Here is a 115,343-nt window from a genome sequence, read left to right as displayed (position 1 = left end):
CCAACCGAAATCGTGGCGGTTTCTGTCGCGGTTGCGTCCGTATTGGTGTAGCCCGTGAAGGCGGCGGCGGCTACAGGCGTAGCTGATGCTGCTAAGGACGTCGCCATGGTGTTAATGACGTCACCGGAGCCACCTGCCGTTATGGTCTGGTTACCACCAACCGTGTTGATGTAGAGATATCCATTGGCATCAGAAGAGGCCGAGATTGTCGATATGCCAGCTTCGGCAGCTGCGGTGTTGATCGCGGAGGCAATATCCTCGGCAGTGACCTCATCGAATTGAGCATAGGTGCCCATATTGACAGTCAGCGTGTTGGTGCCGTCTTCAATGGTGAAGGCCAGAGTGGTTGCCTGCGTAATCTCGAAGGTCCCTGCGGTGCCAACAAGGCTCTGCTGGGAGGCCACGGTATCGTTGGTTGCTTCTGCGGCGGTCTTGATGTCATCCAGCGAGAAGTCGCTGGAGCCATCGAGCAAGCTGACGCCGTTATAACGGGTGGATTCGGTGATCCCGTCGATCTCTTCCTGAAGCTCTTCAAATTCAGCCTGGATGTAAGCGCGTTCCGTGTCGGTCACGGTACCGGATGACGCCTGGGAAGCCAGGGTTTTCATACGCTCGACGATATCGGCGATGTTGGAAGCACCACCATCAGCGGTCGAGAGAACGGATACAGCGTGAGAGGCGTTGGTAGACGCCTGCTCCAGAGCAGCAACGTCGGTCGAGATTTTTGTCGAAATCGCGAGGCCGGCAGCATCATCGGATGCTTTGTTGATGTTGGATCCACTGGCCAGTTTTGCCAGAGAGTTGGATTGATCTGAAGAGTTGATGTTCAAAAAACGCACTGCAGTATTTGCAGCAGTGTTGGTAGAGATGACGGGCATGGTCGATATCCTGACTTTTGAATTATGGCTCCACGTACAGTGCCTTTACGTGCGTTACTTCACGCTTTATCCATGTAACGTGGGGGGAAGACCAAACCGGGCGAGATTTATTTTAATTTATTTTTAAGTGCATTAGGTCTTTGTTAACCATAAACAATTAACGCAGGACCAGACCAGAAAACGGGGCTTTTCAGCCCCAAACGCGCCAATTTCAGCTATTTTTGCTACAATCAAAGCTTGCTTTTTGTTACTGATTTTTGCGTGTTTTCTTTAGGCCAAAGCAATTTGCAACATAATTCTTCAAACCACAAATATTAACGAATGCTTAATATTTACTGACCTTGAATGCCTTGCGGCAATCCCGCTTACTCAGCGGCCTGGCGTTACCATCTTGATCGCTGACTGTTTCAGGATTGCAGCAATTTCAGGAGATATTGCGGCACTTCATTTGCCTGAGCGACCGCAGCAGCAGCAGCCTTGACACGAACCGAGTTGCTGGACATCTCGGCCATTTCCTTGGCTATATCGACATCCATGATCGCAGATTCCGCAGCTTCAAGACTCTCGATACTGGTGTCGATCTGGCTTGATCGAAACTCGAACCGGGACATGGTTGCACCAAGGCTCGCGCGGGTATCAGCCACCTCATCAACGGCAAGGCTCAACAGGGAGAGCGCCTCGCTCGCACCTTCTGCGCTGGACAGGTCAAGCCCTTCGATACCGAGTGCTTCGCAGGTGATCGACTGAATGGAAAGATTGATGGTATCGTTTGACGAGGAGCCAACCATCACATCGGCCCCGGTCTCGTCCGACGCAATGGACGCACCGCTTTCGCTGACGTCATTGCCTTGCGACAGCCCCACTGCCGCCAGCAGAGATGCATTGCCCGAGATGCCGGTGATCTCGAGAGAAGCCGACGCACCGGTCTCGACGGTCTCATAAACAATTGCCCCGGTTGCCGCGTCAACGGACGCGGAGACGGTATAGTCACCCTGCTCATGCAGGGCGCTGTTGATGGCCTCAGCCAGGTCCTCGGCACTCATGTCAGCAGTGCTGGTGCCGTCACTTTCGCTCGAGATCGTGATTTCCGTGCCATTGATCGAGAATGTTGCCGAGGCGTCCTCGCCCGTTGCTTCGGCAGCATAGCCCGCAGAAGCCCCGGTGTCATAAGTCGCCGCAGTTTCGACCGTTTCGTCGGCAAAATTGCTCGATCCGTCCAGCAGGCTGACGCCGTTATAGGTGGTTGACGAGCAGGTGCTGTCGATTTCTTCAAGCAGGGCACTAAATTCCGTCTGAATGAGCGCCCTCTCATCGTCCGTCATGGTTCCGGAGGCTGCCTCGGATGCCAATGACACCATACGCTCCAGAATGTCGGCAATGGTTGAGGCACCGCCATCTGCGGTTTGGAGAATTGCCAGACTGTTCGATGCGTTTTCCGATGCCTGCTCGAGAGTTGTGAGATCAGAGGAGATCTGCGTTGCAATGGCCAGGCCGGCCGGATCATCCGACGCCTTGCTGATGCGTGACCCGCTGGAAAGGTTGGCAATATTGGTGCTTAAACTGTTCGAACTCTTGTTGAGATAGCGCACGGCAGTATTAGCAGCAAGATTGGTCGAAATAACGGGCATGGTCGAACTCCTGAAATGCGCACTTTGGCAAAGCTTCCAAGAAGCCAGCCAGTCTTGGCGCGCTTACTTCCTCTAACGGAGCAACCAGTCAAATTCGGGCGAATTTATTGGAAAAGATGTGGAATTCGATTAATTTTGAGTAAAGAGCGACAGGATATCGGAGCTGTGACTTTTGAGACTTTGTCTCAATTTCTGGCGACCTCGCTTCAACAGAGATTCAACGGCAGAGACACTCGTCTCCATGATCTCGGCGATCTCGCTATTGCTCATATTTTCGTTGTAGGAGAAGACGATGGCGATACGCTGTTGATCGGGAAGCTTGGCAACCGCCTTTTCCAGCAGATCAATAGCCTCCTGCATTTCCATCACGGTCGACTGGTTCGAACTGTCATCCTTCAAATCGGGCAATTCATCCATCGGCGCGATCTTGCTCTTGCGCAACAGATCAATGCAACGATTGGTCACGACCTTGAACAACCAGGTGGAGAATTTGGCCTTGCCGGGCTTCCAGCTGCCGCGTCTTGTCCAAACCTGAAGAAAGGCATCCTGCAACACGTCCTCAGCTTCCGGTCCATCCTGCAAAATGCGATAGGCAACCGCATAGCCACGATCAATATGGCGCTCAACAAGCGCCTGAAAGGCCTCTTCCTGTCCCAAAGCAATTAGCCCCAGCAGCTCGTCATCACTCAGTGCAACCAGATCACGGGCCTGCAATAGCTGCGTTCTGGATCTCGCCGCTTGCGGTGTGTCAGATTGAGGAACCTGCTGGATGGTTGCATTTTTCATTTTGAATACTCATAGACCGCTTTGATCGTGCCGCTACGTCACAAATTTCTGCCTACTTATAAAACGTTCTAGCAGGGCCGATCAGGCGTGTAACTATAAGTTTTTTTTCAGGTCATTTCTGCGTTTTTCTAGGAAATTGTTGCAGTGCGCTCGGCAGATTTTTCCGACCTGCAAGTGAAAATTTTAATTCTTAAATTGAGTCACGAAATATTGTTACAAAGTCTGTATTTATATTATCGAATTATCTTATATATAAATCAAAAATAATTTTTCAAAAAACAATTCATTCTATATTGAAATTATAAATATGTTTTTTATTATAATTTTTTATTTTAATACAATTCTCATTGTTATATTTATCGAAATATAAATAAATCAAAGAATATCATTGACTCAACAAACCACGTCAATATTTTATATTTTATTTATTCATAAAACTATTACGATATTCCTTTATTATTAAACATTTGTATAAGAGATAAATGAAATTTTAACGATAACCAACTTGCAATATTACGTGACAGCGTCATAGAGTGCAATCGGACCACTTCCTGCAATGCAAGGTAAACGTTTCCAAAGTCTTAATATCGGACATTTCGCACCTTTATGTCCCGCGAGCCACACAGAAACCTTGTGAAATGTTTTTAATTGAATAGATACAAAACTCGCTGGCAGAATGGGCTGTTGAAAAGCCCGTTTCCACAATCGGAGCGTAAAATCGGGGAGCATTTTCTCCATTTCGAATCACTCGGATCGTGATCTGATTCGAGCAAATTTCTTGCCCGAAATGGAGTCTCGCCGTCGATTTTTTTGGCGCGGGCAAACGCCCTGTTGGTAACCGATACCGCAGCAATCGAGCCCAAAACCGATCTTGCAGAATGGCAAAAGGCCAGCCCGGCATCGAGATTCCGGGCTGGCCAACTATTTAAAAATGCTATGTTTTTATTGTTGTCTTTAATGTTTTCTATAGCGCTACGCCATCCATGATCAGACACTTTCGTTTTTCATCTGAACGCGTTCCGTGTCTCTCGCGCCCGTCAGTCGACGGATGATCACATAGAAAACCGGAACCAGCAGAATGCCGATGGATGTGGAGGCTATCATGCCACCGATGACCCCAATCCCGATCGCATTCTGGGCGTTGGCACCCGCTCCTGTCGCGATAGCCAGGGGCATCACGCCAAGGATGAATGTGAGGGCCGTCATCATGATCGGACGCAATCGTTGCAGAGACGCTTCGACAGCCGCTTCGATCAGGTCGTGTCCTTGCTTGTAGAGGGTTTCGGCAAATTCAACGATCAGAATGGCGTTCCTTGCTGCAAGGCCAATGGTCGTCAGAATACCAACCTTGAAATAGACGTCATTCGATTGCCCGAATATCCAGGCAAACAGCAAGGCTCCGAAGACACCAACCGGCACCACAAGCATCACCGAAACCGGGATTGACCAGCTCTCGTAAAGGGCTGCCAGCGCCAGAAACACAATCAGGAAGGACAGTGCATAGAGCAAAGGTGCCTGTTGGCCAGACTGGCGTTCCTGATAGCTCAGGCCCGTCCATTCGACACCGAAGCCGCTTGGAAGCTGCGAGACAAGCTCTTCCATCGCATCCATCGCCTGACCCGAACTGGTATCGGGCCCGGCCGATCCATCGATCTGGATGGCGGAGCTGCCACCGAAGCGCGCAAGGCTTGGGGCAACAGGTTCCCATTTGGTGGTGATGAAGGAGCTGAATGGCACCATCTCACCGGAGCTGTTGCTTATGAACCACTTGTCGATATCGGATGGCTGCATGCGGTAGGGCGCTTCGGCCTGCACGATAACCGGGCGCAGGTTGCCGTTGAGATCAAAGTCATTGACCTCGGTCCCCGTGAAGATGACAGACAGCATGGAGTTGACGCTACTGAGAGACACGCCGAAGCTTTCCGCCTTCTGTTGATCGATAAGAATTCTTAACGCGCTCTCGTCCTCATTGTTCGATGAGCGGATGTTCTGCACGCGATCATCCTTTTGAGCGAGCGCGACCAGCTGGTCTGCGGCATCTGACAATTCGTCATGCGTCTTTGTCGTGCGGGCGACAAGATACATCGAGAACCCGCCCGAGTTACCCAGCCCCATGATGGCCGGAGGCTGCATGACGAACACCTGCCCCTTTCGGCTGGCACCAAAATGCTGATTGATGCGCAGAGCAACCGAGGATGCACTGAGATTGGCATCTTCACGCTCGTCGAAGTCCTTGAGCTTGATGAACATCATTGCCTGGTTGGAACCGGAGCCGCCAAAGCTGAAGCCAAGCGCTGCAAAGGTTGCCTCGATGGCCTCGCCCTCGTCTTCGAGCAAGAAGGCTTCCACTTCTTCCACGACCTGCCTGGTCTGTTTGTAGGTGGAACCTTCGGGCAACTTGATCATGCTCATCAGCATGCCCTGATCCTCGGTCGGCAGGAAGGAGGAGGTCATTCTTTCATAAATGAGCCCGGCACCAGCGGTAATCAGAACCAGCACCACAAGCATCAGGTAAGGCGCCTTGAGCAGGAACCGGACAACGGAGCCATAGGAGCGCGAAAACAAGCTGAAACCCCTGTTGAACCAGCGGGCGGGCGCGATCTCTCTGCCCGGCTGCTTCTGCTTGAGAAATCTCGCACACAAGGCTGGAGAGAGGGTGAGCGCAACGAACAGCGAGAGCACCATGGCGGCGATCATCGTAACGGAGAATTGGCGATAGATGACACCGGTAGACCCTCCGAAGAAGGCCATCGGCAAGAACACCGCCGTCAGCACGACCACGATACCGATCAATGCGCTGGTAATCTGGCCCATGCTGTTTCGCGTCGCCTGCATGGGCGTCTGGCCTTCATCTTCCATCAGGCGCTCGACATTCTCCACCACGACAATGGCGTCATCCACCAACAGCCCGATGGCCAGCACCATCGCAAACATCGTCAGGGTATTGATGGTATATCCGGTCACGGCCAGCACGGCCAGCGTCCCGAACAGAACGACAGGCACCGCGATCAACGGCACAAATGTCGCCCGCATCGACTGGAGGAAAACGAGAAGCACCAGAACGACCAGAACCACTGCTTCCCCAAGGGTGTGGTAGACCTTGTTGATCGAAAGCTCCACAAAAGGCGACGTGTCGTAAGCGTAGCGGATTTCCACGCCTTCAGGCAGCGAGTCCTGAAGTTTTGACATAGTCTCGCGCACGGCAAGGGATGTATCTACAGCATTGGCTCCGGTGGCCAGGTTGATACCGAACCCGGAGGCTGGAAGGCCGGAGAAAAGCGAGTTCGAGCCATAATCTTCCTGCCCGATTTCAACTCTTGCCACATCGCCCAGATAGACGGTGCCGCCGGTGTCATCGGTCTTGAGCTGAATTTGCTTGAATTCATCGACACCGGTCAGTTGGCTCTGAGCGGTCAGAGTGGCCGTGAATTGCTGCCCTTCCACGGTGGGCTGGGAGCCAAGCGAACCGACTGAGACGGTGGTATTCTGGGCCTCGACTGCGGAGACAACGTCGCTGGGTGTCAATTGATAGCGATAAAGCGACAAGGGGTTGATCCATATGCGCATCGCATAGCCGGATCCGAACGAGTTGATGCCGCCAACGCCATCGGTGCGCCGCACCGGATTTTCGACCACCTCTTCGAGCAGGTTGCCCAGCTCAATGGTGGAATGCTCACCGGTTGTCGAAACCAGTGCCCCGACAAGGAGAATGGAATCGTTGGAACGGCGGATCGTGACCCCGGCGCTCTGTACCGCATCGGGCAGGCTGCTTTCGATCTGGCGGACCTTGGTCTGCACATCATTCTGCGCATCGATCGGTTCAATGGAACCATCGAAAACAAGCTCGAGCGAACCGCGCCCCTTGCTGGAGTTCGAAATCATGTAAAGCAGGCCGTCGATGCCGGTCAGGCTGTCTTCAATCACTCGCGTAACCGAGTTTTCAACCGCTTCTGCCGTCGCCCCCTTGTAGGTGGCCGAGATCCTGATGGTTGTTGGCGCGATGTCCGGATATTGCGCAACGGGAAGAGACGTCAACGACCAGGCCCCAGCCAACATCGTGACGATCGCCAGCACCCAAGCAAAGACCGGGCGATCAATGAAAAACGATCCCATAAGGCCTACTCCTTCGTTGCCGTCTGTGTTGCGTCAGATCCGCCAGACCCGGCGGCATTATCCGAGGTGGTTTCCTTGATCAGACCATCGACATAGGTGACCGGGATTGTCTTGACTTCAATGCCTTCCTTGAGGTTGCGGATGTTGTCGACAATGACCTGATCGCCAACACTGACGCCTCCGGTCACAATCCAGCTGTTGTCCAGCGATCCGATTTCCTCAAGACTTGCCGTTGCGACTTTGCCATCCTTGACCACATAGGCCATCAGACTGCCATCGTTGGAACGCTGCGTTGCCCCTTGCGGCACCAGAATGGCCTTTGAGGTACCCAGAGTGACATCCACGCGCAAAAACTGTCCGGGAATGATCTTGCGCTGAGGATTTTCAAACTCCAGGCGCAAGGCAACCGTGCCGGTTGTCTTTGAAACCGACGTGCCCGGCGCCGAAAGCTTTCCTTTGCCGTCAAACATCTCACCGTTTTCCAGAAGCAGTGACAAGGTCATCTTGTCATCCATTTTCAACAGCCCCCTCTCGATCAGGGAACGGTTCTTGAGCATGCGTACACTGGCTTCCTCGACATCCACATAGATCGGATTCAAGCGGGTCACCGTGGTCAGGGCCGTGGTCTGGTTTGAGGTGACGACAGATCCGACCGAGACGTCTGCGACATCCGGGATGCCGGCAATCGGGCTTTTCAACTCGGTCCAACCCAGAGACAACTGAGCGGTCTTGAGCGAGGCCTGAGCGGTTTTAAGCGCGGCTTCGGCTTTCTGATAAGCGACTTCAGCGTCCTGAACATCGCCCTTGGAGATTCCGGTGCCTTCGATCTTTCTGTAACGTTCAAGGGTCAGCTTGGCCCCTTCAAGGGTTGCCTCGGCGCTTGCCAAATCGGCTTCGGCCGACTGCACAGCTGCTTCATAGGTTTCATTCTCGATCCGGAACAGAAGATCTCCGACATTGACCGGCCTGCCGGGGGTGTAGGCGATTTCCGAGATCACGCCATTGACGCGTGGCCGGATATCGACCTCTTCAAAGGCAACGGCCCGACCCGGCAGCGTCGACTGATAGGGGACGTCCGACTCTTCAAGCGTGATGACCCCGACCGGCAATGGTCCCTGACTCATGCCCGCCATGCCAGCAGGTGCTGCGGGCTGGGCCATCAGGGAGGCGGGGGAGCATAGGCCAAGAAGCAAGGCCACAACAGGGGCGAAGAGGGTCTTTCTGGAAATGCGCATGCATTGTTTTGTCATTGGTCTGGTTTCACTTTTCATGCGGTCGCGGGGCTCAGAGCAAAGGTGCTTATCCTTTATCAGGTCTCTGACCGATTAAGCGCCCGCAGTATTTAAATGATCGTTACGCAGTTTGCACCATGTGCGAGGCAAACGTGCCGTGCGTCAAAAATCTGGTTGCCAGATCTGTTTCAGGCATGGCAATTTATCTTTCTGGAAAGATAAATAGGGACTTTGGCATGAATGTGGAAGAGCGCAGCGCGCTGATTTCAAGGAACTGGCCGGAAGCTGTAACCCCTCACGTAAAGTTTTCCGCGATCATACAGCGCCTCAACTCGCTTCTTGTCGAGCATTCAAAAATGGCCATCAAAGGACAGCACCTGACCGTCTCCGAGTTCGATGTTCTGGCGGCACTCAGGTCGTGCCCGGAAGGTGCGGCGCTCGCACCAACAGCCCTTTATGATGCACTTCTGATTTCGTCCGGAGGACTGACAAAAATCCTGAAATCTCTTGAAAATCAGAAGCTTATCGCAAGATCGACATCCGCTTCAGACGCTCGACAACGCCCTGTCATGCTCACGGAATCGGGAAAATTGCGCATCGAAGCCGCCATGGCAGACATGGTAGCGTTCACCCGTACCCTGTTGCAGGATGGCTTTTCGGACGATGAGGCCTGTGATGCCGTGGTCGAGAAACTGAAAGACGTCGTACATGTTCTGGAAGAGAAAAAGCGGCCAGACTAGGCCCTCGACATGGCTTTTGCGCCGAGATTTCACCCACATCTTTTCTGCATCAAGTTGTATCGCAATGTAACAAAGCGTCGCCAGACGGGCTTTTGCCAACAGACAGAAATAAAGTGTCTGTCTGCCCTCCCCGCTCTGGTCGCTCATTCACTTTCTTGCGTTCGGCGCTTCAGACCCAACAACCGGCAAAAAGAAGCCCCCGAAGCGAACCGCTCCGGGGGCCTTGTTCCTGTCTGTCAACTGATCTTGTCGGATGCGGATCAATTGAGCTTGTGTTTTTCCATACTGCGGACTTCCTGTGCCTTGAACTGGCCAAAGCGCGGCAGGAATTTGTCCCATTCAACGGTATGAGCGTCAAACTCCGGTCCGTCGATACAGGCATGCTGACGCATGGTCTTGCCATCCTTGAGGACAGGAACCATACAAGCACCGCACATGCCGGTCGCATCCACCATGATGGAGTTGAGGCTGACAACGGTCGGCACTTCATAAGGTTTGGTCAGGTCGCTGACGGCACGCATCATCATCGGAGGACCGACAGAGACGACTTCCGCGATCTTGCGGCCCTTGGAGGTTTTGTCATCCTTGAGCATGTCCTCAAGCGGATTGGTGACAAAGCCCTTGATGCCGAAGGTGCCATCGTTCGAGCAATAGATGACGTCCAGCATGTCGCCATATTTGGCTTTGAGCAGCCCCATGCGTTCGTCTTCGCCCGTCCAGAACAGATGCTCTGCGGAACGGAAGCCGATGATCATGGTGACATGGTTGCCGGTCTCCAGGTGCGTCTTGGCAATCGGGTAGATTGCTGGCAGACCAACACCACCGGCAGTGAAGACGACCGTTTCTTTTGCAGGATCGAATTTTTTGACATCACTTGGTTCCCCAAGCGGGCCAGCAATACCGGCAAAGAAGTCCCCTTCGCTCATCTTGTTCATCATCTTGGTCGAGGTGCCCATGCCCTGAATGACCAGGTCGATGGTGCCATTTTCCCTGTTCCAGTCAGCCAGAGTCAGCGGGATCAACTCGCCATCTTCGGTTGCCAGCACACGAACAAACTGGCCAGCCCTTGCAGACTGGGCAATCACCGGTGCACGGATTGTCATCTCGACAATGCCATTCGCCAGATCGGTGTGCTTGAGAACGGTATGTTCAGCCAGACCAAGGCTGGTGAAATGATCCGCTCTCTTGACCCGGTCAGCAATATCGGCAGAGACCAGATCAATGGAGCCAAGAATCTGGCGGGCAGCAGCCTGACCGTCACCGGCGGCAAGGATAGCCGTGGAGCCGCCGCGTGCAGCGTCACCACCGGTATAGATGCCCTCGATGGAGGTTTCCTGACTGTCCTTGCCAACATTAATCGTTCCCCATTTGCTGACCTCAAGCTTGGGCTCGGAGGACGGAATGATGGGGTTGGACTTGTTGCCAAGAGCCATGATGACCAGATCGGCAGGCATTTCGATGACTTCACCGGTCGGACGCGGACGACGACGACCGGATGCATCCGGCTCACCCAACTCGTTCACATCCACGACAGCGTGGGTGACGAAATGGGTGTGATGATCGCCGACGAACTCTTTTGGTCCGCGCAGTTCTGCCAGTTCGATCCCCTCTTCGAGTGCATGTTCGAGTTCTTCAACACGAGCAGGCATTTCGGACTGGGTACGACGGTAGACGATGGTCACATTGCCGCCCAAACGTTTTGCCGTGCGGGCTGCGTCCATCGCGGTGTTACCACCACCAATCACCAGGATATTCTTGTCCTTGACGTCTGGAAGCGGGGTTTCATAGTCCGGGTCGCGACCACGCATCAGGTTGACGCGGGTCAGGAACTCGTTGGCCGACATGACGCCGAGCAATTCTTCACCCGGAACATTCATGAAGGTCGGAAGGCCTGCGCCAGACCCGACGAAGATTTTCCAGAAGCCAGCGGCTTTCAGATCTTCAAGGGTTGCGGACTTGCCGACAACAAAGTTCTTGACGAAACGACCGCCCAGAGCATCGATCTTGGCAACCACGTCATCGATCAGCGAGTTTGGCAGACGGAATTCAGGGATCCCGTAGCGCAACACGCCGCCCAGTTCGTGGAAGGCTTCAAAGACCGTTACCGGGAAGCCCTCAACGGCCAGAAGATAGGCGTTGATAAGGCCTGACGGACCAGAACCGACCACTGCGATGGGTGGTTTCTGGGCCTTTTCCCAAGGGCTGACGACGCCTGCAAAGCGGGCCAGCAGATCAGGATTGGCAGCCTTTTCATGCTCGGGCAGGAACCATTCCAGCTGACCGATCTCGATCGGACGGTTGGTATGCTTGCAGACACCCTGACACTGGTGTTCCTGCGGGCAAACGCGACCGGTGACGTTCGGCAGCGGGTTGCAGCTCTCGATCAGTTCCAGAGCCTGACGGATCTTGCCCTTGGCGAGCAGATCGATCATTTCCGGAATGTGGATCTTGACCGGGCAACCGCCGATTTTCTTGGCTTCCTCGTCCTTGGTGCGCTGGATGATCTGCCCCAGCTCGCAAGGCTTGTCTTCGCACTGCTTGTCACGCAGCACTTCAAGCCAGACAATCAGCTCGACTTCCCTGAGGGAATAGCCAAGAGCCTGATAACCAAGATATCCCTGGTTCACCAGTTCGAAATCGCTGGAGCGTTCTTCCGGTGTGCGGATATAGGGCGGAATATAACTGTCTTCGGGCCAGCCTTTGGACAGGTCCTCAAACATCGGATAACGGTCTTTCATGTGCACATCAAGCGCACGGATGAATTTCCGCTTGAAGCGCAGTGGCAGGCTCCAGATGAAGCGCTGGATCACCGTGCTCATGTCATCGTTGCGCAGCAGTTGTTTCCAGAGCGTCTTGATGAATTTTTCGCTCAGTTCTTCCTGCTGGAACTCCCAGGCCAAAGCCTGGGATCCATCTGCGATGAAAACATGTCGCAGGGCCCGAGGGTCCACTGCAAGATGCTTTTTCAGGACGTCGATCTGTTGATCCAACAGATCGGCCTGAGGGGTTTCTACTTCAACGCTCATCGAACGATCTCCGCGTTGCATTTGGCTGCCACCTTCATGATGCGTGACTTGAGATCCGATGTCACTTCAACGCTCTCAAGGGCGCCGGGAATAGTGTGGGCCACTTCCATGGCCTGACCATTTTCGACGATCTTGGTCAGCTCGAAGAGTTCAGGAACCTCCTGATAGCAAGCCTTGCAGTTGGTGCAAAGGGCAACATCTTCGTCGTGAATGTGCGGCAGGCTGGCACCGCCAGCCGCAGGAGCCGCTGCGGCCCCACCGGAAGCACCGGCGGCTGGAGCCATGCCAAATCCGCCAAGGCCGACGGCAGCAGGAGCGGCAGACATGGAGGCCATTTCTGCCATCGCGGCTGCGATGCTGTCCATGGAAAGCTCACGAGCCTCATTGGCTTCGTTATAGCGCTGTTCCATGGCCGCCAGTTCCTTGCGATGCGCTGCATCAATGCGGGCAGCGGACTGACCGGACAGATGCTGGAGCGTGCGCCAGTTATGACGGCGTTCCTCGACCAGATGCACAACCATCTGCCCCACTTCAAGCTTGATGAGTGCACGCTTGGAGTTGGTTTTCAGGATATATGGCATCACACGTCCCCGCTCGACCGCTGGCAAATCGATAAATTCATGCAGCGGCACAGCATCCACGCCATCACGCAATGGGCGGAACTGCTTTTTGAAGCGGGTTTCATCGTAAGCATAGTCAGCCGGGGTCAGCGGCACATCCAACAGCTTGAGCTGGCCATCCTCGATATATTCGATGGTCTGGGAAGCCCAATCCTGATCAATGGCCGGGTTGCCCTCGATCGAGAAGCGTTCGGCGAGGGTTTCGCCAGCATCGGGATCGTGAACAAACAGCGGGCTGACACGTGCTTCCACCGCAAGTTTGGCGCGGCGGTTGGCAGCATCGTCGGCAATCCCGTGTTCACCCTGACATGGTGTATAGACATCCATCAAGGCAGGAGACGTGGAATGCTTCAGATAGACCATGACATTTTTCAGGAAGTGGTTCGGGAAGGCCGTTGCACTCTGCACCACCAGAACATTCGGGTGGAAGGAAGCGATGAGACCAAGTTCCTTACGATCTTCCATCTTGCCAGGGTTGGCTTTGCCAAAGCGGGCCAGGTCACTGTCCTGACCGGAAAGGCTGGCCGTTGATGCCTGGCCACCGGTGTTGGAGTAAACGCCGGTATTGAGCACCATCACCTTGATCGGCGAGTTGGATGCCAGCAGGCGAGACAGGGCACCAAAGCCGATGTCATAGGCTGCACCGTCACCGGAGATGTTCATCACTGTTGGCAACAGGGCGCGTTCCTCGGTCGAGAAATCATGCCATTCGAAGTTGCTCAGATAAGCATCGTCGGTTTTCGGGTCATAGGCGTTGGCCAGTTCCAGCTTGGCAACACGCATCGCTCTGAAGTCGACGGCTGCGGTTGCGGTGATCCCTTCAAAGAGCCCCTTGGCAACGGCTGGTCCGTCATGGAACAGGCTGTTGACCCATGGGTCATTGTAGGGGTTGAACGGGAAGGTCGATGCATAGACCGAGCTACAGCCGGTGGCGTTGGCAACCACCAGAGGTGATGGGCCATTGCCGGTTGGGCCGCCTTCCTGAAGGAACAGGCGTTTTTCGAGCACTTTCAGAGCATTGGAAACGCGGGCTTCGCGTGCCGCATCACCGGCAACTTCGGCCAGTTTCAGCTTCAGGCCTTCAACCAGTTCTTCCAGTTCCCGAATATGGGTTTTCTGACGACGGTCATGGATCGCATGGGTCGCGGAAACGACCTGACGGATCGCAGTCACCTCGCCACAGCCGCGGCAGGCACCGTGGCCGCCCGTGGTTGAGTAGTAGGTGCTCCGATCAAGCATCATGCGCTTGATTTCATTATCGTCTTCAAAAGCTGGCTCGACAAAGCGAGCTGGCGTATTCGGGGTTTTGGATAGGAAGTTGAATTTGGCCTGCAAATCCTCGAGCAATGGGGCGTCCTGTTCGGTGCTGATCAGGGCATTGGCGCCACAGATATCAACACATTCAAGACAGCCGGTGCATTTCCAAGGGTCGATCGCTACGGCGAACAAGCCACCTGCGCCGGTATGTTCGGCTTCTGCGGCATCGAAGAAGGCTCTGGTTTTTGCCACTGGCAAAATCGCAACCGCTTCCACGATACGGGCAAGATTGCCCTTGACCACTGCGCTCTCGACATAAAGCTCTGCAAGAACGTCATTGACCAGCTCTTTGAAGCTGCGGTCCTGAACACCACCAAGATATTTCCGGCGAACACCCTCCCCGATGGAGCGGACATATTCGCGGATCACTTCGCGCTGTGCCTGAGGCATGTCGACCTCTTTGGCAGCGGACATCAGCAGATCGTCAATGTCGAAGACGGTCGGTGGAATGGCCGCATCCGGACAAACCATCGAGCAATCCAGACAGCCGGTACATTTGTCGGCATCAAAGACCGGAACCTGACGGCGGAAGAGCCCTTTGTCCTTGGCAGCAGCAGAACCGGACGGCATGAACATGCCCGAGCCTGGCAGGACCGGTGCTTCACCGATGGAGCCTTCACGGAATGGAGCCGCGACCGTTTCTTCATAGTAGGCGCTGTCGAACAAGCCCTCTGGCGAGGCTTCCTGAGCGATCCGGCACATATTGGTGGAGATGGCCGGGGTGAACATCGGCTTGACGTCGCCAGCGGCATCGATTTCGGCAAATTCAGGGGTGTTGTAGTCAACAACCGTAGTGGCTTCCAGACCATCGCGGATCACCGCCATGTTGCCTTCTACGATTGCTTCACCCTTGGTGCCGAATTTGTAGGCGATCTGGCTGCGGACCTTTTCAAGAACAGCGGCCTGATCGGCTCCTTCCGTTACCCGTTCGACATGACCACAGACAGCACCGATGAAGGCGATGCCCATCATGCGGGTCTGAAGAGCGACGACAGGAGCGTGTTTCTTGGCGATTGCGAAGCCATCAAGAACAAGGAACTTGATTTTCTTGTCGCGGATGGTTTTACGCATGACCGAGGGCAGCTCTTTCCAGATTTCGGCAGGAGAGAGGCTGGACTGAAGAATGAAGGTGCCACCTTCAACAAGGCCACGCAGCGGATTGCTGTGCACGAAAACCTTGTGGTCCGGAGAGACAACCACTTCGACATCTTCAAGGTCGGCGTTGGTGATCAGCACCGGTTCCGGGCTGAGTGTAATATAGTAGTTGGTTGGTGCACCGGACTTTTCAGAGCCATATTTCGGAGCTGCCTTCGAGTAGAGGTGAAGCGCGTTGGCAAGAATGTCCGTGAGCAGTTTGCCGGTTGCGATGGTGCCGTAACCACCAACCGAGTGGAAGCGGATACGCAAAGCGCCTTCCGGCAACAGGCTCGGGTTCGGTTTGGTTTCCAGAGCCATGAACTCGGTTTCAGGATAAGCGGCTTTCAACTTGGCCTGAAGGTCGGCCATGACCGGGCTTGCGTCCTTGGAGAAGAACTGGCTGCCAAGATAGATGAATGGCTGGCAAGCGCCTTCCATATTTTCAAAGGCAGCAACCAGATGCCGTGGCTGAAGGTCATGAGCACCAAGACCAAAGATCGCGGTGGTCAGTTTTGGCAGCTCGGCCATTGCCTCGATGCCCGGATACCGATCACCAGCATTGTTCTCAACGGCCTTGAGCAGGGCTTCCTTGACGAAAGCTGTCAAAGCGGTGTTGTCGGAACGCTCCAGAATGGTGACGGCTTTCTTGCCTTTCACGGCAGCCACGAATTCGGCTTCGGGGAATGGCTGCAACAGCTTGATGGATACAACGCCGACTTTCTTGCCCTGGCGGCGAAGATAGGCGGCAACAGCCTGCGCATCATCGGTGACAGACCCTAGACCGACCACAACGCTTTCAGCGTCTTCACATTCAAAGCAGTGGACAGGGGAATAGCTGCGTCCGGTGAGTGCGGAGAACTCATCCATGGCTTCACGTACGAAGCGAGACACATCGCGCACGAAGTGGGTGCGGTGGTCAACGGTACCAGCCTGGTAGTCCGGCTGGTTCTGCACGCCACCGGTCAGGCCCGGATTGTTGACGTCAACCTGGCCCGGTACGCGCTGACGGGTGCCTTTCTGATAGGCGTTTTTCCACTGGCGGGTCCACTGGCTGTGCAGCTCGACCGGAAGCATGTCAAGGGTGTTGGCAATCAGCTCGCCAGCATTGTCCTCTTCCACGGCATCGGCATTGGAATCAAGATAGGCAACCAGTTTGGCATAGGCATCCTGTTCCATGTCCGAGCTGTGACGGCCAAGATAGCGTTTCAGCTGGAACACACGCCCCTTTGCACCATAAAGCATTTCCTGTGCAACGGTCGGGCACATGATGCGGTCTGTCGGATCACCGACGAACACTCTCAGAAGCTCATCTTCAGGCATTCTGACTTCGCTCATCATGTGAGAGGTGACGAACCCGTCCATGCCGTTGGCAACCGGGATCATCGACATCGCGCTGACCTTGTAGGAGATCGCGGCAAGGTCTGCTGCTTCCTGCGGGTTGGAACCGAACAGGATCGTGTAGCCCGATGGAATGAGAGCATAAATGTCATCGTGGCCAGCCATCACGTTCAGGGAATGCCGCGAAACAGAACGCGCAGCCACCTGCATGACGAAGCCACCGACTTTCTTGCCGACCGTGACATAGTGAGACTCAAGGCCATAAAGAACGCCCTGAGAGGAAGATGCGTTCGAAATATATTGACCGCCGGTCAGCGCTGCGCCAAGAGCGCCGGACTGGGCGGAGTGCTCACCTTCCGGTTCAAAGAAGAAGGGATGACGGCCCCAGACATTGAGCCCCCCGCCCGCGCGAAATGCTTCATAGATTTCGGCGATCTCGGTCGAGGGAGTGATTGGATAGCCGATGACGCCACCGCAAATTTGCCCCATCACCTGAGCAACGGCACCGTTGCCGTTGATCACTGTCTCATGTCCCGGATAAGCCGGCGTTTTTGGAAGTTTTTCGTTCATATTCTCCACCCAATTGCAGCCGACCGGAATCTAGAATGAAACGGTCCGCCGAAAATCAAGAATAGTGCTTTTTGAACTGCCTGCGAGGAAAGCCCAGAGACCTATATGAGATCCTGGGTTTTGATCTTTATTCAACTGGCAGATGCGTCTGCGTGGAAATCGATGGTCATGTCAGCCACGCACAAAAGTGTCGAAAGTTCTTTCCGATCTGGTCATTCCTCCCGATACTTTAGTGTTATAACCATTAGTCTATCGGGGGCCTTGGGGCGTTGATTTGCATCAACGGCACCCAGCTGCGACATTTTGGACATAGCTGGGACGATTGGTCTTTTAAAAACAACAATTTGGCGAAAACAGATATTAAGCCATTCTTTCTAATGTATATTTCGACTTTTTTCGAACAGACATCCAATCGATAAATGCTACTCCATTAGGTTAGGTATTGAGCTGCTTTCATAGGCCGAAATGTTAATACGGCAATTTTGCATAGCAGCTACCCCCAAACATGTCCGAGTGTGTCAAACCCATAAATCGGTTTTGATGACCTCTTGCGACGCATCTGCGCCGGCAAGACAATCGGACTCATTTTTGTCAGGAACGGACGCTGGCGCGATACACGCATAGAGAGAATTTGGCATGACAAAAGCAACAAGAGCCCGCCCCCTAATCTGGAAACCGGCAGGTCACATTTTCTGCCCCATCGTTTTTGCATAACATCCCCTCAAGCCCCGCAATAATACACAGTTAGACTTTAGTATAGTGATCTATTCGTATTACTTTGTAAAAGTTTTCTACTTCTCCTAGCCTTTTGTCCAAACAATTTGAGCATCCCAACCCTTTATCTTATCATTCCATATGAGTAATACTTCCGTCATTGAGGATTTTGGTGTCGGGCAACCGATGCATAGATTCCGACGGGACTGAGATCCCGTTTCACCTCAACATGAAACGCTGCACTCAAAACGAGTGCGGCCTAGCATAGCGGTAATAATATGGCGATTTCCAAAGCTCTTGCTGATGAGTTGGAGAAACGGCGCAAAATCGCACTGGATGGCGGCGGCGCAAAAAAAGCTGAAGACAGACATGCCAAGGGCCGGATGACGGCTCGTGATCGGCTGGATGCTCTTTATTCCAAAGGAACATTTCAGGAATTCGGCTTGCATGCGCAACACAAGACCCGGTATTTCGGCATGGAAAACAAGTCCATCCCGACAGACGGCGTCATTTGTGGCACAGGCTTTGTCGACGGCCGTCCGGTAGCAGCTTTTTCTCAGGACTTCGGCGTGGTTGGTGGTTCCCTTGGTGAAACTCACGCAAAGAAAATTTGCGCGTCCCTCGATCACGCTGTCAAAGCAGGTATTCCAGTAGTCGGATTCAACGATTCCGGCGGGGCACGTATTCAGGAAGGCGTCGGAGCCCTGTCGGGTTACGGCCAGGTCTTCTACAGAAACGTGCAATTGTCCGGTGTGGTACCGCAGATTTCGGTGATCGCAGGACCTTGCGCAGGTGGCGCAGCCTATAGTCCGGCTCTCACCGACTTCCTGATCATGACCCGTGAGCATGCCAACATGTTCATTTGCGGTCCGGAAGTTATTCGTGCGGTTACCGGCCAGCAATGTACCATGGAAGAGATCGGCTCGGCGCAAGCCCACGCATCGGTCTCGGGTAACATTCACTTCATTGCAGAAAATGACGCTCATGCAGTGCAGATCGTGCATCGGCTGTTGTCATTCCTGCCATCGAACAACATGCAGGATCCTCCGCATCATATCGAGCCGGATCTCAAAGTTGTCGATGATCCACGCCTTGATGAACTTGTTCCATCTGATCCCAAAACGCCGTTTGATTGCCGTGAGGTCATCAAGCTCCTGGCTGACGATGGCGACTTCATGGAAGTGATGGAGCAGTTTGCTGCAAACATCGTGATCGGTTTCGGTCGCATCGGCGGCATGGTGGTTGGCTTTGTTTCCAACCAGCCGAAAGTCAAAGCCGGTACGCTGGATATCGACGCCAGTGACAAGGCTGCCCGTTTCGTTCGTTTCTGTAACGTCTACAACATCCCGCTGGTAACCCTGGTGGATGTTCCCGGCTTCCTGCCCGGACTGAACGAAGAACGTCGCGGTATCATCCGTCATGGTGCAAAAATGCTGTTTGCCTATGCCTCTGCCACGGTTCCAAAAGTCACCGTGATCATGCGCAAGGCTTATGGTGGTGCATATCTCGCCATGTGTTCAGAAGATATGGGAGCGGACCGCGTCATGGCGTGGCCGACTGCTGAAATTGCAGTGATGGGTGCCGAAGGTGCCGTCAACATCCTTTATCGTAAAGAACTGGCCGAGGCAGAAGACAAGGCAGCCAAAGCAAAAGAGCTGGCCGACGAATATCGGCACGAATTTGCAACGCCTTATCTTTCAGCCGGACGTCTGGCTATTCACGACATCATTCAGCCCCGTGAAACCAAGAGCGCAATCGCTCTTACGCTCCGCGGCCTGATGTCCAAACGCGAAACACGGCCACCTAAAAAGCACGGCAACATTCCGCTGTGATCAAAGGAACATTTCGATGCTCGAAAATCTGGAATTGATCGGAACGGGCTTTGCGGTGGTCATGATTGCCCTGGCAGTTTTGTGGGCGGCTTGCGGTATTGTGGGATTCTTCTTTGTCCGCGCAGCCAGAGTCTCCACGCCAACCAGCCAGGCACCGAAGGTACCGCCGAGCGCGGCGGTTGCCTCACGGGCCGGTGTGCCTCCGCATCATTTGGCAGTCATTTCGGCTGCCGTGGCCTACACCCTTGGACCGGGGTACAAGGTGACACGCGTCGCTGCGCCCCCACATAAAGTCAGCGAATGGCCACTGGAAGGCCGGATCGAGGCATTCACTGCCCACCGTCTGCGTGCTTCCTGGGGTCCTTCCACCCCAACACTGGGACGTGAGCCCAATAAAATTCTGAGAGGACAAAAGCAATGAAACGCTTGCGTATCACCGTTCAAGGCATCAGCTATGATGTTACGGTGGAAGATGAAGATGTGGATACCGCCGCTCCGGCTCCAGCGGCAGCAGCCCCTGCTCCAGCCGCACCAGCTCCTGTAGCTCCAGCCCCGGTAGCAGCTGCTCCGGTCGCTGCTCCTGCACCAGCCGCTCCGGCAGGTGACGGCGCTGTTCCCAGCCCTCTGGCAGGTACTGTCGTGAGTGTTGATGTCTCGGTTGGACAAAAAGTCTCCACCGGCGACACGCTCGTTGTTCTGGAAGCAATGAAAATGAACACGAATATCAGCGCTCCTAGCGACGGCACTGTCACCGCTGTCAATGTCAACCCCGGCGCAACCGTGACCGAGGGACAAGTCCTTGTAACCCTTTCCTAGGAGGGAGACCCTTCTCATGGAAGGCACAGCAACACAGGCCTCCAAGATAGAACAGATCTGGCATCTGACTGCCTTTGGCGATGTCACTTGGCAGATGATGGTCATGTGGGTGATCATCGCAGTGCTGTTCTATTTGGCGGTCTATAAGAAATTTGAACCGCTTCTGCTCATCCCGATCGCATTCGGGGCGCTATTGGCCAACCTTCCGACCGAAGGTCTGATCAATGCTCCGGTTGGCGAACATGGGGGCGGTTTGTATTACTATATCTCAAAAGGGGTAGAGCTTGAGATCTTCCCGCCATTGATCTTTCTTGGCGTGGGTGCTCTTACCGACTTCGGCCCCCTGATCGCAAACCCACGCACCCTGCTTCTCGGGGCTGCGGCCCAGTTCGGTGTCTTTGCCACCTTCCTGGGGGCAACCGCAATTGGCTTCTCGCCAATGGAAGCTGGCGCGATCGGTATCATCGGCGGAGCTGACGGGCCAACCTCGATCTTCCTGGCCAACAAGCTTGCACCTCATCTGCTGGCGCCCATCGCGGTAGCTGCCTACAGCTACATGGCCCTGGTTCCGATGATTCAGCCACCCATCATGCGGGCTTTGACCACGGAAAAAGAACGCAAGATCCGGATGAGCACGCTACGCAAGGTCAGCCGTCTTGAAAAACTCATCTTTGCCTGCATGGTGACCATCATGGTTATCCTGCTCGTACCAGCAGCTTCGGCTCTGGTTGGCATGCTGATGCTCGGCAACTTCCTGCGAGAAAGCCTGGAAACCGAACGCCTGACAAAGGCTGCCCAGAACGAGTTGATCAACGTCGTGACAATCTTCCTGGGAACGTCCGTCGGTATTACCATGACCGCCGAACGGTTCCTCAATTTTGACACGATGAAAATTCTGGCTCTCGGTGTCATCGCATTCGGGATCGCAACGGGCACCGGTGTGCTGATGGCGAAATTGATGAATGTCTTCTCTGGCGAGAAGAACAAGATCAATCCGCTGATCGGTTCGGCTGGTGTGTCTGCGGTGCCAATGGCCGCACGCGTCAGTCAGGTTGAAGGACAGAAGGCCGACCCATCCAACTTCCTGCTCATGCACGCCATGGGGCCCAATGTGGCCGGCGTGATCGGCACGGCAGTTTGCGCGGGCTTCTTCATCGCCTGGTTCTCGTAAATTCGGGACACCGATTTTAAAAACAGGAAGCGCGGTCTTGCAAAAAGGCCGCGCTTTTCTTTTTTCTCCCGCAAAATGGACCTTTTGGTTAATTTGGAACACAGCGACTAATCCATTAGACCAAGAGAGTTTGGGAAAGAAAAAATGATTGATCCGTGTCAATGTTTGTGACTCCCATGGGCGTAGCGTCGGCCCTGTTGTTCAGGCGCCAAATTTTGTTGTGAATGCAATATATTTGGCGAAATTCGCAACTATCGCGTTCGCCTTGCCCGCCCGATCCCGGGTCAGGTGGGCGAATGTCCTGTTTCAGCGATTATTTTAGCAATACCAGCGAGCTTAGACACGTCGGCATTGCTCTATGGGAGGAAAATATGCCTGATCGCGAAGCACCCAGCGGTCACGAAGGAGGTGTGTCTGAACAAACCGAACAGACACAAGCCGCTGGTCAAGCCTCACCTTCATACCCTATCGTCGCCCGAACCGATTTTTCCGAAACCACTTTCCTGATTGAAATCGAACATCCGCAAATGGCCAACGCAGCCCGTCCGGGTCAGTTTGTCATTGTGATGCTGCATGAGCATGGCGAGCGCATTCCGCTCACCATTGCCGATTTTGACCGGACACGTGGCACCATAACGCTTGTTGTGCAGGCGGTGGGAAAATCGACGCGGGAAATGCAGATCCTTTGCCAGGCGGGGCGCAGGATTCACGCAATGCTCGGCCCCTTGGGCATTCCCAGCGAAATCGGCCACGCCAAAAAAGTTGTCTGTGTGGGCGGTGGGCTCGGGATCGCGCCGATCTATCCGCAGGCACGCGCTTTCAAGGAAGCCGGTGCCTATGTCATCGGCGTGCTCGGCTTCAGGTCCAGCAACCTGATGTTCTGGGAAGACAAGTTTCAGGCCATTTGCGATGAATTCATCATTTGCACCGATGACGGCTCAGCCGGCATGAAAGGCCTGGTAACGCAAGGCATCGAAACGGCACTCGAAAGACACCCTGATGTCAGCGAAGTGGTCGCCATCGGTCCCCCGATCATGATGCGCGCCTGTGCTGAAACCACCAGACCACACGGGGTCAAGACCATGGTCAGCCTCAACCCGATCATGGTTGATGGCACGGGTATGTGTGGTGGCTGCCGGGTCAAGGTCGGCGAGGAGATCAAGTTCGCCTGCGTCGACGGTCCGGACTTTGATGGCCACAAGGTTGATTTTGATGATCTGTTCACCCGATTGCAGCGCTATCGGTCCGAGGAATCAGAGGCAATGGATAGCTGGGATGCGAGTTGTCGCCGACTGGCACTTGCACCCGATGCAGCCGCCTCTGACCCATCGTCAAATAAGGGAGACATTTAGCGATGGTTCGTAAAACGATCCGTTCCATTCCGCAGGAACGGGCTTTCATGCCCGTTCAGGAGCCGGAAGAACGCGCCCGAAATTTCGACGAGGTCGCACTCGGGTTTGATCTCGAAAATGCCATGCTTGAATGCGAGCGGTGCCTGATGTGCCCGCAACCAGCCTGCATCGAGGGATGCCCGGTCAATATTGATGTCCCCGGCTTCATCGCCAAGATGTTGGACAAGGATTACAGGGGTGCCTATGACCATTTGACCAACTCGACGCTGTTGCCTGCTGTCTGTGGCCGTGTCTGTCCGCAGGAAGATCAGTGCGAGGGCGTCTGCGCGGTTGGATCGGGAACCGGACTTGAACCGGTTGCCATCGGCCGTCTTGAACGGTTTCTTGGCGATATGGCGATCAGGGAAGGCTGGACCAAGGAAACGCATATCGAGCCAAACCGCTTTCGCGTGGCAATTGTCGGGTCGGGACCTGCGGGCATGGCGTGCGCTGCCGATTTGGCAAAGGCGGGCTGCAAGGTCACGATTTATGAGGCTTTTCATGTTCCGGGCGGTGTGCTGCGCTATGGCATTCCGGAATTCCGACTTCCAAACGATGTGGTCGACGCGGAGATTTCCAACCTCAAGGCGCTTGGAGTCGATATCCAGTGCAATACGCTTGTGGGACGCCTGTTCACTATCGAACAGATGCTCGACGAGATGGGCTATGATGCGGTCTTTCTGGGAGTTGGGGCCGGTACGCCACACTTCATGGATATTCCGGGAGAAAATCTCAACGGCGTGCTGTCGGCCAATGAATTGCTGACCCGCTGCAACCTGATGCATGCGGACAATTTCCCCAATTTCGACACACCGTTGGGTCTTGGCAAACGGATTGCGGTCATCGGGTCGGGTAACACGGCCATGGATGCGATGCGGGTCTCGCTGCGCCTTGGTGCAGAAGAAGTAAACTGCATCTATCGCCGCAGCGAAGTGGAATGTCCGGCGCGTAAGGAAGAGCTTCACCATGCGCAGGAAGAAGGCATCAATTTCCACTGGCTGACCAATCCGGTTGAAATTCTTGGAGACGAGAAATCCAATGTGCGCGGCATCCGCTGCATCCGCATGGAACTGGGTGAAGCAGATTCGTCCGGTCGCCGGCGGCCACAGCCGATCGAGGGCAGCGAGTTCGATTTCGAAGCGGACACCGTTGTCTATGCCATCGGTACATCGCCCAATCCGATCCTTGGACAGACCTCCTCCATAGGCCTGAACAAATGGGGCTATATCGATACCAATGAGAATCTGGCCACGTCTCTGGCCGGAGTCTATGCGGGCGGCGATATCGTCACCGGTGCGGCAACCGTCATCAAGGCCATGGGGGCTGGACGCAAAGCGGCGGACAGCATTCGCAAATATCTCGGTATCCGCGACAGCGATGTCGTTTATGAACCGGAAAAACCGGGATTTGAAAACAGCCTGTTTGGCATTGACCTTGCCGAACACTGCTTCACACGGATCAGACAAATCTAGGCGGTGCCCGCGGTTTTGTTTCAAAGCTGCGGGTTTTGCCTCAATTCTTTAGGACAAAGCGTTTGAAGACCGGAAGATGGTCAAGCCAGACGCTGCTAGCTGCCGGAGCCAGAGCCATGACAGAGGATGGCATGCAGACTTTCAACAACAATCCAAATGAAAATGACCAAGGACCTATTCCGCCGTCGCCCTCGTTCGGGGGACCTGCGGAGGTCATCGACGAACATATCGTCGAAATCGTCAGTGACTCGGGGGAAGGCGCACAGAGATGTGGCCAGGCCCTTGCCGCGATCGCGGCACGCTCGGGACAGGGCATCTGGACAGTCGAGATCATCCCGGCTGAAATCCAGCCCCCTCATCGTTCCGTTGCCGGGGCCAGTGGCAACCGCGTTCGCATGGCCGCCCACAAGGTGACCAATGTCGGCGACAGGGCCGATCTGGTGATTGCCTTCAACGAGCAGGTTCTGCTCAGCCGTCTTCGCGCCAATGAAATCAAGCCCGGAGCGATCATCCTCATCGAGGATATGTGGAAGACCAACAAGGACCCTGCGATTGCTGAAAATTACGCCAAGGTGACAGCCGAGGTCCGGGCGGCAGGTTTCCAGCTTTTTGAAATCCCGATGGAAGAGGAGTGCCACAAATATGTTCCCGATGCCCGCAAGGGCAAGAACATGTTCGTGCTTGGCATCCTCTGCTCGATCTACAGTCTTGACGAAGGTCTTTCCAGAGCCCAGGTCGAGCTGACCTTCGCCAAGAAGGATCGCAAGATCATCGATGCCAACCTTGAGCTTCTGGATGCGGGCCGCGCCTGGGCGCAAAGCAACCTGGCAATCCGTTACCGGATCCCGGCCGCGCCAATGTCAAAACCGCAGGTGGTGATGAATGGCAACGCGGCGCTGGCGCTCGGGGTTGTCGCTTCGGGCATGGAAGTCTGTGCGATGTATCCCATCACGCCAGCGACATCGGCCTCGCACTATCTCTCCAGCATCTTTGAAAAAGTAGGCTGCGTGGTGCATCAGGCCGAAGACGAAATCTCGGCGGCAACCTTTGCTATCGGAGCCTCCTACGCGGGCAAATGCTCGGTTACGATCACCTCCGGTCCCGGCCTGTCGCTGAAACAGGAAGCGCTCGGACTGGCCGTGATGGCGGAAATTCCTCTCGTCGTCATCAACGTGCAAAGGGGTGGACCCAGCACCGGTCTTCCCACCAAGGTGGAACAGGGCGACATGATGTCTGCGATCTATGGCAGCCATGGCGATGCTCCGAAGATCGTGATGGCAGTCGATTCCATCGAGGATTGCTTCTATTCCGTGATCACGGCTCGCAAGATCGCAGAAACCTTCAATATGGTGGTGGTGATCCTGTCCGACGCGGCCCTTTCAACCGCTCAACAGCCATTTGAACGGCCTCAATTCAATGCCGACTGGCTGGCTCCGCCCGTTAACCAGAGCGCAGTACCCGAAGATGCGCACCCTTACGACTGGGACGAGCGGACGGGCATCGCAACCCGCTTCATCCCCGGCCAGCCCAACGGCATGCATTGCCTGACCGGCCTTGCACACGATCGGGACAGCCATGTTGCCTATGACCCGGAAATCAACGAAGAAGGCTTGCTCAATCGCTCGCGCAAGCTGGCGGCCTTCCAGACGACGCTGCGTCTTGCTCCGGTCTATGGCGGCGATGAAGGCGAGCTTCTGCTGATCGGCTGGGGCAGCACGCGCGGCGCTATCGAGGAAGCGGTGAAAAGCTTGAGGGCACAAGGGCGCAAGGTCTCTTCGCTGCATCTTAAGTTCTTGCAACCAATGGCCTCGGGCATTGACGAGGTGATGAAGCATTTCGACAAGGTCATGACCATTGAAAATAACTGGAATGATCCGAAAGCCGATCCGCTGATCAATCCGTCCAACCGGCGCTATTCCCATCTTGCCATGATGTTGCGTTCGCGCTGGCTGGTCGATGTGGATTGCTGGGGCAATGCACGCGGGCAACCGCTCAAGCCGGGAGCCATTATCGAGGCAGCCTTGAACAAACTGAACGAGAAAAACCAGCAACAGGCGGGAGGGCACTGATATGACTGCTTCCATGAGCCAATGCCTAATGCAAATGGTCCAGACGGACTATCAGATTGCAGATTATCAGAGTGATATTACACCGCGCTGGTGCACGGGGTGTGGCGACAATGCCATCCTTACCGCCATGCAGCGCCTGTGTCGCGATGAACAGTTGCCACCGGAAAAGACCGTTTGTGTCTCCGGTATCGGCTGCGCCTCGCGCCTGCCCCACTATATGAATGCCTATGGCTTCCATGGCATTCACGGTCGCGCCTTGCCGATTGCCGAAGGCATCAAGATCCGCCGGCCAGACCTCAAGGTCTTCGTAACGACCGGTGACGGGGATTGCTGCTCCATCGGGGCAGCCCACTGGCTGCATGCGGTGCGCTACAACATGGACATGACCATGCTGCTGCATGACAACAATGTCTATGGCCTCACCAAGAAGCAGGCCTCCCCGACTTCTCCCAAGGGGCTGAAGAGCAACACCACGCCTTACGGAGCAACGCTCAACCCGATCAATCCGCTCAGCGTAACGCTTGGTATTTCCAATGTGTCCTTTGTGGCGCAGGCGGTCGACTGGGTTCCGGATCTGCTCTATGACATTCTGTCCAAGGCTTATCATCACAAAGGTTTTTCCTTTGTGCGTATTTTGCAGCGCTGCCCCAACTTCATGAACCACCATTTCGATATGGCGGTGCAGGATCCGCTGCGCATGCGCATGCTGACCCATTCGAACGGTTTGCGGCTGAAACCGGAATTGTCGCGGGTCTATAAAAATCAGGAAACCCACGATCCGCTCGATCTCAATCGGGCGCATGCATTGGCGATGCTGGATGAGGAAATCCCGGTCGGGATCCTCTATTCCAATCCGGAAGTTCCCTGCTATGACGAGTTGCGCAGAGGCAAACGCCCCAGCACGCCACAGCTTGTCGAAACCGTTCTTAATGAAGAATTTGACAAGGTCGGCATCTGGCCCGAAGGCCATGATGCTGCCGGAAATGGGGAGTGAGTGATCATGCATGTGGCTCAAGCTTCACAACAAACCCAGGCCCACAACGAAAACTCCACGTCTGCGCCTGATCAGATTTCTCCACTCAGACCAGCTCTTTTTGGCCGCTACAGGGAACTGAACAAGCTTCGGTATGATTTTCCTCTCGTCCTGATCGAGGGTGAAACGGTTGAAACCTATATGCAGCCGCTCAGCCAGATCATCGACGAGGCGCTGAGACAGATCGCACCAAAAGGGCCCGATGGCGAGCAATTGCGTCTACAGGTCCTGCGGCTGGAACAAAGGATGCGGGACAAGGTGGCCGATGGCGCCGAGTTGCCCCTGTCAGAACTCTGGCGGGTCAGCGAAGCAGAATTGGTGGCCGAAAGCGGTCAGGCGGCCTTTGGTCCGCTTGACAGCAACCTTGACAAGGCAAGACGCAAGGTCAAGGTCGACGGCAAGGTCATCGGCTGCGATGAAGTCACGCCAGCCAAGGTCATCGGCCATGTCTGGCAGGCTTTGCACAAGTCTCGCGGGCGGCAATTCCGCAACCGAGTTGACCGGCTCGTTCTCAAGCTCAACGACATTCTGAAATCGGACCATATCAAGTCCGACGAAGCACACAGCCCTGCGGCTCTGTTACAGTCCATGGGACATGATGGTGACAATTCCATCGATTTCTCGGCTCTTAGCGATATTCTGCACCGCGTTCGGCCGGAAGACCGGCTTCCCCTGGATCGGGTTCAGCGGATCAGACATGTGCTGCATGTGCTGCAAACCCAGGCCTTCTTCGGACCGGGGCGTGCGACCTTTTATGATCCGGAAAAGGCGGTTTGCTACAGCTATGTGTTCCGCAGCTCCACTGAAGCGCTTGACGCCTATCGGGATCGCCTGCCTGCGGTCATCGAGTTTACCAAGGCGCTGGCAATCGCGGAAATGGAGGTCGAGAACAAATATGTTCCTGCCCTGCATGATCCGATCTTCGAGAATTTTGATGAAAGCGATCTGACGGAAAGACAGGTGGCCCTGTTGCCTCCGGCCTTGATCCTGCTGCGCGACGGGGTAACGGATTCCGCCGAGATCGCACGCGCCTATGAGGCCTTGGCCTGCGGCCTGCCGATCAAGGTGATGATTCAGGTCGATGATGTGCTCGGCCCGACCTCGCCGGAACCACCCAGAAATTCTTTCGGAGCCGGAACCGGACGTCTTGCATCAATGGCTATGGGGCTCAACAATGCCTTTGCACTGCAATGTACGAGTGCGCATCTGGTACGGATGCAAGATACCCTTGTTCGTGCCATGCAATATGGAGGACCCTCGATGTTCTCCATCTATTCGGGTGCGACAAAGAGTGTGCCGGGTGTCCCCGCCTATATTCTGGCGGCGGCAGCAACAGAAGCCCGGGCCTTCCCGAGTTTCTCCTACGATCCTTCAGCGGGCAGTGACCTGAAAAGCCGGTTCGATCTGTCAAACAATCCGCAAGTGACGTCCGACTGGCCGAACTATGAGGTTCGTTTCGAAGACCAGACCGGTGAGAGACAGGCCGAAAATGTGCAATTCACATTCGGGGATTTCGCGATTTGCGATACCCGATATCAGCGCTTCTGTCAGAAAACCAACAAAAGTCAGTGGAGCGGCGATATGGTGCCCTTCGCAGAATGGCTTCAGGTTTCTGCATCGAGCGAAGCGATCAAGAAAGCCTATGCTCTCGGACTTGATCCGCAGGATCAGCTTTCGCGTGTGGTTGTCGAGGACAAGATCGTCATCGCAGCTCGTCATTGCATGGATGCATGGCATCATTTGCAAGAGCTGGCTGGTATCAACAATTCCCATGCTCTGGCGTTGCTCGCAGAGGACAAGAAAAAGCGGGATGCCGTTCAGGTCCTTCTCACCAGCGAAACCGAGACGCCGAGCCTGCCGGAAGACCAGCCACAAGCTGCCGCCAGTGCTCCCAGCGAGCCTGCCGCAGCGCCAGAAGGGGAGGATGCTGATAGCGGTGAGCTTGAAGACGGTACGCCCTGGATCGAAACCTCTCGCTGCACGACCTGCAACGAATGCCAGCAGATCAATGACAAGCTGTTTGGCTATAACGAGAATATGCAGGCCTTCATTGCCGACCCGGACGCAGGGACTTTCAGGCAACTTGTGGAAGCGGCCGAGAGCTGTCAGGTGAGCATCATTCACCCCGGAGAGCCTCGCAATCCGAACGAGCCGGATCTTGAGGATCTGATCGAAAGGGCGAAGCCATTCCAATAGAGAAGATGTTCTCATTTCCTCCTAAGGGTTTGTTTTTAATGCAAAACCCTTAGGTCTCTTTTCCAAGATCCATATTGATCAGAAGTCGCATTTTACACAAATCGGCTTCTGATTTTTTTTATCCATTTGGTATAGTGTGGCGACTTGTCTCATGGTAACTTGATGCGATTTAAAATATGAATTTTTAATGCATTTTTACAATGTACTAGGCGTTAAGTCGTCTTTTAATCCACACCAACGAACGCTAAATTTTCTGGCATGAAACCGAAGACAACTCTGCTTTGCCGATTTCGTAAGAGGACATCATTCTCCTTGATGGCCCTGGGAATCATGTGGTTGCAGATTATTGGTTTCAGCGCCCATCTGTCGGCTCAGGCAGCTGCCTCGGCCGGCGCGTCCCAGACCAGTGCGTTCTACGGCATGATCTGCTCAGCCCAAGGGCTGATCCAGACCGGTCAGGGCAATGGCGACCAGCCTGTTGCAGACAGCGATATCTGTGCTCTGTGCGCGTTGGGCGCAATGAGTGATGATCAAATTGGCGAGAACCCGAGCACAGGGGTCCAGTCTCAGCCTAAACATCGGGACAACACCAGTCCCTGGACAATTGCCTCGGCCGAACTCAAACAGGGCATCTCGCCCCGTGTTGGGGCCAGCAGAGCCCCTCCTTCTGTCCTTTAAAACCAGAAAATCTCACTTAACCACCGACCAATCGACCACTATGCAGGACCCTGACTGCATCGGGACCAATTTCTCACCTGCTTACGGGTTGATACAGCATCAAAGAGAGCTGTCATGGAACCTATTTATGACGATCTGTTCGTCAATCTCTCGCGCTGGCAATTTGCCGCAACCGCGCTATACCACTTCCTGTTTGTGCCGCTTACCCTCGGCATCACATGGATCCTCGTGATCATGGAATCGGTCTATGTGATGACCGGCAAGGAAATCTACAAGGATATGACCAAATTCTGGGGCAAGTTGTTCGGTATCAACTTTGCTCTGGGGGTTACGACCGGTTTGACCATGGAATTCCAGTTCGGTACCAACTGGTCCTATTACTCGCACTATGTGGGGGACGTATTCGGGGCGCCGCTGGCCATTGAAGGCCTGATGGCCTTCTTCCTTGAATCGACCTTTGTGGGTCTGTTCTTCCTGGGTTGGGACAAGCTGACCAAACGCCAGCATCTGGCGGTGACCTTCTTCACAGCTCTCGGCTCGAACCTGTCTGCCTTGTGGATTCTGGTGGCCAACGGCTGGATGCAGAATCCGGCCGGGTCTGAGTTTTCCGCCGAAACCATGCGCATGGAGATGACCAACTTTGCAGAAGTGGTTCTGAACCCTGTTGCGCAGGTGAAATTCGTTCACACGGTCGCAGCTGGCTATGTCACAGCTTCCATGTTCGTCATCGGCATTTCTGCCTGGTATATCCTGAAGGGCCGCGATCTGGCCTTTGCAAAACGCTCCTTTGCGGTTGCTGCCGGTTTCGGCCTTGCGTCTTCTCTCGCCGTTATCGTTCTGGGTGACGAATCCGGCTACGAGCTTGGCGACGTTCAGAAAGTCAAACTGGCTGCCATCGAAGCGGAATATCACACCGAGGAAGCTCCGGCAGGGTTCAATCTGGTTGGCTGGCCGAATGACAAAGAGAAAAAAGTGGATTTCGCAGTCAAAATCCCTTGGGTCATGGGCCTCATCGCAACGCGTTCGGTCAGTGAAGAAGTCATTGGTCTCACCGAACTGGAAGCAAGGCATGAGACGCGCATTCGCTCCGGCATGATCGCCTATGACTATCTCACCAAGCTGCGCGCTGGCGATAAGTCCGAGGCAACTGTTGCAGCTTTTGAAGAACACAAGGCTGACCTCGGATATGGCCTGATGCTGAAACGCTATACGGACAATCCAACCGAAGCCACCGAGGAAATGATCAAGGCCGCTGCTGCGGATTCCATCCCTTCGGTGCCATATCTGTTCTGGAGCTTCCGCATCATGGTCGGCTTCGGCTTCCTGATGCTGGGTTATTTCGGCCTGTCCTTCTACTATAACGCCAAGGGCGTCATCGAGAACAAACGCTGGCTGCTTACGCTGCTCGTCATCTCGATCCCCGTGCCATGGCTCGCATGCGAACTGGGTTGGTTCGTGGCCGAATATGGCCGCCAGCCCTGGGCGATCGGTGAAGTTTTGCCGACCTTCCTGGCCGCTTCAAGCCTGACAATTGCCGATCTGATTTTCTCGCTTGCTGGCTTCCTTACCTTCTACACCTTCCTGTTGGTCATCGAGATCTATCTGATGTTCAAATTTGCGCGTCTGGGACCAAGCTCTCTGCATACCGGTCGCTATCATCATGAACAATCAGCTAAGTCCTCGCTGGCTCCGGCTGAATAACGACCCACAGATAGGAATGAAACGATGATTATCGACTTTGAAATCCTCAAACTGGCCTGGTGGGCGCTTGTGGGCGTTCTGCTGATAGGCTTTGCCATCACCGATGGCATGGATATGGGCGTGGGCACCTTGCTGCCATTCCTTGGCAAGAATGACTCCGAACGCCGCATCATTATCAACACGGTTGGTCCACACTGGGACGGTAACCAGGTTTGGTTCATCACCGCAGGTGGTGCGATCTTCGCAGCCTGGCCAGCGGTTTATGCGGCAGCTTTCTCCGGCTTCTATCTGGCCATGCTGCTCGTCCTTTTCGCGCTGTTCTTCCGTCCTGTGGGGTTTGACTATCGTTCCAAGATCGAAAATCAAACCTGGCGCAATGCTTGGGACTGGGGTCTGTTTGCCGGTGGCTTCATCCCTGCCCTGATCTTCGGCGTTGCCTTTGGCAACCTGCTGCAAGGCGTGCCTTTCCATCTGGACGAGTTCCTGCGGGTCACCTATGACGCCAAATTCCTGTGGGCATTGCTGCCGCTTCTGAATCCGTTCGCAATTCTTGCCGGTCTCGTCTCGGTTGCGATGCTTGCCGGTCATGGCAGCACCTGGCTTCAGATGCGTGCCGATGAAGTCGTTGCCGCTCGGGCTCGTCAGGTCGGCTTCTATGCCGGGGTGGCAACAGCCGTGCTGTTCACTCTGGCAGGTCTGTGGATCTGGGCAGGCAATTTCGAATATTTCGTCATTGTCAGCCAGCCTGCACTTGATGCCTTGCCGAACCCGCTGGCCAAGGAAGTTGCTCGCGAAGCGGGTGCGCTGTTCAATATCTACAGTGATTACCCGATTGCCCTGCTGGCTCCCGTTCTCGGCATTGTCTGCCCATTGCTGATGGCTTTCATGAGCAAGATCGGCAAGGGCGGATTTGCGTTCCTCTTCAGTGCTCTTGGCATGACCGGGATCATTTCGACCGCAGGTCTTTCGATGTTCCCGTTCATCATGCCATCAACAACGGACTTCAATTCGTCCTTGACGGTTTGGGATGCAACGTCCAGCCACCTGACCCTGACGGTCATGTTCTGGACTGCCATCATCTTTGTGCCAATCGTTCTGCTTTACACCATCTGGTGCTACGCCCGCATGTGGGGCCGCGTTACCGTTGATGAAATCGAAGCTCGCAGCCATTCGGCTTACTGATCTGATAAAGGAGATCTCTCATGTGGTATTTCGCCTGGATCCTCGGTGTAACGGCTGCTCTTGCCATCGCCATCATCAATGTCATGTGGTATGAAGCCCAGGACAGTTATGGTGAAACGGAGTCTTGATAAGCACCGTAGAACTACGATAAGAATGCATGACCGGGTTTTCCCGGTCATGCTGTATTCAGGCCATTTTCGGCGCGTTGACCAAGGACCTTCATGTCCAGCAAAGACATCAAAAGCTTTCTGAAATCCCAATCAAGCAAAGCAAAAAAACCTATCAATCTTTCCATTGCGCTATCTTTTGGCGCAGGGCTGATCCTGATCGCCCAGATGGGCCTTCTGGCCTATATGGTGAATGCGGTTCTGACGCGATCTGTCGGGCTTGAGGACCTTGTTCCGTTCCTCGCCCTTTTGCCCTTTCTGTTTTTCGCAAGAGCAGGCCTTTCCTACCTGTCCGAGCGCCTTGCCCTTGGTGCCGCAATCGATCTCAAGCATCAATTGCGGCAGGAGCTGTTGGCGCGGCTGATTTCCAAAGGCCCCATTCTGGAGCGCGGCAGCGAGACCGCCGTTGGCGATCAGGTGACCATGCTGACCGAAGGCATTGAGGCGATGGAGGGCTATTTCGCCCGCTATATGCCAGCCATGGTGATGACGGTGTTGTTGCCCTTCGCCATTCTTGCGGTCACCCTTACGCGCGATTGGCTGTCTGCGGTGGTGATGCTGGTCACCGCCCCGCTCATTCCCGTCTTCATGATCCTCATCGGCAAGGGAACCGAGAAGCTCAACCAGAAGCAATGGCGCAAGCTGGCGCGGCTTTCGGCCCATTTCCTTGACATGATCCAGGGCCTCACAACCCTCAAGCTGTTCAACGCCTCTCGCCGGGAGGCCGAGACAGTCTCGCGCATGGCCGAGAGCTATCGCCGCACCACGATGAGTGTGTTGCGCGTGGCTTTCCTGTCTTCGCTCGTGCTGGAATTTTTCGCCACCATTTCCATCGCCATCATCGCAGTCTTTATCGGTTTCCGCCTGCTTTATGGCGACATGACCTTTTTTGACGGATTCTATGTGCTGTTGCTGGCACCTGACTTCTACTTGCCCCTGCGCAGTATGGGAACCCATTATCATGCGCGGATGGAAGCGATTGGTGCGGCCGAAAAGATGGTTGCCATCCTGGAAGACGACCCGGAAGGGGAAAACCAGAAGGCGGACGGCGCAAAAGAGATGCCCCATGCCATGCCCATGGGCACGGAGGGCATCGCAATCGATTTTGTCAATGTCGGCCTTGTCTATCCCGATGGGACCAGAGCGCTCGAGGATATTACCTTTTCCATCAAGGCCAATGAGAGCCTTGCACTTGTCGGGCCGTCCGGTGCGGGCAAGAGCACGATCATTGATCTTCTGCTCGGCCTCATCAAACCGACCAGTGGCCAAATTCTGATCAACGGGCTCGACCTTTCGACCCTGCCGGTTGATGCCTGGCGCGGCCAACTCGCTTATGTGCCGCAAAAGCCGACGCTTTTTTCCGGCTCTGTCCTCGACGCCATTCGCTACGGGGCTCCGGACGCGGATTTCGAGCAGGTTGAAGCTGCGGCCCGCGCAGCCCAGGCCCATGACTTCATTTCAGCCCTGCCCGGCGGCTATGATCATAGCCTTTTGGAAAAGGGGGGCGGGCTCTCGGGCGGACAAATCCAGCGGATTGCCATTGCACGGGCTCTTCTGCGCGACGCACCACTGGTATTGCTCGATGAACCATCGGCCCATCTGGACCGTGAAAATGAGGCCAAGCTTCAGAAAGCCCTCGAAACATTGGAGCGGCGAGCGACGACAATCACCATTGCCCACCGCCTGCACACAATTGAAAATGCCAACACGATTCTGGTGCTTGAGCGGGGACGATTGAAGGAAATGGGCAGCCATGGCGAGCTGATGGCGGCAAAGGGTGCGTATGCCGGGCTTGTTAAGGTCGGATTTGAGGCCGCCATTGAGGAGGAAGCCGATGACTGAGATCAGAAAACTGCTTCGCCTCATGCGCCCATGGACCGGTTGGATCTTTCTGGGCGTCCTCCTGTCCCTGATCACGGCTCTCGCCAATGTGACCCTGATGGCCATTTCAGGCTGGTTCATCGCTGCCATGGCACTTGCGGGTCTGGCAGGGGTGACCATGAACTATTTCACGCCCGCAGCGGTCATACGCGCCATGGCGATCACACGCACGGTCGGTCGCTATGCGGAACGGCTGGTCACCCATGAGGCGACCTTGCGTCTGGTCGCCAGTCTCCGACGCTGGTTCTATGACAAGATGGAACCGCTCGCACCCGCCGGGCTGCAAGAATTCAGGAGCGGCGATATTTTTTCTCGCATCGGCGCGGACATCACGACGCTTGAGAATTTCTATCTCCGGGTTCTCGTTCCGGCTCTGGTTGCATTGATCGCGGTGCCGATTTTTGTCGTCTTCACCGGCTATTTCTCGCTCTGGCTGGCCGTGACGTTGATCGTGCTTTACCTCATCAGCGGCATTGCAGTGCCTGCAATGATCCATCACTTCGGACATGAGGCCGCCGAGCAGCAGGTCATCGAAGCGGCCAGCATGCGCGGTCATCTGGTCGAAGGCCAGCAGGCCTTGCGCGAAATGCTGGTTTATGGTCGAGCTGAGGATTATCGCTGCGCCATCAAGGAGCAGTCCGATGCCCTTTGCAAGAGCCAGATGCGGCTGGCCAAATTGCAATCCGCCTCACAAAGTGCACTGATCCTTGCGACAAGCCTTGGCATGTTCGCAGCCTTTCTGGCGGTGGCTCCCCTCATCACGCAAGGCGTCTTTGAGGGACCGATCCTGCCGATGTTGATGCTCTTCACCATGGCAAGCTTTGAAGTCATCGTGCCGCTGCCCGTCGCGGTCCGGGCCCTGGTCGAAACCCGGGTTGCGGCAGGACGTCTGTTCGCACTTGCCGATCAGAGCCCGATCGCTGCGCAGAGTACGGATACTGGAGAAGCGATGCCGCATGCTCCCGTCTGCCCGAGCATCGAGCTGCGCGCTGCCAGCCTCAGCTATGGTGCTGGCTCTCCCTTGGCCTTTGACAAGCTTTCGATGTCCATCGCACCGGCAAGCCGCGTCGCCATCGTCGGGCCGTCGGGCTCTGGCAAATCCAGCCTTATCAATGCTTTGGTTGGCTTCTGGCCGCTTGCCGGGGGTGAGATCCTGATTGACGGTCGGTCGATCAGCTCTTTTTCCGGCGATCAACTGAGAGCCTTCTTTGCAGTCGCTCCCCAGAAGCCGCATTTGTTCAACTCGACGCTTAAGGGCAATCTTCTGGTGGCCAATCCGGATGCGTCGGAAGACGATCTCATGCGGGTGATTGATCAGGTACAACTGACCGACTTCGTTGCATCCCAACCCAAAGGCCTTGAAAGCTTCGTTGGGGAGGCAGGGGGGACTCTTTCGGGCGGACAGCTCAGACGCCTGTCCATTGCCCGTGCACTGCTCTCCCCGGCCCCTGTCCTCATTCTGGACGAACCGGGAGAGGGGCTCGACCCGCAAATGGAGCAGGCCATACTGGATCGGATCATGACCGAGGAAAGCGGCAGAAGCATTCTTCTGATCACGCACAACAGGACGGGCCTGAAAGAAATGGACCAGATTGTCAACGTGTCTGCCGCTTGAAGGCACCGAGCCTGAGGGATCTTCTGTCAGCCCAGCAAGTCGGGATGATCACTCAGAATATGCTGAATGCCATTTGAGAGAAGATAGCGCGCACGTGCAGGGTCATTGATGGTCGCAGCACCAAATTCCACGTGGGAATTGCGGATGCGCTCAAGGCCTTCCTCATCGCCAAAGGCTTCCTGAATGTGGATTATATGCGCGCCCACTTCCTCGGCCATCCCATCGGGATCGTCCGGTACGATGACCCGCGCAAAAGCGCGGCGAATCTCGGGCCAGTTCTTCTTGGCACGCTTGATGACCCGTTCGGAAAAGCCCGAGAGCATCAGCCGGTTCGGGTTGCCAGACCAGAGCTTTTGCATGCGGGAACATACGGCGTCGGTGAGCTTTTCCTCATTACCCGGCAATTCCTTGATTTCCAGCTGCAAATTCAGATCGAGACGCTCGATCTCGGCGATGAACTCATCAAGAGACGGAAGGAAATAGGGGCCATCCTCTCTGGGGCCCTTGAATGCGGCGCTGGCGTCCAGCTTCTGAAGATCTTCCAGTGTGTGCAGGGCCACAAAGCCCGATCCGTTGGTGGTGCGGTTGACGGTGTCGTCATGGATGATCACCAGCCCCCCGTCTTTTGTCAGTTGAACATCGGTCTCGATCCATTTGGCACCCAGTTCTGCCGCTTTGCGAACGGCCTGCAAGGTGTTTTCAGGGCAGAGAGCCGAGGCTCCCCGGTGGGCAATAAGGGGTGCATTGACATGCGGATCTTGAACCGTCATTTTCTTGTCTCCAATTGAGGTAGAGAATTGTCTGGCACGCTTGCCAGATCACTTAGCCTGTTTGCTGAGCCTGTTTGCTGAGCCTGTTTTCCGGACGTGTTTGCCGGACCTGATCGCAAGAAGGCGGACGCCCGCCCCCTTGCCTGTCAGCGCGTCCTAGCGTTCGAGAACAACATTCTCGATGAAGGTTTCTTCCACTTTCTTGCGGAATGGGTTGGCGCCCCAAGGGGTGCGATATTTACGCTGTTCGTTCGGAACCAGAGCGTAGCTGTCATCTGCTTTGCTGTGCATTGGGGCGGTGCCGAAATCCTTGTTGAACATGGACTGGACATCAGCCGACGCGAGCCAATCGGACAGAACCAGACCGGCAGCCGGATGGGGTGCATTCACAGGGATGCCAATGGCATTGCCGCCACCATTCATCCCCATCTCGGGAATATAGAATTTGATTTCCTTACGGACTTCACCCCGTTTTTGCAAACCAGCAAGATGGTCTTCCCATGCAGCGGTCATCGACAATTCGCCATCGGAAACGCGCGTGATGGAATCAACGTTGGAAGCGGTGATGATGTAGTCTTCGGCATATTTGTTGAAGAAATCAAAACCGGGTTGCAGGCCTTCGACCTTTGCGTCAGTGACTTCACCATCGTAGAAATCAACATCGGTCAGAACCCGCAGCATATTCTGATAGAAGGATGGACCCGAGCCACCTTTTTCATAATTAAAACCGAATTTGCCAGGATTTTCCTGCCAGAATTTTGCAAAATCTTCTGGGGTCTGAGGCAGGGCGGAAACGTCGACCTTGGCCGGATCATAAGCGATACCGGTCTGGTTGCCCCACCATGCGGCAACAACACCCATACCATCAATGCCTACCAGTTCCCAGGTGCGGCCATCGTCTGCGGGCAGAAGATCACGCATAGGGTAGAAGAGTTTGGTGGCGTCCATGTCAGGCACACGGTCAAAGCCGAAGGCAAGAACGTCGATGTCGCCGGTTTCACGGGCCTTGTCTGCCAGCATCTTGTCCAGATTGCTGTCATGCGTGCCCGTCGGGATGTTGACCTTGATACCGTATTTTTCTTCAAACGGCTTGACGAATTCGCGGAAATTGTCCTGGAAATACCAGACATACCAGTTTACTTCGCCTTCCTTTTTCGCTTCGGCGACAATGTCTTCCCAGCTTTTGCCAGAGAAGTCAGCGGCCTGTGCTGTGAAGGTCAGAGCGCTCAGAGCTGTTGCCGCCAGTGCAAATTTCTTGAACATGTGTTTCTCCTTAGGTTGATCCATTGGGCCACCCCGACATTGCCGGAAAGGCTAAATTTCTTGGTTTGCGCATTTCCCGGATCCCCGAATGCCGGAACTGACGGGTGGGAGCGCGCATCTTCACGCCATGCCCTTGCCTGAATTCATGCTCGGGTTTGCCGACTTGAGCAGTTTTTCCAGCAGCAGCATGAGCAGGACATTGGGAACAACGAGAATTAGGGAAAGAACCGCCGCATTGGGACGGATGAAATCCTGGCCGAGAGCCGAATAGAGCAGCGTCGGAACCGTAACAAAACTGGGCGAGCCGACAATGAAGGCAACCGCGAATTCCTCGATGGAATAGATGAAAACGATCAGCAGGGAGGCCATGATGCCGGGTCTTAGTGCGGGCAGATAGGCAACCTTCCAGCGCGACCAGTGCGACGCCCCAAGATCGCGTGCCGCATCGATGTGATCCTGACGGACATTCTCGAAGCAGACGGTCAGGATGCGGATGGCAAAGGGCAGAAACAGGATCGCATGAGCAAACAGGATCGCGCCGAACCGCCAGGCGGAAAGTCCAAGCTGGATCAACAGGGAGGTGAAGAAAATGGAGGTCACGAAGCTTGGTACAACCAGCGGCAGAAGTGCGATCATCTTGACCACTTCCCGGCCCGGAAAGGCGATCCGGCCCAGTGCATAGGAGGTGGGCCAGGCCAGAAGGAGCGAAAGGATCGCCGCGCTCGGTGCCAACCGGTAGGAATTGAACAGAGCCTCTTTCAGTGCCGAATTTTCCCACATATAGCTCCAACGGGCAAAAGACATCACGGGAGGCAGAAGATTGTCAGCTGTCCAGGGTACAGACGGGTCGACCAGCGACCACAGAATGGCCATAGCGAACGGGATGACAAGCCAGACGAAGCAGACGGCCAGAAGGAAGGTCATCAGCAGGCGGTTGATCATTTGCCGGGTCATTTGAAGCGGCCTCCCTTGACGATGAAACGAACCACAATAGCCAGCAGGGCCGAGCCGAACAGGGCGCATATCATCAGCGTGGAGCCGACGACCGCGGCATCATGCCAACGCCCATTGCCTTTGAAAAACACCATCAACTGCGCCAGCGATTGCCGGTTTGTGGGGCCGGCAATGGTCTGGAAGGAAAAGTCCGCCACCGCGCCGATGAAGATGATCACGAGGGCGGCCTGCATGGCGGAAATGGTCAGGGGCGCAATCACCTTGCGGAAGCGGGAGAAGCTGTGCGCCCCGAGATCGCGGGCCGCATCCAGCACATCATCGGAAATGCTCTGTACCGAACCGGTCAGGATGAGCAGCGCGAAAGGCATGTTCTTCCAGACCTGCAAAACCAGAATCCCAATGGCACCCTTGTCATTCTGCATGGTCCTGGGAGCATCCCAGAAGCCGATCCATTGCATGAACTGGTTGACGATGCCGTGATAGGCAATGACATTGACAAACAGGAAGGCCGCCACAAGACCATGCACCAGCAGAGGGGCCTTGAGAATGGCACCAATGGCGATTGAACCGGAGAAGGGTTTCCGCAGCCATATGGCAATCGGGTAGGCGAGCGCGACAGAAAGCAAGGCGCTCCAGAAGCCGATATAAAGGGAGTAATTGACCGACCGCATATAGAGCTTGCGCCCCAGCATCTTGGTCCAGTAGGCGATGGTCAACTGATCCTCACCGCCAAGATTGTAAAGCCCGAAGGACTGGGCGATGGCGATGTAGACCACGGTGCCGATGAGGAGTACGATCAACCCTATGCCCGGCGTCAGAAGCAGGATGGTCTTGATCCAGTCTTTCGCTTTCATGCTTTCGCCTCCAGCAAAATGATCCCCTCCGGAGCGATACGGAAGGTGATTTCGTCACCGGGATGAATGCTCGCGTCCTGAACCTGAAGGCGGAAGCTCATGCCTTCTGCCTCAAAGAAGAGATCGGTAAAGCCACCCTGAAAGGACCGGTCGCGCACCGTTGCCTTGATGAGATTGTCCTTTGGTTCGGCAAGTTCGGCCGGGGAAAACAGCTCTATTCTTTCCGGACGCCAGCAGGTCCTGATCTCGCTTGCAACAGGGGCCTTGTCAGATGCTACGAGCAGCTTGCCAATCGGCGTTTCCAGGAACCAGTGCGTGTCGTCTTTCTGCTCGATGACTTCGGCATCCATGATGTTGGCGTTGCCGATGAAGTCGGCCACAAAGCTCGTCGCCGGTCTGCTATAAAGATCCTCTGGCGTCGCCAGTTGTTCCATCGAACCCTTGTTCATCACCAGAACCCGATCCGACAGGGCCAAGGCTTCAGACTGGTCATGGGTGACGTAAATCGCGGTAAGGCCATAGTCCTGTTGAATCCGGCGGATTTCCAGGCGGACGCTATCTCGCAGTTTGGCATCAAGGTTGGAAAGCGGCTCGTCAAACAGGATGACGCTTGGGCGCATCACAAGAGCACGTCCGAGTGCCACCCTCTGTTGCTGGCCACCAGACAACTCATTGGGAAGCTTTTCAAGCTGGCTGCCCAGATCGAGATGATGCACGATGTCATCAAGCCGGTTTTTGCGTTCTTCGCGGGAAACCCGATTTTCCTTGAGCCCGAACTCGAGATTCTCGCGCACATCAAGGTGGGGAAACAGCGCGTAGGACTGAAAGCACATTGCGGTGTCGCGGCTTTCAGGCGGTGCCTTGGTGATGTCCTGACCATTGAGCGAAATGGTGCCCTTTGTCGGTTCAAAGAAACCGGAAATCAGTTTGAGCAGAGTTGTCTTGCCACAGCCTGAAGGCCCCAGAAGCGTCAAGAACTCTCCCTTTTCGACCGTCAGATCGAGCGCTTGAACGGCAACAAAGTCGTCAAAGCGTTTTTCCAAACCGTGTAATTCAATGGCTTTCATATCCGCGCCCCGTGGTGGCTGTTTCTTCCCAAAGCCATTCTTGTGCTGATGGCTGTTTTGTTGCGTTTTCCAAATTCTTGCACTTTATTACTCTCCGTGTGTAATATTTTTGTGACAACTCACACGACAATTGTCTAACGACACATATCCGATTTATGAAAGTGAGGCCCAACACTGCCTATTTTGCCAATGTGAGACATCCCGACAAGCCATTCACAGACAAGATCTGACGTTTCAGCATAGCTATTGCGACTGGTTCAACGCCACCAAATCGTGTATGTCTTGGACTCGTTTCAAGGATTGATTGAATTCATTAATGAGCACTTCGTCTTCGATTCCGGTTGCCAATCTGTCTCTGCTTTCAAGCGAGAGGGAGATTTTGCGTATTGTTCACGCGCGGGAGACAATTTCACGTGCCGACATCACAAAGCATACGCATCTGGCACAGCAATCGGTGCATCGACTGGTCGAAGGGCTGATCGAAAAAGAGTTGTTTTCGCCAACCGAACCCGTGATCCGGGGGCGAGGAAAACCGAGCCCTCAAATCACGATCAATCCCGAACGCTATGTCGCTTTGGGCGTTGGCCTGTCGACCAGCAACATCGATCTGTCCGGGGTCGATCTGAATGGCCACCTCATTTTTTCCGATGTCATTGATGTTGATCCCGGCGATTGCCAGGCGGTGGCAAGCGCGGTGGGCGAGGCGGCGGAACAGAAGTTCCTGGAGCCCCCCCTCAAAGATCGTCAGGCCATCGGGATTGGCGTCTCGGTGCAAGGATATCGCAAAGGCAACCCCAACCGGTACGGTACGCCCGATCCGATCACCAGCTGGACCAATCAGCCCATCGACACGCTTTTTGCCGATGCAACCGGCTTGCCTGCCTTCACGGAGAACAATGCCAACTGCTGCGCCATTGCGGAATATTACTGCGGCGGGGGCACGGATCTGGATTGCTTTGCCTATCTGTCCTTCAACATGGGCCTTGGCGGGGGGCTGCTTTATATGGGGCAACCTTTTTTCGGTGGACATGGCAATGCCGGCGAGTTGACCCGAACCTATGTGGAGGGGGATAGAAAGCATCGCCCCGCACTGGGCGAATTGCTCGAACGGCTCAGAGACAATGGCATCAAAGTGGATACCGTACATGATCTGGCCAGCCGGTTCGATGCCGACTGGCCCGGTGTGGCCGAATGGGTTGAGGAGGTAACTCCGGCGCTCAACATATTGATCCGGGCGCTTACCTCGATTGCAGATCCGTGTGCAATCTTTTTCGGCGGCGAGGCACCTACCGCCTTGCGCAAGATGCTGATTGAGGCCGGGCGGGTTCCCGATGAAGATGGCCCTCCCTCTCCTCGCCTTGCCTTGAGTGCGATCGAGGGCGATGCCTCCTCGATCGGAGCGGCCATCTTGCCGCTCCAACGGATGATCTATTAGCGGGCTTCTTGCTCTAGCCGATGGGAACCAGATGATTGTCCCACTGATAGGGATGGGTCACGCGGGTCCGGTCCATCTGCATTCCGGCCACCTCCTCTGACAGACAGACGATTCCGGCACCGCTTGTTCTGGCCAGCTTGCCGTTGCGCATGGCAAGGCCACACACATCCGTCTCGCGGACCGCGCCCAGAAACTCGCCGGTTTCCGTGTCAAACTGATGCACGACCCCTCCCCTCGGCGAGGAGGCGGCCAGCAATCTCCGGCTTGTGTCAATGGCCACACTGCCGACATAGCCTTGCAATTGACGCTGCTGGTCGTCCGGAGCCTCCAGCAACGTGACTTGACCACCCAGCTTGTGCAGGCCCAGAAGAGGCGGGCTGTTGAGGACATCTCCCTGCCACTGCATGGCGAAAGCCACCATTCCGTCTTCGCCGAGGCTCAAATGCCGGATGGAATTCTTGTGCATGGCCTGAGGAAGTTCCACTTTCTCGACCAGCCTGCCATCAAGCGTGACATAAGCAAGGCTCGGCTGCATGGTGGGAATGTTGAGCTTTTCCCGACCACTGTCCGGGTGTGTCTCAATGCCGCCATTGGCAATGACAAAATGCTTGTTGTCTGGCAGAAGCTTGATGTCATGGGGGCCGACACCGTGGGACGCAAATTCTCCAAGCCGCGTGTAGCCTTTGTCCGCCTGCCAGATGCCGATGACGCCGCGCGCTGTTTCATAATCATTTTCTGCCGTATAGAGCAGGCGGCCATCTTCGGAAAATGCCCCGTGACCATAGAAATGCCGCCCCTCTGGCGCTTCCAGGACCGACAATGTCTCTCCGGTCCGGCAATCAAGCGCCATGGCAAAATTGCCCGGGCGTCGCGCAAAAGCGACTGCCTCGGGACGCTCAGGATGGGCCGCAGCGGCATGGCCGCGACCGGGAAGAGCAATCTCGAAGATGGCCCGCCCCTTCTCTGAAATCCCGAATAGGGCATAGTGACCGTCCGGTTTGCGAGCCGCCGACAAAAAGGCGGGGCTCCCCGCATCAGCCCAGGTGACAGAAGGGCAGAGGCCAATTGCAAACAGGCCTTTCATGAATGAGCGACGATCTGGCATATCAATCTCCGTCCAGCGCATTGAAGCCGGCGGTAATACCAAGCCTGGGAGCCAGATATTCGGCCAGCAGATCATTGACAAAGCTTATGGCTCCTTGCAGAGCCTCGGCGCGGATGCGCCCCTGAATGGTTGCAACGCCCGAAAGATCGGGATCATCCAGCTCGTTGGCGATGCGAATTGCTCGTTCAAAACCCTGATCGATATCCTCATCGCCTTGCGAAAGCAAAGAGGCAAGCTCGCGATTGGCCTCAAGCGAGAGGATGACATGACGCAACGACCGGCCGGAACGGCGGGCCTCGGCGCGGGCCGGACGCGGCTTCGTGAAGCTGCCCATCGGGCGACCAAGGCGCGTATCGGAGGTAAAGAGCAGAGCGGTCGTCAGGGCCGTATAGACCTGTCTGATCGCTTCCTCATGACTGCGATAGGTTTCATTGTCGGCAGAAATCAGTCTGCTTCCATATCCATCTTTCCAGTCATCCCGGATCGCCAGGGCGTTGGCGGCGATGTCTTGGGTCATGACACGCATCAACTGGCAACGATTGGGGCTCGGGTGTTCGACAAATTGCGGGTCATATAGAAGAAATTCCAGCGGATAGAAACCACGGGCCGCTATCGAGACAGCCTTGAATCCGTCTACACTCTCTATCGCGGGGTCCCTATCCTGCAACAGCCGTTGCAACGTCTTTGGGGTAAAGCCTTTTGTGTCGGGCCAAAAGGCGAGCGCATACGCCCTGTCATCGGTTTCAGAAGGACCAAAGCGCAAGTGACTGACGCGCACCCAGGCGTCAAAAGCCTTGCCATATGCCTCTTTGACAGCGTCTGGATTGTCAGGACAGGTCTGCGCTACGCTTTGGGCAAGGTCTTCAGCCGTTCGGGCCAGATCTTCAAGGCCGGGCAGAATATGGCTCTTGACGATTTTTTCCATATCCGGCAGCGAAGAACCGGTCTCATCGGCGGCAAGCGGTGCAGTCATCAAGGCGAACAGAAGCAGACAGTATTTGAACATGGTCAGAGACTCTCAAGAAATCGAACAAGAGCGGCGCGATCTTCCGGCGCCATGGAAACAACCGCATCGCGGGGCTTGCTGGCCTCACCACCATGCCACAAAATGGCTTCGAGCAAAGAGCGTGCCCGCCCATCATGAAGGAACCGGGTGTGTCCGGATACGGCCTTTGTGAGACCAATACCCCATAATGGAGGCGTGCGCCATTCTCCCCCCGTAGCCCGTGCTTCAGGCAATTGGTCCGCAAGGCCTTCGCCCATATCATGCAAGAGAAGATCCGTGTAGGGCCAGATGAGTTGAAAGCTCTGTTCGGGCTGGTTGTTCAGACGATGGGTCACATAGTTGGGGCGATGGCATCCGGCGCAGCCAATATCATGGAACAGAGCCTTGCCACGCCGGACCTGCGGGTCATCGACATCCCGACGCTCGGGCACACCGAGATTGCGAGAATAGAAGGTCACAAGCGCAAGGCCGGTGTCATCAACCTCGAATTGGCGGACATCCCCGTCGCCGTGAGGCATGGACCTGCAATCGCTCTGGGCTTTGGTGCAATCTCCCCATGGATCCCCGAACAGAGACGTGGAAATGCCGATGTCGGTGAAAAAGGCCGAGGCGGACTGATCCTTGATCGTGGCCTTGCCAGCCTTCAAACCGAAGCGGCCAAGCATCGGGAGACCATAGCTTTCAGACCAGACCATGTTGGCGCGACCCGAAATGCCATCGCCGTCAAGATCCTCCGGGTCTTCATGGACCAGAATATCGGTCGCCGGAATGGCCTCCAGCAGGCCAAGTCCGATCATCTGGGGTGCGAGACGCGGACTGATGACGGTATCCTCATGCAACGGACCATAGCCGAGATTTTCCGCCCGGTACGTCGGCTTTTGTAAAAATGCCTTCTCGTTGCCAGACAGAGCGACGGGAATTTCCTCATAGTCAATTGCCAAGCGATATTCGGACGCAAGGCCCACAAGGGAGAAATCCTGCAACTGGCGGCCATAGACCGGATCGGGATCGACAGTGTGATAGCCCGGTATCCCGGTCTCCGATTGCCTCTCCCTTAGCGGGATGCCGATGCGCAGGAACATGGAAACGGCCTTGTCATCGCCGGGCTCTGGAGGATGGCCGCGACCATCACGAATATGGCAGCGGGCGCAGGAGCGGGCATTATAGAGGGGGCCGAGGCCATCGGAAGCCCTGGTCGAAGAGGGAGAGGAAACCCAGAGCTTTTCAAACATGGCATTGCCAAGCTCGAAATCGAGCTTTCTGTCAAATGCCATATTGCCCGAGGGCAGCCGGAAGGCATCTTCTGCTCGTTTGGGGGTGATCGTCGCAGCACCGCCGGAGAGCACCTCGAAGGCCCGGGACTTCTCCGCATTCAGCGGTGGAGCAGTCACGTCATTGATCCGTTTCTGCTCGGCAGAGGTCCTTGGGACGATGTCGAGATGCGGCTCATCAAGCGGCCCGGCATGGGTCGGCATCGCAAGACACAGGGATAGCAGGAGCAGATTTCTACGGACCATCAGACGGGAACTGCCTTTTCAAAAACACAAAAAGGCGCAGCCCTGATGAGCCGCGCCTGAACCTTTCAAAGCCTCGATTACTCGAAAACAGCCTTTGGATTGTCAAGGCTGTCTGAGCCTTCGAACTCAATGTCATTCAACTTGAGGACCGAGACCACACGTTCGATGGATTTTGTCTGATCAACCAGAGCGTTGACGCCCCCCATCACCAGAGCTTCACCCCCCTCGTTGCCCCTGGCCAGCATCTGATCATAACTGAAACCGGACTCGGCAGCCGATTTGATCGCAGCCAGTTTGATCATGGTGGTATCAAGCTTGCCGCTCAACTCCGCATCGAGCGCCTTGTCGGTCTCTGAGACCAGTTGAGACAGGGATGCCCCTTTGACAATCGAACCATCAATGCGAACATACTGGCCGACATAGACATTGCGAATGCCAAGGCCGTCATAATAGTGGCTGTTATGGGTATTGTCCGAGAAGCAATCATGTTCTTCTTCCGGATCGTTGAGCATAAGGCCCAAACGCATGCGTTCGCCAGCCTGCTCACCATAGGACAAGGATCCCATGCCGGTGACGATTGTCACGATGCCATCATTCTCATCTGCCATAACGGCCTTGCGGGCATCACCCTCGGTGCCCCATTGCGCTGCCATCCATTCAAGATCCGACACCAGAAGGTCCGTTGCCGCTTTCAAATAGGCTCCCCGGCGCTCGCAATTGCCATTGGTGCAATTCTCGCCCTTGGCGTAATCGCTCCATGAACGCTCGCCTGCGCCATGGTCGGTGCCATGAAGATCCTGCCCCCAGAGCAGGAATTCGATGGCGTGGTAGCCTGTTGCCACATTGGCCTCGATACCGTCCGCCTCGTGCAGCGTTTCTGACAGAAGCTCGGGGGTGATGTCGGTTGCGTCAATGGCCTTGCCCGCAAGCTCAAAGCTCGGATTGGCGATGACATTGAGCGCGGCATATTCATTTTCATCGGTTGGGCCGCCGTAGCTCGTATCGACATAGTCGATCAGACCCTCGTCCAGCGGCCATGCATTCACCTTGCCTTCCCAATCGTCCACGATGGCATTGCCAAAACGATAAACCTCGGTCTGCTGATAAGGAACACGGGCGGTAAGCCATGCTTTCCTGGCCGCTTCGAGCGCTTTGGCGGACGGATCCGCGATCAGGGCATCAACAGCGCCTTGCAAAGCTCTGGCCGTGATCAGGCTGTCGCTATATTTGGCTTCAGCAATGTTGGCATAGGTTTCCAATACGCTCCTCTTGCTGATCGGCTCGGCGGCCAATGCGCTCGTGCCAAAACCAACGAGGCAGGCGATGGAATATCCTATCAAGTGACTTTTTTTCATCGAATTGCGAACCCCTTTTTCAATTCGTTTTCGAAAATTCCGCAAGAGACCGCTGCTGCCAAAAATGTCTTTCCGGCCACGGCCCTGTGATTGCCAAATCCATTTGTCTCAAAAACCATACGGTCTGTGTCGAGGCTTAAAACTGAATTAAAAACTCAACTTTGTAAAGGTGAATATTTCATTCACATTAAAATCCTGTTGAGAGGGCCATTTCCAAACTCTTGCGAGACCACTTTCCTCGACCTAGCCTTAAGGCACTGCGTTCCAGGGCAAAAAATTGTGCTAGACAGGGAGTTGCAAGGTTGCTTTTCGCTCTCAGGACCAGTCACAAGGACCCTCATCATGACCGTCAATTGGGATCTCCATCGCAAGGAAGTGCACAATCTTGGACAGGTGCAGGAATTTCTCAAGCAAATCGTTTATGGCGGCAATGATGGAATCGTGACGACCTTTGCCATTGTCGCGGGCTTTGCAGGTGCGCAAGCCGAAGGTGCCGGCCAGATCGGGGCCATCGCGGTCATGGTCTTCGGGTTGGCCAACCTGTTTGCCGATGCCGTCTCGATGGGGCTTGGAGAATTTCTATCAACCCGCTCACAAAGGGATCTCTATAACAAACAGCGCGAGTTTGTTCTGCGAGAGCTGGAAACACATCCGGATCAGGAATTTGTGGAGCTGATGCAGATGATGACCGAGCGTGGCCTGAGTGAATCTTCGGCCAGAAAAATCGCCGATGAGATCATCAAAAGCCCCGAACTGGTGGCCGATCTGATGATGAATTACGAGCTGGAAATGCATGACATGAGGCAGGTCTCGCCGGCAATGGACGGTCTGGTGACCTTTTTGTCATTTGTTTTCTTCGGTGTCGTTCCCCTCATCCCCTATCTCCTGATGCAGGCTAATGACATGAGCTTCGTTCTTTCGATCACGGCCACTTTCCTCGCCCTTACGGGCCTGGGCATCTTGCGCTGGTGGTCTACGCGGGAAGGGGTCATCCGCTGCGTGGGGGAAACCATATTGGTTGGCGGGGCCTGCGCACTGGTTGCTTTCGCAGTGGGGGCGATTGTCGGCTAGGCCCATGGGTCGACAAGCCGGTTGAGATTTGGGCCCAAAAGGCGTAAGGAAGCGGCTGGCAGATTTCTCGGGAGGAACATGTGTTCGATACTTCACATCCGATGCTGAAACCCCTATGGGTTCGGCTGGTCACCTGCGCGGCCCCCCTTGGCTGGGCCTGCTTCGAATGGTTGCTGGGCAATCCGACCTGGGCCTTTCTGTTTGGCATTACCGGGCTTTTGTGTGTCCATCAGCTGTTTCTGACCTACGTTCCGCCTGAAGACGAGGCTGATGCAAAAGGCGAGAATATGCCTTGACGGCAGCGTTTATGCTCTTACGATAGCTGCAACGGGGTGGCCTTGATACGAGACCGTACCATTACCACCGATCGCTCTACTCTCCCTTATTTTCCTGACCCCAACACATGAATGAAACCACGATGACTTCAGACCTCGCTGTTTGTTATGACGATATTCTTGATGCCGCAAGCCGCCTTGACGGGCATGCCATTCGCACCCCCTTGCTGGAATTTGGCCCTCTGAACGAGCGCCTTGGAAAGCGAGTGCTGGTCAAGTTCGAAGGTGCGCAACATACCGGCTCCTTCAAGTTTCGCGGGGCCTTCAACCGGATTTCACGCATCGAAGCGGAGGCAAAGCCACGCGGCGTCATCGCCTGGTCGTCGGGTAACCATGCACAAGGGGTGGCGGCGGCTGCGCGTCAATGTGGCATTCCGGCGACCATCGTCATGCCGACCGATGCACCAAAGATCAAACTCGAAAATACCAAGGCCCTGGGCGCAGAAGTTGTCCTTTATGATCGCTATACCGAGTCGCGTGAAGAGATCGCCACCAATCTCGCGAACAAGACAGGGGCCATTCTCATTCCTTCCTATGACGATCCCTACATCATTGCCGGGCAAGGCACGGTGGGACTTGAGATTGTCGAGCAGGCTCGCGCCGTTTCAGCCAATATCGGCACGGTTCTGAGCAACTGCGGCGGTGGAGGTCTGATATCCGGGGTCGCGACCGCGATCAAGGCAAACATACCGGATGCCGCCATCTATTCGGTGGAACCGGAGGGCTTTGACAGCACCGGACGCTCCCTTGGAAGCAGTGACGTTGCGGGCAATGTTCCGAATGCCAAATCCATTTGCGATGCGCTGCAATCGCCCTATCCGGGCAAGATGACTTTGCCGATCAACAGAACGTTTCTTGCAGGAGGCCTTGCGGTGAGCGATGAAGAAGTGCGCTTTGCCATGCGTTTTGCCTTCGAGAAAATGAAGCTGGTAGCAGAACCGGGTGGCGCGGCTTCGCTGGCTGCGGCATTGAGCGGCAAGGTACCAGCCCATGGCGGCGACATGGCGCTCATCATTTCCGGAGCCAATGTGGATCCGGACTTCTATTGCTCGGTTCTTGCGGGCTAATACGCTTCGACCGAGACTGAAACACAAAGCCTTGAGTTCAAAAAACCCCCGTTTGGCAGAAACGGGGGTTTTGTCATTTTGGCCAAGGCAAGGGCTCTGTCAGGCGATCTTTTTCGTTGACCGGCGCGCCTGCTCGGCCTCCAGTTCCTTGTCAAAGGCGCGGCTGAGTTCATCCAGAATATGCAAGACCTCATAACTGGCATCATCCATGCGCTTGAGACCTTCAAACGCCAGATCTGTTTTTCCCTCCGTGTGATACTGCAACGCTTCCCGAGCAGCATCATGGACACGTTTGTGCGGATCGACCAATTTCTTGAAGATGGGATGAGCACGGATCTTCTCATTCTTGATATCGTCATACCACTTGCCAAGGCGGCAATTGTGATGATCTGGAACCTCACTGCTTTTCCAGTTGCCACGCCCGACGACCGTGTCAAGTACCCGCTTCTTGAACAGCACATGGTCAATCTTGGCCATTTCACACAAGGAGCTGTGTGAAGTGGCGGTAAACCAGTTGGCCGCACCGGCGCTGAATTCGTCATTGCTGGTCTGAAGTGTTTCGACGACGCGGTTCAGGGTGCTTTCATTATGGGCCAGAAGATCGGCAACACCGGTCATGCTGCTGGCGATCTCGTGGCTTGCCTGAGACTGTTCAGACAGAATTCCCGACACCTCATTCATGCTGGACGTCACTTCGCCGACCTGAGAGCCGATCTGATCCATCAACTGGCTTGCACCCTCGATTCGTGCTTGACCCTTGCTGATGGCTTCGAGTGACCCTGTGATCGATTTCTGGATCGTGCCCATGCCGTGATTGAGCGATTGAATGCGCTTTGAAATGTCATCGGCAGCCTTGTTCGAATGGGATGCAAGTTCCTTGACCTCGGCGGCAACCACCGCAAAGCCCTTGCCTGCTTCTCCGGCCCGTGCGGCCTCGATTGTGGCGTTGAGCGCCAGAAGGTTGGTCTGGCTGGAAATGCTTTCAATGACAGAGAGGAATTCCCCGATCTGCTCGGATGCTTCCATCAGTTCGGTGAGGTTTGCTTCCGTGTTGCGCGAGAAATCGGCAATGTTGGTCATGGCGTCAAGCACGGTATTCATCGCCTCGATGCCTTCCGAGACCGAGTCGCTCACGTGATTGGCATTGTTGGCCGTGTTCTCGCTGTTGTCGGAAATCTGTTCCGTTGATGCAACCATTTCGGCAACGGCAGCCGAAATGGCCTCGCCGCTCGTGGTGGCATTTCGGGTATTGCGCGACAGGACAGCCATGTCCATTGAAATCGCGTTGATATCCCGAACCGTCCGGGACAGGTTGCGCAGATTTCTGAGATTGTCCGCTTCAAGTTGTTTTTGCTCTTCCTGATGGCGCAAGATTCCGTTGTAGGCTTCAATCGAGAGCACCATATCGGTAAACAGCCGTGCAATCACGGCCTGAAGAATCTTTGTCGCTTTCGCCGGAGACATCTTGTTTCCCATGATGATCGTCGGCACGATATCTTGCAGGATGCGGCCATAGGAAGCGACATACCACTGCACATCGAGATCAACACGAACATGGGCCTGTCCCACGCGAATGGAGTGTTCCTGAAATTCCGCATCGACCGGGTGGTTGAAAATATATTGCCAATGCTTGGTCTGGGCCGACTTGAGGCGCGGCACCTCTTTGGACCCGGCACCCAGTTTTTCACCAAGTCCGGGAACGGATGCAGTTCGCCTGTAAAAATTGCTTAGAATCTTATCAAGATCGCCCTGAATACTGTTCCATGCTGCCTGAGAATGCTTTACTTCGCCCTCACCACTAGTCAAGAAATCAATATATTTTTTTGCTCCATCACCTTTTACTGAAGTCGCGTCCGAGCTGTTCACTTTTGACATGCCAGAATTCCACCCTACAACAGGAAACTTTGCGATATCCTGCACATAATTAGGTTAAGAAATGCTATTTTAGTCATTGCTCCCGAATATTTTGCCTTATTGATGGGTATATTTCCGTATTTATAACAAGTAAAATACTTTCCTGTTTTCAGAAAAAGCTCGAGAAGATCGTAAAATCCGGCGAATATGTATGTACAAAAAGTCTTCGCCTTGCTATTGTCTCATTCTGCCATAACCCACTGTTCCCCTGAGCAGATTCCCATCACATGAAGGCATACGGGTCGCATTTGTCGAATAAGTTGCCAAGATGTCATACAAAGCGATATAAGTGCGCTCAGCACAAAGGGGATGACGATGTCCACCAAGAGACCCACGTTAAAAACCATTTCGGAACTGAGTGGATTTGCGGTGACAACCGTTTCCCGAGCGCTCAATGATGGTCCGGAGATCGGGGCCGAGACCAAGGAAAAGGTCCGAAAGATCGCTGAGGAGATCGGTTATGTCCGCAACCGGTCTGGACTTGGACTGGTCACGGGTCGGACCAATGTCATAACACTTATTCTCTCCGCAGATCATGACGTGATCGATGATCATACCGGTCGGCTGATCTCTGCTATCGCCCATAGCCTCAAGGGTTCGCCCTATTACATGAATATCGTGACCTTTTCCTCGCAGGAAGACCGGTTGCAAGTTGTAAAACACGTGGTGGAAACCGGGGGCACGGATGCCATCATTCTGAACCAGACGGAACCGGAAGATGAGCGCATCGCCTATCTGATGGCCCGCTCTTTCCCGTTTGCCGCCTATGGCCGGACCAGTTGGCAGGACAGGCATCCCTATTTTGATTTTGATACCGAAGCCTATGCAGACTTGGCGGTTCGACGTCTGCTGGCCAAGGGGCGCCGCCAGTTTCTTCTGGTTTCCCCACCGATCACGCTCAGCTATAGCCAACATTTGCTCAGCGGCGTCAAGCGCGCCCGCAGCGAATTCGACTATGAGTTGGAGGTTCTGGAAGGTGTGACGAGCCATGACGGCAGTGAAGCGCTTCTGGCCGCGCTGCTTGACCGGCTCAAAACAGATCGCTCCATTGATGCGATCATTACTCCCTCGACAGCAACGGCGGTGTTGTCGCTGGCTGCGATTGAGCAGAGTGGGCGGACACTGGGCGGGGACATTGATGTTTTCGCCAAGGAGGCCAGCCCCTATCTCAAGCTGATCCGGCGTGAAATTCTCTCTGTCTATCAGGATTTGACTCTGGCTGGCGACTTTCTGGCGCGCGCGGCAATCCAGTCAATCGAACGGCCTGACGAACCGATGATGCAGAGGATCGAGAAAACCAGCGAGCAGTCCCCTGTGGGCCCATTCTAGACCATTCCCTTTTTCACCCCCTTGCCTCCCCCCTTGCCATTTCAACAGGATCCATACATTGCCCAATCAATTGCTAAGCAAGGTCGACGCCGTCATCTTCGATTTCGATGGCGTGGTTGTCGATAGTGAACAGATCTCTCTTGGAGAATTGCAGAAAAGCTTTTCAGACCACGGAATTACCGTGACATGGAAGGATCTGGTGCAGAATTTTCTGGGCACGACCCGACGCGATGTCACACGCTTCATGCTGGAGCAGACCGGACGCGATCCTTTCCCCCATTATCCGCACCCCTGGGAAGAGCGGGTTCATGAGCGCCTCTCAGAGCAATTGGCTCTGGTTGAAGGGGCTGAAGCGCTGCTTGACCGGCTTGACGAGGCCAAGATCCCTTACTGTCTTGCTTCGGGTAGCAGCCCGGAACGGTTGCGGCTTTCCCTTGATACCGTTGGACAAACGGCACGGTTCGAAGGGCGCATGTTCAGCACGGAGACTGTGCCCAACGGCAAGCCTGCACCGGATATCTTCCTTCATGCAGCCAAGGCCCTGGGCGTCGATCCGGCAAGGGCGATGGTGATAGAGGATGGCATTGCGGGCACAATTGGCGCAAAAGCGGCAGGGGTGAGATACATCGTCGGTTTTGTCGGCGGCAGCCATCTCAGTGATGCTGACCTGCGTGAAAGGCACGGTAAGGCGCTTTCAGCAGCCGGCTCAACCACCATCATTGACCGGCTCCTTGCCCTTCTTGACTAGGGCATGATGTGTGATCCGCTATCGGGACGACAGCCTTCAGGCAGAAGGCAAGCCGCCGTCCTGCTACCGCTCTATTTCGTCTTGTCGTTGTTGGCAAGAAATTCGTCAAAGGCCTTCAGGCTTTTGTCGGAGACGTGATGCTCGATGCCTTCGGCATCAATTTCAGCAGTCTCGCGCGGCACACCTACGGCAACGAGCAGTTCCACGACACTGCGATGACGAGCCCGAACGCGATTGGCCAGGGCTTCGCCTTCTTCGGTCAAAAAGACACCGCGATAAGGTCGGGACACCGCCAGGCCTTCCCGTTTAAGACGGGAAATCGCCTTGGTTGCGGTCGGGTGGGCAACACCCATTCGCTCTGCAATGTCTGCCACCCGAGCCTCACCAAGCTCGGCGATCAAGTCGCCGATCATCTCGGCATAGTCTTCCATCACCGCACAGGCCTGGGCTTCGCGCGCACGAATGAACCGAGCGCTTTGCTTGCTTTTTCGGGTGGATTGATCTGGCATGGATTTTCGCTTTGTTTTTTCTGTCAAAACGGTACCGATTGATACGGCCGCGACTCTTTTCAAGCCTTGGGTACAGAATGTTCAACGGATTTGCAATCACCAATATGGTCACAGATTGGTTGTCTTGACAGGTGTCTCTGCCGACACCGGGTTTGACAGATTGGATAGAATGGCACCCGATGTGGCTCGCGCATGCGGGACTACACTTTGTAAAGTGCAAATGCGCGTGGTCTGGCCGCGACAGCAACTGCCTTGGTGCCACTGTGCAAAAATTGTTGTTCATTACTTAAAATGTAGCCCAAGCTACATCTTGAATTAATTTTAGCTTGGGCTAACTTTTAAAGCATCTAATAAACCGACCGTAACGAGCAAAGTATCGAAATCATGTTTGCGACAGAACAGACACGTTCAGGGATGGCTGCCGTCCTTTCAGGAGAGCGCCGCGGCTTCAGCAGCAAATTGCTGTTTGCCGGACCGGCCATCATTGCCTCCGTCGCCTATATGGATCCGGGCAATTATGCCACCAACATTCAGGCCGGGGCCGGTTATGGTTACAGCCTTCTGTGGATCGTTCTGCTTGCCAACCTCATTGCAATGCTGTTTCAGGCCCTCTCGGCACGCCTTGGCATCGTGACGGGGAAGAATCTTGCCGAGCTTTGTCGCGACAATTTCTCTTCGCCTGTGGTCTGGGCCATGTGGTTTGTCAGCGAGATCGCCGCCATGGCAACGGATCTGGCGGAGTTTCTTGGTGGTGCCATTGGTCTTGCCCTGCTGTTCGACATGCCCTTGATGGCAGGCATGACGATCACCGCGATCGTTACCTATGGCATTCTGCTGTTTGAAAGACATGGCTTCCGGCCAATGGAACTGATCATCGGGGCGATGGTCGGCGTGATCGGCCTTTGTTATCTGGCGGAGATTTTCATTGCTCCCATTGCCTGGGGCAATGCAGGCATGGGCATGGTGACCCCTCAGCTTGCCGATGCCACGGCGCTGACCATCGCGGTCGGCATCATCGGGGCAACGGTCATGCCCCATGCCATTTATCTGCATTCGGGCCTTACCCAATCAAGAACGGTCATGCACACGGAGGAAGAGCGCCGCAAGGTTCTGAAATATTCAAACTGGGAAGTCGTCATAGCGCTTGCCATAGCTGGCATGGTGAATATGGCGATGGTCATGATGGCCGCCAGCGCCTTTCATTCCGGCCATAGCGAAGTGGCCGAAATTGAAACGGCCTATCACACGCTGACCCCACTGCTGGGTGTTGCGGCGGCCAGTGCCTTTCTGATTTCGCTGATTGCATCGGGGATATCAAGCTCTGTCGTTGGCACAATGGCCGGACAAATGATCATGCAGGGCTTTCTGCATTACAGGATTCCGGTTTGGCTGAGACGCCTGATCACTATGTTGCCCGCCTTTGTGGTTGTTGCAATGGGAGTCAATGCGACGCAGGCCCTTGTCATCAGTCAGGTCATTCTGAGCATATCACTCCCTGTTCCGATGATCGCGCTGATCATTTTCTCATCCCGTCGTGATGTCATGGGAGTCTATGCGACAGGGCCCGTTGTCCGCTCTCTCTCGATTTTGGGGGCGAGTGCGGTGCTGACGCTCAACTTCGTGCTGCTGGCAGAGGCCTTCGGCATTCCCATTCCGTTTTTCCCTGGCTGACCTTCATACCTATCCTGCTTGGGCGCAACCAACGGGCCGTTTCCTCAAAAGGGAAGCGGCTCGTTGTTTTTCACTTCCTTCATGACGAAGAAGGTCCGGGTCTGGCGCACGCCGGGCAAGGTGAGCAGCTTTTTCCCCAAAAGCGCATTAAAGCCAGCGATATCCCGCGCACGCACGGACAGCAGATAGTCGAAGTCTCCGGCGACCAGATTGCAGCCAAGTACATCGGGAATTGCCATGATCGCATCCTCAAAGGCCGCGAAGCTTTCAGGGGTCGAGCGATCAAGCACCACCCCCACCATCACAAGATTGCCAAGACCCACAGGTTCGGGGTTGATCTGGGCGTGCACACCTTGAATGAATCCCTGATCAAACAATCTCTGCGTCCGCCTGTGGCAGGTTGCAGGACTGACATTGACCCTTTCGGCAAGGTCTGCATTGGTCAGGCGGCCATCTTTTTGCAAATGCCGCAGAATATTCTTGTCGATCCGGTCGAGTTCTTCCATGATTTGAAAGATTCTTTCACAATTGGTTCAAAATGTGCGCTCAGTAGATCAAATTGTCAGAAATTATCAAGCTTTCAATAAATTATTCGGTGAAATTCAAAAGCACCTTTCAGGCAAATTTCGCTACCTTATAAGGCCTCCGAAGAGCAATCACCAAAAGAATGAGGCTTATCCTTGCTTGAGAAATTTGAACGTTATCCCCTCACCTTCGGCCCAACGCCGATTGAAAAACTGCCCCGGCTTTCAGAAGCTCTTGGCGGCAAACTGGACATTTATGCCAAGCGCGAGGACTGCAATTCCGGGCTGGCACTTGGCGGCAACAAGCTGCGCAAACTCGAATATATCGTCCCGGATGCCATAGCTTCGGGAGCCGATACGCTGGTCTCCATCGGCGGGGTGCAGTCCAACCACACCCGGATGGTTGCGGCAACGGCTGCCAAGATCGGCATGAAATGTGTTCTGATTCAGGAAAAGTGGGTCCCCCATCATGACGCTGTCTATGACAGAGTTGGCAATATTCTTCTGACACGCCTGATGGGAGCGGACAGCCGTTTGGTGGATGCCGGATTCGATATCGGCATCCGCAAAAGCTGGGAAGATGCAATCCAGTCCGTCAAGGATGCCGGAGGTGTGCCCTATGCCATTCCCGCAGGTGCATCGGTACACAAATATGGTGGTCTTGGCTATGTGGGTTTTGCCGAAGAAGTGGCACAGCAGGAAGAAGAACTCGGCTTCAAGTTCGACTATATCGTTGTCTGCGTGGTGTCAGGGTCAACCCAGGGCGGCATGGTTGTCGGCTTTGCGGCACAGGATCGCGCGGACCGGGTGATCGGTATTGATGCGTCCGCCACACCGGAGCAGACTCGCAAGCAGGTACGCGAGATCGTTGACAATACCGCCAAGCTGGTGGAGCTGGGACGCGAGGTCCGCGAGGATGAAATCGTCATCATGGAGGATTATGCCTATCCCCATTATGGTGTTCCATCGGACGCAACCAATGATGCTATCCGCCTTGCCGCGCAAACAGAAGCGATGATCATTGACCCTGTCTATGAAGGCAAAAGCATGCAGGGTCTTATTGATCTGACGAAAAAGGGCTTCTTCCCAGAAGGCTCGAAAATCCTTTATGCCCATCTGGGCGGCGCGCCAGCCATCAATGGCTACAGCTATTATTACAAGGACGGCTAGAGCCCGCCCCTCCCGAGGCAAAGGCTCGACCAAGACTGCGCTTCGCCCTGTCATGTTCGCGCAACGACGGGGCGGTGCGTTTTCTCGTGTTTCTTCAGATTTTCTTAGCCGGAATCAGACCATGCTGTTGCCAGCATCCGACGAGTCAAATCCCATACCAGCCTGATAGAGACCTCATGCCCAAGCAAGCCTTGCGAGAAACCGACCTCTACGCTCCGATCAAGCAGTTTCTTGAAGCACAGGGTTATGAGGTGAAGGCGGAAGTGGGCAAGGCTGATCTGGTCGCCATGCGTGGCGAGGAAGATCCGGTGGTGATCGAGTTGAAAGTGGGATTTTCACTGACACTCATTCATCAGGCCATCGACCGGCAGAAGCTCACCGATTTTGTCTATATCGCGGTGCCCCATGGGTCTGGCAGACCCTTTGCAAAGTCCCTCAAGAACAACCTCACGCTCTGTCGACGGCTTGGGCTTGGTTTGCTGACCGTGCGTATCAAGGACGGATTTGTGACGCCTCATCTTGATCCCGCTCCCTACAAGCCGCGGCAGATCAAGCCACGAAAGGATCGGCTGCTGCGTGAATTCTCGCGGCGGGTCGGGGACCCCAATGAAGGGGGTGCAACAAGAAGAGGGCTGGTGACGACCTATCGCCAGGATGCTCTCAAATGCCTCAAGCTGCTGTCTGAACAGGGCCCGACAAAAGCGGCCCTTGTGGCGCGCCAAACCGGGGTGGAGAATGCCCGGCGGATCATGGCCGATGACCATTATGGCTGGTTCGAGAAAGCTGCAACCGGAATTTACCAGATTTCTCCCAAGGGACTCGAAGCGTTGGGGCTTTATTCAGACCAGCTCGAAGGCCTCGCGCAGCAGCCTTCAATCAACTCTTAAATCGCCCATTTACAAGTTCCTTTTCCCTGCAATCGTGTCGCAAGACTCAACCATGTATTGCAACTTGCCCTCGGCAGGCTTAGATCATAGATTAACGAATTGAATTTCACCATTTTGATGCCTCTTTGCCGGACCGGGGCAAGATGCGCCGAGTGATTTTGAAATCCAAAACATCATCTGGAGTCATCTATGAAAATCGCCGTATCCTCGCAAAATTTCCGGACTGTCACCAATCACGCAGGCCGGGCCCGTCGCTTTCTGGTCTATTCCGTTGGAGACGACCGGCAGCCGATTGAAATCGAACGCATCGACTTGCCCAAAGAGATGAGCATGCATGAGTTGGGAGACAGTGGGGCAGCCCATCCGCTCGACAGTGTCGATGTCATCCTGTCCGCCTCGTTCGGCGCTGGCTTTGCGCGCAGAATGGCCGCACGCTCTGTCATGGCAAGCATTACCGAGAAGACCGATCCGCTCGAAGCGGTCAAGGAATTCCTGGAGAAGGGGCAAAATCTGCCACAGCTTTGTGATTGCAATCATGATCACGACCATGATCATGAGCACGGACATGGTCACGGACATGGTCACGAACATGGGCACGGGGGCCATCACCACTAATTGTCCTTTGTTGACCTTGTCAATTTTACAGAGAGAGGGATATCAGGCTACAATTGTTTAATTGCGCATAAATCGATGGGGCCAGCCAGTTCTGTCACAGAAATCCTAAAAAGACTTTCTAAGATCGGCGGAAAACCGAATGGACAATGGTCATTGATATGATGAAGAAAATTATTGCCAGCGCCATCCTGCTCACGGCCGCATTAGGGCTTTCGGCTTGTCAGGATGACGGACCGAAACAGTCAGTCACTTTGCTTTCCGGTTCGGAAAACAAGTCTCTCTATCCGATTGTGGAGGCGTTTGCCAAAAAGCAGGGCGTCGATATTCATATCAAGGGCCGTGGTTCGGTTGACATCATGCTTGATATCCGCAGCGGCACAAAGGCGGAGGCCGATATTGTCTGGCCTGCCGCTTCGCTGTGGCTGGAGTTGGGCGACACGCAAAAGGTGGTCAAGCATGAAAAGTCCATCATGCGGTCTCCGGTCGTCTTCTGGGTGAAAAAGGAAAAGGCCAAAGAACTGAACTGGATCGGCAAGGATACGAGCCTCACCGATATCGTGGAGGCATCCGAAGCAGGCCTTACCTTCGGCATGACCTCGGCGACCCAATCCAATTCGGGCGCCATGAGCTACTTTGCCATGCTGTCTTCGGCCGCCGGTCAGCCCAATGTTCTGTCGCTCAAGGACATCGAGAATACGGACGTGCAATCACGCGTCGAACGGCTGTTGAAGCGTGTTGACCGCACCTCCGGCTCATCTGGTTGGCTCGGCGACCTTTATCTTGAGCATCCGGACGCCATGGACGCGATGTTCAACTATGAGGCCGTCGGCATCGAGGTCAACCGGGAGCTTGAAAAACAGGGCAAGGAGCCCCTGTGTGCCATCTATCCGGTAGACGGCATTGCCATTGCGGATTCCCCCCTCGCCTATATCGACAAGGGAGACAGCGAGGAAGACAAGGCCAAGGAAGCGTTTTTCCTCAAGCTCCAGGAGCATCTGCTCTCGGATGACGTACAGGCCGAACTTGCCGCATCGGGTCGTCGGGTCGGCCCACTCGGGCTCTCGTCAAGCACGCTCAGCAAAGACGTTTTCAAACCGGACTGGTGCATCAACCTTGACCGTTCGATCAATGCGCTCAATCTGCCGAGCCAGAAGGTTATCGAGGCAGCCTTGCGCCTTTATCAGGGCACCAGCCGACGCCCATCCGAGATTGCCTTCCTGCTCGACTATTCGGGTAGCATGAAGGGCGAAGGCAACGAACAGATGGTGTCGTCCCTTGCCAATCTGTTTCTGGAAGAAAAAGCGCGGGACTTTTTTCTGGAAACCACCAAAGGTGACATTTTCTACGTCATCCCATTCAATGGCCTTGCCGGTGAACCGGTTTCGGCTACCGGTGCCTCAAATGAGGAAATGGCCGCTCTTTATGACTATGTCCAGCGCCTGCTCCCTGATGGCGGCACCAACATCTATACTGCGGTGAGCAAGGGACTTTCGGTCCTTCAGAATTCGGGCAATGGCAAAACACATAGCCAGATGGTGCTGTTGCTCACGGACGGTGTGTCCGATGGCGACCTTGCGGATATTCAGTATCTGTTCGACCCCTCGCCAGCTCGAAATATTCCGGTTTTTTCCATTCTGTTTGGCGATGCGTCAGAAGATCAGGTCAAGAAACTTGCGGAACTGACAGCCGCTCGGGTCTTTGACGGACGCAAGGGGCTGGTCACCGCTTTCAGAAATGCAAGAGGATATGCAAACTGATGTCAGCTTCTGCCTTGAATAATGTGCGTCTTTTCATTGCCATCGTGGTTGGTGCCACAATCGGGCTGTGGAGCTATTTCGCAATGCACATGACGATTTATATTGCTATCGCGGTCGCGATTGCTGCCTTTGTTCTGATGCATTTCATCATTCCCAAGAAACAGCAGGACAACGAGGTGTTTGTCGCATCCGGGGTCACGCGGGAGGACTCCCGCGCTGCGGTGAAACAGGGCAAGGAGCAAGCGGAAAGGCTGGAGATTGCCATCCGCCGCACCCCCAAATCCGATCCGGCTCAAGAGATTTTGCGCAAAATTCAGGATGTCTTTGTCGATATCTATGCGAATCTTGAAAAAGACCCGGGCGATATTCCTCGCAGTCGCGCCTTTCTGGATTTTCATTCAGGGGACGCGATCGGCCTGATAGAGGGCTATTCGGGACTTGTTTCCGGCCGCCTGCCAGATGACAAGCAGCTTGAACAGGTGGAAGCGGCACGCAGGCGATTTGTATCGATCGAGAAGGCCTTTCGGGCTCAATATAACGCCATGCTCTCCAATGACGTCAGCGCCCTTGAACAGGCCGGGCGCAATCTGGAAAGCTCCTTGCGCCTTGAGCATGGACTAGAGAAGCTGACCACCAGAGACTAGGCACTGTTTCAGTTATTTTGAAGTCAATTTCGGGATTTGCGGAATGAATAGAATCGTTGTCGGAATAATTTTGCTGCTGGTCATCATTGGTGGCGTGGTCGCGCTGGACCAGATCGGCATCGACAGCTTTATCCGAAAACCGGGACCGGACCCCATAACCGTCAAGTTTCTTGTTGGTGGCGAGAAATCTGCCTTCATTAAAAACCCGACTGTGATCGAGATCCTCAAGGATCGCTATGGCATAACGATGGATGGCCGCAAGGATGGCTCTATCGACATGGTGACCAACAAGCTGGCAGACGATATCGACGCGCTATGGCCGTCAAATGAAATTGCTCTCGAGATCTACAAGCGCCATTTTGGTGATCCGGCCGGTGACGATCTCATTTTCAACTCTCCCATCGTATTCTACACGTGGAAACCGATTGCGGACGGCCTTGAGAAAAAGGGGATCGTCAAGAATACGGGCACGCATTATACGGTCGATACCGCGGCTCTGATCACGCTCATTCAGTCTCAGACCAACTGGAAGGATATCGGCGTTGATGCCCTGTGGGGCAATGCAACCCTGCAATCCACCGATCCGACCAAGTCCAATTCGGGCAACATGTTCTCCGGGCTGCTTGCCAACATGCTCTCTGGAGGCAAGGTCGCCACCGTGGCCGACGTCGAAAAGAATGCAAGGGCCATTCAAGGCTTCTTCAAACAGATGGGCTACATGGAAGGGTCATCGGGCGACATTTTCCGCAAATATCTCGATACCGGCATCGGTGCCAAGCCGATCATTGTGGGCTATGAGAACCAGCTGGTTGAATTCTATATTGCAAATGAACGCTATCGGGATCTTATCGAAAAGGAAGTGGTGACGCTTTATCCGCTGCCTACATTCTGGGCCTCACATCCGGTCATTGCGCTAAATGAAAAGGGAAAACGTCTGGCCAAAGCGTTGGAAGATGAAGAGATCCAGTCTCTGGCCTGGTCCGAGCATGGCTTCCGTTCCGGCCTCAAGGACCGGGTGACCGACACTGGCGCGGTTGCCGTCAAGGGCCTTGCCCCGGCCGTTACCTCGGTCATGCCGATGCCGAATGCCTCGGTCATGGAAAAAATTATTGAACTGCTCAACCCGGAAACACTGTCTCGGGCAACTGCGACTGGCACTTGAGGCCTACACGTCTTTACCATATGCAAATGGCTCTCGGGATGGGGCTTGATTGATACGCATGTGGTGTTTTGAGGAGATATTTTGATGTCACAGGATACGACCACGACAACATCGCAGACCGGTTCTCTGGAACCAATGGCAACAACAGCGGGGACCGAACTTGTTCCAGTAGCCGTGCCGCAGGAAACGACCGTTTTCACCGAAAGCGAGTTCAGCCCGGCAGAATGGGGACGTGTTGGCGAACTGGCAGCAGCCGTTGACGCCACGGATTCAAACCTGCTTTTGAGCTACGGTTCCAAGCCGCAGATGGATGTTTCCTCGGTTCTTGACACATTGCTGCGCGAAATGAATACCGAGGACGCCGATGTCGGTGGTGATTTGCTGATCGCCCTGTCCAGAGGCATGGAAGAAGCCAAGATCCGTGAAATGCGCGACGAACTGAAGGCCGGGGGCTCCACTCTTGCCTATACCTTCAATCAGATTCCGCTGATCGGCCCATGGATCGCAAGACAGATGTCGGCCTTCCTCTACTTCAAACATAGCAAGGACAAGATCATCAAGCATTTCGATGAAATCGAAAAGCAGATCATGGTCCATCGCGAGAAGCTGGTGAAGGCAAACACCAAGCTAGACATGAATTATGAAGCCACAGCGAACAATCTGGAAGATCTCAAGGTCTATATCGCTGCGGGCGAGCAGGCAGGCCAGCGTCTGGTGGAAGAGGCCAATGGCCGCCTTGCCGAGGCGCGCGAGAGCCGCGATGCTGTCGTCGTCAACCAGTATCGTGATTTCCGAGCCAATGTCGAAAGCTTCCTGACCCGTGTTGTTCGCCTGCATATGGCCTACACCAATGCAGCGCAGAACCTACCCCAGATTCGCCAGATTCAGGAAACAACCAAAATCGCCCTGTCGGACGTGGTAGACACCTTGCTGGTTGACATGCCGCAGATGAAACAGGCCATTTTGCAGCTTTCCGCGCTCAAGAGCATTCGTGATGCACGCACCGCTTCTGAGAAACGCCGCGAGATCAGCCGCGAGTTGCGCGAACTTGCCTCCAATGCCGCCTCTGACAGTTACCTCGAAGCCAAACAAAGTCAGGGTGCCTTTGAAGAGGAATTGCAGCTTCTGGAACGCATGGCAACCAAGCTGAAGGAAACCGAGCAGAGGGCCCGCGAAATCGAGGCCCAGAATCAGGCAGCCCGCAAGGATGCCCATGCTCGCATGCAAGTGGTTGTGAAACAACTGGCGGACGTGCAACTGCAAGCCTAGGAACCTGTATCCATTCTGCTGATCATCGAAGGGGGCTTCTGCCCCCTTTTTTGTGGCTTCCCTTGCGCTGTTTCTGTCATTTCGCTGCCCTTCTTTCACATTTTGAAAACTGGCCATCACGAACGCATGTCACAGGAAACTCATTTTCTTCAATCAATCCAATGAATTAGAATTGTCCTTCCAAGCCCTTGTGTGTTTTTTGCAACAAAGCGATTCAATGTTACATCCATACAGTTTTAGTCTGTTTATAGATTACAATTAAGCTGTTATTGTCCAGTTGTCGCAAGCTTCAAATATTAGGGTCAGAATTATGAACATCAAGAGCCTCATCCTCGGTTCTGCCGCTGCGTTGGTCGTTGGGGGCGCTGCCCAGGCTGCCGATCTGCCAGTTGCCGAACCTGTAGACTATGTAAAAGTTTGTGACGCTTATGGCGCAGGCTATTTCTTCATTCCGGGTACCGATACTTGCCTGAAAATCAGCGGTTATGTCCGTACAGAAGCTCGCTTCAATGACACCGACAGCCGTTCTGAAGACAAATTTGACCTCTGGGCACGTGGTCAGGTGAACTTTGATGCCAAGGAAGAAACTGAACTGGGTACTCTCGCATCCCGCGTTCGGATTGAAGGCGAAGACGATGGCGCAATCAAAATCGCCAAAGCCTATTTGACCTTGGGCGGCTTCTATGCCGGTTACCTCACCTCCGGTGGCGTTGTTGACTATGTTGGCGACCTGTATGGCGGCGACTATGACCTCGGCGATACCACTATTCCACAGTTCGGCTACAACCTTGCTCTTGGCAACGGCGTAACCGCTACTCTTGGCATCTCCAACAACAAACACTCGGGTACCGATGTTTATGCTGGTCAGACACTGCCTACACTGGTTGCTCGCATGAAAGTCGATCAGGCTTGGGGTAGTCTCGCAGTTGGTGCCGTTCTGGGTCAGCTTCGTTATGCAAATGCTGACTACGACTCTGATGTTGCCTATTCCGTAGCTGCTGGTGGCGAATTCAATCTTGACTCGCTGTCCGCTGGCTCCGCTTTTGCCTTCAACGGCTTCTACAGCAGCGGCGCATTTGCATGGAACGGCATTTCCAACGGCGACTATCTGGGCGACGTTTCTGCCAAAGCAGACGGCAGCTACGCTGTTAACGATGCTTATGGTCTTTCCGCAAGCTTGAAAGTTGGCCTGGCTGACAATGTCTGGACCGTTCTGTCCGGTGGTTATGCCCAGTTCAACGACGAAGGCGTTGCCGACAACGACTATGACATCTGGAGTTCTTCTCTCGAATTCGGTTATGAACCCGTTAAAAACCTCAAAATCATGGCCGGTGTACAGTATACCGACGTAGACTTTGACAATGGCGGCGACACCGAAGACTGGGAAGGCAAACTGCGTATTCAGCGCAACTTCTAAGTTTAATCGCGAATATCCCACTTACCCCCACGAAAACGGCTCCGGGTGCATATGCTCCCGGGCCTGTTTTTTTACAGGTCAGTCTTTTTTAGAAAAATTGGGACTGGCAATTATCTTGAAATGGTCACTCGTTCGGTCAGGCCGCTTCTTTGGCTTTCGTTATCGCCAGAATGGTTGCTTGCAGGGTTTCAACCAGTTGGTCCAGCTCTTTACGAGACTTGACCTCACCCACCTTGAGCTCGCGGCAGGTCATCATGATGAAATCTGCCAGACGAAATGGCGTCTGATCAGCACTGCCTATGGATTTTGTATAGGGGACAAAAAGATCGGCAAGAAGCTGTCTGTGTTTCTTTTGAGCCTTCAAGATGGCGGGATGCTGATCTAGCACCCGACTAATACGCCAGAGAAAGGCAGCATCCGGATTGTCTATCAGAAATTCGAATGGTCTGATCACCATCAGCTCAAAATAAAAGTCGAGCTGTTCGCCCAGGCTTTTGCAGTCGGCAATCTTTTCACGAATCTGATCGACCACGGCAGACACCCTGTTGGCGATTGTTTCCGCGATCAAATCATCTTTGCTCGCGAATGTTGTATAGACAGTTTGCCGCGACAGCCCAGCCTGTTTTGCAATATCAGCCATGGACGTTCTTTGAATTCCATAACGCGTGAACAGCTCTAGCGCCGCCATCATTATCTTGTCTTGTGTTTCAGTCATTTGCTTGCGACATTCCTTACGACTATTTTGGTCCTTTTAAAGCCTTTAAGAAAACTGAGCTTCGTCGCTTCCCCGGTTCTTGGTATTGTAAAAATTCACATAGCAGCCCTTATTAATTTTAGTATACGAATTTACCTATTCTGTAAATTTCTTTCATACGACCACTTGACAATTAATGTCTTTTTGTCTATTTGTAACTTACAACATTACATCTCCGGTATGTTTAAATTTTCTTTTTTTACATTGATTGTAATTTGGTTTTTAAACATCCTGTTAATGCGATGGAAAAGCGAATCCATTGCGTGAAGCATCAAAGGGCATGATACCCGGTTACTCGACAGCAAACGAGGAAGCGTTCATGGCCCGAAAAAGGAAATAGAAACAGAAAAGCGTGCCCGATTTGCATCAAGGACACGCTGTTCAGTAGAAATTCCGCCCAGTTTCCATTGCGATTGGATCGGGGCGGTTTGAGTTGTCCATCTCACTGCTTGCGACACATGATGGACACTACCGTTGCAGGGCTGGATTGAACTACCTGTCTAAGCTTTTCTGCTTGCGACACCTGACAGGTGCGCCGGCTCTGCAACGGCTTCTTAGCAAAAAAGGAGTCGCATTGAAAGAAAATTTACAAATATTCAAAAAATGTAAGAGTGTTTCTGGGTACAGCTGTTGATAAACTGTGCCTTATGGCGCTCTTCGTGCGACATTTCGATCCGATCTCAGCCCCACCAATGGTGGCGGCGACCATTTTCAAGACCAGAAGCGAGAATCATCCAGCGCCATCCCGACCTGTTCCGGATGAAGCGCCCTTGCTGCTTCCGTGCGGTACCCAGCTTGTGATCGAGTTCAAAGCCGCAAAAAAAGGCCATCCAAGACGGACGGCCCTTTTTCCTTTTCGTAACAGCCTTGCGGACTCAGGCCGAAATCGGCTCGAGATCGAACGCAGCTGCCATGAGCTGTTTTGTGTATAGCTCCCTTGGATCATCAAAGATCTGCTCTGTCAGCCCTTCTTCCACGATCACGCCCTGCTTCATCACCATGACATAGTCAGACATGGCCCGCACCACCGAAAGGTCATGGGAGATAAACAGGTAGGACAGGTCATAACGCTTCTGCAAGTCCCGCAGCAGTTCGACAATCTGTTTTTGTACCGAGCGGTCAAGAGCAGAAGTCGGCTCGTCCAGCACCACAATTCTCGGTTTGAGCACCATCGCGCGGGCAATGGCGATCCTCTGGCGCTGACCACCCGAGAATTCATGCGGATAGCGATTGCGCATGCCTGGGTCGAGCTGAACCTCCTCCAGTGCGGCAATGGCCCGCTGATCACGTTCCTTGCTTGACAATTCAGGATGATGAACAAGCAATCCCTCGGTGATGATCTGTCCGACCATCATGCGTGGAGACAATGAGCCGAAGGGATCCTGAAACACCAATTGCAACGCTTTGCGATGATCCCGCATGGCCTGCTTGGAGATGCTACTCATATTCTCGCCATCAAGCAGAACCTCGCCCGTCACGTCGTTCAGACGCAGCAAGGCTCGGCCAAGGGTCGACTTGCCGGACCCCGATTCACCAACAATACCGATGGTCTGACCTTTTCTGAGCCGGATATCAACGTCATTCACCGCACGCAAAACCTGCTTTTCCGAGTCGAACAGGCCAGAGGTGATGTTGAAGCTGACATTGACCTTCCTGCCCTCCAGCAAGACCGGAGCATTCTCTGCCGGAGCGGCCTTGAAACCTTCCGGTTCGGCCGACAACAGCATTCGGGTATAGTCATGCGCGGGATTGGCAAAGATCTCCTTTGTTGGCCCCTGCTCGACGACCTCTCCCATTTTCATCACATAGACCCGATCGGCAAAGCGTTTGACGATATTGAGATCGTGGGTGATGAAAAGGATCGCCATGCCCAGCTTTTTCTGAAGATCTGCGAGCAGTTGCAGGATCTGGGCCTGAATGGTCACGTCGAGGGCCGTTGTCGGCTCGTCCGCAATGAGCAGATCCGGATTGTTGGCCAGGGCCATAGCAATCATCACGCGCTGACGTTGCCCACCGGACATCTCATGCGGATAGGACTTGAGGCGGTTTTTCGGATCCGGGATACCGACCAGTTCAAGCAGCTCCAGCGCACGACCGCGCGCCTGCTTCTTGTCCATTTTCTGGTGCACCATGAGTGGCTCGGAAATCTGGCGACCGATCGTATAGAGCGGATCCAGCGATGTCATGGGCTCCTGAAAGATCATGGTCATTTTCGAGCCGCGATATGCGTTCAGCTTGCGCTTGGACAGACCCAGAATCTCGTCGCCTGCATATTTCACCGAACCGGTTGCCCAACCATTGTCGGCCAGCAGTCCCATGGCGGACATCATGACCTGACTCTTGCCAGAACCGGATTCGCCGACCACGGCGACCGTTTCTCCCTTTTCGATATGCATGTCGATGCCGCGCACCGCATGCACATCCTTGTCGGAGTTGGTCTCGAAGTGGACATGCAGATCCTTGATATCGAGAAGATGTGTTGTGTTATTGGTCATTTTCTCATCCTCTCCTATCGATCTTTCGGATCCAGCGCGTCGCGCAGGCCATCACCAATGAAGTTCAGAGCAAACAGGGTTGCGGTGAGAAAAATGGAAGGGAAGATCAGCATCCAGCTGGCCCCTTGCAGATTTCGCGCGCCTTCTGAGATCAGAACGCCCCATGAGGTCATCGGCTCCTGCACCCCGAGCCCGAGGAAGGAGAGGAAACTCTCAAGAAGAATCACCTTTGGCACCAGAAGGGTGACGAAGATCACCACCGGACCGAGCGTATTGGGAATGATGTGTCGGCGCAAAATGCCGCCGGCCCCGACGCCCATGGCCTCGGCAGCCAGAACATATTCCTGCCGTTTGATCGACAGGGTCTGGCCGCGCACGATCCTTGCCATATCGAGCCACTCAACAGCCCCAACGGCTATGAACATCAGAATGAAGTTTCGCCCGAAGAAGACCACAAGAAGGATCACAAAGAAGATGAAGGGGAGCGAATAGAGCACATCGACGACCCGCATCATTATGAGGTCGACCCGACCGCCGAAATAGCCCGACAGAGACCCGTAGGTCACCCCGATGAGCAACGCCACACCGGAGGCCAGCAGGCCAATGATAAGCGAAATACGCCCGGCAATCAGGGTCCTTGTCAGCAAATCACGTCCGTTGGCGTCGGTGCCGAAATAGAAGTGCATCCGATCAATCTTGGCCGAGATGGTCACGCTTTTCTTGTCTTCGGAAAGATCGGAAAAAGCAGCATCCTTGAACAGGTCCGAGCGATCGAAATAGCGTACCATCTTGTCGCTGATGGCTTTCTTCGACGTGGCCTTGAGGGTGATGCCGGTGTCGTCGATCTCGATATCTGACGCATCAAGACGGGCACGCTTGAGCACCTTGTCCAGAGCGGGCCGGATTTCATCGTCCCTGGGATAGGCCGTAAGCGAGCTTGGCACTTTTACGTAGTTTCTGTAAACGGCATCATATTCATGCCCGGTAAAGAGTGGCCCGAAAAAACAGGCCAGAGCAATGAGAAACAGCACGACAAACGAGGTCATTGCCGCGCGGTTTGCTTTCAGGCGCGCCCAGGCATCGTCCCACAGAGAACGACCAACCTGAGCATTTATGACCTTCTCGGTTGCCTGTCCTGCCTGCGTTTTCATAGAATTCTTGTTCATTATTGCCTCAATCGTAGCGCACGCGAGGATCGAGCCAGGCATAAAGCAGGTCAACGATCAAATTGAAAACCATGATGAAGACAGCAATCACGATCACTGTGCCCATCACAAGGGGATAGTCGCGGTTCAGTGCGCCTTGCACGAAATAGCGTCCGACACCGGGAATACCGAAGACCGTCTCGATGACAACGGAACCGGTCAGCAGCGCTGCTGCGGCAGGGCCCGCATAGGAGACGACAGGCAGCAAAGCGCCACGCAAGGCATGGACGATTACGACCATGCTGCTGGGCAACCCGTTTGCGCGCGCGGTGCGAATGTGATGAGAGCGCATGGCTTCGATCATCGAGCCTCGCGTTAGGCGCGCCACGATTGCCACCTGAGGCAAGCCCAGGGTAATAATCGGCAACACCTTGTTGGCCCAGGCACCGTTGTTCCAGCCACCAACCGGCAACCACCCCAGAGCAACGCCAAAGATAAGGGTGAGAACCGGAGCCACGACAAAGTTCGGAATCGTGATCCCCATTGTCGCCACGGTCATAACGGCATAGTCGGGCGTCTTGTTTTGTTTCAGTGCGGCCAGAATGCCGAGTGCACCACCAAAAACCAACGCCAGCAAAAGCGCATATCCACCAATCTGAATCGAGATCGGCAGACCGTTGCCAAACATCTCGACCACGGTAAAGTCGCGGAAGAAGAAGCTGGGGCCAAGATTGCCATGAAGCACGTTGTTCAGATAGATGAGATACTGCTCCCACAGGGACTTATCGAGATTATAGATCTTGTTGAGATTTTCCATCACCTTCGCTTCCAACGGACGTTCGAGATCGAACGGGCCGCCCGGCGCGACGCGAATGAGGAAAAAGGAGAGCGTGACAATGAGAAACAATGTCGGGATTGCGGTTAGCAATCGCTTGAACACATATCGCAGCATAATGCGTCCTTCTAAGTAAAGTTGATCTGAGCTTGTTCTGGCAAGGAATTGCCTGAAGCAGCGCAGGTTTCTCTGATCCCGGGAAGCCTCTTTGCATTCGCAGCACGACGCCTTTTTCGGCGTCTCCAAGCTTGAATTCGACGAGGGCATAAGCTCAAAAGCAGCGAGAGCCTATCCTTGGATCACTTTCGATTTTTATTGGGGAAGTCTTATCGCTTCTTCATCTGCAATTCCAGCAGTCTGTCCGCAAAACAGGCAAACCGGCTGGAACGGCATATAAAAGGGTTGCCTTTGCGGCAACCCTTCCATTTCGTATCAGCTGATTAGTCTTTCGACATCCAGCGAGAAGGATGGACGTTGAGAAGGTTGTCTTCCCAGCCGTGCAGTTTGTCAGATACCAGGCTCAGGGAGCTGTAGTAAAGAAGCGGCACGTAAGGCAGGTTGTCCATGAAGATTTTTTCAGCGTCAAATAGGATCTTGGCACGCGCTTCCAGATCCACGGTTGCTGCGGCCTTGTCCATCAAGGCGTCATATTCTTCATTCTTCCACTGTGCATAGTTGAAGCCGGAATCGGATTCGACAAGCATCAGGAAGTTCTGCGGATCGGAATAGTCACCAATCCAGCCAGCACGAGCAAAGTCGAACGGCGCATGTTCACGCAGGTTTGCATAGTGCGTTTTGGTATCGGTGTTCAGCAGAGTGGTTTTCACACCGATCGGCTTCCACATGTCAGCAATGGCGACAGCGGTGTTTTTGTGGTTTTCCGACGTGTTGTAACGGATTTCCACTTCAAGCGGATGCTCTTCGCTGTAACCGGCTTCTTCAAGCAGTTTCTTGGCAGCGTCTTCGCGGTCGAGCTGGTCCATATCCTTGTAGTCGGCATAGGCAGGTTCGCCATAGTTGCCGATTCCCGGAGGAACCAGAGAGTAACCGGCGAGCATGGTGCCGCCCCAGATATCGTCCGCCAGGAAATCGCGGTCGATTGCCATGGAAAGAGCCTTGCGAACTTTTGGATCAGCAAGTTTTTCCTCGGTGGTATTCACAGCGTAATAGTAGGTGCCCAGATATGGAGCAACGCGGAACTGGTCGCCCAGATTTTCACGCATGAAATCGACCTGTTCGACAGGCGCATCATTGTTCGAATCCAACTCGCCAGCCTGGAAGCGACGAAGGGCAGCTCCACGGTCTTCGGTTGGATAGTACATGACTGCATCGATTTTCACGTCAGCGGCTTCACGGAACAACGGGTTTTTGACGGCTTTCACGTGGCTGTTCGGAACGAACTCGGCAAGCGTGAAGGCCCCGTTGGAAACCATATTGCCCGGCTTGGAGAAATCCTCACCAAATTTCTCAACACTTGCCGGATGAACTGGCAATGCTGACTGATGGCACAGCTGGCCAAGGAAATAGGGGGTTGGTGCGTTAAGCTTGATTTCAAGGGTCTTGTCATCAATTGCCTTGACGCCAAGTTCTTCTTTAGGCAGCTCGCCCTTGTTGACTTTTTCGGCATTCACGATCGGATACATGATCGTGGAATACTGGGCCCCGGTTGCAGGATCTTCGATACGACGCAGGGAATAGACGAAATCGCCTGCTGTAACAGGGTCGCCGTTAGACCATTTTGCATCATCGCGGAAATGGAATGTATAGGTCATGCCGTCTGAAGAGACATCCCAGGACTGAGCAACAGCAGCTTCACATTTGCCATCTGCACTATATGCAAGAAGACCTTCATAAAGGTCACGCAGAATATGAGATTCATAGACTGTCTGTGTTTTATGCTGATCAAGTGTTTCGGGGTCGGCAGAGTTGCCGCGATTATATACAACTTCTGCACTTGCAGATGTTGCCACCAGTGGAAGCGCGCAAACGCTTGCCAGCAGCATGGCTGCAATAGTTTTGTTTAGCATAGACATTACTCCCTATAGTTCCCTAAAGGTATTTTCCTTGTATGGGGCAAAACTAATTCAATTAGTCTAAAGGTAGCAAGAGAAATGAAGCATTTTCTCCAATGAAACGCATTCTACAAACACATTATTCAATATCGCATCGTTAACTGTGGACCAGCGTTTCCCATATAGGCACCGGGAAGCCCGGCGCTGGTCAATTGCTTGTGAAAGCGGGTTGAAATGCTCCTCCTCTGCCCAAAACAGATTATACAAGGTTGCTGGCAACCAAAAGAGCTATTCTTCCCCAGAAATGCGACAAAATTGACTGTTCCACTTGGGTACACATAAACAATTATTAGCAACTTCTAGCTAAAATTCTCCATCACCTTCGATTTATTGCACCTAGGATAAACCCGTCATGTACATCTTCCGGAGCAGGCAAGAGACCCGTTCATCTGAAAATGCCAACAATCGGCCAACCGACACCAAGGACCCTTCAAAAAAGAAAAGAGGATTTTTCAACAAGCTCAGAATCGGTCACAGGATCTATTCCGGCTTCGGACTCATTCTGTTGATGATGATTGGCCTGGGGGCCGTGAATATTCTGTCATTTTCGGACATCAGCACCCAATCGGGGAAACTGGAAGGTGCCACAAACAGAGCCTTGAAAATCGGCAAACTGGAAACTGCCGTTTTCGAAACACAGCTCGCGGTCGGCCATTATTTTGAAAAGGCCAGCGGTGAACGATATCAGGCCTACGAGGAGAGATTCTCCAAGCTCGTTACCCTGATGGAAGCATCCAAAAGCAGCCTTGCTGGGAGCAATGATCAGGAAACACTCACGCAGCTGGAGAACCAGCTGGTCCAATATAGAGACGGATTTGCGAAAATCGTCGAGTTGAACACGGAACTCGAAAATCTGCAAACCACGTTTCTCAACCCGACCGGTGAGACCATCAACAAATGGCTGATCGATGTCATTGCTTCGACACATGCATCCGGAGACTTCTCGATTTCACACAATGCCACGATTGCATTCGAACAATTGGCGAGTGCTCGCCTCAATGTGCGCAAATTCATCGGTGTGGGCGACAAGACGGCGGCAAGACGGGCAAAGCTTGAATTGAACAGGCTCAGACAGGTCCTCGACAAACTGGTCACCACCGTAACCAATCCGGCGCATAAAAACCTGTTGCAACAGACAAACGGGGCCTATGCCAAATATGTCGAATCCTATCTCAACATTGTCGAGATCATCAATAAACAGAATGATATTCGTGTCACTGTCCTTGATACCAACGCGGCAAAAATCGTTTCCACCGCAGAGCAAATCCAGATGAATGCGGAAATGGATCAGGTCTCCTATCAGAGGAATTCGGCAGCCGTTCTTGACTATGTCGACAAGACCCTTGCCATCGTCGGACCCTTTGCCATCCTGCTCGGCCTTGTTTGCGCGTGGCTCATTGGCCGCAATCTTTCCCGCCCCGTGCTTGGCCTGACCAAAGCCATGAAACAGTTGGCAGGTGGAGAACTGGAAACGGACATTCCGGGTCTTGAACGCGGTGACGAGCTTGGTGAAATGGCGGCTGCTGTCGCTATCTTCAAACAGAATTCCATCCGCACAAGGGAGCTGGAAGCTGAGCAGCAACAGCAGAAATTAGCCGCCGAAGAAGAAAAACACCTGCTCATGACACAAATGGCCGATGATTTTGACAAGCATGTGGGTGGCATTGTTGACGCTGTATCCGCATCATCGACCCAGCTCAGCGCGACCGCGCAGTCGATGTCACAAATCTCCGATGATACCGAGGCGCAGGCAAGTGCGGCTTCCGATGCGTCCCAGAAAACATCCGGCAACGTGCAAATGGTCGCTTCAGCCACCGAAGAAATGACCAACACCATCGGCGAGATCAGCATACAGGTTACCCATGCCGCCCAATCCGCTCGCGATGCGGTCGGCAAAGTGAATGCCACCAATGCCCAGATGGAAACGCTGGCCAATACCGCCAACAAGATTGGCGAGGTTGTCGAAATGATTTCCAATATCGCTGAACAAACCAACCTGCTGGCGCTCAACGCAACCATAGAGTCGGCACGGGCCGGGGAAGCGGGCAAAGGGTTTGCAGTTGTTGCAGGTGAAGTGAAGGCCCTTGCAGGGCAGACAGCCAAGGCAACCGACGAGATCGCCCAGCAGATTTCCGACATTCAGTTGGCAACGAAGCACGCTTCCGTTTCGATGGAAGAGGTCAAAGACGTCATTCAGACGGTTGATGAAATCTCGACAACGATTGCCGCGGCAATGGAAGAGCAGAATGCGGCCACCCACGACATCGCGGACAGCATCAATCAGGCAGCAAGTGGAACTCATCAGGTCAGCGAAAATGTTGCAGCAGTAACCGCCGCCTCGCAGAAGACAGGGGAGGCCAGCGAACAGGTGATGGTTGCGGCAAATGAGCTTGCCCGTCAGGCAAACACTCTCAAGGGCGAAGTTGCGAATTTCATCCAACAGGTCCGGGCCAGTTGATCTTGAGAGATGTCTGCCAAAGACAAGAAAAGGGATGCCTCTTTTTCACGAGGCATCCCTTTTTCGTGTCATGTCCCTAGCTTGGCCAAAGGATTGCAGATCAATCCAGCTTGCCACCCAGCGCAAGCATGGCGCCTCGCAATTCTGCCAGACCGCGCAGACGCCCGATGGCCGGATAGCCTGGATTGGACCGTCTCGTCAGATCGTCGAGAATCTGATGCCCGTGGTCGGGACGGAACGGAATGGATTTGCCGAGCTTGTCTTCGACCATCTTATAGTGCCGAATGACCTCGATCATATCCACGTCGCCACCAAGGTGGTTGGCTTCATAGAAGCTTTTGCCGTCCCGCTTGGTGGAGCGCAAATGGAAGAAATGGATCAGATCGGCAAACTCGTCGATCATCGCACCCAGATCGTTGTCGCCACGAACACCGTAGGAGCCAGTGCACAGCGTGAAGCCGTTGGCCGGGCTCTGGTTGATCGCCCTCATCGCCCGCATATCTTCCACGGTTGAAACAATACGGGGCAGACCGAACAAGGGGCGCGGCGGATCATCGGGATGAATTGCCATGACCGACCCGACCTCGTCGGCAATCGGCAGAACGGTGTTGAGGAACTCGGCCAGATGCTCGCGCAGCTGTTCCGCGCTGATATCCTTGTAGAGGTTCAGCTGGGCCCGGAACTGCTCGATGGTGTAGCTTTCCTCAGAGCCGGGCAGCCCTGCAATCATGTTGCGGACAAGCAGATCCCTGTCTTCCTGGCTCATGGCCTCATAGCAGACTTTGGCAGAGGCGATTTCGTCGGCAGAATATTCTTCCCTTGCACCCTCGCGCTCAAGGATAAACAGATCAAAGGCAGCGAAGCGATCGGCATCAAACCGCAAGCAGCGGGCGCCGGTTGGCAATTCCCAGGCAAGATCGGTCCGGGTCCAGTCCAGAACAGGCATAAAATTGTAGCAGATATTCTTGACGCCCTCGAGCGCCAGATTGCGCAAGGACTCACCCCAGTTTGCGATCAGGCTTTTGTAATCACCACGCTGAAGCTTGATGTCTTCATGCAGGGGAATGGATTCAACAACAGACCAGACGAGCCCCTTGTCCTCAATCATTTTCTTGCGCTCGGCAATCGCTTCACGGCTCCAAACCGTTCCGTTCGGAATGCCATGCAAAGCCGTGACGATGCCTGTGGCTCCCGCCTGACGAATATCATCAAGGGTCACCGGATCATTCGGCCCGAACCAACGCCATGTCTGTTTCATTTTTTCTGCCTCGTAAGTCTTGTTGTGTCAGGCCATTTCGAACATTCGGCCTGCGCCTGATCGTGTTGTTTGGGTCTCTCGCAAGCCCGGAGTATCGTTGCTACTCAAGGACACTGCTACCTGTTGGCTCTAAGGACCTTGGGTGTCTTGAACAGATCACCATCAAATTTCGGGTCTTCCACATCCGAAAGGATGAGCAAGGTATTGCGGACATTTTCAAGGTGGTTCCACATGGCATCACGGGCCTTTCCCGGATCCTTGCGGTTGAGTGCTGTCAAAATCTGCTGATGATCGTCCAGCCATTGCTTGCGATAGCTTTCGTCAAAGATGCGGGCATGCAAGCCATCCCAGATCTGATTGCCCTCTCGCAGGTGCCACATCTCGTTGACCATATCGATGAGCACACCATTCTGCGTTGCCTCGGCAATCAGGCGATGAAACCACTCGTCGCCGTCATAATCGGCCTTGCCGGATTCGATGGCCCGGATCTCCATATCGAGGGCCTCCTGCATCCGGGTGATATCATTCTTGGTCACCATGGTTGCGGCAAATGCGGCAATATTGCTTTCCAGCAACTGGCGCGCCTGAAGCAGTTCAAACGGACCAATATCGGATCTTGCAATCCCGGACCGTTCCGACTGATTTGGCAATCTTTCGATATAGATCCCCGATCCCTTGCGGACAGAAACAAGGCCCTCGATTTCGAGCATGATGATCGCTTCGCGAACCACGGATCGTGAGACTTCGAAGTCTTCAGCGATCTGGCGTTCGGTACGCAATCGGGTGCCTATGGAAAGCCCCTCGTCAATCATCTCTTTTTTCAGCGCTTCTGCGACTTCCTGATAGCGCCTTTTGCCATTGTCCGGGATCATCAATTGCCCTCACTTGCCGTCACGGGGAATTCCAACCTGCTCCATTGGAACGCCCAGCTCCTTCTTGTTCGGCAGCTTTTCGGATCGTCGACACTGTGCCGAGCCGTGTTCCCACTTATCCGAAGCATGCCTTGTCATGACTGTGTCAGCCTTCCTTCTTCTTTTCCAGATAAAAGGCTGCCAGTTTGTGAAAGGCCTCTTTTCGGGTCACCTTGTCGCCGGCAATCAGCCCCTTTTTGTTGCGACCTTGTTGAAATATGTTCTGACGCCGCTCAACCCGGAAATCATACAGGATCCAGGGAGAGATGCCTTTGACATAATCAAGACTGCGCAGTGTCGCGATCTGTTGTTCGTAAACACGTGTTTGGTAGGCCTCACTGAAGAGGCCTTTTGACGGGCCGGTTGCGCTGATATCGGCATCGGCTCCGGTCTCAGAAATCACCACAGGCTTTTCAGGGGCCGAATTTGTTCCGATCTCAACCAGATCCTCAAAATTCTCCTCATACCACCCGTAATATTCGTTAATGCCTATTACGTCGATATATTCCGACAGACGATCTTCAATTTTTTTCCTGGCGTGGTTGATAAGGCAGGCCGCCGAGGTCAATCTGGTCGGATCCTCGGCCTTGGCCGTCTGGGCAAGATTGCGCATGAAGTCAAGGCGAGCGTCGGTATCGGGATTTTCGTTGCCCACGGACCAGATGATAACGCTGGCACGGTTGCGATCCCGCCGGATCAGTTCGATCAGCTGGTTCTGTGCATCCCTGTAGGTAGCCGGATTTTCAAAGTCGATCGCCCAATAGACGGGAATTTCTTCCCACAACAGGAAGCCCAATTCGTCCGCGATCCTGGCTGCCAGCTCATGATGCGGATAGTGCGCCAAGCGTAGGAAATTGCAGTTGAGTTCGGCAGCATCGGCAAACCGGCGGCGAATATCCTCCTCGCTCGTCACCTTGCCTTTTGTCATATCGTCTTCATGGACCGAAATGCCACGCAGGAAGAGCGGCTTGCCGTTGAGGAACAGGTCGGACCCGACCTGTTCGATCTGGCGAAAGCCAACCCGGTCGGACACCTGATCCTCGCCACAGCGTGCAATGACATCGTAGAGGCGCGGATTTTCGGGGGACCACAAGTCCGGGCTGACTTCGATCTCGGCTCTCGCCAGGCCATCCTGGGAGGCAGCGATGACAGTTTTGACACCGAGATCAGGAATTTCAAAATCAATCTGTGCCCCGGATGCGTCGGGGCCATCAAGCTTGGCGGCAACCGCAATCCTGTTGTAATTTCCATCGGGAACCAGATGAACAAACAGATCACGGACAAGGGTCCGTGGTGTGGTATAGAGCGCCACTTCGCGATAGACGCCACCGTAATTGAACCAATCGGTATTGCGCATCGGCACGCGGGTCGTCGTCCGGGTGTTGTTGACGCACAGCATCAGCCAGTTTTCGCCCTGTTTGAGCGCATTGGTAAGCTCAACACAAAAAGGTGTAGAGCCGCCATAATGGTTGCCCAGAAACGCGCCGTTCAAAAAGACCTTGCAATCATATTGCGCAGCTCCGATACGCAAGAATTTGCGTTCGTCAGGCGACAGCTCTTCAATCAGCAGTGGGCGGGAATACCAGGCACTGCCTTCAAAGAAATACCACTTCTCTTTCAGCATCTGCCAATTGGACGGGATGACAACCTGCTCGCCCATATAGGGATCATAGTCATAGGGCTCGAGACGCTCTTCAGGCAACATCTTCTCAAGGGCAAACCATTTCTGTCGCAAGCCCGTATCGAGCAGATCGACACAGAAATTCCAGGCGCCGTCCAGACTTTCAGCCTCTCGCCCGGAGACGAAAATCATGGTCTCGTGGTTGAGATTCTGCCTGTTGTAAGGAGCATCATAGGCTTCGTCATGCAGGCATTGAAGCGCATTTTCTGCCAGTTCCGACCGTTCGAGTACCATTTGGATCAATCCCGATTTCTGTTCAACGACCACCATCTTGCCCGAATTCGGCGGCCACCGGTGGCCGAAGCGGGGCTTTACCGATAAGCATGGCGAGAAGATCCCGCCATGCTTTTGTTGTGCCCAGACGTCGCGGGGACTGCGGCATGGACAATCTGACCGGTTCTGTTCCGGTTCTTATTTTACCGCCTTGATACGGGCAATCAGGTCAGCCAGGCGCTCGGAGCTGGCGGCCAGTTCTTCATGCATCGGCATGACGGCTTCAACGAATGGCGCCTTGTCGACTTCAACAAATGTTACGCCGAGGTCCGTTTTTGCCTTTTCGATTTCCTTGGTGACGATTTCGTTCCAGAGTTTACGATGATAAACCATGGACTCATCAGCAGCCTGCTTGACAGCTTTCTGCTCTTCTTCGGTGAGTTTGTCCCATTTCTTGGTCGACATCACCAGAACAGACGGGATCATGGTGTGTTCGTCTTTGGAGAAGACCTTGGACACTTCACCATGACGGGCGGTGGTCATTGCGGTGGGGTTGTTTTCAGCCCCGTCAACAACACCCTGTTTCAGAGCACTGTAAAGCTCACCCCAGGTGATCGGGGTCGGGTTGCCACCAAGCAGCTCAACCATGCGAATGGCAGACGGAGACGGCTGAACACGGATTTTCATGCCTTTCAGGTCTGCCGGAGAGTTGATTGCCTTGTTGGCATAGAAGGAACGAGCACCTTCGTAATAATAGGTCAGGCCAATGAAGCCCTTGTCCTTGGACGCCATCAGGATGTCATCACCGATTTCACCGCCCAGTGCATTGAAGAACTGATCTTCAGAGGTGAAAAGATAAGGCAAGTTCAGGGCGCTGTAGGATTCTTCAAACGCTTCCAGCTCTGATGCGTTGGATTTGGCCATTGCCAGAGTGCCGTTCTGCACGAGTTCCATGGACTCACGCTGGGTTCCGAGCTGGGCGTTGGCGTAAACGCGAATCTTTACGGAGCCACCGGACAGTTCCTTCGCACGCTCGGCCATGAATTCCATGGATTTGTGCACCGGATGATCTTCCGGGTTGTTGTGGCTGATTTTCAGTGTAACGGCGCTGGCAGCGGTTGCGCTCAGAGCAAATGCCGCACCGGCAAAAACACTAATAATGGAAAGCTTACGTTTCATTGATTCCCTCCCGATTGAAAATTCAGTCGGTTTGTTTGTCCAGATCAGCCCGCCGTCGGTGCGGGCATCGACTTATCGACCGTCAGCGACGCTGCTCAATCTCACATCTCAAGAAACAAGAGCGCCACACACGCGGTCTAACCAATTTTTCAATTTGGTCGACCAAACAATTCTTCATTTCGAAATTTTTGTCAATCAATTTTTATTTTGGTTGACCAATTTTGTTTTTTGAGCAATGTATGTGGGCAACTGAGATGCCGAATGGCGCACCATGTCTGCCGAGTTCCTTTGGATAGAAACACAAGAAAATCAATGAAACTGGCCAATTCCAACCCAATTTCATCGATGTTCCTGGCAGGATCAGATCAATGGCAGCCCGTCGACATCCCATGAATTCGGGTGCGGTCATCAACAGGGTTGAAAGACATTTTATGGTTGATCACTGACCCTCTTGCTGTCGCGCTGGGAGGCGGCCTTTCAAGATTGGCCGACCAATTATCTTCCTAAAGGCAGATATTTCACACCCGGGGACTTCTCGGGAAAAGAACAAACAGCAATGGGAGTGCAGCCATGAAACAAGCTGTTCGCCTGGTAAACGGGGTGCTCGGCACCCTGACCGTTCTGGTCTTTACCATTCTCGTCATCTGCGTCGTTTGGCAGGTGGTCTCGCGTTTCATCCTCGGAACGCCAAGCACCACCACCGACGAGATCGCACGATTTCTCTTCATGTGGATTGCCTTTGTCGGTGCCGCCTACACGCTGGGTCTCAAGCGGCATCTGGCCATTGATATCATCACCCTCATCGTGGATGGTCCGGCGGTTCGCTACGTCCGGATACTGGTGCTTCTGATTGTTGCTGCCTTTGTTGGCATCGTGATGGTTTACGGCGGCTATGAACTCGTCAGCAAGACACTTGCGTCAGGCCAGATGACACCGGCCCTTCGGCTGCCCATGGGGTATGTCTATGGAGCGATCCCCTTCTCGGGCATCATGATGCTCTTTTATTGTGTGGCGCTGATCGCAGAACAATTTGATCCGAACCTGGACGAGAATGGCGAGGAAAGATCCCAGCCTGCCCCCGTCAGTGATGATTCCTAAGATCGAAGAGAGGGTATTTACGTCATGGAATGGCAAGCAACAATCACGCTGTTTTCGATCTTCATCGTCCTGATGGCATTCAGTGTTCCAATTTCTTTTGCGATTGGCATCGCAACCGTATTCACATTCATGGTCATTGATATGACCTTCACCCAGTCGATCTTCATTGTCGCCCAGCAAATGGCGTCGGGTCTGGACAGCTTCACCTTGCTGGCAATCCCCTTCTTCATTCTTGCGGGCAACATCATGAACCGAGGCGGCATTGCCATGCGCCTTATCGAGTTCGCCAAGATCCTTGGCGGTCGACTACCCGGCTCGCTGGCCCACTGCAACGTGCTGGCAAACATGATGTTTGGGGCGATTTCCGGCTCTGCTGTCGCCTCTGCGGCGGCTGTCGGCGGCGTCATGGCCCCCTTGCAGAAGAAGGAAGGCTATGATCCGGCCTAATTCGGCAGCGGTCAATATCGCATCCTGCCCTACCGGTTTGCTGATCCCTCCCTCGACAACTTTCATCGTCTATTCGCTGATCACCGGCGGCACCTCGATTGCCGCCCTGTTCATCGCAGGTTACCTGCCCGGCATTCTGATGGGCCTTGGTCTGATGGTCGTGGCGGGCTTCATCGCCAAGAAACGGGGTTATGCAGTGGCTGAAAAGCCGACCCGTCAGGAAATGTGCAACAAGACCCGCGATGCGATCCTGCCGCTTGGCCTGATCATCATCATCATGGGTGGCATCATTGGCGGCATTTTCACCGCAACTGAGGCATCGGCGGTCGCGGTCGTCTACACGCTCTTTCTTGCCCTTGTCTGGTATCGCGAAATCACTATTCGCGACCTGCCCAAGATCATTCTTGAATCAGCGGTTACGACGTCCATCGTTCTGCTGATGGTGGGTTGTTCCATCGGCATGTCCAAGGCCATGGCCTTCTCCGACATTCCATTCTACATTTCCGATGCCCTGCTGTCGGTTTCCGACAATCCGATCGTCATCCTGCTGGTCATCAACCTGGCGCTGCTGGTTATCGGCACCTTCATGGACATGACCCCGGCGCTTCTGATTTTCACGCCGATCTTCCTGCCTGTGGTTCAGGATCTCGGCATGGATCCCGTTCATTTCGGCGTCATGATGACCTTCAACCTGTGTATCGGCATTTGTACACCTCCGGTCGGTTCGGCTCTGTTCATCGGCTGTTCGGTCGGCAAGGTGCCCATTTCCAATGTCCTTAAACCGATGCTGCCTTTCTATGCGGTTCTGGTCGTCCTGCTGTTCGCGGTCACTTACATCCCTGAACTGTCTCTGGCGCTGCCGCAATTCTTCCTCGGATATGGAAGCTAGGCCCAAAAATCTGGAAGGTCGGTGGAACACATCACACGGCCTTCCAGGCAAATCCCATTAGATAACAGGTGCCGGTGACAGCCCAAGAGTCACAAAAGGCGCTCGTCAATGCAAATCCGGCCGATTGTCATCGCGGATCATTGCAACAACCCTTGCAAAAAGAGCCTCATGTTGTCTTGAACTTGCTGGCAACGGAAACAGGCCCAGGGAGACCCTCATGTATCAGTTGAAAAACTGGACGCTCAAAAACCAGACAGCCACTGGCATCATTCTGGAAGTCGAAACCCGGCATACCCTGCATATCGACATTCTCGAAGATCGCTTGATTCGCGTTCAGCTTCTCAAAAACGGCAGCTATCGGCTTGATCGCAGCTGGGCCGTGGCGCCAAATGGAAACGCGCCTATTGAGGGCCGGAACCGGGCCTCTTCGGATGGCTTTGCCTGTCCCCCCTTTGCCTTCGAGCAAAGCGAGGATAGCTTGACCCTGGGGCACGGATCTTCTCAAGGTCACCATATGCAAGCCCCTTGGTCTGGTCTGGTTCGGTCGTGCCTCAACGTCCGATGACTGGGAACAGATCGCCAAGGACAGGCCAACCGGAGCTTATCAGCTTGGCCGCAAGGATCACGCGCATGCGCATTTCCTGCGTCGCGAGAAATCTGACCGCTTCTATGGCCTTGGCGAGAAGACCGGCGAGCTTGAACGTTCCGGCAAGCGCTATGAAATGCGCAATCTCGACGCCATGGGCTATGATGCAAGTGCAACCGATCCGCTTTACAAGCATATCCCTTTCACCATCACCCGGCTTGAAAGCGGGCTTTCCTATTCGTTGTTCTATGACAATATGGCTCCTTGCTGGTTCGATCTCGGCAATGAGCTGGACAATTATCACGTCCCTTTCCGCGCCTATCGCGCCACCGACGGGGATCTCGACTATTACTTCACCCTTGGCCCGAGCATTCTGGATCTGACCAAGGCCCATACGCGCCTGACCGGTGGCACTGCTTTCATGCCGCGCTGGTCACTGGGCTATTCCGGCTCGACCATGTCCTATACGGACGCACCAAACGCTCAGGAACAGCTCGAAGGCTTTGTCAGGCTGCTTCAGGTACATGACATTCCATGCGACAGTTTTCAGCTTTCCTCGGGCTATACCTCGATCGGTGCGAAGCGCTATGTCTTCAACTGGAACACCGAAAAATGCCCTGACGCACGTGGCATGGCGAAGGTCTTTGCCGACGCTGGTCTGGAACTGATCGCCAATATCAAGCCGTGCCTGTTGCAGGACCATCCGCGCTATGACGAGGCAGACGCCAAGGGGCTGTTCATCAAGGATAGCGAAACGGGCAAGGCCGAACGGTCCGTCTTCTGGGATGATGAAGGCAGCCACCTCGATTTCACCAACCCGGACACCCAGGCATGGTGGGCAGAGGGGGTAAGAACCGCCTTGCTCGACTATGGCATCAACAGCACCTGGAATGACAATAACGAATATGAAATCTGGGACCGGGAAGCCAAATGCTTCGGTTTCGGCGCACCCATTGATGTCGACCTGATCCGGCCCGTTCAACCTCTGTTGATGAACCGCTCTTCGGTATCGGCGCAAATGGAGTTTGCCCCGGAAAAACGCCCTTATCTCATTTCCCGTTCCGGCTGTCCGGGTATCCAGCGCTATGCGCAGACCTGGTCCGGCGATAATCGCACCAACTGGACAACACTGAAATACAACATTCCCATGGGGCTCGGAATGAGCCTTTCGGGTCTTTACAATATTGGTCACGATGTCGGCGGCTTCTCCGGCGACCGTCCCGACCCCGAATTGTTCGTCCGTTGGGTGCAGAATGGCATTTTCCATCCCCGGTTCACCATCCACAGCTGGAACGATGACCAGACGGTCAATGAGCCATGGATGTATCCGGAGGTGACAGCCCATATTCGCAACGCGATCAATCTGCGCTACACATTGCTGCCATATCTCTACACAATCCTTTACAAGTCCGTGGTGGAAGACGAGCCGATGTTGCGTCCGACCCTGCTCGACCATGAGCATGATCCGCGCTGTTTCGAGCCCTGTGATGACTTCTTCCTCGGCAAGGATCTGCTGGTGGCAAGTGTGGTGGAAGAAGGGGCCAAAACACGCACCCTCTATCTGCCGGACAATGGCGTGGGCTATTATGACTTCTGGTCCGGCGACTACTATACTGGCGGGCAGGACATTACCGTACCGGTATCGCTCGGCTCCATTCCGCTTTTTGTCAAGGCTGGATCCGTGCTCACCCTTTCCCCCGGCGTCAAGCGCTCCGGCTCCGTTGCCGGACAAATGCGCCAGATCGTCATCTATCCGCTTGCCGGACTTCACAGTTGTGATTTCGAGGCTGAGGTCTATGAGGATGATGTCGACAATGCGGATGCGCTTGAGGGCATGCACCGCCTGACGCGCTTCAAGGTCACCCAGACCGCTACGACTCTCAACCTTTCCATGACCCATGAAGGTCAGTTCGACCCAGCCCTTCAGGGCTGCAAGGTCAGCGTTGCCACGCGGGACACCCGCCTGTTGACCGTCAATGGCCATACCTATCAATCCGGTACCTTGTTGCCATTTTAATCGGGAGAAATTTCATGACCATTTCTGAATTGATGACCGCACCGGGCAACGCCCAATTGCCCGATTATGATCGCGGGTCCTTGCGGCCTCGCCTCATTCATCTGGGTTTCGGCGCTTTTGCCCGCGCCCACTGGATGAGCTACCACCAGGACTTTCTGCTCAAACATCCGGCCAGTGATTGGGGCGTTGTCGTCAGCGACATTCTGTTTGGTGCCGATCGCTTCGGCCAGCTCGAAGAGAATGACCATCTTTATAGCGTGCTGGAGCATAGCGATACGGTCAGCAACCTGCGCATTATCGGCTCGATTGTCAAAACCGCCCATCCGGAGCGGGGTGGCATGGACGCCTTTTTCGCACCCTTCCTTGAGCCTGATATCGCGATTGTCTCCATGACCGTTACGGAAAAAGGCTATTGCCTCTCCGGTGGTGAACTGGATGTCAAGAATCCGGCCATCGCTCACGATCTTGAAAATCGCCAGTCGCCGAAAACGGCCATTGGTGCGCTTGTGGAGGCCTTGCGTCGTCGTCGCGAAGCCGGGCTTGATGGCTTTACCATCCTCAGCCTCGACAATCTGCCATCCAATGGCAAATTGTGCAAAAAGGCCGTGATGAGCTTCGTACAGACCCTTGATCCGGAGTTAGCAAACTGGATTTCGGCCAATGTCACCTTCCCCTGCTCGATGGTTGATCGCATTGTGCCAGCGCTTACCGACGAAAGTCGAGCGCTCATCAAGAAGACGCTTGGCGGCATGGAAGACCCCAATGGTATTGTATGCGAGCCTTTCCGCCAATGGGTGATCGAAGACGATTTCATCAAGGGACGCCCGGCATGGGAAGAAGTCGGAGCGCAGTTCGTGCCTGACGTAGAGCCATTTGAGGAAATGAAACTGCGGACCCTCAATGGTGCCCATTCCTTCCTTGCCTATCTTGGCTATCTTGGGGGCTATGAAACCATTGATGCCTGCATGGGGGATGAAAATTATCGCAAAGCCGCTCACACGCTGATGATCAGGGAACAGCAGCCAACCCTCGATGTACCGGGCGATGTGGACCTGGACGCCTATGCGGATGCGCTCATCAACCGCTTCTCCAACAGCCAGCTCAAGCACAAGACCGCGCAGATTGCCTCTGACGGCAGCCAGAAACTGCCGCAGCGCATGCTGGCCTCCATCGCCTGGCACATCGAGCATGACAGCGATTGGTCCCTGTTGGCGCTTGGTGTGGCCGGATGGTTGCGCTTCATGACCGGCAGCGACGAGCAGGGCGAACCGACCCCGATCAACGACCCCATGGCAGACCAGATCGCCCAGAAAGCGCTGGCCCTTCCCAACTGGGAAGCCTATATCAACGGTGTTCTGGAAATGGAGGCTATTTTCCCTGCAAAACTTTCCCAGAATCCGGAGTTTGTGACGAAAATCAAAGCAGCTTATACGACTTTAGTCCAGACCGGCGCGAAAGCAACCGTGGCGGCAGCGATCTCTTAAGACCATCAGAGATCGACTTTTCCGCAAGCCTTCAGGTCGGCTGATCTGGAGGCTTGTCTGGTGCCCGGCCGTTGCACATGACAGGAGAACCAAAGATGCAAACATTCCTAGGCCCCGATTTTCTGCTTGATACGGCAGCGGCGCGTCATCTCTATCACGATGTTGCCGAAAATCTTCCCATTGTCGACTATCACAACCATCTGATCCCGGAGCAGATCGCCAGCGACAAGAAATGGGACACGATCGGCGAAATCTGGCTCGCAGGCGACCATTACAAATGGCGTGCCATGCGTTGGGCTGGCGTGCCTGAAGAAAAATGCTCGGGTTCGGCTTCCTTCCGCGAAAAATTCGACGCCTTTGCTGCTGTCATGCCGAAATGCTTCGGCAATCCGCTTTTTCACTGGACCCATCTTGAGCTGCAACGCTATTTCGGCATTCGCGACATCCTCTCGCCAGCGACCGCTGACATGATCTGGGAAAAGGCCAATGCGCAGTTGGCTCAGGACAGCCATTCCGCCCGCGGCCTGCTCCGTCGCTTCAAGGTCGAATTTGTCGGCACCACAGATGCTCCATGCGATGACCTGGCCTATCACAAGGCGATTGCAGAAGATGACAGCATCAATGACATGGTTGTCGCTCCAAGCTTCCGTCCCGATGCGGCCTACAAGATCGACATGCCCGGCTTTACCGATTTCATCGCAGACCTCGCCAAGGTGGTCGGCTATGCGGTGGATAGTTACGAGCCAATGATGAAAGCTCTCATCGCGCGCCTTGATCACTTTGTCGCCCATGGCTGCAAGGCAACCGACCATGGCATTGACGTCTTGCGTTTTGCCAAGCCGGTCAATGTGGCAAGCCTTGACGCGATCATCGCCAAACGGCTTTCCGGCGAAGTGCTCAGCGAACTGGAAATCGCCCAGTTCCAGACAAACGTCTTTGTCGATCTGTCAAAAGCCTATTATGAGCGCGATCTCGTCATGCAGCTTCATATCGGCGCGATCCGTAACAACAACCATCGTTTCTACAAGACCCTGGGTCCTGATGTGGGCGGCGACTCGATCAACGATCTGCCCATTGCGACCGAACTCAATGGCCTGCTTGGTGAAATGGATCGGGACGGCCATCTGCCGAAAACCGTTCTCTATCACCTCAATCCGTCCTTCAACGAAGTGATCGTGACCGCAGCGGGCAATTTCCAGGATGGCGAAATTCCAGGCAAGGTGCAGGCGGGCTCTGGCTGGTGGTTCAACGACCAGCTCGATGGCATGCAGCGCCAGATGACCCAGTTGTCCCAGATGGGACTGTTCTCGCACTTTATCGGCATGCTGACCGATAGCCGCTCGTTCCTGTCTTTCCCGCGCCACGAATATTTCCGCCGTCTGGCCTGCCAGATGGTTGGCCGCTGGGTGGAACAGGGCCATGTGCCAAATGACCGGGAATTGCTTGATGGTCTGATCCGCGATGTCTGCTATCAGAATGCGGCGAACTGGTTCCTGGCAAAGAAATAATCTCTCGGAAAATGACTTGAGACAAAATCCGGCGCGTTTCTTCGTGCCGGATTTTTTTGTTTTGGTGTCCCAGTCAAAACCGGTCTGATTGTCTTTTCGCCAAGAATTGGCAAATCTCGACAGATATAGACATCGAATTTTTTAGTGATACTTGTGCAATTTTTTCTTTATTACGTTTTTATTTACTAATATTTCAAAAGTTGCTTGCTTCCTGCCCTGTAAAGCAATCCGAAATGAAGTTCGGCTAGTATTGCTCCTCAAACAAGTTCCAGAATAAAGAGGGCAAATGCATGCATCCGACACTTTCTTCGCTGCTTACCGGCGCCAAGGTCATTCCGGTCCTGACCATTGAAAATGCCGATGATGCCCTGCCTCTTGCTCATTGCCTGGTGGAGAATGGCTTGCCCATTCTGGAAATCTCGCTTCGCAGTGATGCGGCTCTGCATGCCGTTGAAATTGTTGCCAATCAGGTTGAAGGCGCAACGGTCGGTGTGGGATCGATCCTGACAGAGGTGCAGCTCAATTCCGCACAATCCGCCGGAGGGCGCTTCGGGGTTTCACCCGGCGTCTCTTTCAAGCTGTTGCAGGCGCTCATGCTTAGCGACTGGCCATTCCTGCCCGGAGCAGCAACACTCTCTGAAATGCTGACCTTGCGAGATGCCGGTTTCATCCAGCAGAAGCTCTTTCCTGCCACGATCATTGATGGCATCGCCATGTTGAGAGCCGTAATCGGACCGGTCAGCGATATCGGCTTCTGCCCGACCGGTGGCGTGAATTTCGACAATGCCAGTGCCTTTCTTGCGGAACCAAATGTGTTTGCGGTGGGTGGAACATGGATTGCGCCCAAGGAGCTTATCAGGGACAAGAACTGGGAAGAAATCGCCCGCAGAGCCCAGCAGGCTGCGCAATTGTAAATCCTCGAGACAAGAGCCTCTTTGCACGTCTGGTCCGTCGCTGCGCTTCTGGTTGCGGGGCGCTGGACGTGCGCCCATCTGCTTTCTTGCCGGCAGCTCCCTCCGTAAAACGCAAAGCCTGGAAAAGGGACTGGCACTGATCCGGGTTTTCCCATAATTTGTCCGTTCATGGCCAACTTGCCAAAAGGGGACCAACATGGCTGAATTTTCTGATCGTCGTTCGCGCTCTTGGACCGGATTTGTTCGCCTGTCTCTGCTGGCTTGCCTTATGTCGATTTTCGGACTGCAAGGGCAGTCTGCCCTGGCCGAGGAGGATCGCATCATCGATCTGCGTCTGTTTGGCAAGAAGGTCATCGGCGACTATCAGGGCTGTCATCTGGCTTTCTGGCAGCAGAATCGCGATCCGCTCAAAGACCGCTTTGCCTATGTCTTCTACGCGCCCTTCAATGACGGAGAAGAGTTGCCAGCCTGGATGCAGGTCGGGAAAACGATCTACGACCTCACCCGACAGGATGATGCAATCGTGCCGGAACAGCGTCTGGAACCCTTGCGGCTTTATCGCACGTCAAAGGGCACCTACAGCGTATTGGTCGAGATCAGGGATCAGCATGCTTCCGGATCCGACATCATCGTTGACAAGGCCAAGCTGACCATTTTTCGCTCCAAACATGATCCGTTCGTGATTTCCGTAAAAGGTGAATTTCAATGTCCCCAAGAGGGTGCGGAGGACGGCATGTCGTCGTCCGGAACTCCGGTTAATGACCGCGAGGGGAGGCCAATCAGGGTAGGACGCAGAGTTGATTTCGACAGCCTGTCCGGGGTGCCGTCAGGCGTACTTGCGGCCGTGCGCAGGGATGCTCCGGATTGTTCCGTTGGCGAGACCGCAGGGCTTGGTGCAAGCTATGCCGTCTCGGATGCCATGACCTTGTGGGAAGTGCCATGCAACCTATATGCCCGCACTGGCAGTTCGGTCTATGTCACCAGCCTTGACAGCAATCCTGACTATTCCAACGTGCTTTATCTGCCCGAAATTCCCGACCATGGCGACAGCTATGGCCGCTATGAACTTCGCAACCCGCAAATGGATCCGGGCACGGGAATCGTGCGATCCTATCTTTACGACGGGGACGGCAGTTGTGGCAGCTTTGAAGCTTATGAGCTCAGAGCCATCGAAGGTGAAGCCCTGGAATTCTTTCTGCTCGAATATCGGGAAAAGCCTGTTTGCGACGGCGTCGGAGGCGATGCGGAAAGCTTCCCTCTGATCTACTCATCCCCTTAAGGTCTCGGATCAGGACCTCAGGTGGCCAACATTGGGCATGAATTCGACAAGCCAGGCCCATTGCTCAAGCCTGGCTTCTGCTCATGAGACTTGCCCGGATGCCTGACGAAAAGGGCTTATGGGGCCCTTATGCCCCTTTCTTGTATTTTTCCTCGAACTCATAGCCAAATTCGGTTGTCTTTAGAGGCTTGGGGGACAGCGAGTAGGTCGCATGGCGCAAGTAGGACATCATGGCCTTGCTGTCTTTTGCGAGAGGGTCCAGAGTATCGCGTCTGATCGGATCGCCAATCACGACCTTGACCGGTGTATCCACCCGCTTCTTGAATTCCTTCAGCAATAGCCCCATCCGCAGCGTGAAATGCAGATGGCTTGCGATCTGGAACAGCCGCGAGGTATGGCCTTCGAAAAACAGCGGCACCACGGTGGCATTGGACTTGCCAATCATGCGGGCGGTAAAGCCACGCCAGTTCGGGTCCATGGGCTGGGAAAAAGGTTTAGCCGCGGTGCTCACCGTACCACCGGGGAAAATGCCAATGGCTCCCCCGTTTGACAGATAATCAAGGGCGTTCTTGCGTGTTTCGATATTCTGACGCACCGCCTCCTTCGTCTCGTCAAAAGAAATGGGCAGAATGACGCGGTCCAGATCGTCGGCCTTGCGGAAAACCTGATGGGCCAGAATGCGAAAATCGCCCCGTATCTCCGACAGGATGTGTCCCATCATCAGACCATCGAGGATGCCATAGGGATGGTTGGCGATGAGGATGAGCGGGCCGTCCTTGGGGATGTTGCGCAAGTGCCCACCAATGACGTCGAGGGTCAGGCCATAGCGTTCGACCATCACTTCCCAGAAGTCCCGGCCTGCCGCCACTTCGCGTTCATAGCCATCGGCACGCCTTATCAAGTGAAGACGACCGGTGGTGTTTTCCAGTAGTTTGATAACAACGCGGCCCCGTCTGGTTTCCGCGGAATAGGCATAGCTAATGTCACGAGCGACATGCCGACGAGATGACATGTATTTACTCCGGTCCAGGACGCCTGATTGAGGCGTGATCAAATTCCTGCGTAGGCCATATGACACATACATGAAGATTGTGTGTCAATCCGTTTCGCCAGATGTCCGATGAACAGATCGGCTAACCTCAATTAGAGGCTTATTGTGTCCAGGTCAAGACAAAGGAAAGGCGCGCCTTGAAGCCCGCCTTTCCTGTTATGATACAGATCTGATCCGGGTTGTCTTACCTCAAACCATTGATCAGGATTGCGGCAATGGCAATCGGCGCGATGAAGCGCAAAATGAAGATCCAGAGTTTGGCCAACAGACCTGGCTCACCGGTACCGGAGACTTCCTGCAAAGCCCGTGGGGTGATGACCCAACCCACGAAGATGGCAATCAGGAACCCACCGATCGGCAGAATGAGGTTTGAGGACAGGAAGTCCATCAGGTCAAAGAAGTTCTTGCCGAAGATCTTGAACTCGCCCCAGTCGCCCATGGCCATCGAGCAGGGAATGCCCAGAAGGAAGGCAAGGAAGCCGGATGTCATTGTGACTTGAGCGCGGCTGAAACCCTTGGTCGAGAAAAAAGCGACCAGTGGCTCAAGCAGGGAGATGGATGAGGTCAGCGCTGCGATCGTCAGGAGAACGAAAAACAGCGTACCGAAAATCAACCCACCGGGCATGGCGTCGAAAACAGCTGGCAGGGTGACGAAGGTGAGGCCCGGTCCTGCGCCTGGATCCATGTTGAAGGCAAAGACGGCGGGGAAGATGGCAAGACCGGCGAGAATCGCGACGGAGGTATCAAGGAAGGCGACCTGCCAGGCAGACTTGCCGATATTGGCGTCTTTTCCAAGATAGGAACCATAGGTCAGAATTGCACCCATGCCCAGAGAGAGCGAGAAGAAGGCCTGCCCAAGCGCGGCCATGACCGAAGATCCGGTCAGTTTGGAGAAGTCCGGCGCAAGGAAGAATTCAAGCCCCTTTTCTGCCCCCGGCAGGGTGACAGCCCGAACAACAAGCGCAATCAGGATCAGGAACAGAATTGGCATCAGGATTTTGCCTGCGCGCTCGATCCCGTTGGCAATGCCACCCAGAACCACGAAAACGGTCATGGCAACAAAGATCGCCTCATAGATGATCGGCTGAACAGGGTTGGAGATGAAAGCACCGAATGCCCCACCAAGACTTGCGGCATCCATGCCGACAAAGCTGCCGCTGGCGAATTTCACGATATAGGCAATGGTCCAGCCTGCGACGACCGAATAGAAGGACAGGATCATGAAAGCGGCGGCGATCCCCATATAGCCGACGATGGAAAAGCCACTCGGCCCCAGCTTCTTGAAAGCGTTGACGGCATCGGACTGACTTGCACGCCCGATCATGATTTCGGCCAGCAACACTGACAGACCAATGGTGAAGACCAGCGCCAGATAGATAATGATGAAAGCAGCACCACCATTGTCACCAGCCATGTAAGGGAATTTCCAGATATTGCCCAGACCAACGGCCGAGCCCGCGGTCGCCATAATGAAACCGAGGCGAGATCCCCAATGTTCGCGTTTGACACTCATTTCAAATTCATCCCAACGAATCTTGTTTTTTTTAAGCAGCCGCTCTTCCGATAAGGAAGCTGCGTTTTTCTGGTCCACCAACCGTTTTGCAAAATCACCTTTGATCCAGCTTTGGAGCAAAGAGCCAGCCAGTCCCCGTGTCTGCCATCCCCTTGCCGTTTTAACAGCGTCCTTGAGGCATGGCAGGCAGTGCAAGAATTCTGGTCGGCAAATGATCCGTAAATGTTAACGGCTGATAACCATGAGCCTGTTATTTGCGCAATTCCTGCGCAAGAGTCGATCAGAGTTTCGGGCAAAAAGGATAGTTTTGTTCAAAATGCACGTAATTTTAGGCATATGTGCAAATTTTATTCACACCCCCGAGGCGGACTGATCTCAAAATTAGGCAATTGGCTATCAAATTGGCATCACCTGATGGGACTCTCAATCAGCAGAGGCTTTCCTTGGCGGTGCCAGATTGGGGGCGAGGATGACAATCATAACGGCAAGGCAGGAAAGAAGAACGAACGCCCAGCGGATGGAAAACAGGTCCGCGAGAAATCCGATCACGACCGGACCGATCAACCCGCCGCCATATCCAAATGTGGCAACAGAGGCTATTGCCGTGCCCGGAGACATCTGATCATCCATTGCAGCACGCGAGAAAATCAGGGGCACCAAAGATGCATATCCCAAGCCCATCATGGCAAAGCCGATCAGGATTGCCGGAAAGGTTGCCGCTGTGATCGCCAGAAGGGAGCCCATGGTCACCACAAGCCCGCTCAGCTTTGCCGTTTTCACGGCACCCAGCTTCGCTATGATCATGTCACCGGCAAGCCGGGCAGCGACCATCGTCACCGAGAAGCAGGCAAACCCGAGGGCCGCATGGCTTTCGTCCACGAGGGCCACCTGAACCAGGAAGATTGCACTCCAGTCGCCCATCGCGCCTTCGCCAATGCCCGCACACAACCCGAGCAGACCGACCAGAATCATCACGCCCTTGGGCAGAATGAAGATATGGCTTTTTTCACCTTCCTTCTTCTTGTGTCTGGGGGACTCCCAGGGGATGAAGGCAAAGGGCAGTGTCAGTGCCAGTATCAACGCCCCGGCGACCAGAAAATGCACCGTCGGAGTGGCTTGTAGCTTGATCGCGAGAAAGCCGGAGGCGGCCCCGAGCCCAGATCCCAGGCTCCACATGGCATGGAAAGACGACATGATGGGCTTGCCCTTTTTCTTCTGAACCTCGGCAGCCCAGGCATTCATGCTGACATCCATGGCGCCATGGGCCGCGCCAAACAGATAGAGAGCCAGCGCAAGCAGGATGGCATTGGGTGCCAACGCAAGCATCACAAGCGTTAGGCCATAGGTGAAGGCGATGGACTTGGTCACCTGTGCACTGCCATAGCGGTCGCAAACACGTCCCGCAACGGGAAATGAAGAAACTGCCCCGGCACACATGCTCAGCAGCAGAATACCCAGTAAGGATTCACTGAGGCCCAGCGACTGGGAAATGGCCGGCACACGGGAGGCCCATATGCCGAAAAGAGCCCCGTTGAGCAGGAACATCGCCGTCACCGCCCGCCGCGGCGTCCTAAGGGTCAAGCGGGGAAGACCGCCATTGATTGCGTGTTGTTCAGACATGAATTATCTCCGCACCACCAGTACCAAAGGGCCGCATGGCGGCCTCGTCGGCATCGGTTATGATTGTTGTGATGTCATCGGGGAGCAAGACACGATGCCTTGCCCGTTGACCAATTTTGCTTTCAGCAGCGATTAGGACGCTGACACTGGCGGCCTCCAGTGTAGCCCTTATCACACCCGCCTCATCTCCGTCATCAAGGCTGAGGCCAAAATCTGGATGCAGACCACATATGCTCGGGAAAGCAAGATCCGCTGCGAAATTTCTGATGCTCCGTTCCGCCTCTGAGCCGACGGAAAAGCCACCCCAGGGGCTGATCCTGCCGCCAACCAGGTGTGTCGCGATCTGCTTTTCAAGCAAGGCGACAGCGACCGCGGGGGACGGCGTTATGACAAACAGGTCTGCCAAGGGGGGAAGCCGTTCTGCAAGATAAGTCAGCGTCGTGCCGCCATTGATAATGATCGTCATGCCCTCTTCGACCCGCCCGATTGCAGCATCGACCATCGCGGTGCAGTCCAACGCCGGTTTACGCCGTTTTTCTGCAAAATGGACCGCAACCTGACGCACTGGAACGGCTCCTCCCCTTACGCGACGAACCAATCCCTGATTCTCGAGTGAAAGCAGGTCCCGGCGGATGGTATCGAGCGAAATGTCGAACTCCTGCGCCAGATCCGTGGCAACCAGTTGATCGCCACTTTCCAGACGTTGTTGCAGTATTTCCTGCCGCACAAGCGGGTTGTTGAGCGCCAAATCCGCCACGAGAAACTCCCTGATGCAAGATTGCATTTTTATGCAATTTTCTGCCATACAATGCAATATTTTGCAATTTAATGCAATATTGCAATTTCTAACAAGGTTTTTTGTCCCCCATTCTGGCAAGGCTTTCCGGGATGGATCGGCCGCATTCCTTTCGAGCAGAAGATACGATCCGGCAAGCCAGCCTTTGAGAGAATGGGAGAAAGTCGGAATTCCGCGATGTGCGACATTTATCGATTGCCCTTTTCCTGATAGCATCGGCAAAAATCGCAGTTAATCCGGGAGGACATCATGATCCGTTGGGGAATCTTAGGAACAGCAAAAATCGCGCGGGAACAATTGGTTCCTGCAATCCAGACGGCAGAGAATGGAACCTTGCAGGCAGTTGCCAGCCGCAGTCAGGACAGCGCGGACCAATTTGCCAAACGGTTTGGCATTCCAACCGCCTTTGACAGCTATGAGGCCATGCTCGCCTCTGATGAAGTGGACGCGATCTATATCCCCTTGCCAACATCGCAACATGTGGAATGGACACTCAAATGCCTTGAAGCTGGCAAGCATGTGCTTTGCGAGAAACCGATTTCCCTGCATGCCAAGGAGATCGATGCCCTGATCGAGGCACGCGACAGAACGGGCCTTGTCGCTACCGAAGCCTTCATGGTGACCTATCACCCGCAATGGCTCAAGGTGCGCGACCTGCTGGCCAGCGGAGCGATCGGGACGCTCCGGCATATTCAGGGGGTCTTCACCTATTATAATGTGGACCCGAACAACATGCGCAACAAGGTCGAGCTGGGCGGCGGCGGTCTTCCCGATATTGGCGTCTATCCTACGGTTACCGCGCGCTTTGCCACGGGCAAAAACCCGATCAGAGCCCGGGCTTCCATTATCAGGGACCCCGATTTCGGAACCGATATCTACGCCAACTGCCAATATGACTTCGGCAGCTTTGACATGACCTTCTATTGCGCCACTCAGCTCTCCTTGCGTCAGCGCATGGTCTTTCACGGAGACAAGGGCGCCATTGAGGTGGCCGCCCCCTTCAACGCGCAGAATTATGATGCCGTTGATGTTTGCCTTTACAATCAGGGTCGCAACGAAATGCAGAAATGGGCGTTCCGCGGTGTAGAGCAATATCGTCTGGAAATTGAAACCATCGGCAGGAAGATTTCCGGAGACAATGTCGATATTTTCACGCTGGAAAGCTCACGCGCCAATCAGGCTGCCATTGATGCACTCTATGCGGCCGATATCAGTGACGGCTGGGTCAAGGTTGAGGCCTAACGCCACGAGCATCGCCTCGGAGGCCTGGCCCGGCCAGGCTTGAAGCGAACCCTATCGGAAAGGGGCCTGTGCGGCCCCTTTGTCTTTTCACCGGATCGTCAGCCGTTCATTCCCAGCCGGTCTTGACTTCGAGCACGACCTCTCCGCCTGCCTTCATGACAACCGATGCACCTTTCTCGAGGACCGTTGCCGGGATCATGCCACCGGTGCTGATCCATTGACCCACTTTCGGCTCGAACCCATGTTTGAGCGCTTCAAGCAGGAAGGCCCGAGCCACTTCATCGGCGCTATCAATCAGCTCATCGGTACTGCCGGTCGCGATTTCCTTGCCGTCCTGTTCAAGGCTGAGTGGCGTTGCTCCCCAAGAGGTCGCAGCATCATACTCTTGCGTTTTTCCAACCGCCAGACAGGTTGCGGCGCAGCGATCGAGCACAATGCCGATGACACCGAAATCTCCGGCATTGGCGATGGTTGCAAATGGCATTTCAAGCGCATAGCACCAACCATCAAACAACTCGTCAAGGGCTGCCGCCCTCACAGCATCGGCACCCGCTTCAACAAGGGCTGCGCCCTTCTGAGACAGGCGCAGGGCAATCTCGCCCTCGGTCTTGAGGCCCATCACTTCATAGCCGGGCACCAACCCTTCAGCGGCAACCAGTTCCTTTTGAGAGATTGGCGCAAAGAAAAGAGTGTCGATCTTCATGGCTTTCTGAGCTGGTGCGGTGGTGCCACCCAACTTCCAGGCAACGATATTGAAGTCCTCTTTCTCGGCCCTCTCCCGCACAAGACGATAGGCCTCATCAAGGCTTGGAGGAACCTGTTCAGGGGCAATGGTCATCTGTTCGAGGGTGGTGATTTCTTGGCGGACATAATAAGCCATATCGACCTCTGTGATTGGAAATGAAATAGGAGAGAGACCCCGGCAAGACGGAGTGCCGGACGTGTGATCTGCGTAAGGAAGCTATAGAGCAGAGCCCTGCCTATTGCCATCGAAATACGCGCGGAAATCTCGGATTTGGCACGCTTTGACACTCTATCAACAGACGGCAGCCATTCATTGCTTTCCTCGCGGGCTCTTCAGGAGACGCGCCTCTTTGCATCTATCGAGGTTCCATTGTCTGGCCGCAAGTGCCAGAATGCCGCTTTGATCAAAGGAAAGTTCGGATAACCATTGATTGCCCTTGTAAAGGCCAAATCTTGGTGCATTGTCAAAAACCATGCATATCCTTTGAGGATGAGATTCTGGAGACCCTGATAATTATGCAAACCAAGGAAATTAATGTCGATGTGCGCCTGGCGACCTTCAAGGATATTCCAGCTCTGACGGAGCTGAGCAAAAGGGTCTATGGCGACCATGCCGTACAGGAGGAAATGCTCAACGGGCAGATTGCCACCTTCCCCGAAGGCCAGTTTGTCACGACCTATAACGACGAGATCGTCGGCCACTGCGCGACCTTCATCATCTCAGGCACAATCGCGCTCAAGCCCCATTCCTGGAACAGCATCACCGGCTATGGCTTCGCCTCACGGCATGATCCGGATGGCGATTATCTCTATGGCATGGAAGTGATCGTCGACGAGCGATTTCGCGGCCAGCGCATTGGACAGCGGCTTTATGATGCACGCAAGCATCTGTGTGAGAAGCTTGAACTCAAGGGCATCATCTTTGGCGGGCGCATGCCTCATCTGAAGAAGAAAATCAAACAATATGAGACGCCCGAAGACTATCTTGAGCAGGTAATCAATGGCAAGGAGAGCGATCCGGTCATCGGTTTTCAAATCCGTAACGGCTTCACTGCAATCGGGCTGCTCAGAGACTATCTGCCCTTTGACAAGCCATCGATGGGTCACGCGACCCACATGGTTTGGTACAACCCCAAAATCGACCATGAGCAGACCAAACCGCTCAACAAGCGTGGTCATTCCCGGGACTCGATCCGTGTGGCCTCTGTCCAGTATCAGGCCCGCAAGGTGAAATCCTTTGAGGATTTTGCGGCCCAGCTCGAATATTTCGTAGATGTCGCAACCGATTACCGGTCCGACTTTGTGGTCTTCCCCGAACTGCTGACGATCCCTCTTCTCTCCATCGAGAGCAAGAAACTCACGCCGCAGCAATCGATGGAGAAAATCTCCACCTATACCGAACAGTTCGTTTCCTACATGCAAGAACTGGCCATTTCCTACAATATCAACATCATCGGCGGTAGCCATCCGACCTTGATGAAAGATGGAAGTCTGGAAAATCTGGCATATGTCTTTTTGCGGTCCGGGGCGGTCTATACGCAATCGAAGATTCATCCAACCCCGAACGAGCGCTATTGGTGGAATATCGAGGGTGGCGACAAGCTCAAGGCGATCCCGACCGACTGCGGCCCGATCGGCGTATTGATCTGCTACGATTCCGAATTCCCCGAGCTCGCACGCCACCTGACCGACCAAGGCATGAAAATCCTGTTCGTCCCCTTCTGCACCGACGAGCGGCAGGGCTATCTCCGCGTGCGCTATTGCTGTCAGGCGCGGGCCATTGAGAACCAGATCTATGTGGTTACATCGGGGATTGTCGGCAACCTGCCCGATGTCGAGAATATGGATGTGCATTATGCCGAAAGCGGCATTTTCACACCGTGCGATTTCCCATTCGCTCGCGACGGCATTGCAGCCTTGGCCGATACCAATACCGAAACCATCATCTTCTCGGATTTGCAGTTGGATCAGCTGACCGTCAGCCGCAATTCGGGCACGGTGCAGAATCTGAAGGATCGCCGCTTCGATCTTTATCGGGTGGAATGGAATCCCAAATCACCGCCACAGCAGGAACCGGCCATCAAACTCAACAAGACGTAGGGGCGCTTGCTGACTGCCCCTTATTTGTCGAAACCGGAACAAGCGGAGTGCTTTTCGCCTCTGCTTGTTTAATGAGGTTTTCTGATGGAGAGCGCGTCATCAGGTTTCATCCGACGGGGTGTAAATCGAGCAAGGCCCGCTTTGAGCCCAAAGCGGCCATGGTATAAGGCTAGCCTATGCCCGCATTAGGGTGTAGCTATTTAATGTTTTGACCGACCTTCGCGCCAAAAAAATCCTTCTTCAATCAGCTCATCACTTGGAAATTTGCTAAAAAGCTGATCGCTGAGTTGTTCGTCAGACGGCCGATCCTGCCCCGTTCCTTTTCTTAATCGCTCGAAGGCATTGGCAACCTCGGCTAGGACAATTTCCCAATCACCGGACTTTGTTGGCCAACGTATATCATAAACGTCTGCACTACCTCGCGTGTCCTCAGGCAAAAGCTTTGCCTCGATATCGTTGCGAAGCTTGAGAATTCTTTCGCGGCGTTGAGAAGAAGAGAACCCGACAGCGTGGGTCAATATGTAGAACGATTGGCTTTTAAATTCAGAAAGCAAAGCTATGCGTTCTTGTGTAGGTTTTCCGGCAAATTGCGCGAGGTAGTCTTCTATGTCTATGAGGCTATCAGCACCGAGAATAAATCGGAAAATCGTCGTGCTGAAAAAACCAAGCGTCTGACACGAGCTTTCTCCACCTAAATTTTTGTAGGCAACAGGCTCCAATTCTTTAAAGCGATCCAGCAGGGCAAGCGCAGCATCTTTTCGATTAGCATAAGCATAGAAAAGAGCCAATCCGGTGTAGACATCTGTTTTGCAAACCGGATCATTCCAGGAACGGATCCGCTCGATAACGGCCTCAGCTAATAGGTCTTGAAAGACGGAATCTTTTCGCTGCCAAAATCTGTAAAAGTCTCGAGCATAAAAGAATGACGCAAAGCTTTGATAGTAAAATTTTGGCTTACCTACGTTTGTGATTGCTTCGATCTTTTCGATTGCCTCCTCTTTGTCTCCATGCCGAACCAATACTTCAATCGATTGAAATAATTCCGCTTCTTTCGTTGCTCGTTGATTGTACCTCACGAGACTATCAATGAAGCGCTTTCGCTTGTCATAATTATCGATCTTATTTGCCACGGCTATGAGTTGGTTGTTGTGCGATACTGACAATAAGTCCGGTGTCTGAAGATCGGAAATGGAGATTTCATTTTGGCCAAGTCCATCTAATTGATTATCAATAACTTCACTTAAGCGCTCTGCATATTCAGGGTGCATTAGCGCAACTGGACGATCCACAATGGCCCATGCATAGTTTAGAACAGCCAACTTTTCATTGGCATCGACAATTTCTTTCATATACCCATCGATTTCATCAGTGCGATTTTTTACGATTAAGTAGACTAAAACCGCACTTGCAATTCTGATGCTTTTGGCTCTTGAACGCTGCGCGTTGAAGCTTTCAGGCACGTCAGAATGGCTTGAAGTCAGGGCGTAGAAAATGTCGTAGAGCTTACTGAGTGACCAAGTTTTTCTCCACTTAAGATCAGTGTAGAGCTCGAATGCTTTCTCTGGTTTGCCAAGATATGCAAGACTAATCGCAGCTTTCTTTCTCTCAATGTCAGAATCAATCGATGATGGGTATCGATAGGCAAGTTCTGCTACGCAGGCTAGATCAGATTGTGATAAACAATCCTGTAATTGTTCGGAGGCGGATGTGCTTTCGGCACCGGCCCGCAATCCTAAGATGACAAGAAGAGTAGAGCCAACAATTGCGACCATGTATTTTTTATCAATCATTTATACTCAATCAAATGTTCAATTATTCAAGTTTTAGGGCGAAGTACCTTCTGGCCGAGTATTTTAAAACATAAATATAAATCTAAAGTTGCATTTCCAGCAAACTCGTTCATTCTGTGAAATCACATTTGGGGTAACCATAAAAGGACATGGGCTCTGCAGCGAATGTCTCAAATGTCCGCATAGTGTGAATTCAAGGATAGTGCAGCTCATTCCGGTCTATAGACGCAGTTGCTCTGATCAATAGAGAAACAAGCTCAAATAGAGCCTTCAAGCTGGGCCGAGACACGGCATGAAAAGTGCAAGGTGAGAGGGCTAATTGAGCATGCAACCTGTGCAGAGAAAAATAGCGACTTGTGCAGACTGAAAAGGCACGCCACCTGTGCAAAGAAAGCAGCGCACAAAATGTTCAACACGCCAATCATGTTTCGGGAAGAAAAGAAGAAATGGCGCGCTGGGGAGGATTCGAACCCCCGACCCCCAGATTCGTAGTCTGGTGCTCTATCCAACTGAGCTACCAGCGCGCATCCGTTGTCCGGCACTTGAAAAGTGCGGCAAGTGAGGCTGTTGTCTAATCCCTATTGATCGCAATGGCAAGGGCGTTTTTGTTTTTTCTTGCAATTTTTTAACAGCGGTGGACTTCCCTGTGAAAAGCCCGCAAGGCGCAGCGCGTGCGCCCTCATTCTTTCATGCAAGTCCCGTCCATGACAGGGGCGTGGGCGGGCTCAGCCGCGCCAGCTGTCGCTTTGCCACATCTGGGTGAAGGCTTCTCGGTAGGTTGGATAATGAAGCGGGCCATCTATGAGAGCTCGCATTTTCTCGTTGCCGCATCGTTTGTTTTCACCATAGAAGCTGCGTGCCATCGGCGTCATGTCGGCCTTGTCGAAGTCGATTTCCTGAAGGTGGCCGATCCCCATCAGATCCGCGCAATAGGCGATCACTTCCTGTGGCGGGGCGGGCTCATCATCACAGACATTGAGCAGGCCCTCATGGCAAGTGGTGGCTGCCTTGGCGAGGGTTTGTGCGATGTCTTCAACATGAATGCGATTGAAGACCTGCCCCGGCTTGTTGATGGCGCGGCAGGTACCTGCGGCAAGTTTAAGCATCTGGTTCCGGCCCGGACCATAAATGCCGGCAAGGCGATAAATGCCCAAGGGCACGTGTTGATCAGACGCAAATGACTGCCAGGCCGATTCTGCCGCGACCCGCTGGGTCGAGCGCTTCGAGACCGGGCGGCATTCTGTTTCTTCTGTCACCCAGGCGCCACCATGGTCACCATAGACGCCGACGGTCGAGAGATAGCCGAGCCATTGCTTGTTGCCATTCGCGGCAATGATATCGGCACAGCTGTTCAGAACAGGATCGCCATGTTCATCGGGTGCGATCGAGATGAGAATATGGGTCGCCTCATTCAGCCTTTCGCGCATCGCTCCTTGCGGAATTTCTCCATCGAAGAAAAAGGCGTCTATCCCCTTTGCCTCCATCTCTTCCAGCTTTGCAGAAGAACGGGAGGTACCTGCGATCCACCGACAGTGAGGTGCCAGATGTCGGGCGATTGCCCGGGCGCTATAGCCATAGCCAAAGATGAATAGTTTCATTCTGTTCCTTCCTTCGACGCTGTGTTCAAGGCCAATTGCCATTCTACCCTGACGTCCTCATCTGTTTCCTTGTCCATGCGCGAACAGGCTAGGTCCCGCAAGGCATCATCGGTCAACAATCGCCCCAGCGCCCAGATCGAAGCGCCGCGCAGGAGCGGGTCGTCATCATCGAGATGGGCCATGATCCTGTCAGCCAGGTGAGCCTGACCGGAGTTGCCTGCCGCGATCAGGACATTGCGCATAAAGCGGTTCCGGCCGATGCGCTTGATGGGCGAGCCGGAAAAATGCTGCCTGAAGGCAGCATCGTCTAGGACGAGGAACGCTTCAAGGTTTGGCGCTTTGAGGTCCTCTCTGGCCCGCAGTTTCGCTTCGCTAGCACTCTGGGCGAACTTGTTCCACGGACAGGCAGCGAGACAGTCGTCGCAGCCATAGATACGATTGCCCATTGCCGGACGCAAGGCATGGGGTATCGGCCCCTTGTGCTCAATGGTCAAATAGGAAATGCAGCGACTGGCATCAATCTGGTAGGGTGCAGGAAAGGCCCCGGTGGGGCAGACATCAAGACAGGCGCGACAGGAGCCACACCGATCAATCTCGGGGGCATCCGGAGCCAAATCCAGATTGGTGAAGATCGCTCCCAAAAAGAGCCAGGAACCATAGTCGCGGCTCACCAGATTGGTGTGTTTTCCCTGCCAGCCAAGGCCTGACAGTGCAGCGAGGGGCTTTTCCATCACCGGAGCGGTGTCGACAAAAACCTTGATTTCACCATTGGGTACACTGTCTCTGAGACGCGAGAGCAGCTTGGCGGATAGCTGTTTGAGGCGTCCCTTGATCAAGTCATGATAGTCGCGATGACGGGCATAGACAGAGATATTGGCCTTTTCGGGCTCGGTGAGCAGCAGGCGCGGATCCTCTTCAGGACCATAATTGAATCCCAGCATGATCACCGAGCGCACATCGTCCCACAAGTTGGTGGGATGGGCTCTGCGTACAAGCGTATCCTCCATCCAGCTCATGGAGCCATGATAGTTTTTCCCAACGAAATCAAGCAGCAGCGCCTCGCGGTCTTTTGCGTCCTCAGCCCGACAGATACGCAGGTCGGCAAAGCCCAACGCCCGCGCCTCCTTTTCCAGAAAGGCCCTCAGCTTTGGCTGTTTGTCCGATATTGGCTTGGTCATGGCTGGTTGATGCCGCAACGGGGTTTAAAAATCCAGATCGACATAATGGTTGGCAGGTGGGATGCCTTTCAGACTATCAGACAGAATGGGCCTGAAAGCCGGACGCGACTTGATCCGCTGATACCATTCCTTGACCACCGGTTCCTTTTCCCAAGGCACCTCACCGATATAATCGATGGAGGACAAAAGCGCCCCTGCGGCAAGATCGGCATAGGAAAAATGCTCGCCCGCCAGCCAGTTTCGCCGTTCAGCAAGATAGGCGATATAGTTGAGATGGATTTTCAGATTGGCTCGCGCGGCCCGCAAGATATTGCTGTCAGGCGATCCGCCACCCTCGGTGGGGCGTCGCATGCGTTTGTAGATCTTTTCCTCAAGGAAGAATTGTGCGCTCTCCTCGTTGGCCTTGACCAGAAACCAGTGTATGAGCCGCCGCACTTCTGCGCGCTGGTTTGGATAGTCCGGCAACAGGCGCCGTGCACCCAGAGCATAACCTCTGGTCTCGTCAAGATACTCGGCAATGACCGATGCCCCACAGACCGGCGGTCCGTCATTTTCGCGCAACACCGGTACAGTGCCTGCCGGATTGATAAGAAGAAAGTTGTCGGGCCGTTCCCAGGGCAGAATTTCGGATAACTCGGCTCCCGCCTTATATTCGGCCAAAACCAGCCGCACAAAGCGTGATGGAACAGACATCTGGGTGTGGTAGAGAAGCAACATCGCCCGCGCAACTCCTTTCGTGCCGTATATTCCCTGGGACTTCAACTGACAAAATATGTGGATGCCAGCCCATTCAAGTGTGAAAAGATTATCAGCGCTTTAACGGAAATGATTTAAATGCACCCATAAATAGCGCTCTTGGTTCCCGCTCTTGCGGTAGAAGGCGACCATAGTGGCAGAATGATGTTTCTGCCAGAAAAAGATTGAGGAAAAGAATGGATCTTGCCACTTATTTTGAAGCAGTCGTGCTTGGCTTTCTGGAAGGCTTCACCGAATTCCTTCCTGTTTCCTCAACCGGTCATATTCTTCTTGCTGGCCATTTTCTCGGATTTGAGAATGATGGCAAGACCTTCGAAGTGCTCATTCAGCTTGGTGCGATCCTTGCCATCCTGTCGGTCTATTTCGCCAGACTGTGGGGGATTGCACTCGATTTGCCAACCAGCCCGAAAGCGCGCCGGTTCGTGTTTGGCATTCTGCTCGCCTTTCTTCCTGCCGCGGTGCTGGGTGCGAGCCTGCACAGTTTCATCAAGCAGGTGCTGTTCGAGAGCCCGGCCCTCATCTGCACGACACTGATCATTGGCGGCTTCCTGCTGGCATGGATTGATCGATTGGAGCTGAAGCCTCGCTTTACAGATGTGATGGATTATCCCCTCTCGCTTGCTTTCAAGATTGGGCTGTTCCAGTGCCTTGCACTGGTACCGGGGGTTTCCCGCTCTGGCTCGACCATCGCAGGGGCTCTTCTGATGGGAACGGACAAACGTTCGGCGGCCGAATTCTCTTTCTTCCTTGCCATGCCGACCATGGCGGGCGCGTTTGCCTATGACCTCTACAAGAACCGCGACATCATCAGCATGGATCAGGCCGGCGTGATTGCCGTGGGCTTTATTGCCGCCTTCATCGCCGCCGTGTTTGTGGTCAAGCGCCTGCTTGATTTTGTCTCCCGCCATGGCTTTATGCCCTTTGCCATCTGGCGCGTTGTCGTCGGCGTGGCCGGACTTATTGGGCTTTATCTGGTTGGCTGAATCTTTGTGGCTTCTCCCTCCATCGCGGTGAGCAACCGATCCTGTCGTTACCTTCTTTATCGCCTGACAGCAGAGCCTTTCGCCGCTTTTCTTTCTTGCCCAACCCTTCACCCGTCTGGTTTGTCACAGGACAAAGCCGCATAAAAAATGCGAAAAATGTCGTTTTTGTATCATTCAGCGATACGATTTTGGTTTGTCATTGCTTGAGCACTTCGCTTTTGCAATCCCCCGTCAAAATCCTGTCAGCAAGCGACTATTTCTGACTTATGTCCAAATAAGTATATTATTTCATACATTTATATTAAACATATGTGTTTAATACTCATTTTCTTTCGTTCCTGCCAAACCGTCGACCAGCAGTCTGTCTGGGTTTGATACCGGCATTTCAGCGCACCGTTTGCCAATTGGTGATTTATAACTAATTAACTCCTAGACCACAGCCTGATCTCGGGAAAACTTTTTGGTCTGCACTTCCCAATTCCAACACAGCAGACAAATCGTATCGAGAAGAAATGATGAGACATCTCCTGTTGAACCGGTTGCTTGCCGCTATAGTGTCAATACCAGTGTTGGCGATTTTGGGTCTGGGTGGTTTTCTTTCCTACCAGTCCTACCAGAATTATGAGCATATGAAATATTCGACGGATCTCGTCGAGCTTGGGAATGCGGCTGGTCGGCTTTCAGACGGTTTGCCAAGCGAAGTCTTTTCCTCTGCGCAAGACCGCGCGGAAAAGAGACGCCAGTCAGATGCGCTTTATGATGCGCTTCTGAACCAGTTCGACAAGGTTGAGTCCACCGATTCAGGTCTTTCCGCCATTCATCAGTCTCTTGTCAAAATGCGCCCCAATCTGCTTGCGTTTCGCGCGGAGATTGACAAGGGGAATACCTCACCGGCCCTTGGGGTAAAATATCTCCAACCCATTTCGGCCCTCAGCAACAAGCTGATGCGCCGCGGTGCATCGCTGATCCCGGATGCCGAGCTTTCGAGCCGTCTTTACGCCTATTTCGCCAGCCAGCAGATGCGCGACGCCCACAACATGATCAGCAGCATCGTCGAGCCAATTCTGGCGGCAGGCAAGGCCACCATTCCCGAGCTTGCAGTTCTGGTTCGTGGCATGCATCAGGAAGGCTATTTCTCGCCGATCTTCACGGACAATGGGCCTGAGGAAGCCGTGATGGCCTATGAAGACTATCTCAATGGCCCAGATGGCAAAGGCTTCATCGGATTTCTCGATCTTGTTCAGGCCAGCCATTCTGAGCTGCCAGAACAGGCCGGAACGCTCTGGCAAAGGGTTTCCGGGCCCCATGATGCAATCACATTGCGTCTTACCGCAGACGCCCACACGCTGAGCACCAATCTGGCAACGGCCAAACTGTCTGGTGCCTTCGACCATTTCATTCTTTTCAGCGCGGGTACGCTGGTCATTCTGCTTGCAGCAATAGCGATCAGTGTTCTTGGGCTGCGAGCCTTGAAAGGCCTGATCGGGAACAGCGAAACCATTCTGTCCAGTCTGGCGCAGGATGATCTCGATGTGTCCATTCCCTACACCGAACGCAAAGACGCAATCGGTCAAATGGCGCGCTCTTCGGAACTGCTCCGGGAAGGCCTTCGCAAGCGTCGTGCCTTGGAAGCGCAGGCACTCGGACGGGAGGAAAATGCGCAGAAAGAAAGACGCGCGATGATGGCCCAACTGGCCGATCAGTTCGAACAGTCGGTCGGTGTTATCGTCAATGAGGTTTCAAGCGCTGCAAATCAGCTCCAGCTGACAGCCAGCGAGTTGGAGCAGTCGGCAGGTCAGGCGTCCGGCCAGGCAAGCTCGGTCGCCACCTCTGCCGAAGAAGCGGGGGCCAACGTGTCCTATGTTGCCAGCGCGGCGGAAGAACTGGAGGCCTCGATCCGCAACATCAAGCAGTTGGTGGACAACTCAGCCCACCAGAGCGCCGAGGGCTCCTCGAAGGCAGAAGCAACACGGGGTATCGTCGGCGAGCTGCAACAGGCTGCCCTGCATATCGGTGACATTGTCGCACTCATCTCCGGCATTGCCGAGCAGACCAATCTGTTGGCGCTCAATGCAACCATTGAGGCAGCGCGTGCGGGCGAAGCTGGCAAAGGCTTTTCCGTGGTTGCAGCAGAAGTCAAGGAGCTGGCCAACCAGACCTCCAAGGCCACCGAAGAAATCAGCCACCAGATCACCAGCATCCAGCAGACGACAGATCAGGCCGTTGACGCCATCGGCAGCATTTCGGAGATCATCGGGGAGATCAGCTCTTCGTCAGGCAGCATCGCCTCGGCGGTCGAGGAACAGGGCCATGCCACCGGCGAAATTGCCGAGGCTGTGGTCAATGCTTCCAACGGTACCAAGCAAGTCTCCTTGAGCGTTCAGGAAGTGGCGGCCAACGCCCAGACCACCGGCGCGAACGCGACGCAGCTTCTTGCCGCGTCCCGGAGCCTTTCCGACCAATCGGTCGAGCTCAAGACCCAACTGCACAACTTCCTTGAAACGGTTCGTGCCGCCTAGGCGTTACAGCAAGAATTTCCTGAGACCAAATCAAAGGACCCCGCATCATCGGATGCGGGGTTTTTGCGTTCCATGAAGGGGCCGCCCCCGTGCCTAGAGCTGAAGTCTGCTCTCGCGCAAGCGAAACAGGGTGATGCCGGTAGAGACGGCCAGATTGAGGCTCTCGGCCCGGCCAGCCATCGGGATCTTGACCAGATGATCACAGCCTTGCGCAAATGCGTCCGGCAAGCCTGACTGTTCATTCCCCATCAGGACCAGAACCGGTTCTTTCGGCTTTATGGTCCGGTAGTCGAGGGCTCCCTGCAAATGGGTTCCTACAATCTCGCCGGGCCAGGACGGGCGCCAGTCAAGAAATTCCTCCCGCGTTGCCCGATAAAGAGGAACATGGAATATCGACCCCATGGTGGCGCGTACCGCTTCCAGACTGAAGGGATCGGTTGTCTCTCCGACCAGCAACAGGGCGCTGGCTCCAACCGCATCGGTGGTGCGGATGATGGTGCCAAGATTTCCCGGATCCTTAACCCCTTCAAGGGCAACCGCCATATCCGCCTTGCCATCGGACATCGCCTTCAGCAGATCGTCAAGCGTGCCGATCCGCTGGCGGAAAACGCCAATCACATGTTGGGGATTGTCGCGATGGGCGATCTTGGAAAGCACCTGCTCGGACACTTCCAGGATGAGCCCGCCCTTGGCATAGACCTTGGCTGCCACTTGTTGCACCAGCTCGTGGGTCTTTATGTTTTTCGCATAGACCAGAATTTCCGCTTCCCAACCGGCTTCTATGGCAAAGGCGACCAGTTGCAGGCCCTCGGCCATGAACTGACCGGTTTCATTGCGCACCTTGCGGCGCTCCAGCGCCCGGATATCCTTGATATGCTGGTTGGAGACGGCGGTGATTTCCTTGATCAGGCCATTTTTCGTAGCGCGGCTCTCACTCATTTGTCAGTCTCCCCATTCTCAACACGCTCCTGTGATATCGACTCGTCTTTGGTGAGCGGTCGCCAGCGGGTGTAGAGGGACGTGTTGAGCGTTCGTGCGCCCCCCTCCTCGGCAATCATCAATTCGCCCGATTCCACGATGCCGCCATGACCGGTCATGACCTCGATCATCAATTCATCAAAGGCAGCATAAGAGGCACGCATTGCGTAGGCCGTAAGCGTGAAAAAGAGCGCCTCTTGCGACAGGATCTGACGGCAGGCATCGAGCATTTCAGGCAGCATTTCGAAAAGCTGCCAGACCTCGCCTTTGGGGCCACGGCCAAATTTGGGTGGATCGAGCAGGATGCCGTCATAGACATTACCACGACGTATTTCGCGCTGGACGAATTTGAGCGCGTCATCAACGATCCAGCGGATGGGCTTGTCATCCAGTCCGGCCAGTGCCTGATTTTCCTTGCCATAGCCGATCGCTTTTTTGGACGCATCGACATGGGTCACTTCAGCTCCGGCACGAGCAGCCACCAGCGAGGCAATGCCGGAATAGCCAAAAAGGTTCAGAACGCGTGGAGGGCGGCCAAGAAAAGAGCTGCGGAGTTGTTTGTCCATCCAGGCCCAGTGGGCTGCCTGCTCGGGAAAGAAGCCGACATGGCGAAAGGCCGTGAAGCGTCCGAAGAAGCGAATATCATCCCAGTGGGTTTCCCATGTTTCGCCCAACGGCTTGGGATAGCGCCAGCGGCCGGGCCCTTCTTCTTCAAGATCACCGGAGAAAACAGCGTCAGCCGCCTCCCAGACACCCTTGTCAAGACGCGGGCTGCCCATTGCCTGAGGTTCAGGACGGACGATGGTATAGGGGACCATAGCGCTCCAGCTTTTGCGCGTGCCCCATATCAATGAGGGCATAATGTTCCCATGGCTCGGTTACCATGAGAGCAAAAGGTGCGCGCCGTGGCGTCGGTCCCTTCAGGGCGAGGAGGCAGAACGAAAAGGGGGCGCTCATCGGGCTGCGGCTTTGCTGCGTGCCGATTGACGTTGCCTTCATTGCCACGCTTGACGACGCGTCCGGGAGTGAAGCCCTGTTTTTGCACAGAGGGCCCCCGCTCCTGCCGACCGGGACCAGAACGCCCCTGCGCCGATTTGCCAGACCCACCTGTTTTGGATTTCGGACCAGCTTTCGAGATGCCGGGTCCTGATGATTTGCCGCCGCGCCGTTGTGCCATGTCTTCACTTCGCCAGTGATGTGGTTTCACCTCGGGTGCCTTTTCAGACTTTGACCAAGGTGCCTGTTCCGGGGCCTCTCTATAGCGGCTTGGTGGGATCCGCGCAAGAAAAAGGGCGGCAAGGCCCGCCCGATCTTTGCGTGTTTGTGGTGTTCTTCGCCTATGCGTTGGCCACCTCGGCAAGGAACTGGTCCACTGTCTTGGCAAGGCCCGCAGCACAGCGCTGCACATCGGTCGACACTGTGTTGACCTCGTCAACGGCCTTGTGGGTCTGCTCGACGGCACCCGAAACAACCTCGATGTCCTGGCTGAGCGCGGTTGTGCCGGTGGCTGCTTCCTGGATCGAGTTTGCAATCTCGTTGGTCGCCAGATCCTGCTGGTGCACAGCCTCGGAAATCGATGCGGTGTAGGTATTGACCTGCTCGATGGTCGTGCCGATTTCCTCAATCGACTGGACAGCTTCCTGCGTCTCGCTCTGAATGCCATTGATCTGGGTAGCGATCTGCTCGGTTGCTTTGGAGGTCTGGTTCGCAAGTTCCTTGACCTCGGCTGCGACCACGGCAAAGCCCTTGCCCATCTCACCCGCACGAGCCGCCTCGATGGTTGCGTTGAGCGCCAGAAGGTTGGTCTGCTCGGCGATATCACGAATGAGGTTGACCACGTCACCAATCTGCTGAGCCGCGGCAGCGAGGCTGCCAACCCGGTCATTGGCTGCACCGGTCGTGATCATTGCAGTGTTCACGGCGCTGGTTGCCTGTTCCACCTGTCTGGCAATTTCACTGATCGAAGCGGTGAATTCCTCACTCGCGGCTGCGACGGTCTGGACGTTGGAAGACGCCAGAGTTGCGGCCCCTTGAGCCTGCGAAGACCGGGTGGCTGTCGAATTGGACAGGTTCGAGAGATTGTTCGCCGTTTCGCTCAAACGCTGCATCTGTTCGGAGACCACACGCAATTCGTTCGAGGACTCGGAGCGGAAATTCGAGATCAATGCATCAATCTGGGCCTGTCTCTTGGCCTGAACTGCCTGATCTTGATCCTGCTGCGCCGTCAGACGCTTGCGTTCTTCGTTCATGTCGCGGAAGGTCTTGACGGCTGCGGCCATTTCACCCAGCTCATCCGCACGGTTTTCCGCAGGCACTTCGTTGATCGGCTCATTGTCGGCCAGCCGCAGCATTGCGCGCTTGAGCGAGCCCAGAGGATTGGTGATTGATCTGATCATGTGCCAGGCGATCGCAAAGCTGAGCAACAGAACGGAGCCACCAATCATCAGCATCAGCTTGGTATTGGTCCAGAGGATCGCTTGCAGGTCATCCATATAGACGCCGGTACCAACAACCCAGCCCCAAGGGCGTAAAGCCCTTGACATAGGAGAGTTTGTCGACAGGCGTTTCCGAGCCCGCCTTTGGCCATTGATAGGCAACGAAACCGGCACTGTTGGCACGTACCATCTTGACGAATTCAGGGAAGATCGTCACCCCGTTGGGGTCCTGCATGCTCGCGAGATTCTGACCATTGAGCTTGGGTTTGGCCGCATGCATGACGATGACACTGTTCATGTCGTTGATCCAGAAATATTCCTGGCCGCGATAGCGCATTGCCTCAACTGCCTTTGCTGCGGCAATCTTGGCTTCGTCTTCGGTCATCTCCCCGGCCTGGAATGAGTCATATTTCGACTGCACCACATTGACGGCCGCATCCACCAGACTGCTCAGTTCGGCAGCTTTCTGATCGGACAACTCGCCTCGGAAGCTGAAGTCCATTGTAAACGGTCAAAGCCAAGAGGCCAACGCAGAAAACGCCAACCAGGATATAAAGACGTTTCGCAATCGTAAAGCGCATGAAGTGTCCTTCCCTAATATCGCTCAGGTTCCATTCTCGTCACGCCCCGGAGCGCTTCCATCGAAAGATGACGAACTCGGCGACATACTCGAAACACCACCCCATTTCGTCCATGAAACGGGGTGTAAAATTAAGTATTTTATTGTATGCTAAGATAACAAGGTGGACACTTCGTTAAGACCAAATCAAAAATCTGAATATATTTTCTGAAATATTACCTTAATATTACACACTTCTGCATCGAATGAATAATACCAATACAACTACTTGGCGATATATTAATGAAATGTAAAATATTGCAGGCCGTGTATTTGCATAAAAAAGACCCAGTAATCATGGCTTTTCAAGGTGTTCGCTGGTAAAAACCAGACAGGGCGCACAAAAGTATTCGTGCGCCCTGCTCCGTCGTTCAAGTATAGAACTTATCCTAACTGGATGTGCCAACACTCAGGCGTTTGCGCGGGCTGGCCAGCGAGCGAACCTCGGAGGAGGCTGCAACGGTACTATCGGTCGCATAGGCCTGATGATGTTCCTCAATGCGGTTTTCGTCATAAAGATAGTTGACCATGACACCCCAACTGTTGCGCTTGCCCTGATCTGACAGGTCGGCCCTGGCGTGAACCTTATGCAGGAGTGCACCATTGCCGAGATGAAAATGCGCGACCGGATCAAAGGCCGTTCCCTTCTTGCTGCGTGCATTGAGCAGATATCGGGCGGCCAGCGACGTGATGAAATCATCAGACGGCACTCCATCCTTGGGCAAAGCCTCGAGCACGGCCCGATCTTCGGCTCGCAACAATGGATCATTGCTTTCCATGGCCTTCTCGACCCATCTGCGGAAACCGGGTACCGGAGACAGCGTGACGAATGTGTGCAGGGACGGGAATTCCCTTTGCAATTCCTCGACAACCTGCTTGATGAGGAAGTTACCGAAGGAAATGCCCCTCAGGCCATGCTGACAGTTGGAAATGGAGTAGAAAATGGCTGCATTGGCGGCGGACGGTTTGACCCGTTCGCGCTCCTGCTCGAGAATGGAAGCGATTGATTTCGGGATGGCTCTGGTCAGGGCCACTTCCACGAAAAATCAGCGGATCCCGCGGCATGGCCGGATGGAAGAAGGCAAATAGCCGTCTGTCAACATCGGCAACCCTCTGCCGCAAATCCGTCCCAGCCCTTGATCTGGTGAACCGCCTCATAGGTGATGATCTTTTCCAGAATCTCGGCCGACGTCGTCCAGTCGATTTGCTCGATTTCAAGGAAACCACGGTTGAACCAGGCAGAAAAGAGATGCTGAAAGTCATGATCAAGGCCTTTGAGAGCCGGCTCGTCTTTCACATAAGTCAGCAGTTCCGATCTCATATTGACAATTCGGGCGGTGGCACCAGGCACACGATTGAGGCGACGGATCAGCTCCTGACTTCTTGGCTCGGAAGCGAAATAGAGATCGCGCGCGGCGCCGTGGTCACCATGCTGCCAATTGGCCACGGCCTTTTCAACCGCATCATGATTAACATCGAA

Annotated in this window: 89 protein-coding genes and 1 tRNA gene (1 of these 90 running past the window's edge); 45 read left to right on the top strand and 45 right to left on the bottom strand. The window is 54.3% G+C overall.

What is annotated here, in order from left to right; translation table 11 throughout:
* The 5 genes from ACHZB8_RS02725 to ACHZB8_RS02705 all read right to left on the bottom strand — a co-directional run.
* Window positions 1-878 carry the 5' portion of a flagellin gene (locus tag ACHZB8_RS02725; RefSeq protein ID WP_316858531.1) on the bottom strand. The gene continues 676 nt to the left of window position 1, outside the view, so 878 of the gene's 1,554 nt are visible here — the first part of the coding sequence; its start codon is at window positions 876-878; the stop codon falls past the left edge of the window.
* A gap of 407 nt (window positions 879-1,285) precedes the next feature.
* Entirely contained in the window at window positions 1,286-2,506 is a 1,221-nt protein-coding gene (locus ACHZB8_RS02720) for a flagellin (protein ID WP_316858530.1), read from the bottom strand.
* A gap of 129 nt (window positions 2,507-2,635) precedes the next feature.
* On the bottom strand, window positions 2,636-3,292 hold the full coding sequence (locus ACHZB8_RS02715) for an RNA polymerase sigma factor (protein WP_316858529.1): 657 nt from the start codon (window positions 3,290-3,292) through the stop codon (window positions 2,636-2,638).
* A gap of 987 nt (window positions 3,293-4,279) precedes the next feature.
* On the bottom strand, window positions 4,280-7,405 hold the full coding sequence (locus tag ACHZB8_RS02710) for an efflux RND transporter permease subunit (protein ID WP_316858528.1): 3,126 nt from the start codon (window positions 7,403-7,405) through the stop codon (window positions 4,280-4,282).
* 5 nt (window positions 7,406-7,410) lie between these two features.
* A complete protein-coding gene (locus tag ACHZB8_RS02705; RefSeq protein ID WP_316858527.1) occupies window positions 7,411-8,655 on the bottom strand; it encodes an efflux RND transporter periplasmic adaptor subunit in 1,245 nt (414 codons plus the stop codon).
* Between the two features lie 218 nt (window positions 8,656-8,873).
* On the opposite strand from ACHZB8_RS02705, the gene ACHZB8_RS02700 reads away from it, so the two are divergent.
* Window positions 8,874-9,377, top strand: coding sequence for a MarR family winged helix-turn-helix transcriptional regulator (locus ACHZB8_RS02700; protein ID WP_316858526.1), 504 nt, complete (start codon window positions 8,874-8,876; stop codon window positions 9,375-9,377).
* A gap of 260 nt (window positions 9,378-9,637) precedes the next feature.
* Here the strand turns inward: ACHZB8_RS02700 and ACHZB8_RS02695 are convergent, their stop codons facing one another.
* Together ACHZB8_RS02695 and ACHZB8_RS02690 are read right to left on the bottom strand one after the other, a co-directional pair.
* The gene (locus tag ACHZB8_RS02695; protein ID WP_316858525.1) at window positions 9,638-12,403 is read right to left on the bottom strand and encodes a sulfide/dihydroorotate dehydrogenase-like FAD/NAD-binding protein; all 2,766 of its coding nucleotides are present in this window, start codon (window positions 12,401-12,403) and stop codon (window positions 9,638-9,640) included.
* Window positions 12,400-17,385: a 2-oxoacid:acceptor oxidoreductase family protein gene (locus tag ACHZB8_RS02690; protein WP_316858524.1), complete on the bottom strand. Its 4,986-nt coding sequence runs from the start codon at window positions 17,383-17,385 to the stop codon at window positions 12,400-12,402. The genes ACHZB8_RS02695 and ACHZB8_RS02690 overlap by 4 nt, the downstream gene beginning before the upstream one ends.
* A 992-nt stretch (window positions 17,386-18,377) precedes the next feature.
* On the opposite strand from ACHZB8_RS02690, the gene ACHZB8_RS02685 reads away from it, so the two are divergent.
* The 15 genes from ACHZB8_RS02685 to cydC all read left to right on the top strand — a co-directional run bounded on the left by ACHZB8_RS02685 (window position 18,378) and on the right by cydC (window position 37,303).
* On the top strand, window positions 18,378-19,931 hold the full coding sequence (locus ACHZB8_RS02685; RefSeq protein ID WP_316858523.1) for an acyl-CoA carboxylase subunit beta: 1,554 nt from the start codon (window positions 18,378-18,380) through the stop codon (window positions 19,929-19,931).
* Between the two features lie 16 nt (window positions 19,932-19,947).
* A complete protein-coding gene (locus ACHZB8_RS02680; RefSeq protein WP_316858521.1) occupies window positions 19,948-20,352 on the top strand; it encodes an OadG family protein in 405 nt (134 codons plus the stop codon).
* Entirely contained in the window at window positions 20,349-20,747 is a 399-nt protein-coding gene (locus ACHZB8_RS02675) for an acetyl-CoA carboxylase biotin carboxyl carrier protein subunit (RefSeq protein ID WP_316858520.1), read from the top strand. Before ACHZB8_RS02680 ends, ACHZB8_RS02675 begins: the two co-directional genes overlap by 4 nt.
* A 16-nt stretch (window positions 20,748-20,763) precedes the next feature.
* A complete protein-coding gene (locus ACHZB8_RS02670; protein WP_394706075.1) occupies window positions 20,764-21,918 on the top strand; it encodes a sodium ion-translocating decarboxylase subunit beta in 1,155 nt (384 codons plus the stop codon).
* A 371-nt stretch (window positions 21,919-22,289) separates the two neighbouring features.
* Window positions 22,290-23,270: a sulfide/dihydroorotate dehydrogenase-like FAD/NAD-binding protein gene (locus tag ACHZB8_RS02665; RefSeq protein ID WP_316858518.1), complete on the top strand. Its 981-nt coding sequence runs from the start codon at window positions 22,290-22,292 to the stop codon at window positions 23,268-23,270.
* 2 nt (window positions 23,271-23,272) lie between these two features.
* Window positions 23,273-24,781: an NADPH-dependent glutamate synthase gene (gene gltA, locus ACHZB8_RS02660; protein ID WP_316858517.1), complete on the top strand. Its 1,509-nt coding sequence runs from the start codon at window positions 23,273-23,275 to the stop codon at window positions 24,779-24,781.
* A gap of 62 nt (window positions 24,782-24,843) precedes the next feature.
* On the top strand, window positions 24,844-26,850 hold the full coding sequence (locus ACHZB8_RS02655) for a 2-oxoacid:acceptor oxidoreductase subunit alpha (protein ID WP_316858515.1): 2,007 nt from the start codon (window positions 24,844-24,846) through the stop codon (window positions 26,848-26,850).
* A gap of 1 nt (window position 26,851) precedes the next feature.
* Complete coding sequence (locus ACHZB8_RS02650) at window positions 26,852-27,844, top strand: thiamine pyrophosphate-dependent enzyme (RefSeq protein WP_316858513.1); 993 nt, start codon at window positions 26,852-26,854, stop codon at window positions 27,842-27,844.
* Window positions 27,845-27,850: 6 nt separating this feature from the next.
* Complete coding sequence (locus ACHZB8_RS02645) at window positions 27,851-30,079, top strand: ferredoxin (RefSeq protein WP_316858512.1); 2,229 nt, start codon at window positions 27,851-27,853, stop codon at window positions 30,077-30,079.
* Between the two features lie 315 nt (window positions 30,080-30,394).
* Window positions 30,395-30,757, top strand: coding sequence for a hypothetical protein (locus ACHZB8_RS02640; protein ID WP_316858510.1), 363 nt, complete (start codon window positions 30,395-30,397; stop codon window positions 30,755-30,757).
* 114 nt (window positions 30,758-30,871) lie between these two features.
* Window positions 30,872-32,458, top strand: a complete 1,587-nt coding sequence (locus ACHZB8_RS02635) for a cytochrome ubiquinol oxidase subunit I (protein WP_316858509.1) — start codon at window positions 30,872-30,874, stop codon at window positions 32,456-32,458.
* A 24-nt stretch (window positions 32,459-32,482) separates the two neighbouring features.
* A complete protein-coding gene (gene cydB, locus ACHZB8_RS02630; protein ID WP_316858508.1) occupies window positions 32,483-33,640 on the top strand; it encodes a cytochrome d ubiquinol oxidase subunit II in 1,158 nt (385 codons plus the stop codon).
* A 20-nt stretch (window positions 33,641-33,660) separates the two neighbouring features.
* Window positions 33,661-33,768 carry a cytochrome bd-I oxidase subunit CydX gene (gene cydX, locus ACHZB8_RS02625; RefSeq protein WP_316858507.1) on the top strand — a complete coding sequence of 36 codons (108 nt, stop codon included), beginning with the start codon at window positions 33,661-33,663 and terminating at the stop codon, window positions 33,766-33,768.
* Between the two features lie 93 nt (window positions 33,769-33,861).
* The gene (cydD, locus tag ACHZB8_RS02620) at window positions 33,862-35,649 is read left to right on the top strand and encodes a thiol reductant ABC exporter subunit CydD (RefSeq protein ID WP_316858506.1); all 1,788 of its coding nucleotides are present in this window, start codon (window positions 33,862-33,864) and stop codon (window positions 35,647-35,649) included.
* Window positions 35,642-37,303: a thiol reductant ABC exporter subunit CydC gene (cydC, locus tag ACHZB8_RS02615; protein WP_316858505.1), complete on the top strand. Its 1,662-nt coding sequence runs from the start codon at window positions 35,642-35,644 to the stop codon at window positions 37,301-37,303. Before cydD ends, cydC begins: the two co-directional genes overlap by 8 nt.
* A gap of 26 nt (window positions 37,304-37,329) precedes the next feature.
* Here the strand turns inward: cydC and ACHZB8_RS02610 are convergent, their stop codons facing one another.
* The 5 genes from ACHZB8_RS02610 to ACHZB8_RS02590 all read right to left on the bottom strand — a co-directional run bounded on the left by ACHZB8_RS02610 (window position 37,330) and on the right by ACHZB8_RS02590 (window position 42,211).
* On the bottom strand, window positions 37,330-38,073 hold the full coding sequence (locus tag ACHZB8_RS02610; RefSeq protein WP_316858503.1) for a glycerophosphodiester phosphodiesterase family protein: 744 nt from the start codon (window positions 38,071-38,073) through the stop codon (window positions 37,330-37,332).
* Between the two features lie 156 nt (window positions 38,074-38,229).
* Complete coding sequence (locus tag ACHZB8_RS02605; protein WP_316858502.1) at window positions 38,230-39,336, bottom strand: extracellular solute-binding protein; 1,107 nt, start codon at window positions 39,334-39,336, stop codon at window positions 38,230-38,232.
* 120 nt (window positions 39,337-39,456) lie between these two features.
* Entirely contained in the window at window positions 39,457-40,290 is an 834-nt protein-coding gene (locus ACHZB8_RS02600) for an ABC transporter permease subunit (RefSeq protein WP_316858501.1), read from the bottom strand.
* Window positions 40,287-41,144, bottom strand: a complete 858-nt coding sequence (locus ACHZB8_RS02595; RefSeq protein WP_316858500.1) for an ABC transporter permease subunit — start codon at window positions 41,142-41,144, stop codon at window positions 40,287-40,289. Before ACHZB8_RS02595 ends, ACHZB8_RS02600 begins: the two co-directional genes overlap by 4 nt.
* Window positions 41,141-42,211, bottom strand: coding sequence for an ABC transporter ATP-binding protein (locus ACHZB8_RS02590; protein ID WP_316858498.1), 1,071 nt, complete (start codon window positions 42,209-42,211; stop codon window positions 41,141-41,143). The genes ACHZB8_RS02595 and ACHZB8_RS02590 overlap by 4 nt, the downstream gene beginning before the upstream one ends.
* A gap of 316 nt (window positions 42,212-42,527) precedes the next feature.
* On the opposite strand from ACHZB8_RS02590, the gene ACHZB8_RS02585 reads away from it, so the two are divergent.
* A complete protein-coding gene (locus tag ACHZB8_RS02585) occupies window positions 42,528-43,646 on the top strand; it encodes an ROK family transcriptional regulator (protein ID WP_316858497.1) in 1,119 nt (372 codons plus the stop codon).
* A gap of 13 nt (window positions 43,647-43,659) precedes the next feature.
* Here the strand turns inward: ACHZB8_RS02585 and ACHZB8_RS02580 are convergent, their stop codons facing one another.
* From ACHZB8_RS02580 to ACHZB8_RS02565, 4 genes are all read right to left on the bottom strand, one after another.
* The gene (locus tag ACHZB8_RS02580; RefSeq protein WP_316858495.1) at window positions 43,660-44,751 is read right to left on the bottom strand and encodes a DUF1513 domain-containing protein; all 1,092 of its coding nucleotides are present in this window, start codon (window positions 44,749-44,751) and stop codon (window positions 43,660-43,662) included.
* Between the two features lies 1 nt (window position 44,752).
* On the bottom strand, window positions 44,753-45,757 hold the full coding sequence (locus tag ACHZB8_RS02575; RefSeq protein ID WP_316858493.1) for an imelysin family protein: 1,005 nt from the start codon (window positions 45,755-45,757) through the stop codon (window positions 44,753-44,755).
* Window positions 45,758-45,759: 2 nt separating this feature from the next.
* A complete protein-coding gene (locus ACHZB8_RS02570) occupies window positions 45,760-47,274 on the bottom strand; it encodes a di-heme oxidoredictase family protein (RefSeq protein WP_316858492.1) in 1,515 nt (504 codons plus the stop codon).
* A gap of 77 nt (window positions 47,275-47,351) precedes the next feature.
* Window positions 47,352-48,629, bottom strand: coding sequence for an imelysin family protein (locus ACHZB8_RS02565; protein WP_316858491.1), 1,278 nt, complete (start codon window positions 48,627-48,629; stop codon window positions 47,352-47,354).
* Window positions 48,630-48,971: 342 nt separating this feature from the next.
* Here ACHZB8_RS02565 and ACHZB8_RS02560 point away from each other — a divergent pair, with 342 nt between their 5' ends.
* The 3 genes from ACHZB8_RS02560 to ACHZB8_RS02550 all read left to right on the top strand — a co-directional run bounded on the left by ACHZB8_RS02560 (window position 48,972) and on the right by ACHZB8_RS02550 (window position 51,102).
* Window positions 48,972-49,700: a VIT1/CCC1 transporter family protein gene (locus ACHZB8_RS02560; protein WP_316858490.1), complete on the top strand. Its 729-nt coding sequence runs from the start codon at window positions 48,972-48,974 to the stop codon at window positions 49,698-49,700.
* A gap of 80 nt (window positions 49,701-49,780) precedes the next feature.
* A complete protein-coding gene (locus ACHZB8_RS02555; RefSeq protein ID WP_316858488.1) occupies window positions 49,781-49,996 on the top strand; it encodes a DUF3329 domain-containing protein in 216 nt (71 codons plus the stop codon).
* A gap of 122 nt (window positions 49,997-50,118) precedes the next feature.
* Window positions 50,119-51,102 (top strand): threonine/serine dehydratase, encoded by a 984-nt coding sequence (locus ACHZB8_RS02550; protein ID WP_316858487.1) that lies wholly within the window; start codon window positions 50,119-50,121, stop codon window positions 51,100-51,102.
* A gap of 99 nt (window positions 51,103-51,201) precedes the next feature.
* Here ACHZB8_RS02550 and ACHZB8_RS02545 read toward each other — a convergent pair whose 3' ends face one another.
* Window positions 51,202-52,977, bottom strand: coding sequence for a methyl-accepting chemotaxis protein (locus tag ACHZB8_RS02545; protein ID WP_316858485.1), 1,776 nt, complete (start codon window positions 52,975-52,977; stop codon window positions 51,202-51,204).
* 354 nt (window positions 52,978-53,331) lie between these two features.
* On the opposite strand from ACHZB8_RS02545, the gene ACHZB8_RS02540 reads away from it, so the two are divergent.
* Window positions 53,332-54,345, top strand: coding sequence for a LacI family transcriptional regulator (locus ACHZB8_RS02540; RefSeq protein WP_316858484.1), 1,014 nt, complete (start codon window positions 53,332-53,334; stop codon window positions 54,343-54,345).
* Between the two features lie 58 nt (window positions 54,346-54,403).
* Window positions 54,404-55,093 (top strand): HAD family phosphatase, encoded by a 690-nt coding sequence (locus ACHZB8_RS02535; protein ID WP_316858482.1) that lies wholly within the window; start codon window positions 54,404-54,406, stop codon window positions 55,091-55,093.
* 71 nt (window positions 55,094-55,164) lie between these two features.
* Here ACHZB8_RS02535 and mntR read toward each other — a convergent pair whose 3' ends face one another.
* Complete coding sequence (gene mntR / locus ACHZB8_RS02530) at window positions 55,165-55,629, bottom strand: manganese-binding transcriptional regulator MntR (protein ID WP_316858481.1); 465 nt, start codon at window positions 55,627-55,629, stop codon at window positions 55,165-55,167.
* A 357-nt stretch (window positions 55,630-55,986) separates the two neighbouring features.
* On the opposite strand from mntR, the gene ACHZB8_RS02525 reads away from it, so the two are divergent.
* Window positions 55,987-57,273, top strand: coding sequence for an Nramp family divalent metal transporter (locus ACHZB8_RS02525; RefSeq protein ID WP_394706074.1), 1,287 nt, complete (start codon window positions 55,987-55,989; stop codon window positions 57,271-57,273).
* Between the two features lie 44 nt (window positions 57,274-57,317).
* Here ACHZB8_RS02525 and ACHZB8_RS02520 read toward each other — a convergent pair whose 3' ends face one another.
* Window positions 57,318-57,779 carry an Lrp/AsnC ligand binding domain-containing protein gene (locus ACHZB8_RS02520; protein WP_316858480.1) on the bottom strand — a complete coding sequence of 154 codons (462 nt, stop codon included), beginning with the start codon at window positions 57,777-57,779 and terminating at the stop codon, window positions 57,318-57,320.
* Window positions 57,780-57,953: 174 nt separating this feature from the next.
* Between ACHZB8_RS02520 and ACHZB8_RS02515 the strand changes: the two genes are divergently transcribed.
* The 8 genes from ACHZB8_RS02515 to ACHZB8_RS02480 all read left to right on the top strand — a co-directional run bounded on the left by ACHZB8_RS02515 (window position 57,954) and on the right by ACHZB8_RS02480 (window position 66,718).
* Window positions 57,954-58,967 carry a 1-aminocyclopropane-1-carboxylate deaminase gene (locus ACHZB8_RS02515; protein ID WP_316858479.1) on the top strand — a complete coding sequence of 338 codons (1,014 nt, stop codon included), beginning with the start codon at window positions 57,954-57,956 and terminating at the stop codon, window positions 58,965-58,967.
* Window positions 58,968-59,143: 176 nt separating this feature from the next.
* On the top strand, window positions 59,144-59,854 hold the full coding sequence (locus ACHZB8_RS02510; RefSeq protein ID WP_316858477.1) for a DUF2161 family putative PD-(D/E)XK-type phosphodiesterase: 711 nt from the start codon (window positions 59,144-59,146) through the stop codon (window positions 59,852-59,854).
* A 189-nt stretch (window positions 59,855-60,043) separates the two neighbouring features.
* On the top strand, window positions 60,044-60,469 hold the full coding sequence (locus tag ACHZB8_RS02505; RefSeq protein WP_316858475.1) for a NifB/NifX family molybdenum-iron cluster-binding protein: 426 nt from the start codon (window positions 60,044-60,046) through the stop codon (window positions 60,467-60,469).
* Window positions 60,470-60,627: 158 nt separating this feature from the next.
* The gene (locus ACHZB8_RS02500) at window positions 60,628-62,226 is read left to right on the top strand and encodes a substrate-binding and VWA domain-containing protein (protein WP_316858474.1); all 1,599 of its coding nucleotides are present in this window, start codon (window positions 60,628-60,630) and stop codon (window positions 62,224-62,226) included.
* Complete coding sequence (locus tag ACHZB8_RS02495) at window positions 62,226-62,870, top strand: 5-bromo-4-chloroindolyl phosphate hydrolysis family protein (RefSeq protein WP_316858473.1); 645 nt, start codon at window positions 62,226-62,228, stop codon at window positions 62,868-62,870. The genes ACHZB8_RS02500 and ACHZB8_RS02495 overlap by 1 nt, the downstream gene beginning before the upstream one ends.
* A gap of 43 nt (window positions 62,871-62,913) precedes the next feature.
* Entirely contained in the window at window positions 62,914-64,032 is a 1,119-nt protein-coding gene (locus tag ACHZB8_RS02490) for a hypothetical protein (protein ID WP_316858472.1), read from the top strand.
* 84 nt (window positions 64,033-64,116) lie between these two features.
* On the top strand, window positions 64,117-65,301 hold the full coding sequence (locus ACHZB8_RS02485) for a toxic anion resistance protein (protein WP_316858471.1): 1,185 nt from the start codon (window positions 64,117-64,119) through the stop codon (window positions 65,299-65,301).
* A 310-nt stretch (window positions 65,302-65,611) separates the two neighbouring features.
* Window positions 65,612-66,718 (top strand): porin, encoded by a 1,107-nt coding sequence (locus ACHZB8_RS02480; protein WP_316858469.1) that lies wholly within the window; start codon window positions 65,612-65,614, stop codon window positions 66,716-66,718.
* A 136-nt stretch (window positions 66,719-66,854) separates the two neighbouring features.
* On the opposite strand, the gene ACHZB8_RS02475 is transcribed toward ACHZB8_RS02480, so the two are convergent.
* The 5 genes from ACHZB8_RS02475 to ACHZB8_RS02455 all read right to left on the bottom strand — a co-directional run bounded on the left by ACHZB8_RS02475 (window position 66,855) and on the right by ACHZB8_RS02455 (window position 73,974).
* Window positions 66,855-67,433, bottom strand: a complete 579-nt coding sequence (locus ACHZB8_RS02475; RefSeq protein ID WP_316858468.1) for a TetR/AcrR family transcriptional regulator — start codon at window positions 67,431-67,433, stop codon at window positions 66,855-66,857.
* 914 nt (window positions 67,434-68,347) lie between these two features.
* Window positions 68,348-69,967 carry an ABC transporter ATP-binding protein gene (locus ACHZB8_RS02470; RefSeq protein ID WP_316858467.1) on the bottom strand — a complete coding sequence of 540 codons (1,620 nt, stop codon included), beginning with the start codon at window positions 69,965-69,967 and terminating at the stop codon, window positions 68,348-68,350.
* Between the two features lie 14 nt (window positions 69,968-69,981).
* The gene (locus ACHZB8_RS02465; protein ID WP_316859178.1) at window positions 69,982-71,118 is read right to left on the bottom strand and encodes an ABC transporter permease subunit; all 1,137 of its coding nucleotides are present in this window, start codon (window positions 71,116-71,118) and stop codon (window positions 69,982-69,984) included.
* 22 nt (window positions 71,119-71,140) lie between these two features.
* The gene (locus ACHZB8_RS02460; RefSeq protein WP_316858466.1) at window positions 71,141-72,064 is read right to left on the bottom strand and encodes an ABC transporter permease subunit; all 924 of its coding nucleotides are present in this window, start codon (window positions 72,062-72,064) and stop codon (window positions 71,141-71,143) included.
* A 323-nt stretch (window positions 72,065-72,387) separates the two neighbouring features.
* Window positions 72,388-73,974 carry a peptide ABC transporter substrate-binding protein gene (locus ACHZB8_RS02455; RefSeq protein ID WP_316858465.1) on the bottom strand — a complete coding sequence of 529 codons (1,587 nt, stop codon included), beginning with the start codon at window positions 73,972-73,974 and terminating at the stop codon, window positions 72,388-72,390.
* A 397-nt stretch (window positions 73,975-74,371) separates the two neighbouring features.
* On the opposite strand from ACHZB8_RS02455, the gene ACHZB8_RS02450 reads away from it, so the two are divergent.
* On the top strand, window positions 74,372-76,477 hold the full coding sequence (locus tag ACHZB8_RS02450) for a methyl-accepting chemotaxis protein (RefSeq protein ID WP_316858464.1): 2,106 nt from the start codon (window positions 74,372-74,374) through the stop codon (window positions 76,475-76,477).
* Window positions 76,478-76,577: 100 nt separating this feature from the next.
* Here the strand turns inward: ACHZB8_RS02450 and uxuA are convergent, their stop codons facing one another.
* From uxuA to ACHZB8_RS02430, 4 genes are all read right to left on the bottom strand, one after another.
* Complete coding sequence (gene uxuA / locus ACHZB8_RS02445) at window positions 76,578-77,735, bottom strand: mannonate dehydratase (RefSeq protein WP_316858463.1); 1,158 nt, start codon at window positions 77,733-77,735, stop codon at window positions 76,578-76,580.
* Between the two features lie 116 nt (window positions 77,736-77,851).
* A complete protein-coding gene (locus ACHZB8_RS02440; RefSeq protein WP_316858462.1) occupies window positions 77,852-78,607 on the bottom strand; it encodes an FCD domain-containing protein in 756 nt (251 codons plus the stop codon).
* A gap of 145 nt (window positions 78,608-78,752) precedes the next feature.
* The gene (locus ACHZB8_RS02435) at window positions 78,753-80,561 is read right to left on the bottom strand and encodes a glycoside hydrolase family 2 TIM barrel-domain containing protein (RefSeq protein ID WP_316858461.1); all 1,809 of its coding nucleotides are present in this window, start codon (window positions 80,559-80,561) and stop codon (window positions 78,753-78,755) included.
* Between the two features lie 177 nt (window positions 80,562-80,738).
* A complete protein-coding gene (locus ACHZB8_RS02430) occupies window positions 80,739-81,719 on the bottom strand; it encodes a TRAP transporter substrate-binding protein (protein WP_316858460.1) in 981 nt (326 codons plus the stop codon).
* A gap of 570 nt (window positions 81,720-82,289) precedes the next feature.
* Here ACHZB8_RS02430 and ACHZB8_RS02425 point away from each other — a divergent pair.
* The 9 genes from ACHZB8_RS02425 to ACHZB8_RS02385 all read left to right on the top strand — a co-directional run bounded on the left by ACHZB8_RS02425 (window position 82,290) and on the right by ACHZB8_RS02385 (window position 91,941).
* A complete protein-coding gene (locus ACHZB8_RS02425) occupies window positions 82,290-82,817 on the top strand; it encodes a TRAP transporter small permease (RefSeq protein WP_316858459.1) in 528 nt (175 codons plus the stop codon).
* A 24-nt stretch (window positions 82,818-82,841) separates the two neighbouring features.
* On the top strand, window positions 82,842-83,264 hold the full coding sequence (locus ACHZB8_RS02420) for a TRAP transporter large permease subunit (protein ID WP_316858458.1): 423 nt from the start codon (window positions 82,842-82,844) through the stop codon (window positions 83,262-83,264).
* Window positions 83,251-84,153: a TRAP transporter large permease gene (locus ACHZB8_RS02415; RefSeq protein WP_316858457.1), complete on the top strand. Its 903-nt coding sequence runs from the start codon at window positions 83,251-83,253 to the stop codon at window positions 84,151-84,153. The genes ACHZB8_RS02420 and ACHZB8_RS02415 overlap by 14 nt, the downstream gene beginning before the upstream one ends.
* A gap of 217 nt (window positions 84,154-84,370) precedes the next feature.
* Window positions 84,371-84,718, top strand: a complete 348-nt coding sequence (locus ACHZB8_RS02410; RefSeq protein ID WP_316858456.1) for a hypothetical protein — start codon at window positions 84,371-84,373, stop codon at window positions 84,716-84,718.
* On the top strand, window positions 84,666-86,756 hold the full coding sequence (locus ACHZB8_RS02405; protein WP_316859177.1) for a TIM-barrel domain-containing protein: 2,091 nt from the start codon (window positions 84,666-84,668) through the stop codon (window positions 86,754-86,756). Before ACHZB8_RS02410 ends, ACHZB8_RS02405 begins: the two co-directional genes overlap by 53 nt.
* A gap of 14 nt (window positions 86,757-86,770) precedes the next feature.
* The gene (locus ACHZB8_RS02400) at window positions 86,771-88,240 is read left to right on the top strand and encodes a fructuronate reductase (protein ID WP_316858455.1); all 1,470 of its coding nucleotides are present in this window, start codon (window positions 86,771-86,773) and stop codon (window positions 88,238-88,240) included.
* Between the two features lie 95 nt (window positions 88,241-88,335).
* A complete protein-coding gene (gene uxaC / locus ACHZB8_RS02395; protein WP_316858454.1) occupies window positions 88,336-89,748 on the top strand; it encodes a glucuronate isomerase in 1,413 nt (470 codons plus the stop codon).
* A gap of 290 nt (window positions 89,749-90,038) precedes the next feature.
* The gene (gene eda / locus ACHZB8_RS02390) at window positions 90,039-90,662 is read left to right on the top strand and encodes a bifunctional 4-hydroxy-2-oxoglutarate aldolase/2-dehydro-3-deoxy-phosphogluconate aldolase (protein ID WP_316858453.1); all 624 of its coding nucleotides are present in this window, start codon (window positions 90,039-90,041) and stop codon (window positions 90,660-90,662) included.
* 196 nt (window positions 90,663-90,858) lie between these two features.
* Window positions 90,859-91,941, top strand: a complete 1,083-nt coding sequence (locus ACHZB8_RS02385; protein ID WP_316858452.1) for a hypothetical protein — start codon at window positions 90,859-90,861, stop codon at window positions 91,939-91,941.
* 127 nt (window positions 91,942-92,068) lie between these two features.
* Here ACHZB8_RS02385 and ACHZB8_RS02380 read toward each other — a convergent pair whose 3' ends face one another.
* The 4 genes from ACHZB8_RS02380 to ACHZB8_RS02365 form a co-directional block, all read right to left on the bottom strand.
* Window positions 92,069-92,953 (bottom strand): lysophospholipid acyltransferase family protein, encoded by an 885-nt coding sequence (locus ACHZB8_RS02380; protein ID WP_316858451.1) that lies wholly within the window; start codon window positions 92,951-92,953, stop codon window positions 92,069-92,071.
* A gap of 223 nt (window positions 92,954-93,176) precedes the next feature.
* Window positions 93,177-94,505, bottom strand: a complete 1,329-nt coding sequence (locus ACHZB8_RS02375) for a sodium-dependent transporter (RefSeq protein ID WP_316858450.1) — start codon at window positions 94,503-94,505, stop codon at window positions 93,177-93,179.
* Between the two features lie 423 nt (window positions 94,506-94,928).
* Entirely contained in the window at window positions 94,929-96,125 is a 1,197-nt protein-coding gene (locus tag ACHZB8_RS02370; protein ID WP_316858449.1) for an MFS transporter, read from the bottom strand.
* A complete protein-coding gene (locus tag ACHZB8_RS02365) occupies window positions 96,118-96,882 on the bottom strand; it encodes a DeoR/GlpR family DNA-binding transcription regulator (RefSeq protein WP_316858448.1) in 765 nt (254 codons plus the stop codon). Before ACHZB8_RS02365 ends, ACHZB8_RS02370 begins: the two co-directional genes overlap by 8 nt.
* 288 nt (window positions 96,883-97,170) lie before the next feature.
* Between ACHZB8_RS02365 and ACHZB8_RS02360 the strand changes: the two genes are divergently transcribed.
* Window positions 97,171-98,163, top strand: coding sequence for a Gfo/Idh/MocA family oxidoreductase (locus ACHZB8_RS02360; RefSeq protein ID WP_316858447.1), 993 nt, complete (start codon window positions 97,171-97,173; stop codon window positions 98,161-98,163).
* Window positions 98,164-98,269: 106 nt separating this feature from the next.
* Here the strand turns inward: ACHZB8_RS02360 and ACHZB8_RS02355 are convergent, their stop codons facing one another.
* Window positions 98,270-99,043, bottom strand: coding sequence for a hypothetical protein (locus ACHZB8_RS02355; RefSeq protein WP_316858446.1), 774 nt, complete (start codon window positions 99,041-99,043; stop codon window positions 98,270-98,272).
* A 380-nt stretch (window positions 99,044-99,423) separates the two neighbouring features.
* On the opposite strand from ACHZB8_RS02355, the gene ACHZB8_RS02350 reads away from it, so the two are divergent.
* Complete coding sequence (locus tag ACHZB8_RS02350; RefSeq protein WP_316858445.1) at window positions 99,424-101,007, top strand: GNAT family N-acetyltransferase; 1,584 nt, start codon at window positions 99,424-99,426, stop codon at window positions 101,005-101,007.
* 200 nt (window positions 101,008-101,207) lie between these two features.
* Here the strand turns inward: ACHZB8_RS02350 and ACHZB8_RS02345 are convergent, their stop codons facing one another.
* The 5 genes from ACHZB8_RS02345 to ACHZB8_RS02325 form a co-directional block, all read right to left on the bottom strand.
* Window positions 101,208-102,797 (bottom strand): hypothetical protein, encoded by a 1,590-nt coding sequence (locus ACHZB8_RS02345; RefSeq protein WP_316858444.1) that lies wholly within the window; start codon window positions 102,795-102,797, stop codon window positions 101,208-101,210.
* Between the two features lie 447 nt (window positions 102,798-103,244).
* A tRNA-Arg gene (locus ACHZB8_RS02340) sits at window positions 103,245-103,321 on the bottom strand.
* A 201-nt stretch (window positions 103,322-103,522) separates the two neighbouring features.
* Window positions 103,523-104,395 carry an SDR family oxidoreductase gene (locus ACHZB8_RS02335; RefSeq protein ID WP_316858443.1) on the bottom strand — a complete coding sequence of 291 codons (873 nt, stop codon included), beginning with the start codon at window positions 104,393-104,395 and terminating at the stop codon, window positions 103,523-103,525.
* On the bottom strand, window positions 104,392-105,573 hold the full coding sequence (gene queG, locus ACHZB8_RS02330; protein ID WP_316858442.1) for a tRNA epoxyqueuosine(34) reductase QueG: 1,182 nt from the start codon (window positions 105,571-105,573) through the stop codon (window positions 104,392-104,394). Before queG ends, ACHZB8_RS02335 begins: the two co-directional genes overlap by 4 nt.
* 24 nt (window positions 105,574-105,597) lie before the next feature.
* The gene (locus tag ACHZB8_RS02325) at window positions 105,598-106,290 is read right to left on the bottom strand and encodes a glutathione S-transferase family protein (protein WP_316858441.1); all 693 of its coding nucleotides are present in this window, start codon (window positions 106,288-106,290) and stop codon (window positions 105,598-105,600) included.
* A gap of 215 nt (window positions 106,291-106,505) precedes the next feature.
* Here ACHZB8_RS02325 and ACHZB8_RS02320 point away from each other — a divergent pair, with 215 nt between their 5' ends.
* Window positions 106,506-107,312 (top strand): undecaprenyl-diphosphate phosphatase, encoded by an 807-nt coding sequence (locus ACHZB8_RS02320; protein ID WP_316858440.1) that lies wholly within the window; start codon window positions 106,506-106,508, stop codon window positions 107,310-107,312.
* Between the two features lie 512 nt (window positions 107,313-107,824).
* Window positions 107,825-109,831 carry a methyl-accepting chemotaxis protein gene (locus ACHZB8_RS02315; protein ID WP_316858439.1) on the top strand — a complete coding sequence of 669 codons (2,007 nt, stop codon included), beginning with the start codon at window positions 107,825-107,827 and terminating at the stop codon, window positions 109,829-109,831.
* 93 nt (window positions 109,832-109,924) lie between these two features.
* Here ACHZB8_RS02315 and ACHZB8_RS02310 read toward each other — a convergent pair whose 3' ends face one another.
* From ACHZB8_RS02310 to ACHZB8_RS02280, 7 genes are all read right to left on the bottom strand, one after another.
* The gene (locus ACHZB8_RS02310; RefSeq protein ID WP_316858438.1) at window positions 109,925-110,770 is read right to left on the bottom strand and encodes an RNA methyltransferase; all 846 of its coding nucleotides are present in this window, start codon (window positions 110,768-110,770) and stop codon (window positions 109,925-109,927) included.
* A complete protein-coding gene (locus ACHZB8_RS02305; RefSeq protein ID WP_316858437.1) occupies window positions 110,767-111,669 on the bottom strand; it encodes a class I SAM-dependent methyltransferase in 903 nt (300 codons plus the stop codon). The genes ACHZB8_RS02310 and ACHZB8_RS02305 overlap by 4 nt, the downstream gene beginning before the upstream one ends.
* Entirely contained in the window at window positions 111,657-111,986 is a 330-nt protein-coding gene (locus ACHZB8_RS02300; RefSeq protein WP_316858436.1) for a hypothetical protein, read from the bottom strand. The genes ACHZB8_RS02305 and ACHZB8_RS02300 overlap by 13 nt, the downstream gene beginning before the upstream one ends.
* 160 nt (window positions 111,987-112,146) lie before the next feature.
* Window positions 112,147-113,352, bottom strand: coding sequence for a methyl-accepting chemotaxis protein (locus ACHZB8_RS02295; RefSeq protein WP_316858435.1), 1,206 nt, complete (start codon window positions 113,350-113,352; stop codon window positions 112,147-112,149).
* Window positions 113,294-113,746 (bottom strand): cache domain-containing protein, encoded by a 453-nt coding sequence (locus ACHZB8_RS02290; RefSeq protein ID WP_316858434.1) that lies wholly within the window; start codon window positions 113,744-113,746, stop codon window positions 113,294-113,296. The genes ACHZB8_RS02295 and ACHZB8_RS02290 overlap by 59 nt, the downstream gene beginning before the upstream one ends.
* A gap of 506 nt (window positions 113,747-114,252) precedes the next feature.
* A complete protein-coding gene (locus ACHZB8_RS02285; protein ID WP_316858433.1) occupies window positions 114,253-114,903 on the bottom strand; it encodes a malonyl-CoA decarboxylase domain-containing protein in 651 nt (216 codons plus the stop codon).
* Between the two features lie 56 nt (window positions 114,904-114,959).
* Window positions 114,960-115,343, bottom strand: a 384-nt coding sequence (locus tag ACHZB8_RS02280) for a malonyl-CoA decarboxylase N-terminal domain-containing protein (RefSeq protein ID WP_316858432.1), incomplete at its 5' end; no start/stop codon positions are given.

The organism is uncultured Cohaesibacter sp. (genome assembly GCF_963556055.3).
Lineage (GTDB): Bacteria > Pseudomonadota > Alphaproteobacteria > Rhizobiales > Cohaesibacteraceae > Cohaesibacter.
This window is presented reverse-complemented; position numbering and strand designations above follow the sequence as displayed.

What these genes read in the sequence shown, in the direction of transcription:
- ACHZB8_RS02720 (WP_316858530.1), bottom strand. Translation starts at nt 2,506, where the DNA reads ATGCCCGTTATTTCGACCAATCTTGCTGCTAATACTGCCGTGCGCTAT.
- ACHZB8_RS02715 (WP_316858529.1), bottom strand. Translation starts at nt 3,292, where the DNA reads ATGAAAAATGCAACCATCCAGCAGGTTCCTCAATCTGACACACCGCAA.
- ACHZB8_RS02710 (WP_316858528.1), bottom strand. Translation starts at nt 7,405, where the DNA reads ATGGGATCGTTTTTCATTGATCGCCCGGTCTTTGCTTGGGTGCTGGCG.
- ACHZB8_RS02705 (WP_316858527.1), bottom strand. Translation starts at nt 8,655, where the DNA reads ATGACAAAACAATGCATGCGCATTTCCAGAAAGACCCTCTTCGCCCCT.
- ACHZB8_RS02700 (WP_316858526.1), top strand. Translation starts at nt 8,874, where the DNA reads ATGAATGTGGAAGAGCGCAGCGCGCTGATTTCAAGGAACTGGCCGGAA.
- ACHZB8_RS02695 (WP_316858525.1), bottom strand. Translation starts at nt 12,403, where the DNA reads ATGAGCGTTGAAGTAGAAACCCCTCAGGCCGATCTGTTGGATCAACAG.
- ACHZB8_RS02690 (WP_316858524.1), bottom strand. Translation starts at nt 17,385, where the DNA reads ATGAACGAAAAACTTCCAAAAACGCCGGCTTATCCGGGACATGAGACA.
- ACHZB8_RS02685 (WP_316858523.1), top strand. Translation starts at nt 18,378, where the DNA reads ATGGCGATTTCCAAAGCTCTTGCTGATGAGTTGGAGAAACGGCGCAAA.
- ACHZB8_RS02680 (WP_316858521.1), top strand. Translation starts at nt 19,948, where the DNA reads ATGCTCGAAAATCTGGAATTGATCGGAACGGGCTTTGCGGTGGTCATG.
- ACHZB8_RS02675 (WP_316858520.1), top strand. Translation starts at nt 20,349, where the DNA reads ATGAAACGCTTGCGTATCACCGTTCAAGGCATCAGCTATGATGTTACG.
- ACHZB8_RS02670 (WP_394706075.1), top strand. Translation starts at nt 20,764, where the DNA reads ATGGAAGGCACAGCAACACAGGCCTCCAAGATAGAACAGATCTGGCAT.
- ACHZB8_RS02665 (WP_316858518.1), top strand. Translation starts at nt 22,290, where the DNA reads ATGCCTGATCGCGAAGCACCCAGCGGTCACGAAGGAGGTGTGTCTGAA.
- gltA (WP_316858517.1), top strand. Translation starts at nt 23,273, where the DNA reads ATGGTTCGTAAAACGATCCGTTCCATTCCGCAGGAACGGGCTTTCATG.
- ACHZB8_RS02650 (WP_316858513.1), top strand. Translation starts at nt 26,852, where the DNA reads ATGACTGCTTCCATGAGCCAATGCCTAATGCAAATGGTCCAGACGGAC.
- ACHZB8_RS02645 (WP_316858512.1), top strand. Translation starts at nt 27,851, where the DNA reads ATGCATGTGGCTCAAGCTTCACAACAAACCCAGGCCCACAACGAAAAC.
- ACHZB8_RS02640 (WP_316858510.1), top strand. Translation starts at nt 30,395, where the DNA reads ATGGCCCTGGGAATCATGTGGTTGCAGATTATTGGTTTCAGCGCCCAT.
- ACHZB8_RS02635 (WP_316858509.1), top strand. Translation starts at nt 30,872, where the DNA reads ATGGAACCTATTTATGACGATCTGTTCGTCAATCTCTCGCGCTGGCAA.
- cydB (WP_316858508.1), top strand. Translation starts at nt 32,483, where the DNA reads ATGATTATCGACTTTGAAATCCTCAAACTGGCCTGGTGGGCGCTTGTG.
- cydX (WP_316858507.1), top strand. Translation starts at nt 33,661, where the DNA reads ATGTGGTATTTCGCCTGGATCCTCGGTGTAACGGCTGCTCTTGCCATC.
- cydD (WP_316858506.1), top strand. Translation starts at nt 33,862, where the DNA reads ATGTCCAGCAAAGACATCAAAAGCTTTCTGAAATCCCAATCAAGCAAA.
- cydC (WP_316858505.1), top strand. Translation starts at nt 35,642, where the DNA reads ATGACTGAGATCAGAAAACTGCTTCGCCTCATGCGCCCATGGACCGGT.
- ACHZB8_RS02610 (WP_316858503.1), bottom strand. Translation starts at nt 38,073, where the DNA reads ATGACGGTTCAAGATCCGCATGTCAATGCACCCCTTATTGCCCACCGG.
- ACHZB8_RS02605 (WP_316858502.1), bottom strand. Translation starts at nt 39,336, where the DNA reads ATGTTCAAGAAATTTGCACTGGCGGCAACAGCTCTGAGCGCTCTGACC.
- ACHZB8_RS02600 (WP_316858501.1), bottom strand. Translation starts at nt 40,290, where the DNA reads ATGACCCGGCAAATGATCAACCGCCTGCTGATGACCTTCCTTCTGGCC.
- ACHZB8_RS02595 (WP_316858500.1), bottom strand. Translation starts at nt 41,144, where the DNA reads ATGAAAGCGAAAGACTGGATCAAGACCATCCTGCTTCTGACGCCGGGC.
- ACHZB8_RS02590 (WP_316858498.1), bottom strand. Translation starts at nt 42,211, where the DNA reads ATGAAAGCCATTGAATTACACGGTTTGGAAAAACGCTTTGACGACTTT.
- ACHZB8_RS02585 (WP_316858497.1), top strand. Translation starts at nt 42,528, where the DNA reads ATGAGCACTTCGTCTTCGATTCCGGTTGCCAATCTGTCTCTGCTTTCA.
- ACHZB8_RS02580 (WP_316858495.1), bottom strand. Translation starts at nt 44,751, where the DNA reads ATGCCAGATCGTCGCTCATTCATGAAAGGCCTGTTTGCAATTGGCCTC.
- ACHZB8_RS02575 (WP_316858493.1), bottom strand. Translation starts at nt 45,757, where the DNA reads ATGTTCAAATACTGTCTGCTTCTGTTCGCCTTGATGACTGCACCGCTT.
- ACHZB8_RS02570 (WP_316858492.1), bottom strand. Translation starts at nt 47,274, where the DNA reads ATGGTCCGTAGAAATCTGCTCCTGCTATCCCTGTGTCTTGCGATGCCG.
- ACHZB8_RS02565 (WP_316858491.1), bottom strand. Translation starts at nt 48,629, where the DNA reads ATGAAAAAAAGTCACTTGATAGGATATTCCATCGCCTGCCTCGTTGGT.
- ACHZB8_RS02560 (WP_316858490.1), top strand. Translation starts at nt 48,972, where the DNA reads ATGACCGTCAATTGGGATCTCCATCGCAAGGAAGTGCACAATCTTGGA.
- ACHZB8_RS02550 (WP_316858487.1), top strand. Translation starts at nt 50,119, where the DNA reads ATGACTTCAGACCTCGCTGTTTGTTATGACGATATTCTTGATGCCGCA.
- ACHZB8_RS02545 (WP_316858485.1), bottom strand. Translation starts at nt 52,977, where the DNA reads ATGTCAAAAGTGAACAGCTCGGACGCGACTTCAGTAAAAGGTGATGGA.
- ACHZB8_RS02540 (WP_316858484.1), top strand. Translation starts at nt 53,332, where the DNA reads ATGTCCACCAAGAGACCCACGTTAAAAACCATTTCGGAACTGAGTGGA.
- ACHZB8_RS02525 (WP_394706074.1), top strand. Translation starts at nt 55,987, where the DNA reads ATGTTTGCGACAGAACAGACACGTTCAGGGATGGCTGCCGTCCTTTCA.
- ACHZB8_RS02520 (WP_316858480.1), bottom strand. Translation starts at nt 57,779, where the DNA reads ATGGAAGAACTCGACCGGATCGACAAGAATATTCTGCGGCATTTGCAA.
- ACHZB8_RS02510 (WP_316858477.1), top strand. Translation starts at nt 59,144, where the DNA reads ATGCCCAAGCAAGCCTTGCGAGAAACCGACCTCTACGCTCCGATCAAG.
- ACHZB8_RS02505 (WP_316858475.1), top strand. Translation starts at nt 60,044, where the DNA reads ATGAAAATCGCCGTATCCTCGCAAAATTTCCGGACTGTCACCAATCAC.
- ACHZB8_RS02500 (WP_316858474.1), top strand. Translation starts at nt 60,628, where the DNA reads ATGATGAAGAAAATTATTGCCAGCGCCATCCTGCTCACGGCCGCATTA.
- ACHZB8_RS02495 (WP_316858473.1), top strand. Translation starts at nt 62,226, where the DNA reads ATGTCAGCTTCTGCCTTGAATAATGTGCGTCTTTTCATTGCCATCGTG.
- ACHZB8_RS02490 (WP_316858472.1), top strand. Translation starts at nt 62,914, where the DNA reads ATGAATAGAATCGTTGTCGGAATAATTTTGCTGCTGGTCATCATTGGT.
- ACHZB8_RS02485 (WP_316858471.1), top strand. Translation starts at nt 64,117, where the DNA reads ATGTCACAGGATACGACCACGACAACATCGCAGACCGGTTCTCTGGAA.
- ACHZB8_RS02480 (WP_316858469.1), top strand. Translation starts at nt 65,612, where the DNA reads ATGAACATCAAGAGCCTCATCCTCGGTTCTGCCGCTGCGTTGGTCGTT.
- ACHZB8_RS02475 (WP_316858468.1), bottom strand. Translation starts at nt 67,433, where the DNA reads ATGACTGAAACACAAGACAAGATAATGATGGCGGCGCTAGAGCTGTTC.
- ACHZB8_RS02470 (WP_316858467.1), bottom strand. Translation starts at nt 69,967, where the DNA reads ATGACCAATAACACAACACATCTTCTCGATATCAAGGATCTGCATGTC.
- ACHZB8_RS02465 (WP_316859178.1), bottom strand. Translation starts at nt 71,118, where the DNA reads ATGAAAACGCAGGCAGGACAGGCAACCGAGAAGGTCATAAATGCTCAG.
- ACHZB8_RS02460 (WP_316858466.1), bottom strand. Translation starts at nt 72,064, where the DNA reads ATGCTGCGATATGTGTTCAAGCGATTGCTAACCGCAATCCCGACATTG.
- ACHZB8_RS02455 (WP_316858465.1), bottom strand. Translation starts at nt 73,974, where the DNA reads ATGCTAAACAAAACTATTGCAGCCATGCTGCTGGCAAGCGTTTGCGCG.
- ACHZB8_RS02450 (WP_316858464.1), top strand. Translation starts at nt 74,372, where the DNA reads ATGTACATCTTCCGGAGCAGGCAAGAGACCCGTTCATCTGAAAATGCC.
- uxuA (WP_316858463.1), bottom strand. Translation starts at nt 77,735, where the DNA reads ATGAAACAGACATGGCGTTGGTTCGGGCCGAATGATCCGGTGACCCTT.
- ACHZB8_RS02440 (WP_316858462.1), bottom strand. Translation starts at nt 78,607, where the DNA reads ATGATCCCGGACAATGGCAAAAGGCGCTATCAGGAAGTCGCAGAAGCG.
- ACHZB8_RS02435 (WP_316858461.1), bottom strand. Translation starts at nt 80,561, where the DNA reads ATGGTACTCGAACGGTCGGAACTGGCAGAAAATGCGCTTCAATGCCTG.
- ACHZB8_RS02430 (WP_316858460.1), bottom strand. Translation starts at nt 81,719, where the DNA reads ATGAAACGTAAGCTTTCCATTATTAGTGTTTTTGCCGGTGCGGCATTT.
- ACHZB8_RS02425 (WP_316858459.1), top strand. Translation starts at nt 82,290, where the DNA reads ATGAAACAAGCTGTTCGCCTGGTAAACGGGGTGCTCGGCACCCTGACC.
- ACHZB8_RS02420 (WP_316858458.1), top strand. Translation starts at nt 82,842, where the DNA reads ATGGAATGGCAAGCAACAATCACGCTGTTTTCGATCTTCATCGTCCTG.
- ACHZB8_RS02415 (WP_316858457.1), top strand. Translation starts at nt 83,251, where the DNA reads ATGATCCGGCCTAATTCGGCAGCGGTCAATATCGCATCCTGCCCTACC.
- ACHZB8_RS02410 (WP_316858456.1), top strand. Translation starts at nt 84,371, where the DNA reads ATGTATCAGTTGAAAAACTGGACGCTCAAAAACCAGACAGCCACTGGC.
- ACHZB8_RS02400 (WP_316858455.1), top strand. Translation starts at nt 86,771, where the DNA reads ATGACCATTTCTGAATTGATGACCGCACCGGGCAACGCCCAATTGCCC.
- uxaC (WP_316858454.1), top strand. Translation starts at nt 88,336, where the DNA reads ATGCAAACATTCCTAGGCCCCGATTTTCTGCTTGATACGGCAGCGGCG.
- eda (WP_316858453.1), top strand. Translation starts at nt 90,039, where the DNA reads ATGCATCCGACACTTTCTTCGCTGCTTACCGGCGCCAAGGTCATTCCG.
- ACHZB8_RS02385 (WP_316858452.1), top strand. Translation starts at nt 90,859, where the DNA reads ATGGCTGAATTTTCTGATCGTCGTTCGCGCTCTTGGACCGGATTTGTT.
- ACHZB8_RS02380 (WP_316858451.1), bottom strand. Translation starts at nt 92,953, where the DNA reads ATGTCATCTCGTCGGCATGTCGCTCGTGACATTAGCTATGCCTATTCC.
- ACHZB8_RS02375 (WP_316858450.1), bottom strand. Translation starts at nt 94,505, where the DNA reads ATGAGTGTCAAACGCGAACATTGGGGATCTCGCCTCGGTTTCATTATG.
- ACHZB8_RS02370 (WP_316858449.1), bottom strand. Translation starts at nt 96,125, where the DNA reads ATGTCTGAACAACACGCAATCAATGGCGGTCTTCCCCGCTTGACCCTT.
- ACHZB8_RS02360 (WP_316858447.1), top strand. Translation starts at nt 97,171, where the DNA reads ATGATCCGTTGGGGAATCTTAGGAACAGCAAAAATCGCGCGGGAACAA.
- ACHZB8_RS02355 (WP_316858446.1), bottom strand. Translation starts at nt 99,043, where the DNA reads ATGGCTTATTATGTCCGCCAAGAAATCACCACCCTCGAACAGATGACC.
- ACHZB8_RS02350 (WP_316858445.1), top strand. Translation starts at nt 99,424, where the DNA reads ATGCAAACCAAGGAAATTAATGTCGATGTGCGCCTGGCGACCTTCAAG.
- ACHZB8_RS02345 (WP_316858444.1), bottom strand. Translation starts at nt 102,797, where the DNA reads ATGATTGATAAAAAATACATGGTCGCAATTGTTGGCTCTACTCTTCTT.
- ACHZB8_RS02335 (WP_316858443.1), bottom strand. Translation starts at nt 104,395, where the DNA reads ATGAAACTATTCATCTTTGGCTATGGCTATAGCGCCCGGGCAATCGCC.
- queG (WP_316858442.1), bottom strand. Translation starts at nt 105,573, where the DNA reads ATGACCAAGCCAATATCGGACAAACAGCCAAAGCTGAGGGCCTTTCTG.
- ACHZB8_RS02325 (WP_316858441.1), bottom strand. Translation starts at nt 106,290, where the DNA reads ATGTTGCTTCTCTACCACACCCAGATGTCTGTTCCATCACGCTTTGTG.
- ACHZB8_RS02320 (WP_316858440.1), top strand. Translation starts at nt 106,506, where the DNA reads ATGGATCTTGCCACTTATTTTGAAGCAGTCGTGCTTGGCTTTCTGGAA.
- ACHZB8_RS02315 (WP_316858439.1), top strand. Translation starts at nt 107,825, where the DNA reads ATGATGAGACATCTCCTGTTGAACCGGTTGCTTGCCGCTATAGTGTCA.
- ACHZB8_RS02310 (WP_316858438.1), bottom strand. Translation starts at nt 110,770, where the DNA reads ATGAGTGAGAGCCGCGCTACGAAAAATGGCCTGATCAAGGAAATCACC.
- ACHZB8_RS02305 (WP_316858437.1), bottom strand. Translation starts at nt 111,669, where the DNA reads ATGCCCTCATTGATATGGGGCACGCGCAAAAGCTGGAGCGCTATGGTC.
- ACHZB8_RS02300 (WP_316858436.1), bottom strand. Translation starts at nt 111,986, where the DNA reads ATGGCACAACGGCGCGGCGGCAAATCATCAGGACCCGGCATCTCGAAA.
- ACHZB8_RS02295 (WP_316858435.1), bottom strand. Translation starts at nt 113,352, where the DNA reads ATGTCAAGGGCTTTACGCCCTTGGGGCTGGGTTGTTGGTACCGGCGTC.
- ACHZB8_RS02290 (WP_316858434.1), bottom strand. Translation starts at nt 113,746, where the DNA reads ATGGACTTCAGCTTCCGAGGCGAGTTGTCCGATCAGAAAGCTGCCGAA.